This window comes from Streptomyces sp. 1-11 (assembly GCF_007176755.1).
Lineage (GTDB): Bacteria > Actinomycetota > Actinomycetes > Streptomycetales > Streptomycetaceae > Streptomyces.
In genome coordinates, this window is the sequence record NZ_BJTV01000012.1 from 123,348 (window position 1) to 238,041 (window position 114,694).

General features: G+C 72.2%; 102 protein-coding genes, 5 tRNA genes, 3 pseudogenes and 1 riboswitch (1 of these 111 running past the window's edge). Of the genes and pseudogenes, 73 read left to right on the forward strand and 37 right to left on the reverse strand.

The genetic code is table 11. The annotated features are described in order from the left end of the window. The 8 genes from TNCT1_RS24700 to TNCT1_RS24735 all read right to left on the reverse strand — a co-directional run. A partial coding sequence (locus tag TNCT1_RS24700; protein WP_174266437.1) for an ATP/GTP-binding protein occupies positions 1-336 on the reverse strand: 336 nt, incomplete at its 3' end. Then, positions 317-886, reverse strand: a complete 570-nt coding sequence (locus TNCT1_RS24705; protein WP_143635908.1) for a DUF742 domain-containing protein — start codon at positions 884-886, stop codon at positions 317-319. The genes TNCT1_RS24705 and TNCT1_RS24700, both read right to left, overlap by 20 nt. A 94-nt stretch (positions 887-980) precedes the next feature. Then, a complete protein-coding gene (locus TNCT1_RS24710) occupies positions 981-1,394 on the reverse strand; it encodes a roadblock/LC7 domain-containing protein (protein ID WP_004983065.1) in 414 nt (137 codons plus the stop codon). Positions 1,395-1,404: 10 nt separating this feature from the next. Next, the gene (locus TNCT1_RS24715; RefSeq protein WP_174266438.1) at positions 1,405-4,677 is read right to left on the reverse strand and encodes a nitrate- and nitrite sensing domain-containing protein; all 3,273 of its coding nucleotides are present in this window, start codon (positions 4,675-4,677) and stop codon (positions 1,405-1,407) included. 377 nt (positions 4,678-5,054) lie between these two features. Beyond that, complete coding sequence (locus tag TNCT1_RS24720; RefSeq protein ID WP_067301226.1) at positions 5,055-5,630, reverse strand: ATP/GTP-binding protein; 576 nt, start codon at positions 5,628-5,630, stop codon at positions 5,055-5,057. Further along, entirely contained in the window at positions 5,611-6,009 is a 399-nt protein-coding gene (locus TNCT1_RS24725; protein WP_143635912.1) for a DUF742 domain-containing protein, read from the reverse strand. Before TNCT1_RS24725 ends, TNCT1_RS24720 begins: the two co-directional genes overlap by 20 nt. 111 nt (positions 6,010-6,120) lie before the next feature. Then, on the reverse strand, positions 6,121-6,534 hold the full coding sequence (locus tag TNCT1_RS24730; RefSeq protein WP_003973453.1) for a roadblock/LC7 domain-containing protein: 414 nt from the start codon (positions 6,532-6,534) through the stop codon (positions 6,121-6,123). A gap of 9 nt (positions 6,535-6,543) precedes the next feature. Next, entirely contained in the window at positions 6,544-10,434 is a 3,891-nt protein-coding gene (locus tag TNCT1_RS24735) for a nitrate- and nitrite sensing domain-containing protein (protein WP_143635914.1), read from the reverse strand. A 565-nt stretch (positions 10,435-10,999) separates the two neighbouring features. Here TNCT1_RS24735 and TNCT1_RS24740 point away from each other — a divergent pair. From TNCT1_RS24740 to TNCT1_RS24780, 9 genes are all read left to right on the forward strand, one after another. After that, entirely contained in the window at positions 11,000-11,194 is a 195-nt protein-coding gene (locus tag TNCT1_RS24740) for a hypothetical protein (protein WP_143635916.1), read from the forward strand. A 489-nt stretch (positions 11,195-11,683) separates the two neighbouring features. Then, positions 11,684-12,469: a fumarylacetoacetate hydrolase family protein gene (locus TNCT1_RS24745; RefSeq protein ID WP_143635918.1), complete on the forward strand. Its 786-nt coding sequence runs from the start codon at positions 11,684-11,686 to the stop codon at positions 12,467-12,469. Then, positions 12,462-13,946 (forward strand): glutamate--tRNA ligase, encoded by a 1,485-nt coding sequence (gene gltX, locus TNCT1_RS24750; protein WP_143635920.1) that lies wholly within the window; start codon positions 12,462-12,464, stop codon positions 13,944-13,946. The genes TNCT1_RS24745 and gltX overlap by 8 nt, the downstream gene beginning before the upstream one ends. A gap of 112 nt (positions 13,947-14,058) precedes the next feature. After that, positions 14,059-14,793, forward strand: coding sequence for an HAD family hydrolase (locus TNCT1_RS24755; RefSeq protein WP_143635922.1), 735 nt, complete (start codon positions 14,059-14,061; stop codon positions 14,791-14,793). Positions 14,794-14,884: 91 nt separating this feature from the next. Beyond that, positions 14,885-14,956: transfer RNA gene (locus TNCT1_RS24760), tRNA-Gln, on the forward strand. A 38-nt stretch (positions 14,957-14,994) separates the two neighbouring features. After that, positions 14,995-15,067: transfer RNA gene (locus TNCT1_RS24765), tRNA-Glu, on the forward strand. A 62-nt stretch (positions 15,068-15,129) separates the two neighbouring features. Next, positions 15,130-15,202: transfer RNA gene (locus TNCT1_RS24770), tRNA-Glu, on the forward strand. Positions 15,203-15,223: 21 nt separating this feature from the next. Further along, a tRNA-Gln gene (locus tag TNCT1_RS24775) sits at positions 15,224-15,295 on the forward strand. 28 nt (positions 15,296-15,323) lie between these two features. Then, a tRNA-Glu gene (locus TNCT1_RS24780) sits at positions 15,324-15,396 on the forward strand. 52 nt (positions 15,397-15,448) lie between these two features. Here TNCT1_RS24780 and TNCT1_RS24785 read toward each other — a convergent pair. Then, on the reverse strand, positions 15,449-16,093 hold the full coding sequence (locus tag TNCT1_RS24785) for a MerR family transcriptional regulator (RefSeq protein WP_143635925.1): 645 nt from the start codon (positions 16,091-16,093) through the stop codon (positions 15,449-15,451). A gap of 81 nt (positions 16,094-16,174) precedes the next feature. Between TNCT1_RS24785 and TNCT1_RS24790 the strand changes: the two genes are divergently transcribed. Further along, positions 16,175-16,699 (forward strand): DUF4188 domain-containing protein, encoded by a 525-nt coding sequence (locus tag TNCT1_RS24790; protein ID WP_143635927.1) that lies wholly within the window; start codon positions 16,175-16,177, stop codon positions 16,697-16,699. Between the two features lie 93 nt (positions 16,700-16,792). On the opposite strand, the gene ndgR is transcribed toward TNCT1_RS24790, so the two are convergent. Further along, positions 16,793-17,509 (reverse strand): IclR family transcriptional regulator NdgR, encoded by a 717-nt coding sequence (ndgR, locus tag TNCT1_RS24795; protein WP_061925666.1) that lies wholly within the window; start codon positions 17,507-17,509, stop codon positions 16,793-16,795. Between the two features lie 192 nt (positions 17,510-17,701). Here ndgR and leuC point away from each other — a divergent pair, with 192 nt between their 5' ends. The 4 genes from leuC to TNCT1_RS24815 all read left to right on the forward strand — a co-directional run bounded on the left by leuC (position 17,702) and on the right by TNCT1_RS24815 (position 21,010). Next, entirely contained in the window at positions 17,702-19,129 is a 1,428-nt protein-coding gene (leuC, locus tag TNCT1_RS24800; protein ID WP_143635930.1) for a 3-isopropylmalate dehydratase large subunit, read from the forward strand. Between the two features lie 2 nt (positions 19,130-19,131). Next, on the forward strand, positions 19,132-19,725 hold the full coding sequence (leuD, locus tag TNCT1_RS24805; RefSeq protein WP_143635932.1) for a 3-isopropylmalate dehydratase small subunit: 594 nt from the start codon (positions 19,132-19,134) through the stop codon (positions 19,723-19,725). A gap of 264 nt (positions 19,726-19,989) precedes the next feature. Continuing rightward, positions 19,990-20,220, forward strand: coding sequence for a hypothetical protein (locus TNCT1_RS24810; protein WP_143635934.1), 231 nt, complete (start codon positions 19,990-19,992; stop codon positions 20,218-20,220). A 136-nt stretch (positions 20,221-20,356) separates the two neighbouring features. Beyond that, the gene (locus TNCT1_RS24815) at positions 20,357-21,010 is read left to right on the forward strand and encodes an HU family DNA-binding protein (protein WP_143635936.1); all 654 of its coding nucleotides are present in this window, start codon (positions 20,357-20,359) and stop codon (positions 21,008-21,010) included. Between the two features lie 102 nt (positions 21,011-21,112). On the opposite strand, the gene TNCT1_RS24820 is transcribed toward TNCT1_RS24815, so the two are convergent. Both TNCT1_RS24820 and cofC read right to left on the reverse strand, forming a co-directional pair. Beyond that, positions 21,113-21,316 carry a hypothetical protein gene (locus TNCT1_RS24820; RefSeq protein ID WP_143635938.1) on the reverse strand — a complete coding sequence of 68 codons (204 nt, stop codon included), beginning with the start codon at positions 21,314-21,316 and terminating at the stop codon, positions 21,113-21,115. A gap of 110 nt (positions 21,317-21,426) precedes the next feature. Next, positions 21,427-22,065 (reverse strand): 2-phospho-L-lactate guanylyltransferase, encoded by a 639-nt coding sequence (gene cofC, locus TNCT1_RS24825; RefSeq protein WP_143635940.1) that lies wholly within the window; start codon positions 22,063-22,065, stop codon positions 21,427-21,429. Positions 22,066-22,280: 215 nt separating this feature from the next. Here cofC and TNCT1_RS24830 point away from each other — a divergent pair, with 215 nt between their 5' ends. The 3 genes from TNCT1_RS24830 (at position 22,281) to TNCT1_RS24840 (ending at position 25,456) form a co-directional block, all read left to right on the forward strand. After that, on the forward strand, positions 22,281-23,123 hold the full coding sequence (locus TNCT1_RS24830; protein ID WP_235902879.1) for a 1-acyl-sn-glycerol-3-phosphate acyltransferase: 843 nt from the start codon (positions 22,281-22,283) through the stop codon (positions 23,121-23,123). Further along, the gene (locus tag TNCT1_RS24835; RefSeq protein ID WP_143635942.1) at positions 23,120-24,130 is read left to right on the forward strand and encodes an NAD(P)H-dependent glycerol-3-phosphate dehydrogenase; all 1,011 of its coding nucleotides are present in this window, start codon (positions 23,120-23,122) and stop codon (positions 24,128-24,130) included. The genes TNCT1_RS24830 and TNCT1_RS24835 overlap by 4 nt, the downstream gene beginning before the upstream one ends. Before the next feature lie 168 nt (positions 24,131-24,298). Beyond that, the gene (locus TNCT1_RS24840) at positions 24,299-25,456 is read left to right on the forward strand and encodes a D-alanine--D-alanine ligase family protein (protein WP_143635944.1); all 1,158 of its coding nucleotides are present in this window, start codon (positions 24,299-24,301) and stop codon (positions 25,454-25,456) included. Positions 25,457-25,466: 10 nt separating this feature from the next. Here TNCT1_RS24840 and TNCT1_RS24845 read toward each other — a convergent pair whose 3' ends face one another. Further along, the gene (locus TNCT1_RS24845; protein WP_143635947.1) at positions 25,467-25,985 is read right to left on the reverse strand and encodes a DUF3515 domain-containing protein; all 519 of its coding nucleotides are present in this window, start codon (positions 25,983-25,985) and stop codon (positions 25,467-25,469) included. Between the two features lie 20 nt (positions 25,986-26,005). Continuing rightward, complete coding sequence (locus TNCT1_RS24850) at positions 26,006-26,239, reverse strand: Lrp/AsnC family transcriptional regulator (RefSeq protein ID WP_143635949.1); 234 nt, start codon at positions 26,237-26,239, stop codon at positions 26,006-26,008. A gap of 205 nt (positions 26,240-26,444) precedes the next feature. On the opposite strand from TNCT1_RS24850, the gene TNCT1_RS24855 reads away from it, so the two are divergent. Together TNCT1_RS24855 and thiD are read left to right on the forward strand one after the other, a co-directional pair. After that, entirely contained in the window at positions 26,445-27,410 is a 966-nt protein-coding gene (locus TNCT1_RS24855) for a thiamine-phosphate kinase (protein WP_143635951.1), read from the forward strand. Continuing rightward, positions 27,407-28,198: a bifunctional hydroxymethylpyrimidine kinase/phosphomethylpyrimidine kinase gene (gene thiD, locus TNCT1_RS24860; protein WP_143635953.1), complete on the forward strand. Its 792-nt coding sequence runs from the start codon at positions 27,407-27,409 to the stop codon at positions 28,196-28,198. Before TNCT1_RS24855 ends, thiD begins: the two co-directional genes overlap by 4 nt. 88 nt (positions 28,199-28,286) lie before the next feature. On the opposite strand, the gene rpmB is transcribed toward thiD, so the two are convergent. Then, entirely contained in the window at positions 28,287-28,472 is a 186-nt protein-coding gene (rpmB, locus tag TNCT1_RS24865; RefSeq protein WP_003993230.1) for a 50S ribosomal protein L28, read from the reverse strand. A 259-nt stretch (positions 28,473-28,731) separates the two neighbouring features. Here rpmB and TNCT1_RS24870 point away from each other — a divergent pair, with 259 nt between their 5' ends. Then, positions 28,732-30,438, forward strand: coding sequence for a DAK2 domain-containing protein (locus tag TNCT1_RS24870; protein WP_143635955.1), 1,707 nt, complete (start codon positions 28,732-28,734; stop codon positions 30,436-30,438). 346 nt (positions 30,439-30,784) lie between these two features. On the opposite strand, the gene TNCT1_RS24875 is transcribed toward TNCT1_RS24870, so the two are convergent. After that, on the reverse strand, positions 30,785-33,739 hold the full coding sequence (locus TNCT1_RS24875) for a tetratricopeptide repeat protein (protein ID WP_143635957.1): 2,955 nt from the start codon (positions 33,737-33,739) through the stop codon (positions 30,785-30,787). Then, entirely contained in the window at positions 33,739-35,565 is a 1,827-nt protein-coding gene (locus tag TNCT1_RS24880; RefSeq protein WP_143635959.1) for an HSP90 family protein, read from the reverse strand. The genes TNCT1_RS24875 and TNCT1_RS24880 overlap by 1 nt, the downstream gene beginning before the upstream one ends. A gap of 202 nt (positions 35,566-35,767) precedes the next feature. Here TNCT1_RS24880 and recG point away from each other — a divergent pair, with 202 nt between their 5' ends. The 8 genes and pseudogenes from recG to mutM all read left to right on the forward strand — a co-directional run bounded on the left by recG (position 35,768) and on the right by mutM (position 43,112). Next, complete coding sequence (recG, locus tag TNCT1_RS24885; protein ID WP_143635961.1) at positions 35,768-37,984, forward strand: ATP-dependent DNA helicase RecG; 2,217 nt, start codon at positions 35,768-35,770, stop codon at positions 37,982-37,984. A gap of 106 nt (positions 37,985-38,090) precedes the next feature. Next, a pseudogene (rsmD, locus tag TNCT1_RS24890) lies at positions 38,091-38,681 on the forward strand (16S rRNA (guanine(966)-N(2))-methyltransferase RsmD); the annotation flags it as partial. Positions 38,682-38,707: 26 nt separating this feature from the next. Then, positions 38,708-39,187 (forward strand): pantetheine-phosphate adenylyltransferase, encoded by a 480-nt coding sequence (gene coaD, locus TNCT1_RS24895; RefSeq protein ID WP_216856682.1) that lies wholly within the window; start codon positions 38,708-38,710, stop codon positions 39,185-39,187. A gap of 57 nt (positions 39,188-39,244) precedes the next feature. Beyond that, positions 39,245-40,405: a cell division initiation protein gene (locus TNCT1_RS24900; protein ID WP_143635967.1), complete on the forward strand. Its 1,161-nt coding sequence runs from the start codon at positions 39,245-39,247 to the stop codon at positions 40,403-40,405. A gap of 146 nt (positions 40,406-40,551) precedes the next feature. Next, complete coding sequence (locus TNCT1_RS24905; RefSeq protein ID WP_143635969.1) at positions 40,552-41,196, forward strand: DUF177 domain-containing protein; 645 nt, start codon at positions 40,552-40,554, stop codon at positions 41,194-41,196. 2 nt (positions 41,197-41,198) lie between these two features. After that, positions 41,199-41,372 (forward strand): 50S ribosomal protein L32, encoded by a 174-nt coding sequence (gene rpmF / locus TNCT1_RS24910; RefSeq protein WP_003951102.1) that lies wholly within the window; start codon positions 41,199-41,201, stop codon positions 41,370-41,372. A gap of 8 nt (positions 41,373-41,380) precedes the next feature. Beyond that, a complete protein-coding gene (gene rnc, locus TNCT1_RS24915; protein WP_174266439.1) occupies positions 41,381-42,172 on the forward strand; it encodes a ribonuclease III in 792 nt (263 codons plus the stop codon). Between the two features lie 82 nt (positions 42,173-42,254). Next, entirely contained in the window at positions 42,255-43,112 is an 858-nt protein-coding gene (mutM, locus tag TNCT1_RS24920; RefSeq protein ID WP_143635973.1) for a bifunctional DNA-formamidopyrimidine glycosylase/DNA-(apurinic or apyrimidinic site) lyase, read from the forward strand. Between the two features lie 73 nt (positions 43,113-43,185). Here the strand turns inward: mutM and TNCT1_RS24925 are convergent, their stop codons facing one another. Then, on the reverse strand, positions 43,186-43,584 hold the full coding sequence (locus TNCT1_RS24925) for a helix-turn-helix domain-containing protein (protein WP_143635975.1): 399 nt from the start codon (positions 43,582-43,584) through the stop codon (positions 43,186-43,188). Positions 43,585-43,719: 135 nt separating this feature from the next. Here TNCT1_RS24925 and TNCT1_RS24930 point away from each other — a divergent pair, with 135 nt between their 5' ends. Then, positions 43,720-44,304 carry a flavodoxin family protein gene (locus tag TNCT1_RS24930; RefSeq protein WP_143635977.1) on the forward strand — a complete coding sequence of 195 codons (585 nt, stop codon included), beginning with the start codon at positions 43,720-43,722 and terminating at the stop codon, positions 44,302-44,304. 104 nt (positions 44,305-44,408) lie between these two features. Here TNCT1_RS24930 and TNCT1_RS24935 read toward each other — a convergent pair whose 3' ends face one another. After that, on the reverse strand, positions 44,409-45,506 hold the full coding sequence (locus tag TNCT1_RS24935) for a CAP domain-containing protein (protein WP_143635980.1): 1,098 nt from the start codon (positions 45,504-45,506) through the stop codon (positions 44,409-44,411). A gap of 181 nt (positions 45,507-45,687) precedes the next feature. Between TNCT1_RS24935 and TNCT1_RS24940 the strand changes: the two genes are divergently transcribed. The 4 genes from TNCT1_RS24940 (at position 45,688) to TNCT1_RS24965 (ending at position 52,317) form a co-directional block, all read left to right on the forward strand. Then, positions 45,688-45,969 (forward strand): acylphosphatase, encoded by a 282-nt coding sequence (locus tag TNCT1_RS24940; RefSeq protein ID WP_143635982.1) that lies wholly within the window; start codon positions 45,688-45,690, stop codon positions 45,967-45,969. A 381-nt stretch (positions 45,970-46,350) separates the two neighbouring features. Further along, positions 46,351-46,554, forward strand: a complete 204-nt coding sequence (locus TNCT1_RS24950) for a hypothetical protein (protein ID WP_143635984.1) — start codon at positions 46,351-46,353, stop codon at positions 46,552-46,554. A gap of 257 nt (positions 46,555-46,811) precedes the next feature. Then, positions 46,812-50,672, forward strand: coding sequence for an AAA family ATPase (locus tag TNCT1_RS24960; protein WP_143635986.1), 3,861 nt, complete (start codon positions 46,812-46,814; stop codon positions 50,670-50,672). A 226-nt stretch (positions 50,673-50,898) separates the two neighbouring features. Then, positions 50,899-52,317, forward strand: a complete 1,419-nt coding sequence (locus TNCT1_RS24965; protein ID WP_143635988.1) for a sugar porter family MFS transporter — start codon at positions 50,899-50,901, stop codon at positions 52,315-52,317. Positions 52,318-52,456: 139 nt separating this feature from the next. Here TNCT1_RS24965 and TNCT1_RS24970 read toward each other — a convergent pair whose 3' ends face one another. Together TNCT1_RS24970 and TNCT1_RS24975 are read right to left on the reverse strand one after the other, a co-directional pair. Further along, on the reverse strand, positions 52,457-53,428 hold the full coding sequence (locus TNCT1_RS24970) for an LLM class flavin-dependent oxidoreductase (RefSeq protein WP_143635990.1): 972 nt from the start codon (positions 53,426-53,428) through the stop codon (positions 52,457-52,459). Between the two features lie 94 nt (positions 53,429-53,522). Then, on the reverse strand, positions 53,523-54,995 hold the full coding sequence (locus TNCT1_RS24975; protein ID WP_143635992.1) for a cytosine permease: 1,473 nt from the start codon (positions 54,993-54,995) through the stop codon (positions 53,523-53,525). 170 nt (positions 54,996-55,165) lie between these two features. On the opposite strand from TNCT1_RS24975, the gene ftsY reads away from it, so the two are divergent. Continuing rightward, the gene (gene ftsY, locus TNCT1_RS24980; RefSeq protein WP_143635994.1) at positions 55,166-56,368 is read left to right on the forward strand and encodes a signal recognition particle-docking protein FtsY; all 1,203 of its coding nucleotides are present in this window, start codon (positions 55,166-55,168) and stop codon (positions 56,366-56,368) included. 149 nt (positions 56,369-56,517) lie between these two features. On the opposite strand, the gene TNCT1_RS24985 is transcribed toward ftsY, so the two are convergent. Further along, entirely contained in the window at positions 56,518-57,180 is a 663-nt protein-coding gene (locus TNCT1_RS24985) for a bifunctional DNA primase/polymerase (protein ID WP_143635996.1), read from the reverse strand. Positions 57,181-57,637: 457 nt separating this feature from the next. On the opposite strand from TNCT1_RS24985, the gene TNCT1_RS24990 reads away from it, so the two are divergent. From TNCT1_RS24990 to ftsH, 6 genes are all read left to right on the forward strand, one after another. Beyond that, the gene (locus TNCT1_RS24990) at positions 57,638-59,116 is read left to right on the forward strand and encodes a hypothetical protein (protein WP_143636155.1); all 1,479 of its coding nucleotides are present in this window, start codon (positions 57,638-57,640) and stop codon (positions 59,114-59,116) included. Positions 59,117-59,447: 331 nt separating this feature from the next. Next, complete coding sequence (locus TNCT1_RS24995) at positions 59,448-60,797, forward strand: ammonium transporter (protein WP_143635998.1); 1,350 nt, start codon at positions 59,448-59,450, stop codon at positions 60,795-60,797. After that, the gene (locus TNCT1_RS25000) at positions 60,794-61,132 is read left to right on the forward strand and encodes a P-II family nitrogen regulator (RefSeq protein WP_100828472.1); all 339 of its coding nucleotides are present in this window, start codon (positions 60,794-60,796) and stop codon (positions 61,130-61,132) included. Before TNCT1_RS24995 ends, TNCT1_RS25000 begins: the two co-directional genes overlap by 4 nt. Before the next feature lie 20 nt (positions 61,133-61,152). Then, positions 61,153-63,603 carry a [protein-PII] uridylyltransferase gene (locus TNCT1_RS25005; protein ID WP_143636000.1) on the forward strand — a complete coding sequence of 817 codons (2,451 nt, stop codon included), beginning with the start codon at positions 61,153-61,155 and terminating at the stop codon, positions 63,601-63,603. A 115-nt stretch (positions 63,604-63,718) separates the two neighbouring features. Further along, the gene (gene ffh, locus TNCT1_RS25010; RefSeq protein WP_143636002.1) at positions 63,719-65,266 is read left to right on the forward strand and encodes a signal recognition particle protein; all 1,548 of its coding nucleotides are present in this window, start codon (positions 63,719-63,721) and stop codon (positions 65,264-65,266) included. An 89-nt stretch (positions 65,267-65,355) separates the two neighbouring features. Further along, positions 65,356-67,293: an ATP-dependent zinc metalloprotease FtsH gene (gene ftsH, locus TNCT1_RS25015; protein ID WP_143636004.1), complete on the forward strand. Its 1,938-nt coding sequence runs from the start codon at positions 65,356-65,358 to the stop codon at positions 67,291-67,293. Between the two features lie 26 nt (positions 67,294-67,319). Here the strand turns inward: ftsH and TNCT1_RS25020 are convergent, their stop codons facing one another. Continuing rightward, positions 67,320-68,210 (reverse strand): cyclopropane-fatty-acyl-phospholipid synthase family protein, encoded by an 891-nt coding sequence (locus tag TNCT1_RS25020; protein WP_143636006.1) that lies wholly within the window; start codon positions 68,208-68,210, stop codon positions 67,320-67,322. A gap of 525 nt (positions 68,211-68,735) precedes the next feature. On the opposite strand from TNCT1_RS25020, the gene TNCT1_RS25025 reads away from it, so the two are divergent. The 17 genes and pseudogenes from TNCT1_RS25025 to TNCT1_RS25105 all read left to right on the forward strand — a co-directional run bounded on the left by TNCT1_RS25025 (position 68,736) and on the right by TNCT1_RS25105 (position 81,829). Next, positions 68,736-69,332, forward strand: coding sequence for a hypothetical protein (locus TNCT1_RS25025; protein WP_143636008.1), 597 nt, complete (start codon positions 68,736-68,738; stop codon positions 69,330-69,332). Between the two features lie 301 nt (positions 69,333-69,633). Next, positions 69,634-70,053 carry a 30S ribosomal protein S16 gene (rpsP, locus tag TNCT1_RS25030; protein ID WP_132889815.1) on the forward strand — a complete coding sequence of 140 codons (420 nt, stop codon included), beginning with the start codon at positions 69,634-69,636 and terminating at the stop codon, positions 70,051-70,053. 5 nt (positions 70,054-70,058) lie between these two features. Further along, complete coding sequence (locus tag TNCT1_RS25035; protein WP_005479813.1) at positions 70,059-70,298, forward strand: RNA-binding protein; 240 nt, start codon at positions 70,059-70,061, stop codon at positions 70,296-70,298. Between the two features lie 83 nt (positions 70,299-70,381). Beyond that, positions 70,382-70,927: a ribosome maturation factor RimM gene (rimM, locus tag TNCT1_RS25040; RefSeq protein ID WP_143636010.1), complete on the forward strand. Its 546-nt coding sequence runs from the start codon at positions 70,382-70,384 to the stop codon at positions 70,925-70,927. Then, on the forward strand, positions 70,924-71,757 hold the full coding sequence (gene trmD, locus TNCT1_RS25045; RefSeq protein ID WP_143636012.1) for a tRNA (guanosine(37)-N1)-methyltransferase TrmD: 834 nt from the start codon (positions 70,924-70,926) through the stop codon (positions 71,755-71,757). The genes rimM and trmD overlap by 4 nt, the downstream gene beginning before the upstream one ends. A 135-nt stretch (positions 71,758-71,892) precedes the next feature. Then, entirely contained in the window at positions 71,893-72,243 is a 351-nt protein-coding gene (gene rplS, locus TNCT1_RS25050) for a 50S ribosomal protein L19 (protein ID WP_143636014.1), read from the forward strand. Positions 72,244-72,288: 45 nt separating this feature from the next. Next, on the forward strand, positions 72,289-72,993 hold the full coding sequence (gene lepB, locus TNCT1_RS25055; RefSeq protein WP_143636016.1) for a signal peptidase I: 705 nt from the start codon (positions 72,289-72,291) through the stop codon (positions 72,991-72,993). Continuing rightward, positions 72,986-74,080, forward strand: a pseudogene (gene lepB / locus TNCT1_RS25060) (signal peptidase I); the annotation flags it as partial. The gene lepB (TNCT1_RS25055) and the pseudogene lepB (TNCT1_RS25060), both read left to right, overlap by 8 nt. Continuing rightward, positions 73,971-74,981: a signal peptidase I gene (gene lepB, locus TNCT1_RS25065; RefSeq protein WP_174266440.1), complete on the forward strand. Its 1,011-nt coding sequence runs from the start codon at positions 73,971-73,973 to the stop codon at positions 74,979-74,981. The pseudogene lepB (TNCT1_RS25060) and the gene lepB (TNCT1_RS25065), both read left to right, overlap by 110 nt. A gap of 118 nt (positions 74,982-75,099) precedes the next feature. Continuing rightward, positions 75,100-75,876: a signal peptidase I gene (gene lepB / locus TNCT1_RS25070; protein WP_143636022.1), complete on the forward strand. Its 777-nt coding sequence runs from the start codon at positions 75,100-75,102 to the stop codon at positions 75,874-75,876. Then, positions 75,866-76,390 (forward strand): NUDIX hydrolase, encoded by a 525-nt coding sequence (locus TNCT1_RS25075; RefSeq protein ID WP_143636024.1) that lies wholly within the window; start codon positions 75,866-75,868, stop codon positions 76,388-76,390. The genes lepB (TNCT1_RS25070) and TNCT1_RS25075 overlap by 11 nt, the downstream gene beginning before the upstream one ends. Before the next feature lie 56 nt (positions 76,391-76,446). After that, entirely contained in the window at positions 76,447-76,755 is a 309-nt protein-coding gene (locus TNCT1_RS25080) for a DUF2469 domain-containing protein (protein WP_003965949.1), read from the forward strand. 85 nt (positions 76,756-76,840) lie between these two features. Next, on the forward strand, positions 76,841-77,236 hold the full coding sequence (locus tag TNCT1_RS25085; RefSeq protein WP_143636026.1) for a YraN family protein: 396 nt from the start codon (positions 76,841-76,843) through the stop codon (positions 77,234-77,236). Between the two features lies 1 nt (position 77,237). Continuing rightward, complete coding sequence (locus TNCT1_RS25090; RefSeq protein ID WP_143636028.1) at positions 77,238-78,857, forward strand: YifB family Mg chelatase-like AAA ATPase; 1,620 nt, start codon at positions 77,238-77,240, stop codon at positions 78,855-78,857. A 56-nt stretch (positions 78,858-78,913) separates the two neighbouring features. Continuing rightward, positions 78,914-80,014, forward strand: a complete 1,101-nt coding sequence (gene dprA / locus TNCT1_RS25095) for a DNA-processing protein DprA (RefSeq protein ID WP_143636158.1) — start codon at positions 78,914-78,916, stop codon at positions 80,012-80,014. 349 nt (positions 80,015-80,363) lie between these two features. After that, entirely contained in the window at positions 80,364-81,206 is an 843-nt protein-coding gene (whiG, locus tag TNCT1_RS25100) for an RNA polymerase sigma factor WhiG (protein WP_143636030.1), read from the forward strand. Positions 81,207-81,271: 65 nt separating this feature from the next. After that, positions 81,272-81,829: a TetR/AcrR family transcriptional regulator gene (locus TNCT1_RS25105; protein WP_143636162.1), complete on the forward strand. Its 558-nt coding sequence runs from the start codon at positions 81,272-81,274 to the stop codon at positions 81,827-81,829. Here the strand turns inward: TNCT1_RS25105 and TNCT1_RS25110 are convergent. Continuing rightward, positions 81,783-82,445: a M23 family metallopeptidase gene (locus TNCT1_RS25110; protein ID WP_143636032.1), complete on the reverse strand. Its 663-nt coding sequence runs from the start codon at positions 82,443-82,445 to the stop codon at positions 81,783-81,785. The two genes, TNCT1_RS25105 and TNCT1_RS25110, sit on opposite strands and share 47 nt — an antisense overlap. 288 nt (positions 82,446-82,733) lie before the next feature. On the opposite strand from TNCT1_RS25110, the gene rpsB reads away from it, so the two are divergent. The 5 genes from rpsB (at position 82,734) to TNCT1_RS25135 (ending at position 87,457) form a co-directional block, all read left to right on the forward strand. Beyond that, positions 82,734-83,651, forward strand: coding sequence for a 30S ribosomal protein S2 (gene rpsB / locus TNCT1_RS25115; protein WP_143636034.1), 918 nt, complete (start codon positions 82,734-82,736; stop codon positions 83,649-83,651). A gap of 173 nt (positions 83,652-83,824) precedes the next feature. Next, positions 83,825-84,661, forward strand: a complete 837-nt coding sequence (gene tsf, locus TNCT1_RS25120) for a translation elongation factor Ts (protein WP_143636036.1) — start codon at positions 83,825-83,827, stop codon at positions 84,659-84,661. A gap of 192 nt (positions 84,662-84,853) precedes the next feature. Further along, the gene (gene pyrH, locus TNCT1_RS25125) at positions 84,854-85,612 is read left to right on the forward strand and encodes a UMP kinase (protein ID WP_143636038.1); all 759 of its coding nucleotides are present in this window, start codon (positions 84,854-84,856) and stop codon (positions 85,610-85,612) included. Between the two features lie 184 nt (positions 85,613-85,796). Continuing rightward, a complete protein-coding gene (gene frr, locus TNCT1_RS25130) occupies positions 85,797-86,354 on the forward strand; it encodes a ribosome recycling factor (RefSeq protein ID WP_143636040.1) in 558 nt (185 codons plus the stop codon). After that, entirely contained in the window at positions 86,354-87,457 is a 1,104-nt protein-coding gene (locus tag TNCT1_RS25135) for a phosphatidate cytidylyltransferase (RefSeq protein ID WP_143636042.1), read from the forward strand. The genes frr and TNCT1_RS25135 overlap by 1 nt, the downstream gene beginning before the upstream one ends. A 110-nt stretch (positions 87,458-87,567) precedes the next feature. On the opposite strand, the gene TNCT1_RS25140 is transcribed toward TNCT1_RS25135, so the two are convergent. Together TNCT1_RS25140 and TNCT1_RS25150 are read right to left on the reverse strand one after the other, a co-directional pair. After that, complete coding sequence (locus TNCT1_RS25140; protein WP_143636044.1) at positions 87,568-88,221, reverse strand: YceI family protein; 654 nt, start codon at positions 88,219-88,221, stop codon at positions 87,568-87,570. A gap of 219 nt (positions 88,222-88,440) precedes the next feature. Beyond that, positions 88,441-89,655 carry a PP2C family protein-serine/threonine phosphatase gene (locus TNCT1_RS25150; protein ID WP_143636046.1) on the reverse strand — a complete coding sequence of 405 codons (1,215 nt, stop codon included), beginning with the start codon at positions 89,653-89,655 and terminating at the stop codon, positions 88,441-88,443. Positions 89,656-89,883: 228 nt separating this feature from the next. On the opposite strand from TNCT1_RS25150, the gene rlmN reads away from it, so the two are divergent. The 5 genes from rlmN (at position 89,884) to TNCT1_RS25175 (ending at position 95,782) form a co-directional block, all read left to right on the forward strand. Further along, on the forward strand, positions 89,884-90,990 hold the full coding sequence (rlmN, locus tag TNCT1_RS25155; protein ID WP_143636048.1) for a 23S rRNA (adenine(2503)-C(2))-methyltransferase RlmN: 1,107 nt from the start codon (positions 89,884-89,886) through the stop codon (positions 90,988-90,990). A gap of 24 nt (positions 90,991-91,014) precedes the next feature. Beyond that, positions 91,015-91,122, forward strand: a riboswitch (TPP riboswitch). Positions 91,123-91,203: 81 nt separating this feature from the next. Continuing rightward, positions 91,204-92,289 (forward strand): thiamine ABC transporter substrate binding subunit, encoded by a 1,086-nt coding sequence (locus tag TNCT1_RS25160; protein WP_143636050.1) that lies wholly within the window; start codon positions 91,204-91,206, stop codon positions 92,287-92,289. Positions 92,290-92,336: 47 nt separating this feature from the next. After that, the gene (locus TNCT1_RS25165) at positions 92,337-93,938 is read left to right on the forward strand and encodes an iron ABC transporter permease (RefSeq protein ID WP_143636164.1); all 1,602 of its coding nucleotides are present in this window, start codon (positions 92,337-92,339) and stop codon (positions 93,936-93,938) included. After that, positions 93,938-94,960 (forward strand): ABC transporter ATP-binding protein, encoded by a 1,023-nt coding sequence (locus TNCT1_RS25170; RefSeq protein ID WP_143636052.1) that lies wholly within the window; start codon positions 93,938-93,940, stop codon positions 94,958-94,960. The genes TNCT1_RS25165 and TNCT1_RS25170 overlap by 1 nt, the downstream gene beginning before the upstream one ends. Before the next feature lie 24 nt (positions 94,961-94,984). After that, positions 94,985-95,782 (forward strand): maleylpyruvate isomerase family mycothiol-dependent enzyme, encoded by a 798-nt coding sequence (locus TNCT1_RS25175; RefSeq protein WP_143636054.1) that lies wholly within the window; start codon positions 94,985-94,987, stop codon positions 95,780-95,782. A 75-nt stretch (positions 95,783-95,857) separates the two neighbouring features. On the opposite strand, the gene TNCT1_RS25180 is transcribed toward TNCT1_RS25175, so the two are convergent. The 7 genes from TNCT1_RS25180 to TNCT1_RS25210 all read right to left on the reverse strand — a co-directional run bounded on the left by TNCT1_RS25180 (position 95,858) and on the right by TNCT1_RS25210 (position 102,628). Then, the gene (locus TNCT1_RS25180) at positions 95,858-96,556 is read right to left on the reverse strand and encodes an LAETG motif-containing sortase-dependent surface protein (protein ID WP_143636056.1); all 699 of its coding nucleotides are present in this window, start codon (positions 96,554-96,556) and stop codon (positions 95,858-95,860) included. Positions 96,557-96,715: 159 nt separating this feature from the next. Then, entirely contained in the window at positions 96,716-97,843 is a 1,128-nt protein-coding gene (locus TNCT1_RS25185; RefSeq protein WP_143636058.1) for an LOG family protein, read from the reverse strand. Positions 97,844-97,889: 46 nt separating this feature from the next. Then, on the reverse strand, positions 97,890-98,297 hold the full coding sequence (locus tag TNCT1_RS25190) for a VOC family protein (protein ID WP_143636061.1): 408 nt from the start codon (positions 98,295-98,297) through the stop codon (positions 97,890-97,892). Between the two features lie 111 nt (positions 98,298-98,408). Beyond that, on the reverse strand, positions 98,409-99,809 hold the full coding sequence (locus tag TNCT1_RS25195; RefSeq protein WP_143636064.1) for a hypothetical protein: 1,401 nt from the start codon (positions 99,807-99,809) through the stop codon (positions 98,409-98,411). Continuing rightward, positions 99,791-100,531 carry an ABC transporter ATP-binding protein gene (locus TNCT1_RS25200; protein ID WP_143636066.1) on the reverse strand — a complete coding sequence of 247 codons (741 nt, stop codon included), beginning with the start codon at positions 100,529-100,531 and terminating at the stop codon, positions 99,791-99,793. The genes TNCT1_RS25195 and TNCT1_RS25200 overlap by 19 nt, the downstream gene beginning before the upstream one ends. Positions 100,532-100,739: 208 nt before the next feature. Beyond that, the gene (locus TNCT1_RS25205; protein WP_174266441.1) at positions 100,740-102,104 is read right to left on the reverse strand and encodes an aspartate aminotransferase family protein; all 1,365 of its coding nucleotides are present in this window, start codon (positions 102,102-102,104) and stop codon (positions 100,740-100,742) included. Between the two features lie 2 nt (positions 102,105-102,106). Beyond that, positions 102,107-102,628 (reverse strand): Lrp/AsnC family transcriptional regulator, encoded by a 522-nt coding sequence (locus TNCT1_RS25210; RefSeq protein WP_129306286.1) that lies wholly within the window; start codon positions 102,626-102,628, stop codon positions 102,107-102,109. A 205-nt stretch (positions 102,629-102,833) separates the two neighbouring features. Between TNCT1_RS25210 and TNCT1_RS25215 the strand changes: the two genes are divergently transcribed. Beyond that, on the forward strand, positions 102,834-104,273 hold the full coding sequence (locus TNCT1_RS25215) for a gamma-aminobutyraldehyde dehydrogenase (RefSeq protein ID WP_143636071.1): 1,440 nt from the start codon (positions 102,834-102,836) through the stop codon (positions 104,271-104,273). 191 nt (positions 104,274-104,464) lie between these two features. Next, positions 104,465-105,652 carry a PotD/PotF family extracellular solute-binding protein gene (locus tag TNCT1_RS25220; RefSeq protein ID WP_143636075.1) on the forward strand — a complete coding sequence of 396 codons (1,188 nt, stop codon included), beginning with the start codon at positions 104,465-104,467 and terminating at the stop codon, positions 105,650-105,652. Positions 105,653-105,655: 3 nt separating this feature from the next. Here TNCT1_RS25220 and TNCT1_RS25225 read toward each other — a convergent pair whose 3' ends face one another. Next, positions 105,656-108,052: an excinuclease ABC subunit UvrA gene (locus tag TNCT1_RS25225; protein ID WP_143636078.1), complete on the reverse strand. Its 2,397-nt coding sequence runs from the start codon at positions 108,050-108,052 to the stop codon at positions 105,656-105,658. Between the two features lie 147 nt (positions 108,053-108,199). Here TNCT1_RS25225 and TNCT1_RS25230 point away from each other — a divergent pair, with 147 nt between their 5' ends. Beyond that, positions 108,200-108,724, forward strand: a complete 525-nt coding sequence (locus tag TNCT1_RS25230; RefSeq protein ID WP_143636080.1) for a hypothetical protein — start codon at positions 108,200-108,202, stop codon at positions 108,722-108,724. Positions 108,725-108,837: 113 nt separating this feature from the next. Here TNCT1_RS25230 and TNCT1_RS25235 read toward each other — a convergent pair whose 3' ends face one another. Together TNCT1_RS25235 and TNCT1_RS25240 are read right to left on the reverse strand one after the other, a co-directional pair. Continuing rightward, positions 108,838-109,524 carry a glycerophosphodiester phosphodiesterase gene (locus TNCT1_RS25235; RefSeq protein ID WP_143636082.1) on the reverse strand — a complete coding sequence of 229 codons (687 nt, stop codon included), beginning with the start codon at positions 109,522-109,524 and terminating at the stop codon, positions 108,838-108,840. Between the two features lie 38 nt (positions 109,525-109,562). Next, positions 109,563-110,704 (reverse strand): annotated as a pseudogene (locus TNCT1_RS25240) (adenosine deaminase). 138 nt (positions 110,705-110,842) lie between these two features. Between TNCT1_RS25240 and TNCT1_RS25245 the strand changes: the two are divergent. Beyond that, positions 110,843-111,604, forward strand: coding sequence for a DUF4190 domain-containing protein (locus tag TNCT1_RS25245; protein WP_143636086.1), 762 nt, complete (start codon positions 110,843-110,845; stop codon positions 111,602-111,604). Between the two features lie 36 nt (positions 111,605-111,640). Here TNCT1_RS25245 and TNCT1_RS25250 read toward each other — a convergent pair whose 3' ends face one another. Beyond that, positions 111,641-112,204, reverse strand: coding sequence for an NADAR family protein (locus tag TNCT1_RS25250; protein ID WP_143636088.1), 564 nt, complete (start codon positions 112,202-112,204; stop codon positions 111,641-111,643). 211 nt (positions 112,205-112,415) lie between these two features. On the opposite strand from TNCT1_RS25250, the gene TNCT1_RS25255 reads away from it, so the two are divergent. Beyond that, positions 112,416-113,954, forward strand: a complete 1,539-nt coding sequence (locus TNCT1_RS25255) for a gamma-aminobutyraldehyde dehydrogenase (RefSeq protein ID WP_143636090.1) — start codon at positions 112,416-112,418, stop codon at positions 113,952-113,954. Positions 113,955-114,003: 49 nt separating this feature from the next. After that, positions 114,004-114,694 carry the 5' portion of a PotD/PotF family extracellular solute-binding protein gene (locus TNCT1_RS25260; protein WP_143636092.1) on the forward strand. It continues 557 nt past the right edge of the window, so the window shows 691 of its 1,248 coding nt (coding positions 1-691); its start codon is at positions 114,004-114,006; its stop codon lies off the right edge, out of view.

Consider the following 114,694-nt stretch of genomic DNA (forward strand, 5'->3'; position numbering starts at 1 on the left):
GAGGACCACCGCGCCGATCGCGCCGCGCACCAGGTCGTCCCACATGAACCAGAAGCGGTCCTGACCGGGCGTACCGAAGAGGTACAGGATCAGGTCCTGGTCCAGGGTGATGCGGCCGAAGTCCATGGCCACCGTGGTGGTGGTCTTGTCACCGGTGTGGGTGAGGTCGTCGATGCCGGCCGAAGCGGACGTCATGACGGCCTCTGTGCGCAGCGGGTTGATCTCCGAGACAGCGCCGACGAACGTGGTCTTGCCCACGCCGAAGCCGCCCGCCACCACGATCTTCGCGGAGGTGGTGGAGCGGGAAGGACCGCCGCTAGAGCTTGCGAAGTCCACTGAGCACCCTTTCGAGCAGTGTCACGTCTGGCTGGCCACCGGCGTTCTCGTCGCCGCCGGGCTGATGGATGGCGACCAGGCCCGCCTCCGCCAAGTCGGCGACGAGAATCCTGGCGACGCCGAGGGGGATCGTGAGCAGGGCCGAGACCTCGGCCACCGACTTGATCTCCCGGCACAGGTTGCAGATCCGCTGATGCTCGGGCAACTGGCCCTGCATCTGGTGCGGAGCGGCGGTGGTGTGCACCAGTGCCTCGATGGCGAGCTGGTAGCGCGGGCGCGTCCGGCCGCCGGTCATGGCGTACGGACGCACCAAGGGGTTGTTCGATGCGGACGCCGGCGCGGGCTCGGGGCGGCGCTGCGGCTGCACCGGCTGGATCCGCGGGGCCGGCGGCTGGTCGTACGGCGAGGGCCCGGGGCCCTGCGGCGCGTACGGCTGGCGGTGGGCAGGGGTGGAGGGAAAGCCGTACCGGTTCGCCGAACCGTCGTTCTGGCCCTGGGCAGGGCCGTACGACCAGTTACCCGAATGCGAACCGCCTGGGGGTGTTGCCACTTTCTCCTCCTCCGACTGTGCCGGGCACCCATCCGTGTGGAGCCGCGTCCCGAAACCTTACGGCCCCGGGACGCGGATACGCACCGTTCGTCTGTTAGTTGAGAAGGCTTCCCTGGAGCTCCGCGCGGAGATCCGGGGTGAGAACCGTGCCCGCGCGGTCCACCAGAAGTGCCATCTCGTACCCGATGAGGCCGATGTCCGCTTCCGGGTGGGCCAGGACGGCCAGCGAGGAACCGTCGGAAATGGACATGATGAAGAGGAATCCCCGCTCCATCTCCACAACCGTCTGGTTCACACTGCCGCCCTCGAAGATGCGGGAGGCGCCTGCCGTCAGGGACGTCAGACCGGAGGCGACGGCAGCGAGCTGGTCCGCGCGGTCGCGGGGGAACCCTTCGGACATCGCGAGAAGGAGTCCGTCGGCGGAGACCACCACCGTGTGGGACACCCCCGGGGTGTTGTCCACGAAGTTGGTGATCAACCAGTTCAGGTTCTGTGCCGCCTGGCTCATCGGGCTCACACTAACGCTCCTGGTTGTAGGTGCTGTCAGGACCACCGTGCTGATTGTTGGTGGCCTGGCCGTTCGTTTCACTGCCTGCGCTGCGTCCGCGTTCGACGCCCCGGCGCAGGTTGCTCAGTCGGCCCCGGACGTCCTCCGGGGCGCGGGAGACCTGTGGGCCTCCCTGAGGGGTGCTCTCGGCGGTGCCCTCGACCAGGTTGGCCTTGGGTACCCGCCGGGGCAGACCGGAAGCGGTCACTCCGCCGGCCTTGGGCTTGCGGAGCGCCGAAGCCTGCTGCCAGCGCTCGTCGTTGGCCGAACGCCAGCCGCTGTCGCCGTTGCTCCCGGGGGTGTTCCCCGCGGGGGCCGGCGCCTCCGGCTGAGTGTGTCCGGCGCCGTTCGAGCCGCTGGGACCGCTCGCGGACCCGCGGCGGGGCAGACCGGCGTCGGTCATCTGGTGGGCAGCGGGAGAATCCGCTCCCGGACGGTCGAAGCCTACGCCGTCGCGCTCGCTCGCGTCAGCGGCCTGCGGTTCCGTTTCCGGAGCGTAATGGGCCGGGTAGCCGTTCTGGTAGCTGTCCTGCTGCGGCCAGTCGTCCTGGTAGGACTGCCGCTCGTAGGAGCCGAAGGCGTCGGCGGCGGAGCCGTGCGCGGGCGTCCGCTCCTCCTGGGCCGCCTCCGGATACGCGGGCTCGGGGTAGCCGCCGCCGTTCGCGGCGAAGCCGTCGTCGTGCGGCATGCCGCCGTTGGGCGCGTAGTACTGGCCGTCGTACGACTGCTCGTACCCGGTGCCGCGGTGCTCCTCGTACCCCTGGCCCTGGTCGCCGTACGCCTGCTGTCCGTCGAACGCGGCGGGCTGGGCGGGCTGCTCGCCGAACCCGGCGGCGCCGTCGTACCCGGCCTGCCGGGCGTCGAACTCGTCCGCGTACTGCCGGCCGTCCGGCTCCCGCTGCGGCTCGCCGTGCGACTGGGCCTCCAGCGCGGCGCGGCGCTCCTCACGCATCAGGGAGCGGCCGACGGGGTCCAGGTCCCGGAGGTCGTCGGGGACCTCCGAGTAGCGGCTGTCGTCGAAGCCGAGTTCGGCGGCGGTGCGCATCGGCGGCTGCTGCACCTGGGCGAAGTCCTCACCGCGGAACTGCTGCTCCGGGATGATCTGGGAGACCGTGAACTCCTCGCGGTCCAGCGGGGCTTCGCCGCCACCGCCGTGCGTGATCGCGTCCGGCAGCATGACCAGCGAGGTGGTGCCGGCCTGCTCGCCCGAGGGGCGGAGCTGGACCCGGATGCCGTGCCGGTCGGACAGCCGGCCGACCACGAACAGACCCATGCGCTGCGAGATCGCGGCGTCCACGGTCGGCGGGTTGGCCAGCTTGTGGTTGATGTCCGCGAAGTCCTCGGCGGTCAGGCCGATGCCCTTGTCGTGGATCTCGACCATGACGCGGCCGTCGGGCAGCCGGGTCGCGGTGACGCGCACCTTGGTCTGCGGCGAGGAGAACGTGGTGGCGTTCTCCAGCAGCTCGGCCAGCAGGTGCACGAGGTCGGTGACCGCGCGGCCGTGGATCTCGGCCTCCGGGACGCCGGACAGCTCGATGCGCTCGTACTGCTCCACCTCGGAGGAGGCGGCGCGCAGCACGTCGACCAGCGGGACCGGCTGGTCCCAGCGGCGGCCGGGCTCCTCGCCGGCGAGGACCAGGAGGTTCTCGCCGTTGCGGCGCATACGGGTGGCCAGGTGGTCCAGCTTGAAGAGGTTCTCGAGCTGGTCCGGGTCCGCCTCGTTGTTCTCCAGGTCGGTGATCAGGGTCAGCTGGCCCTCGATCAGCGACTGGTTTCGGCGGGAGAGGTTGGTGAAGATCGCGTTGATGTTGCCCCGCAGCAGCGCCTGCTCGGAGGCGAGCCGGACCGCCTCGCGGTGGACCTGGTCGAAGGCGCGGGCGACCTCGCCGATCTCGTCCTTGGTGTGGATCGGGATCGGGGCGACCCGGGTGTCGACCCGGCCCGGGTCGGTGCGGGAGAGCTGGTCGACCAGCATCGGCAGGCGCTGCTCGGCGATGCCGAACGCGGCGTTGCGCAGCTGGCGCATCGAGCGGCTCATCTGCCGGGCCACGGCGCCGGCCAGGATGAAGGCGAGGAGCAGGGCCACGACGACCACGGCGCCGGTGGTGATGGCCGAGGTCTGGGCGTCACCGGCGATGCCGGAGGCCTCGTTCACGGCCTTGTCGGCGAGGTCCGACTCGATCTGCCGGTAGGCCTTGTACTTGAGGGTGTTGACCGCCCACCAGTTCGGGGCCGTCACACCGCCCGCGGCCATCTCCTGGCGGGTGAGCGGGGAGGTGTCCTTCATCGTCGCCAGCGCCGAGACCATCGCGTTCGGCTTGGACGGCGGCGCGACGTACTTCGGGTCCTTCTGCTTCTCCTGCGCGACCAGCGCGGCGCCGTCCGTCTTGATCTTCGCCATCGCGTCGGTCAGCTTCTGCGCGTCCTGGTCGGTGCCACCGCCGAGGTACTCCTCGAGGGCGATGCGCTCCAGGTAGGCGTAGGAGGACAGGGACACCCGCTGAGTGGCCAGGTTGGGGTCGTCCGGACCGGGCTTGACCAGCAGGTGCATGCCGATCGACCGCTCCAGCGACAGCGCCGCCTTGGTCAGCGAGATGGCGTAGACGGTACGGCCGTAGGAGGTGATGTTGCCGGTGCCCAGACCGAGCTCGTTGGCGAACTCCATCAGCGGGTGGGCCACTTCGACGTAGCCCTCCTCGGTCTTCACACCGGTGGTCTTCTTGGTGTACGCGACCTGGCGCAGGGTCTGCAGCTTGGGCTCGGCCTGCTTGAACTGCTCGAGCCGGCGCTTGAGACCGGGCTTGTCCGGCACGTTCAGCGCGACCTGGTGGAAGGTGGCGGCGGCCTGGTCCGTCTGCTTGCGGGCCGCGGTGACGACGTCCTTCTGGTCACCCAGCAGCAGCGGGGCGGCGGTGACGTCGCGCTCGTTCTCCAGCGCGTCGGCGTAGCCGAGGGCGGCGCGGACCAGGCGGGCGGTGTTCTCCGCGTCCCGGGCCTCGTTCCAGGTGTCGATCGAGCTCTTCACCTGGAAGCCGCCCATGACGAGACCGACCATCACGGGTATGAGCAGAATCGCGTTCAGCCGGGTGGGCACCCGCCAGTTACGCGGTGAGAAACGGCCGCCACCGGCCGGGGGAGCGGCCGAGGGCTCGGCACCCGGCACAGGGGCGGGCGCCGCAGCGCGCGGCGGCGGGGTGAAGTTGCCCCGCGCCGACGGCTCGGGACCGTTCTTGCTTCGCCTCACTCGACCAACAACCTCTCGGCGGTCGGCACCTTCGTCGTGCCGCAGTCTCTCAGAGCCCGGTTCGTCATCGACCACTCAGTACGTCATTGACTAATAGGCAGTTCAGGCATTCCAGCACGGCGGCATCCGCTCGTCCAAACACTCGGAACCTGAGGTTCCGTGTGATGTAAGCCCCAGATAAAACGGGCATACAGAGCGAGCCCCGTCAAAAGACGGGGCGGCCGTGCGCACAGCGGCACCGCGCGACCGCGTCGCGTGGTGAAGAACGGTGATTCCTCTGCCGAACCGTTATGAACACCGGAGCCGACCGTGTCAAAGGCCACAGCCGGCTCCGCTTGCACTACGGCAACTGCCGTACGGCTCGTCTCACTTGAGTGTCACCGCAGGCGGGCCATGAGCGCGTGCTCGACGAGCGTGATCAGCGCGCTCTTGGCGTCCGCGCGGTGGCGGGCGTCCGTCGTGATGATCGGCGCGTCCGGGCCGATCTGCAGCGCCTCCCGCACCTCGTCGGGGGTGTAGGGCTGCTGACCGTCGAATCCGTTGAGGGCGATGACGAAGGGCAGGCCGCTGTTCTCGAAGTAGTCGACGGCCGGGAAGCAGTCGGCGAGGCGGCGGGTGTCCACCAGGACCACCGCGCCGATCGCGCCGCGCACCAGGTCGTCCCACATGAACCAGAAGCGGTCCTGACCGGGCGTACCGAAGAGGTACAGGATCAGGTCCTGGTCCAGGGTGATGCGGCCGAAGTCCATGGCCACCGTGGTGGTGGTCTTGTCACCGGTGTGCGTGAGGTCGTCGATGCCGGCCGAAGCGGACGTCATGACGGCCTCTGTGCGCAGCGGGTTGATCTCCGAGACGGCGCCCACGAACGTGGTCTTGCCCACGCCGAAGCCGCCCGCCACCACGATCTTCGCGGAGGTGGTGGCCCGGCCCGCGTCAGAGCTTGCGAAGTCCACTGAGCACCCTTTCGAGCAGCGTCACGTCCGGAGCGCCGCCGTTGTTCTCGTCGCCACCCGGCTGGTGGATGGCGACCATGCCGGCCTCTGCGAGGTCGGCCACCAGGATCCGGGCCACGCCGAGCGGCATGGCCAGCAGCGCCGACACCTCCGCGACCGACTTGACCTCACGGCAGAGGTGGCAGATGCGCTGGTGCTCCGGGAGCAGTCCCATGAGCGCTGCCGGGTCGGCCGTGGTGCTGATCAGCGCCTCGATGGCGAGCTGATAGCGCGGCCGGGTCCGGCCGCCGGTCATCGCGTACGGACGTACCAGCGGCTGGTCGCCCTCGTCCCCGTACGGCTCCGCGTACGGATCATGAGAGGCGGTGGGCGGGGTCATGAATCCTCCGGGCGGGACAGCAAGTCGGTCAGTCAAGCCGTCGGGAGAGGCCGGTGGGGGGATTGTGGCGGCCGGACGGTGTTTTTGTGAGGTGGGTGGTGCCGGGGCCGGTCAGTGAAGCAGACTGCCTTGGAGTTCGGCGCGCAGGTCCGGGGTGAGTACCGCCCCTGCGCGGTCGACCAGCAGTGCCATCTCGTAGCCGACCAGGCCGATGTCGCACTCGGGGTGGGCCAGGACCGCGAGGGAAGACCCGTCCGAGACCGACATCAGGAAGAGGAACCCGCGCTCCATCTCCACGACCGTCTGCGCCACGTTGCCGCCCTCGAAGATCCGGGACGCCCCGGCCGTCAGGGAGGTCAGGCCGGACGCGACGGCCGCGAGCTGGTCCGCGCGGTCACGCGGGAAGCCTTCGGACATGGCCAGCAGAAGGCCGTCGGCGGAGACCACCACCGTGTGCGACACCCCGGGGGTGTTGTCCACGAAGTTGGTGATCAACCAGTTCAGGTTCTGTGCCGCCTGGCTCATCGGACTCAACTAACGCTCCTGCTGGTGAGTGGGGCTCGGGAAGCTGCCGGTCTGGCCGCTGCCGGCCTGACGGCCCTGAGCGATGCCCCGACGGAGATTGGTCAGCCGGCCGCGTACGTCGTCGGGCGAACGCGAGACCTGCGGACCGCTTTGGTGCTGTTGCTGCTGAGCCGTGCCCGGGACGAGGTTGGCCCGGGGCACCCGGCGCGGCAGGCCTGAGGTGGTGACGCCGCCCGCCGCGGGCTGCCGTACGCGCTCCGCCTGCCGGACGAGTTCGTCGTTCGGCGAGGTGCGCCAGGAACCGGTGGCGCCGGAACGCTGCGGGGCGGGCGCCTGCTGCTGCGGCGCCGCGGCCGGGGTGCTGTCCGGCTGATCCTGCTGACCACCGTGGAACCAGTTGGTCTCCAGGGTGTCGAACAGCGGGGTGCGGCCGTCGCCCGGACCGGTGGCCGGCGGCAGCGCCTCCGGCTCGCGGCGGACGGGACGCTGCGGCTGCGGGGCCGGCGGACGCGGCGCGCCGAAGTCGGCGCGGCCGCCCGGCTGCGCACGCTCGAACTGCCCGGTGCCGGCCGGGTTCTGGCGGTCGGGCAGCGCGTGCTGACCGGTGGAGCCGCCGTCGAAGCCGCGGTCGTAAGCCTGCGGCGCCGCGAACTGGCCGGTGCTCTGCGGGTCCTGCTGCCCGGCCGCCGACGTGCCGAAGACATCGGAGCGGACGAACTGGCCGTTGCCGCCCTGCTGACCGTACTGGCTGTTGCCGCCCTGCTGACCACCGTACTGGCCGGTGCCGCCCTGCTGACCGTACTGGCTGTTGCCGCCCTGCTGAGCACCGTACTGGCCGGTGCCGCCTTGCTGACCGTACTGGTCGTTGCCGCCCTGCTGACCGTACTGGCCGTTGTCCTGCCGGCCGTACTGGCCGGGGTCCTGCGGGCCGGACGGACGCTGGAACTGACCGGTCTGCTGAAGGGCGTCGGCGCCGGGGCGCGCGAACTGGCCGGTGGAGGCGTTGCTCCCGAAGTCGGGGCGGGGGAACTCGCCGGTGGAGGCCGGACCCTGGGCGTCGATCCGCGGCATCTCCGCCGTCGCGCCAGGACCCTGACGGTCGTCCAGGCGCGGCAGGTGCGAGGTCCGCGCCGGGTCCTGCTCGTCGTGGCCGCGCGGGGCGTCCAGCGAGGCACGCGACACCGGGGCCTGGGCGTTGCCACGCCAGTCCGCGGGGTCGGACTGCGGGTTGCCGCCGGGCAGTTCGGCCCGGGCGCCGCCGCGCGCCGGAAGCTGGGGCTGACGGCCCTGCTCCTGGGCGCCCGCGCCGCCGCGGGGCGCCGCCGGACCGCGGCCGCCGAACATGTCCTGCTGCGGGCCGCCCGCGGCCTGCTGGCCCGGTCCGGCGCCCGGCGTCTGACCGCCGAAGCCGCCCGCGCCGGCCCCGGCCGGAGCCGGCCTGCCCTGCTGCGGGCCGCCCGGGCCCTGCGGGCCGCGCGCCTGGCCCGGCGCACCGGGACGGCCGCCCTGGCCCGTGCCGGGCAGCGCGGCCCGCGGGCCCTGGGCGCCGACCTGGCCACGCGGGCCCGGTCCGGCGCCGAGGCGTCCGGCGGTCGGCGCACCGCCGAGGGCGCCGCCCTGGCCGCCGCCGTTGCCCCGGCGGGCGGCGGCGGCACCGGCCGCGGCCTGCGCGGCGGCCGGACCACCGGTCGCCGCGGGGGCGCCGGGCTTGCCGGGAGCGGGCTTCTTGCCGCCCTGGGCCACGTCGACAGGGAGCATGACCAGCGCGGTCGTGCCACCGGAGTCGGACGGGCGGAGCTGGATGCGGATGCCGTGGCGCTGCGACAGACGGCCGACCACGAACAGACCCATGCGGCGGGACACCGACACGTCCACGGTGGGCGGCGAGGCGAGCCGCTCGTTGATCGCCGCGAGGTCCTCGGGGGAGAGGCCGATACCGGTGTCGTGGATCTCGATCAGGACGCGGCCGTCGGGCAGCGCGTGACCGGTGACCTTGACCTTGGTCTGCGGCGAGGAGAAGGAGGTGGCGTTCTCGAGCAGCTCGGCGAGGAGGTGCACGAGGTCGTTGACCACGCGGCCGGCGACCTCGGTGGTCGGCACGGCGGCCAGCTCGATGCGCTCGTACTGCTCCACCTCGGACGCGGCGGCGCGCAGCACGTCGACCAGCGGGACCGGGCGGGTCCACCGGCGGCCGGGCTCCTCACCCGCGAGGACGAGGAGGTTCTCACCGTTACGGCGCATACGGGTGGCGAGGTGGTCGAGCTTGAACAGCGAGGAGAGCTGGTCCGGGTCGGCCTCGCGGGACTCCAGTTCGGAGATGAGCGAGAGCTGACGCTGGATCAGACCCTGGGAACGGCGCGAGAGGTTGGTGAACATCGCGTTGACGTTGCCCCGCAGCAGGGCCTGCTCGGCGGCGAGGCGGACCGCCTCGCGGTGCACGTCGTCGAAGGCCGCGGCCACCTGGCCGATCTCGTCCCGGGAGTGCACACCGACCGACTCCACGGACGTGTCCACGTCCTGCGGGTCGGACTCGGAGAGCTGCTTGACCAGCTCGGGCAGCCGGTCCTGGGCGACCTTGGTGGCCGTGTCCTGCAGCCGGCGCAGCGAGCGGATCATGGACCGGGCCACGACGAAGGCGCCGACCAGCGAGACGCCGAGCACGATGAGGATCAGCGCACCGGAGAGGATCGCCTCCTGCTCGGAGGACGACTTCAGCTCGCGGGCCTTCTGCTCCATGTCCTCGAGCAGCGTGTGCTCGATGTTCTTCATCTGCTGGATCTTGGTCGTGCTGTCGTCGACCCAGTCGCGGTAGGAGCGCGCGGGCAGGTCGTTGAGGCCGCCGGGGGACTCCAGGACGCGCCTGGCGTACAGGTCCGCCGCCTGGATCGTCGGGTTGGTGTCCTCGATCGGCTTGAGCAGCTCGTCCGGGTTCTGGCTGCTGTAGATCTTGCGGAAGATCCCGATCTGGGCCTTCTCGCTCTCGTTCGCCGACTTGCCGTAGAGCTGGTCGTTCTTGGAGAGCTCGCCCTTGGAGGTGTTGCTGGAGGTCAGGGCCGCCGCGATGACGGCTCGCTGCACGGAGGCGTACTCCTTGGCGCTGGAGAAGGCCGCCAGGGCGCGGGTGCGCGAGATCATCTCCGGGTTGCTGGACGCCTCGGCCATGGACTGGGAGAGGTCGATCAGCTGGGTGATCAGCCGGTGGTACGCCTCGACCGTCTGCGTCGAGTTGTTCTTCGACTTGTAGGCGTCCTGGCGGATCTTGGCGAGGTCGTCGAGCTGGTTGGCGAGGCTGACCAGGGTGTCGCGGACGCCCTGGAGGTTGCCGTTCTTGCTCGCCTCGTCGATCTGCTCGGAGGAGTCGAGGAAGTTCTGCCGGGCCCGGTCGGTCGTGTCCCGGACGCCCTTGACCGTGTAGTCGGTCGGCTTCAGGCCGTGCGCCAGCGGACCGGCGGACTGGTCGCGCTCCTCCTGGAGCGCCATGGCCAGCTCGGTCGCCTGCTTGGTCATGTCCGTCAGCAGCTTCATGTTGTCGAGCTGCTGGATGTCGTCCATCGAGTCGCTGATGCGCAGCGCGCCCAGCGAGGTCGCCGCGACGACGGGGAGCGCCAGCAGCGACACCAGACGCGTGGAGATGCGCCAGTTGCGCAGGGCCACACGCGAGCCGGGGCCGCTCGGGGTCTTGCCGGCCGGCTTCACGGGCGCGGCGGGGGCCTGGGCCTTGGCCTGGCCGGCCGGGCCCGCCGCGGAGGGCGCGCCGGGTCGCCCGGAGCGCTCACCGCCGTCACCTGACTGGGCCGCGCCCGGGTTCTGGGCGTGCTGGGGGGAGGAACCGCGGTCGGTCCCGCCGTGCGCCTCCGGCTCCGCCGAAGCGCTGCCATCCCTCTTGAAACGTCCCTGCACTAGCGTCGCAACCTCTGGACCAGGCGCCCCTCCGCGCGAACGGAGGGACACGGTGTCGGCGTCTTGGAGAGCGCCCTGAATACGCCCCCCGGTGGTCTTGAGTGACCGGCGCTGGTTCCCCCTATCTCGCCGCCACCCGGCGCTGCGTTGCGCCCCCTGCGCGCCGGCTCGATCCCGCGGCGGTCCGTGGAATTCCAGCACAGTGCCGGATCTCCAACAAGGGCCGTGAGCCGAGCTGTGACCTACGTGACGGAACGTGAGGCTCAGGCTACGACCCGTGTAAGTCGATCTCGTACAAAACGGGCGTACCGCTGTCGCGCGCTGCTCGATGCCCGGTGTCCCAGTCGCCATGATCGGGAGCGGAATGAGCGCTTCAAGGGGTCAATGTCCGTTTCCCTAGGGGGAGATGGGAGTCGGAAATGACCGGTTTGTCTGTGAGGTCGTGAGCAAACTCACATGGAGAACTTGTGCAGTTCACGTCCGTGACGGGGAATCCGATGTTTAGCCTTGCGCTTTACAGGATGAGATGCCCTGTCAACCCACCAGCAGCCACAGGATGACAACGGTGAAGACGACGATGATGTTCCGCACGATAGCCAACCCGCGGCGCACGACGCTGGCGCACCTCGAGGACGCCGACGACCTGCAGACGCCGGAGCTGCCGGAGCACTCCGTCGACCTTCCTGCCCAGACGGCCAACCCGCGACGCACCGTCCTCATGGAGGTCCCGGTGGGCGCCGCCGCCCCGGCCGGCGAGTAGCCGGACCCGGCACCCGACACACCGAGCGCGGCCCGGAGATCACACGATCTCCGGGCCGCGCTCGCTTTTCGGCGGGTTTCACTCCGCGGTCCCTTTTCCCGCGCGCCGGATTCCCGGCCGTCCGTTCCGATACGCCGGGCCGCCGTCCGCGACGGATTTCCCGGAGGCCGGTGCGCGGCCCCGCGGAGCGGGCCCGGGGGCCGGCTCCGCGGACGGCGCCCACCCCGCCGGCCCTGCCGCGCGCCCTCGTGGGAGGGGCCGGGCCCCGGGCGGCGGGCGGCGCCGCCGCAGGGACGCGGGCGGCCGGGGAATTCCCTGAGTAGTGCACGAAAGTCCCGGGCGCGTAATTCCCGCGGAATTCGGGATCACGAAGCCGTGATCCACCGGCCGTGAAAACCCGCCACGCCGTACTGCCCGAACATCGGGCGGCCCGACCGGTTAACCTGGGGCGTCAGTACGCCGGTTCTAGTTGAGGGGCGCAAGGATCCCGTGCGCATCGCCAGGTTCTCCATCGACGGGAACGTAGCCTTCGGCGCGGTCGAGGGCGACAAGGAGGACGAACTCGTCCTCGACATCATCAAGGGCATCCCGTTCACCGACCACGAGCTGTCCGGGACGAAGGTGCCGCTCAGCAAGGTCAGGCTGCTCCCCCCGGTGCTCCCCAACAAGGTCGTGGCCTTCGGCCGCAACTACGCCGAGCACGCCCGCGAGCTGGGCAACGCGGTGCCCGACGCCCCCTTCGCCTTCTTCAAGCCCTCCACCTCGGTGATCGGACCCGGGGACGAGATCCGGTACCCGTCCTTCTCGCAGGAACTGCACCACGAGGCCGAGCTGGCCGTCGTCATCGGGCGCATGTGCCGCGAGGTCCCGCGCGAGCGCGTCAAGGACGTGATCTTCGGCTACACCTGCGCCAACGACGTCACCGCCCGCGACGTGCAGAAGCGCGAGAAGCAGTGGGCCCGGGCCAAGGGCTTCGACTCCTCCTGCCCGCTCGGCCCCTGGGTGGAGACCGGCCTGGACCTGGAGCGCGCGGGCGACCTCACCGTCCAGCTCACCGTCAACGGCGAGCAGCGCCAGCTCGGCCGTACGAGCGAGATGATCCACTCCATCGAGGACCTGATCGTCAACATCACCGAGGCCATGACGCTGCTCCCCGGCGACGTCGTCCTCACCGGCACCCCCGCTGGGGTCGGCCCCCTGAACGTCGGCGACGAGGTCGCCGTCACCATCGAAGGCATCGGCACTCTCACCAACAAGGTTGTCAAGCGTGGCTAGCGCATCCGGCTCACCCGTACGCGTCCGTTTCTGCCCCTCGCCCACCGGTAACCCCCACGTGGGCCTGGTCCGCACCGCCCTGTTCAACTGGGCGTTCGCCCGGCACCACCAGGGCACCCTGGTCTTCCGCATCGAGGACACCGACGCGGCCCGCGACTCCGAGGAGTCCTACAACCAGCTCCTCGACGCGATGCGCTGGCTGGGCTTCGACTGGGACGAGGGCCCCGAGGTCGGCGGCCCGCACGCGCCGTACCGCCAGTCGCAGCGCATGGACCTCTACAAGGACGTCGCCGGGAAGCTCCTGGACGCCGGCCACGCCTACCACTGCTACTGCTCCCAGGAGGAGCTGGACACCCGCCGCGAGACCGCGCGCGCCGAGGGCAGGCCGTCCGGCTACGACGGCCACTGCCGCGACCTCAGCGAGGCGGAGGTGGAGGAGTACAGGGCCCAGGGCCGCTCCCCGATCGTCCGCTTCCGGATGCCCGACGAGCCGATCACCTTCACCGACCTGGTCCGCGGCGAGATCAGCTACCTGCCGGAGAACGTGCCGGACTACGGCATCGTGCGCGCCAACGGCGCCCCGCTGTACACGCTGGTGAACCCGGTCGACGACGCGCTGATGGACATCACCCACGTCCTGCGCGGCGAGGACCTGCTCTCCTCCACCCCGCGGCAGATCGCCCTGTACAAGGCGCTGACCGAGCTGGGCATCGCCAAGCGGACCCCGGCCTTCGGCCACCTGCCGTACGTCATGGGCGAAGGCAACAAGAAGCTCTCCAAGCGCGACCCGCAGTCCTCGCTCAACCTCTACCGCGAGCGCGGCTTCCTGCCCGAGGGCCTGCTCAACTACCTCTCCCTGCTGGGCTGGTCGCTCAGCGCGGACCAGGACATCTTCTCGGTCGAGGAGATGGTCGCGGCCTTCGACATCGCGGACGTCAACCCCAACCCGGCGCGCTTCGACCTCAAGAAGTGCGAGGCGATCAACGCCGACCACATCCGGATGCTGGAGGTCAAGGACTTCACCGAGCGCTGCCGCCCGTGGCTGAAGGCCCCGGCCGCCCCGTGGGCGCCGGAGGACTTCGACGAGGCCAAGTGGCAGGCGATCGCCCCGCACGCGCAGACCCGCCTGAAGGTCCTGTCCGAGATCACCGACAACGTCGACTTCCTGTTCCTGGCCGAGCCGGTCTTCGACGAGGCGTCCTGGGCGAAGGCGATGAAGGAGGGCTCCGACGACCTCCTGCGCACGGCGCGCGAGAAGCTGGAGGCGGCCGACTGGACCTCGGCCGAGTCGCTGAAGGAGGCCGTCCTGGCCGCCGGCGAGGCGCACGGCCTCAAGCTCGGCAAGGCCCAGGCCCCGGTCCGCGTCGCCGTCACCGGCCGCACGGTCGGCCTGCCCCTCTTCGAGTCCCTGGAGGTCCTGGGCAAGGAGAAGACGCTGGCCCGCGTCGACGCGGCACTGGCGAGGCTCGCGGCGTAACGGACGCCACACGCCGAGGGCGGCGCCCGGGACACCCGGGCGCCGCCCTTCGCCGTACCCGCCCCCGTCCGCGCACCGGACACGGCGGCCGTGCGCCGGTTACGGTCGGGTCATGAGCATTCGCGCCGTGGTCTGGGACGTGGACGACACCCTCTTCGACTACACCACCGCCGACCGCGAGGGCATGCGCGCCCACCTGGTGGCCGAGGGGCTCCTCGCCGGGTACGGCTCGCCGGACGAGGCGCTCGCGCGCTGGCGGGAGATCACCGACCGGCAGTGGGCCCGCTTCGCCGCCGGCGAGGTCGACTTCGTCACACAGCGGCGCGACCGGGCCCGGGTCTTCCTGGACCGGCCGGAGCTGACGGACGCCGAGGCCGACGACTGGTTCCAGCGCTACGTGCGGCACTACGAGGCGGCCTGGTCCCTGTTCCCGGACGTCCTGCCGGTGCTCGACGCCCTGGCCGCCAGCCACCGGCACGCGGTGCTGTCCAACTCCAGCCTGACCGTCCAGGACCGCAAGCTGCGCCTGCTCGGCGTCCGCGACCGCTTCGAGGCGCTGCTGTGCGCCGCCGAGCTGGGCGTCTCCAAGCCCCTGGCCGGCGCCTTCCTGGCCGCCTGCGACGCCCTGTCGCTCGCCCCGCACGAGGTCGCGTACGTCGGCGACCACCCGGAGATCGACGGCCGGGGCGCCGCGGAGGCCGGGCTGCTGTCGGTGTGGATCGACCGCGGCGGCGCCTACGCGACCCTCGACCCGCCCACCGGACCGCACCGCATCGCGTCCCTCTCCGAACTCCCCGGGCTCCTCGGCGCGGATAGTCGTTTTGGAGCCCCGTCCACCTTCGGGTAATGTTCTTCCTGCGCCGCCGGAGAGCGGGCCGAAAGGCCGGCAACCGGGGGTGCGAACTAGAACGAGAACCCCTGAGGGGCTTGAGTTCCAGTGGCCTATGGTGTAATTGGCAGCACGACTGATTCTGGTTCAGTTAGTCTTGGTTCGAGTCCAGGTAGGCCAGCTCGCAGAGCTCATCTGCGCCGCGGATCACATCCGCAAGCCCCCGTTGTGTAGCGGCCTAGCACGCTGCCCTCTCAAGGCAGTAGCGCCGGTTCGAATCCGGTCGGGGGTACAGATCCTTCCCGCGAGGAGAGTTCGGGTAGCTCCCACTCGTCTCGATGCAGGATCGCTAGGGCCCCCGTTGTGTAGCGGCCTAGCACGCCGCCCTCTCAAGGCGGTAGCGCCGGTTCGAATCCGGTCGGGGGTACTGACTGGTCTAAACCATCATTGGTCTATGGTGTAATTGGCAGCACGACTGATTCTGGTTCAGTTAGTCTTGGTTCGAGTCCAGGTAGACCAGCTCGGACCTGCGGAAACGCAGCGTCCACGCCCCCGTTGTGTAGCGGCCTAGCACGCCGCCCTCTCAAGGCGGTAGCGCCGGTTCGAATCCGGTCGGGGGTACAAGTGAAGGCCCTCCGCTTCGGCGGGGGGCCTTCGCCGTTCCCGGCGCCGGTCACTCGAAGCCGTACCGCCGCGCCGTCTCCTCCTCCTGGGCCAGCCGGTGCAGCGCCCGCAGCACCGGCTCGTTGAGGACCGCCCCGAGCACCGCGAACTCGACCCGCTCCGCCCCCGCGGGGTGCGTCTCCATGTTGTCGAGGTCCAGGACGGCCGTCCGGTGCATCAACTCGGCGTACGGAGCGAGCTGTTCGGCCCCCCAGTCGTAGCCGATCCGGCGGAACGCGGCCACCGCGACCACCAGCGAGCGGTACGTGGGCGAGATCGTCGTGAGCTGCTTGGTGTTCTCCCAGCCGAGCCGGTCCAGGAGGGCGGCGACCTCCCTGTGCGCCGCCCGGACGTACTCGTCGTCCTCGTCCGGCTCCGGCAGCTGCGGCAGCGCCCACATCGCCGCGCCCAGGCGGATCGTGCGGCCGAGCGAGTCGTCGTCCACATGCCCGAGCACCTCGCGCACCTTGGCCACCGGCACCCCGCCCACCTGGATCATCGCCCGCACCAGCCGCAGCCGGCGCAGGTGCTCCTCGTCGTACTCGGCCGTCCTGGGGCTGACCTGGCGGCCCGGCGGCAGCAGCCCTTCGCGCAGGTAGTACTTGATCGTCGCCGTGGACACACCGCTGCGCTCGCTGAGCTCCGCCAGCCGCATCTCTTGCGCCTCTCCTTGGGAAGTGCCACTATCCAAGCATCGCCAGAAGGATAGTGCCGCTATCTGTCGAGGGGGACCGGCATGTTCGCGAAGCCCGTGCGGGGGCGTACGACCGCCGCGGTCGAAGGGGATGCGGTGGTGCTGCTCATAGGCATGAGGATCAACCACTTCCGGGCGGTGCACCAGTGGCTCCCGGTCATGCTGTCGATGATCCGCATGCTGCGGCAGCTCGGGCGCGACCCCGGCCGGGGACTGCTGGGGCACGTGCTGCTGACGGCCTCGCCGCGGACGTACTACGTCGTCCAGTACTGGGAGTCCAAGGACAAGCTGTACGCCTACGCGACCTCGCCGGAGATGTTCCACCACCGGGTCTGGGCGGCCGTCAACCGCAAGGAGCGCCAGGGCAAGGCGCGCGGGCACGTCGGGCTGTGGCACGAGGCGTACGTCGCACCCGAGGGCTCGCACGAGTCCATCTACCTCGACATGCCGGCCTTCGGCCTCGCGAAGGCGCACGGCCAGGTGCCGGTGGAGGTCCGCGGCCGCTACGCCGCGGACCGGTTCGCGCACCGTTCGCGGCCGGTGCCGGAGTCCGGGAAGACCGCCTGACCGAGAAGACCGCCTGACCGGGGGGACCGGGGAGGGCTCGCCGCGGCGTTGGGGCGGGCCCTTCCCGGTGCGCAGTTCCCGGGGCGCGCGGTCTCAGCCGGAGCGGCGCAGCGCCTCGGAGAGACGGGCCGCCGCGTCGATGACCGCCTGCGCGTGCATACGGCCCGGGTGACGGGACAGGCGCTCGATCGGGCCGGAGACGGACACCGCGGCCACCACGCGGTTGGAGGGGCCGCGCACGGGCGCGGAGACGGACGCCACGCCCGGCTCGCGCTCGCCGATGGACTGGGCCCAGCCGCGCCGCCGGACGCCCGACAGGGCGGTCGCCGTGAACCGGGCGCCCTGCAGACCGCGGTGCAGCCGCTCCGGCTCCTCCCAGGCCATGAGGATCTGGGCGGAGGAGCCGGCCTTCATCGTCAGCGTGGAGCCGACCGGGACCGTGTCCCGCAGGCCGGACAGGCGTTCCGCCGCGGCCACACAGATCCGCATGTCACCCTGGCGCCGGTAGAGCTGCGCGCTCTCGCCGGTGACATCGCGGAGGTGGGTGAGCACGGGGCCCGCCGTGGCCAGCAGGCGGTCCTCGCCGGCCGCCGCCGCCAGTTCCGCGAGGCGCGGGCCGAGGATGAACCGGCCCTGCATGTCGCGTGCCACCATGCGGTGGTGTTCCAGGGCCACGGCCAGGCGGTGGGCCGTGGGTCGTGCCAGTCCGGTGGCGCCGACCAGACCCGCGAGGGTGGCCGGACCGGACTCCAGAGCGCTCAGGACGAGGGCCGCCTTGTCCAGAACGCCGACGCCGCTACTGTTGTCCATGCAACGATACTCGCGTCTCACTCTGTGAAACGCAAGTTCAATTTTCCGTGGAAAGCGCCACCCTGGAATCAGACAGCGGCCCGAGCAGCACAGGGCCCGGCGGCGGACGCCCGAGGATCACCGGGGCGCGGGCGCCGTCTCCCCAAGATCTCTAGTTGGGCCGGTGGACGCTTGCCGGCCGAAGGGAAAGCGATGGGTAGGACACTCGCGGAGAAGGTCTGGGACGACCACGTCGTCCGGCGCGCCGAGGGCGAGCCCGACCTCCTCTACATCGATCTGCACCTGCTGCACGAGGTGACCAGCCCGCAGGCCTTCGACGGACTGCGCAAGAGCGGCCGCCAGGTGCGCCGTCTCGACCTCACCATCGCGACCGAGGACCACAACACCCCGACCCTGGACATCGACAAGCCCATCGCCGACCCCGTCTCCCGCGCCCAGCTGGAGACGCTGCGCAAGAACTGCGCCGAGTTCGGGGTGCGGCTGCACCCGCTGGGCGACGTCGAGCAGGGCGTCGTGCACGTCGTCGGCCCCCAGCTCGGCCTGACCCAGCCCGGCACCACCGTGGTCTGCGGCGACTCCCACACCTCGACGCACGGCGCCTTCGGCGCGCTGGCGTTCGGCATCGGCACCTCCCAGGTGGAGCACGTGCTGGCCACCCAGACGCTGCCGATGGCCCGCCCCAGGACCATGGCCATCACCGTCGAGGGCGAGCTGCCCGAGGGCGTCACCGCCAAGGACCTGATCCTGGCGATCATCGCGCGGATCGGCACCGGCGGCGGCCAGGGCTACGTCCTGGAGTACCGCGGCCCCGCCATCGAGAAGCTCTCGATGGAGGCCCGGATGACCATCTGCAACATGTCGATCGAGGCCGGCGCCCGCGCGGGCATGATCGCCCCCGACGAGACCACCTTCGAGTACCTCAAGGGCCGCCCGCACGCCCCCGAGGGCGCCGACTGGGACGCCGCGGTCGAGTACTGGAAGACCCTGCGCACCGACGAGGACGCCGTCTTCGACGCCGAGGTCGTCATCGACGCCGCCGAACTGTCGCCGTTCGTCACCTGGGGCACCAACCCGGGCCAGGGCGCGCCGCTTTCGGCGTCCGTCCCCGACCCGGCTTCGTACGAAGACGCTTCGGAGCGGCTCGCCGCCGAAAAGGCCCTGGAGTACATGGGGTTGGAGGCCGGCCAGCCGCTGCGCTCCATCGGCGTGGACACCGTCTTCGTAGGCTCGTGCACCAACGGCCGCATCGAGGACCTGCGCGCCGCCGCCGAACTGCTGCGCGGCCGCAAAGTCGCCGACGGCGTACGGATGCTGGTCGTCCCGGGCTCCGCGCGGGTCGGTCTGCAGGCCGTCTCCGAGGGCCTGGACGTGGTCTTCAAGGAGGCCGGCGCCGAGTGGCGGCACGCGGGCTGCTCGATGTGCCTCGGCATGAACCCCGACCAGCTCGCCCCCGGTGAGCGCTCCGCCTCCACCTCCAACCGCAACTTCGAAGGACGGCAGGGCAAGGGCGGCCGCACCCACCTGGTGTCGCCGCAGGTCGCGGCGGCCACCGCGGTCCTGGGGCACCTGGCCTCGCCCGCCGACCTGACCGACGACCGCACGCCCGCTGGAGTCCGATAACCATGGAAGCCTTCACCACCCACACCGGCCGGGCCGTCCCGCTGCGCCGCGGCAACGTGGACACCGACCAGATCATCCCCGCCCACTGGCTCAAGAAGGTGACGCGGGACGGCTTCGAGGACGGGCTGTTCGAGGCCTGGCGCAAGGACCCGGAGTTCGTGCTCAACCGTCCCGAGCGCCAGGGCGCCACCGTCCTGGTCGCCGGTCCGGACTTCGGCACCGGTTCCTCCCGGGAGCACGCCGTCTGGGCGCTGCAGAACTACGGCTTCAAGACCGTGATCTCCTCCCGGTTCGCGGACATCTTCCGTGGCAACTCGCTGAAGAACGGGCTGCTCACGGTGGTGCTCGACCAGAAGGTCGTGGACCGGCTGTGGGAGCTGACCGAGGCGGACCCGCAGGTGGAGATCACCGTCGACCTCGAGGCCCGCGAGGTGCGCGCCCCGGGTGTGACCGCCCCCTTCGAGCTGGACGAGAACTCCCGCTGGCGGCTGCTGAACGGGCTGGACGACATCTCCATCACCCTGCGGAACGAGGCCGACATCGCCGCCTACGAGGGCGGGCGGCCCGCCTACAAGCCGCGCACGCTCCAGGTCTGACCCGAGGGCCCCGGCAGGTCGACTTTCGGCCACCCCAACACCCCGCCTGTACCCCCGATCGCCACGATCGGGGGTACAGCCATGTCTGCACCCGAACGGCCCCGCGCGGGTGATCGTGGGGACACAACTTCCCACGTTAGAGCGGTGTTTGGCCGGGTAGACGCCCGGCGTGGGCGCGCTCCGCGCGAGTGCCGACACGACTGTCCGGCGCGGCAGTTGCACCCTGCGCAGGCGACAACTCGCCCCAGATGGCACAATCTGTGCATGGACCACGACGGCCAACTCCAGCTCTATGCGGCAGTCGCGGGCCGGCTCAAGGAAGCGCACTCGAGGGTGCGCGCACTGCAAGTCCCGGAGGGCGTACGGATGGCGCTGACCCGGAAGCTGCTGGTCATTACGGCCGCGGCCAAGCACGATCTCGCCGGTGCGGCAAGGCGACTGGAGCGGTTCATCGCGGACCTCGACGAGGGACGGTTCCCCGAAGAGGACCGCTGAGCGGTCCTGGGCAGCCGACTTCGCTGCGGCACAAGGGTGATAAGCCCGTTTCGTGTTTGATTTGCGGTATATATCTGCCTAACGTGCGAAAAAGCTTGAACACTTTCGTTCTGGCGATGTCTCCGAAGGGGAAGACGTGAACAAGGCGCAGCTCGTAGAAGCGATTGCCGACAAGTTGGGTGGCCGCCAGCAGGCGGCCGACGCTGTCGATCATGTTCTGGACGCCATCGTCCGCGCGGTCGTCGCGGGCGAGCGGGTCTCGGTCACCGGCTTCGGGTCCTTCGAGAAGGTGGACCGCCCCGCCCGCTACGCCCGTAACCCCCAGACGGGCGAGCGGGTTCGCGTGAAGAAGACCTCCGTGCCGCGCTTCCGCGCCGGTCAGGGATTCAAGGACCTGGTGAGCGGCTCGAAGAAGCTGCCGCGGGGCGGCGAGGTCTCGGTGAAGAAGGCGCCCAAGGGCAGCCTGTCGGGCGCGCCGCCCACCATCGCCAAGGCCGTGGGCAAGAAGGCCGCCACCAAGAAGACCACCGCGGCCGCGAAGAAGGCCGCCGCGAAGAAGGCGACGCCGGCCGCGAAGAAGACCACGGCCGCCGCCAAGAAGACGACCGCGAAGAAGACGACGGGCACCAAGGCCGCCGCGAAGAAGACCACCACGGCCAAGGCCGCCGCCAAGAAGACCACCGCCAAGAAGGCCCCGGCGAAGAAGGTCACCGCCAAGAAGGCCCCGGCCAAGAAGTCGACGGCTCGCAAGACCACCGCCAAGAAGGCCACCGCCCGCAAGGCGTCTTGATATCACCAGGGCACTCACGCGCCGGGCCGGACTCCCCTCGGGAGTCCGGCCCGCGGCCTTCGGCCGGTTTGATCAACGGCCCTGGAGCTTGTCGGACAGGCCCTAGAACGTCTGCAGCGTCACCAGGGTGATCCGCCGGGCCGCGCCCTCGTCCTCCGTCTCGATCCGCACTCGCTGCCCGGGCCGCAGCAGCCGCAGCCCGCCCGCGTCGAACGCCGCCGCGTCGAAGGGCACGGGAGTGCCGTCGTCGAGCAGCACCTGCCCGCTGCGGGTGCCGGGGTCGTACGTGTACGCGGTGGCCTGCATGCCGGCCAGCGTAGTGCCTGCGCGGGCCCGCCGCCGGGCCGCGGGTACGCGCAGGAGGCCCGCCCGCCACGGCTGATCGCGCCCCTGCCGGCGCCGCTCGGGGACACCGCTCAGGACTCCGGGATCAGCAGCCCCGCCGACACCGCCGCCGTGTACGGCCCCACACCCAGTGCCAGCGCGGCCCGCAGATCCTCACCCGTGTCCACGTCCTGCCGTACGGAATTCACGTCCGGCAGCCCGAGTTCCGCCGCGCCGGACGCCCGGTGCCGGGCACGGGAATCGGTGCCGAATGCCGGCCGCAACGGCTGTCCGGGCGCCGCCGCCAGCAGAGTCGTGCCCACCGCGGCCGCGTCCGCGAGAAAGGCCCGCGGATATCCGGCCGCCGCGTCCAGCACGCGGGACAATTCATCCGGGCGCAGCGCCGGAAGATCCGCGTTCAGCGCCGCGACCGCGGCGGCCGGCCGCGATTCCCGTACGGCGAAGGCGCCGTGGGCGAGCGCGGCGTTCAGCCCGCTGCCAGGGGCGTCCGGGACGATCCTGGCCCCCAGCGCCTCCAGCGCCCGGGCCGCAAGCTGATCGTCCGTGACGACCACCACACCCGCGACGGCCGCGCAGGCCAGCGCCGCGGCCACGGTGTCCTGCGCGAACGCGAGCGCGAGACCCGGGCGCACCCCGTCCGCGGCGGTGTCCGAAAGCCTGCTCTTGGCCCGCGCCAAAGGCTTCAGGGGGATGACCAAGGTCCACTGCACCGGCGTACCGTCCCTCTCTCGTCGCGCTCATTGTCACCCGGCGCCTCCGGCCGGCCGGGTGCCGGCGGGGACGCGAGGCTCCCGGCGGAGCGGTGGCCGGGGACGGGCGGGCGTACGGTGTTCTCGACAGACCGGCGGCCTGGGGCGACACTTGTGCGGCTCCCGGCCGAGGTGCCGAGATGACAGCCCTTAGAGGCCTAGAGGAAGGTGTCCGCGTGCCCCGCCGCCAAATCGGGTTCTGGTACCGCTTCGCTGCGGTCCTCTGCAAACCGCCGCTGGTGGTTCTGATCAAGCGGGACTGGCGCGGAATGGAACACATTCCGGCCGAGGGCGGATTTATCACCGCGGTGAACCACAATTCACACGTGGACCCCTTCGCATACGCGCACTATCAGTACAACACCGGACGGGTTCCGCGATTCCTGGCGAAGAGCGGCCTTTTCAAGAAGGGATTGGTCGGCGCCGCCATGCGCGGCACCGGGCAGATCCCCGTCTACCGCGAGAGCACGGACGCGCTCAGCGCGTTCCGGGCCGCGATCGACGCCGTGGAGCGCGGCGAGTGCGTCGCCTTCTACCCCGAGGGCACCCTCACCCGCGACCCCGACGGCTGGCCCATGACCGCCAAGACCGGCGCTGCCCGCGTGGCCCTGCAGACCAAGTGCCCGGTGATCCCGGTCGCCCAGTGGGGCTGCAACGAACTGCTGCCGCCCTACGCCAAGAAGCCCCACCTCCTGCCCCGCAAGACGCACCACGTCCTCGCCGGACCGCCGGTGGACCTCTCCCGCTTCTACGACCGGGAGATGACCGCCGACGTCCTGAAGGAGGCGACGGAGGTCATCATGGCGGCCGTCACCCGCCTGCTGGAGGAGATTCGCGGCGAGAAGGCGCCCGAGACCCCCTACGACCCGCGCCGCGAGCGGGTCGAGCAGCGCCGCAGGACCGCCGAACAGGCCGCGCGGCAGGCGGCCGCCGCGGAGACGGCCGTCGCGCAGACGCAGGCGGCCGGGGCCGGCCGGGACGTCTCGCGGACCGGCACCGAGGAGGAGAGCGGCAAGTGAGCACGCCTGTCCGCGCCGCCGTCATGGGCGCCGGCTCGTGGGGCACCGCCTTCGGCATGGTCCTCGCCGACGCCGGCTGCGAGGTCACCCTGTGGGCCCGCCGCCCGGAGCCGGTCGAGGCGGTCAACTCCACCCGCACCAACCCCGACTACCTGCCCGGCGTCGAACTCCCGCGCAACCTCAGGGCCACCGCCGACGCCGCCGAGGCGCTGCGCGACGCGGACTTCACCGTCCTCGCCGTGCCGTCCCAGACCCTGCGCGCCAACCTCGCCGAGTGGACCCCGCTGCTCGCGCCGGGCACCGTGCTGGTCTCCCTGATGAAGGGCGTCGAGCTGGGCTCCACCATGCGGATGAGCGAGGTGATCGACGACGTCGCCAAGGTCGGCGCCGACCGCATCGCCGTCGTCACCGGGCCCAACCTGGCCCGGGAGATCGCCGCCCGCATGCCGGCCGCGGCCGTCGTGGCCTGCACCGACGAGGCCGTCGCGCAGCGGCTCCAGACCGCCTGCCACACGCCGTACTTCCGGCCGTACACCAACACCGACGTGGTGGGCTGCGAACTCGGCGGCGCGGTCAAGAACGTCATCGGTCTCGCGGTCGGCATCGCCGACGGCATGGGCCTCGGCGACAACGCCAAGGGCTCGCTCATCACCCGCGGGCTCGCCGAGACCACCCGGCTCGGCATGGCGCTCGGCGCGGACCCGTTGACGTTCTCCGGACTCGCCGGTCTCGGCGACCTGGTGGCCACCTGCTCCTCACCGCTGTCCCGCAACCACACCTTCGGCACCAACCTCGGCAAGGGCATGACCCTGCAGGAGACCATCGCGGTCACCAGGCAGACCGCCGAGGGCGTCAAGTCCTGCGAGTCCGTTGCGGATCTGGCCCGCCGGCACGGGGTGGAGATGCCCATCACCGGGACGGTCGTGGACATCGTGCACGAGGGCAAGCCGCCGGTGGTCGCCCTCAAGGAGCTGATGTCGCGCAGCGCCAAGCCCGAACGGCGCTGACCCGTGGCCGGCGCGGCGCCAGGCGGCCGTCCGCCGGGGCGCGGCGGCCGTCCGCGTGGCGCCGGGCCGCCCTCCGCGCGACGCTGAGCGACCGTCCGTGCGACGCTGAGCGACCGCGCCGGAGCGGCCGCTGACTTGGGGGATACCAACGGGTACTCTCAACCCGATATGAGCACCGAGAACCTCCCCCAGAGCCCTGACCAGCCGTCCCGCAAGCCGCGGGTGGCCGTCGTGTTCGGCGGGCGCAGCTCCGAACACGGGATCTCCGTGGTCACCGCGGGCGCCGTCCTGAAGGCCATCGACCGGACGAAGTACGACGTCCTGCCGATCGGCATCACCGCGGACGGCCGTTGGGCCCTGACGGCCGACGAGCCGGACCGGATGGCCATCACCGACCGCCGCACCCCGAACGTGGCGGAGCTGGCCGAGTCGGACGAGGGCGGCGTGGTGCTCCCCGTGGACCCCGCGAACCGCGAGGTCGTCTACAGCGAGCCCGGCTCGGTGCCCAAGGCGCTCGGCGAGGTCGACGTGGTCTTCCCGGTGCTGCACGGCCCGTACGGCGAGGACGGCACGCTGCAGGGGCTGCTGGAGCTGTCCGGGGTGCCGTACGTGGGCTCGGGTGTGCTCGCCTCGGCCGTCGGCCAGGACAAGGAGTACATGAAGCGGGTGTTCACCTCCTTCGGGCTCAAGGTCGGCCCGTACATGGTGATCCGCCCCCGCGAGTGGGAGTCGCACGAGTCCGCGGCCCGCAAGCGGATCGTCGACTTCGCCGGCGAGCACGGCTGGCCGCTGTTCGTGAAGCCCGCGCGCGCGGGGTCCTCCATCGGCATCACCAAGGTCGACGACCTCTCCGGCCTGGACGAGGCCATCGCCGAGGCCCGGTCGCACGACCCGAAGATCCTCATCGAGGCCGCCGTGCGCGGCCGCGAGATCGAGTGCGGCGTCCTGGAGTTCGAGGACGGGCCGCGCGCCTCGGTGCCGGCCGAGATCCCGCCGCCGGACACGCACGCCTACTACGACTTCGAGGCCAAGTACATCGACTCCACGCCCGGCATCGTCCCGGCGCCGCTCACCGACGAGGAGACCGCCGAGGTGCGGCGGCTCGCGGTCGAGGCGTTCGAGGCGGCCTCCTGCGAGGGTCTGGTCCGCGCCGACTTCTTCCTCGACGAGGACGGCGAGTTCGTGATCAACGAGATCAACACGATGCCCGGCTTCACGCCCATCTCGATGTACCCGCAGATGTGGCAGGCCACCGGGATCGGCTACCCGGAGCTGGTGGACCGGCTGGTGCAGGCGGCCCTGCGCCGCCCGACCGGCCTGCGCTGACCCGGCGCGCTCACCGCATGGAGGCGATCCCCTCGGGGATCGCCTTCTTCACGGCGTCCGCCAGATCCGTGAGCACCCCGGCGCCCTCGTCCTGTGCCGACATCCCCGCGGGCAGGCTCACCTGCACATAGGCGACGCGGTTCGCCGTGGTGAACCGCCAGGTGCCGTCGCCGTGCTTCTCCATCAGCCAGTCGACGCCGTTCACCCCGCCCCCGACGGCGTCCGGGTCGCCGCCCTGGGCCACCTTCGGGTCCACCATCTTCGGCGGCCGGACGACGCCGCAGCGCAGTATGATCGCCGGGCTTCCCCAACCCGCCGTGTAGGCGGACCGGGGTTCGGGGTCGTGACGGCTCCGTCCGTCGAGCTTCCCGGGCAGCGCCCGGTGCAGGTCCCGGCAGACCTCCGCCGTCTTCGCGTCGGGGGTGGGGACCGCGACCGTGGCGCTGTCATCCGCTGTGGAGCAGCCCGCGACCGCGATCAGCAGGGCGGGCGCGAGCAGGCGGGCCGGCCGGTGGCGGAAGAAGTTCACCGGCCAAGCGTAGACGGGGGCTACAGATGCACGACCGGGCAGGTCAGGGTGCGGGTGATGCCGTCCACTTGCTGGACCTTGGCGACCACCATGCGGCCGAGCTCGTCGACGGTGTCGGACTGGGCGCGCACGATGACATCGTACGGTCCCGTCACGTCCTCGGCCTGGATCACTCCAGGGATCTTGCCGATCGTCTCGGCGACGGTCGACGCCTTGCCGACCTCCGTCTGGATCAGGATGTACGCCTGTACCACGGAACCTCCAGGGCGGCCACGAGGATCATGTGGGGAAAAGGAACGCCACGGTATCGCGTCGCCGCTCCCCGCGGGGAGACCCGCGGGGACCGGGCTTGCGCGCCAGGGGTGCAGGCACGACAGAAGTTGACGGTCACCTCGACGGTATCGGGGAGACTGATGACGCGCGACCGGGCAGGCAGAGGCACAGAAGGGGCTTGAGGCGATGAAGGGCACAGTGGGTGAGTTGGGTGAGTTCGGGCTCATCCGGGAGCTGACCTCCCGTCTCACCACGACCCCGGTGGTCCGGGTCGGCCCCGGTGACGACGCCGCGGTGGTCGCCGCGCCCGACCGCAGGGTGGTGGCGAGCACCGACATCCTGCTGGAGGGGCGGCACTTCCGCCGGGACTGGTCCACGGCGTACGACGTCGGGCGCAAGGCGGCGGCGCAGAACCTCGCGGACATCGCCGCGATGGGCGCCGTGCCGACCGCGCTGCTGCTCGGCCTGGTCGTCCCGGCCGAACTCCCGGTCACCTGGCCGACCGAGCTGATGGACGGCCTGCGCGACGAGTGCCAGGTCGCGGGCGCCGCCGTGGTGGGCGGGGACGTGGTGCGCGGGGACACGATCATGGTGTCCATCACCGCGCTCGGCGACCTGCGCAACCAGGAGCCGGTGACCCGCGCCGGCGCCCAGCCCGGCGACCTGGTCGCTGTGACGGGCTGGCTCGGCTGGTCCGCGGCCGGTTACGCGGTGCTCTCCCGGGGCTTCCGCTCGCCGCGCGCCTTCGTCGAGGCCCACCGCCGCCCGGAGCCCCCGTACCACGCGGGACCGGCCGCGGCCGGGCTCGGCGCCACCGCGATGTGCGACGTCAGCGACGGCCTGATCGCCGACCTCGGGCACATCGCCGAGGCCAGCAAGGTGCGCATCGACATCCGGTCCGGCGCCATCGACATCCCGACCCAGATGAACGACATCGGGCAGGCTGTCGGCGTCGACCCGCTGCAGTGGGTGCTGACCGGGGGAGAGGACCACGCGATCGTGGCCACGTTCCCGCCGGACGCCAAGCTCCCGGCCCGCTGGAAGGTGATCGGCGAGGTCCTCAACCCCTCGGCGCTGCCCCAGGTGACCGTCGACGGCGCCCCCTGGACCAGCAAGGGCGGCTGGGACCACTTCGGGGACATCGAGTCGTGATCCCCCGGGTGCTGACCGTCGCCGGGTCCGACTCCGGCGGCGGCGCGGGCGTGCAGGCCGACCTGAAGACGATGCTGGCCCTCGGCGTGCACGGGATGAGCGTGATCACGGCCGTGACCGCGCAGAACTCGCTCGGCGTGCAGGGCGCCTGGGAACTGCCGGTGGAGGCGGTGCGGGCCCAGTACCGCAGCGTGGTCGACGACATCGGCGTCCAGGCGGTGAAGACCGGGATGCTCGCCTCGGCAGAACTGGTCGAGGCGGTCGCCGAGTTGATCTCCGGCACGGACGCCCCGGCCGTGGTGGACCCGGTAGGGGTCTCCAAGCACGGCGATCCGCTGCTGGCCGCGTCCGCCCTGGACTCGGTCCGGGACAGGCTGCTGCCGGTGGCGACCGTGGCCACGCCCAACCTGGACGAGGTGACGCAACTCACCGGGGTGCGGGTGGAGTCCGAGGGCGATCTGCGCCGGGCCGCGGCGGCCGTGCTGGAGTACGGGCCGCGCTGGGTGCTGATCAAGGGCGGGCACCTGTCCGGCGACGCCGTGGACCTGCTCACGGACGGCTCGCGGGAGCACTGGCTGCGCGGCCCGCGCCACGACAACCGGCACACGCACGGCACGGGCTGCACGCTCGCCTCGGCCGTCGCGTCGGAGCTGGCGAAGGGCTTGAGCGTGCCGGAGGCGGTGACACGGGCCAAGGAGTACGTGACCGGGGCGATCGCCGCCGGGTTCGCGCTGGGCGCGGGGATCGGGCCGGTCGACCACGGGTGGCGGTTCCGGTCACCGCAGTGACCCCGCGGGTACGGCAAAAAGCCGGCCCACCCGGAGGTGGACCGGCTCAGTGCAGCGAACCAGCAGTGGCCGCGCGCTCAGCTATGCGTCAGCGCGAGACCTTGCCGGCCTTGATGCACGAGGTGCAGGCGTTCACGCGCTTCGGCGTCCCGCCGACCACGGTACGCACACGCTGGATGTTCGGGTTCCAGCGGCGGGACGTACGGCGGTGCGAGTGCGAGATGTTGTTGCCGAAGCCCGGCCCCTTGCCGCAGACGTCGCAGTTGGCAGCCACGGGTCACTCCAAAGACTTCAGATGCACTTACGGTTGATCCCGGCATGCCGGGATCGAGATCCTAGGATCTGTGATCTTGAGTGGCGTTGCCAGGGGGAATGGCCCGATCAGGATCGGGCAACCGGAGCAGCATACAACGGCTGCGTCCGTACCGCGAAACTACCACGGCAGCTAGGGGGCCCGCTCCCGGCCCTCCTCCGGAGGACACCGTTCCGGGGTCTACGCTGCGTCCACGTCCAAGCAGCTCAGGGAGGCGCAGGTGGCGCAGGTGCCGCAGACACTGGATGCTCTCGCGGTGCGCACCTGGTGCGGTCTGGCGCTGCGCGCGCTCGGGCGGGCACGCGAGGAGATCGACGCGATCAACGTCTATCCCGTGGCCGACGGCGACACCGGGACCAATCTGTACCTGACCGTGGAATCGGCGGCCACCGCCGTGGAGGCCGTGTTCGCCGGGTACGGGACCGGCGCCGGGGAGCCTTCGCTCGCGGACGCCGCGCGCGCGATGGCCCACGGTGCGCTCATCGGGGCCCGCGGCAACTCCGGCACGATCCTCGCCCAGCTGCTGCGGGGCATGGCACAGGTACTCGCCGGGGGAGAGGCGGGCGACGCGTCCCACTGCGACGGCGCCGGGCTGCGCCTGGCCCTGCGGCAGGCCGCCGACTCCGCCCACCGGGCCGTGGCCCACCCCGTCGAGGGCACCGTGCTCACCGTCGCCGCGGCCGCCGCGACCGCCGCCGAGACGGCGGAGGGCGACTGCGCGGCGGTCGCCCGGGCCGCCTACGAGGGCGCCGGCGCGGCCCTCGCGGCGACCCCGGGACAGCTCGCCGTGCTGCGGCGGGCCGGGGTGGTCGACGCGGGCGGCCGGGGTCTGGTGACGGTGCTCGGCGCCCTGGTGGAGGCGTGCACGGGAGAGGCGGCCGGCGAGATCCCGAGGGCACGGGAGGCCCTTCGCGAGACCGCGGCCGCCGTCGCCGAGGCGCACGCGCGTGTGACGCCCTTCTCCGACGCCGAGACCTGTGCCGACGCCGCCGACGGCGCCGACGACGGCCCCGCCTACGAGGTGATCTACCTGCTGGAGGCCGGTGACGAGGCCGTGGCCCGGCTGCGCGCGCGGCTCGACGCCCTCGGCGACTCCCTCGTCGTGGTCGGCGGCGACGGACTGTGGAACGTGCACGTCCACGTCGACGACGCCGGGGCCGCCGTGGAGGCGGGCGTCGAGGCGGGACGCCCGTACCGGATCCGCATCACCCACTTCGGGGCCGGCGATGTGCACACCGGGGGCGAGCGGCCGCCGCGCGAGCGCGCCCAGCGGGCCGTCGTCGCCGTCGTGCCCGGTGAGGGCCTGGCCGGGCTGTACGCCGACGCCGGCGCGACCACCGTGCTCGCCCGCCCCGGGGAGCCGCCCGCCAGCGGGGAGCTGGTGCAGGCCGTACGGCGGGCCCACGCGCGCGAGGTGGTGCTGCTGCCCAACGACGCCGAACTGCGGCACACCGCCGCGGCGGCCGCCGAGCAGGCGCGCACCGAGGGCGTCCGGGTCGCCCTGATCCCGACCCGCTCGGCGGTCCAGGGCATCGCCGCGCTCGCCGTGCACGAGCCGGAGCGCCGGTTCGACGAGGACGTCGTCCAGATGACGTCGGCGGCGGGCGCCACCCGGTACGCCGAGGTCCTCGTCGCCGAGCGGGAGTCCTGGACGAGCGCCGGCATCTGCCAGGCCGGGGACGTGCTGGGCCTGATCGACGGCGACGTGGCGGTGATCGGGCCCGACCTCACCGCCACCGCCGAGACCCTCCTGGACCGGATGCTGCGGGCGGGCGGCGAACTGGTCACGCTCGTCGTAGGCGACGAGGCTCCCGAATCCGTCGCCGCCCACCTGGAGACCTACGTCCGCGAGTCCTACCTGGCGGTGGACACGCTGGTCTACCGGGGCGGCCGGCAGGGAGCCCTGCTGCTCATCGGCGTGGAGTGACCCCGGCCCCGTACGCCCGCACGGCCCGGGACGCCGGGCGCGACACCCGCCGACCACGTCATCGCCCACCCCGGCATCCGGCTGGCCGGCGGGCCGCTCCGCACGCGTGCCACCCGCCTTGGCCGGGGGCCGGGGTCGGTGCGCGGGTGCCCGGCGGCGAGTTCGGTGCGGGGCGGTGCCTGCCGGTTCGGCTCTCCGTGTCGTCCGAGTGCGGTTGGGGTGGTGAGTACGTTGCCCGCGCGTGCCGCCGCGCCGGCCGCCCGGCCGGGGTCGGTGGCCAGGCGCCCGGCGGTGTTGTCGGCGCCGGGCGCCCGGGTGTCCGGTGTTCCCGGATGTACGTGCCGGTTCAGTTCTCCGGGGTGGTTTCGGAGAGGGCGTCGAGCAGTTCCCGGGCTTCGGTGCGGCGGGCGTGGGCGGTGTCGTCCGGGGTGTCGGTGTGCGGGTAGGCGGCGAGTACGCCGCGCGCGCGTGCCGCCGCGCCGGCCGGGCGGCCGAGGTCGGCCTCCAGGCGGCCCGCGGCGAGTTCGGCGCCGGTGCGATCGTGCAGGCCCTCCGCGCCGAGCGTGCCGAACAGCTCGGTCGCGCGCTCCATCCGGGCCAGCGCCGCCTCCAGGGCCTCCTCGGCCGCCTCGTCCTCGTCCCCGGCCGCGGAGCGGACCAGCAGGTCGCCGAACTGCAGGTGCGTGTTCGCCAGTTCCGCGGTGAACGCGTGCCGGGCCGCCGGCTCCGCCGCCTCCAGGGCGTGCTCGCACTCGCGCACCGCCTGCGCCATCAGCTCCCGCGCCCCGTCCGCCGGGCCCTCGCCGCGCAGCGCCAGCCAGGCGCGGGCACGCAGCGAACGCACCAGGAAGTGCCGGTTGCCCAGTTCGCGCCACAGCTCGCCCGCGCGCGCATAGGCGCGGTCCGCGTCCTCGAGCAGCCCCGCGCTGCCCAGCGACTCGGCGGCCAGATGGGCGAGCGTGGCGTGGTCCTGCTGCTCGGGCCAGTGCCGGGCGATCTCGGCCGCCCGCAGCCGCCGTTCCGCCGCCTCCCGGTGCTCGCCCAGCTCGGACAGGCAGTCCCCGAGCCACCACTGCGCCTGCACGACGGCCCCCTCGCCGTGCGTCTCGGCCGTCAGGTCGGGCAGCACCGACTCCAGCACCTCGGCGGCCTCCGCGAACCGCCCCCGGCGCAGCAGGAGACCGCCGAGCCGGTGCCGCGCCCACGCGCCCAGCGTGCCGCCCTCGCCCGCCTCGTCGGCCCAGTGCGCGGCCTCCAGCGCGTGCTCCGCCGCCTCCGCGGCCTCACCCCGGCCGCCGGTCACCTCGGCGAGCTGGAGGTGGAGCTGGGCCCGCCCGGCCGGCTCCAGGTAGGGGCCGCCGTGCTCCAGCGCCGACCGCAGCGCCCGCTCGGTCCCGGCCACGTCCCCGAGACCGTGCGCCAGCCCGGCCGCCTCGACCTCGTGTTCCACCGCGAACCAGGGCAGCCCGGCCGCCACGTACTCGGCGGCGGCCTGCCGGTGCCCCTCGGCGGCCCGCGCCGGGTCGCCGGTGAGCGCGGCCAGCCCGGCGAGCATGCCGCGCGCCTCGGCGGCCCGGGCGGCCAGCCGTACGTCGCCGTCCGCGCGTCCCCCGACGAGCGCCAGCACCTCCCGCACGGCCCGTCCGGCCTCCGCGAGCGCCTCCTCGGGGTCACCGCCCCGGCCGCCGTCCTCGCCGTACTCGTGCAGCCGCCGCATGAGGATGCGCGCCCGGCTCATCAGCACCGCCGCCGTCTGCCGCAGGCCGGTGCCCCCGGCGGCGTACAGCGCGAGCACCTCGTCGCAGAGCGCGGCGACCGCCGTCACCGCCGCGTCCACCTCGCCCGCCAGCGCCCGCACGAACGCCCCGCGCGCGCGTGCCGCGAGCGCCTCGCCGGGGTCGCCCGCCCGCGCGTACAGCGCGGCGGCCCGCTCGAACAGGGGGGCGCCCTCGGGGCCGCGTTCCATCGCCTCGTGGTCGGCGATCTCCGCCCGGTCGCGCGGGTCAAGCTCGACCCCCTCGGCGGCCCGGGCGACCGCCGCCCAGGCCTCCAGCGCGTGCGGCCGCAGCGTCTCCGACAGCAGGCGTGCCTCGGCGAGCAGACCGGCCAGGTCCGGCTCGCCGGATGCCGTGGCCTGCCCGGGCGCCTCGGACGCGCGCGGCGCGGTAGCCGGCGCCGGGTGGGAGCGCACCGTGCGCACGCCCAGCGGCAGCCGGTCCACCAGCGGCTCCTGGGCCATCCGCGCGCGCACGCGGTCGCCGACGTACGGCGTGCCGTTGCGCGCGTCGAACCGCGCGGCCAGCTCCAGGGCCTCGGCGCGCGCGTGGACGGCCAGTTCCCCCGCGGTCCAGGCCCGCCCGGCCGGCCCGGGCACCCGCTGCCCGCCCAGGCCGAGCCCGGTCAGCCGGTCCATGAGCAGCGCCGTCACGGCCAGGAAGTCCAGCCGGCTGCGCGGCTGCCCGGTGTCCGTGAAGTACGCCGGCCGCTCGGCCAGCAGCTCAAGACCGCGCGCCTCGTTGCCGGTCAGCGCGCAGAACTCCACGTGGTCGGCGTAGGCGCCGCGCATGCTCTCCATGGGGCGCACCAGGCGGAAACCGCGCAGATGGGCGGCGCGGGCCTCGTCCGCCCGGCCGAGGCGCAGCAGCGGCGCCAGCGAGGACGCCAGCACCGTGTGCGGCTCGTGGGCGCAGCTGTACTCGCCCTCCAGCACCGGCCGCCACAGCCGCAGCGCCTCGGCGTCCGCGCCGCACTCGACCTGCCAGACGCCCTGCCCGTGCAGCTCGCAGGCGTGGCAGTCGGCCATCTGATCCCGGTCCGCGGCCAGCCAGGCGGCGTACGCCCGCCCGGCCCGGCCGAGATCGCCGATGTGCGCGGCCACGCTGAACTCGGCCGCCCGCACGGCCCGTTCGGAGTGCCCGGCGAGCCGGTAGCGGTGCTCCATCTCGCCGAGCCACTTCTCGATCGAGGCCAGCGGCACGTGCGGCTGGTCCAGCATGCCCGCCGACATCCACTTGAAGACCCAGTGCAGCGAGTGCGTCTCGTACTCGTCGAAGTCCCCGGGCCGTTCGTCCCACATGCGCAGCAGCCGCGCGAACGGGACGAACATCTTGTCCTTCTCGGAGCTGTAGTTGTAGACCTTCAGCTGGTGCCCGAGCGCCTCGATCACGGCGAGCGGGACGTCCAGCCGCTCCGCCTCGGCGAGCAGCCGCTCCGCGCGCGCGTTGCGGGCCGGCCCCTCCGGCTGCCCGGAGTTCTCCGCCATCGCCCGGCGCAGCGCGTCGAGGTCCGTGATCTCACCCATCAGTGACCGTTCTCCCCGTGTGTGGCCCACTCCAGCAGGCCGATGAACGCCCGGTTCAGCAGCGCCGAGTCGGCCGGCCTGAGCGGGCGCTGCGCCATCAGCAGCGCCTGCCCGTACAGCGACTCGGTGGCGGTGCCGATCAGCTCCGGGTCCCCGACCGAGGCGATCCGCCGGATCAGCGGGTTGAGGTGGTTGAGCACCAGCCGCGCGCGCGGTGCGCTGCCGCGCAGCGAGCCCAGGATCCCCGCCCACAGGTCGTCGGCCCGCTCCTCGGCCTCGGCCCTGGCCTGTTCGTGCCGGGCGGCCCGGTCGTCCAGGTGCAGCGCGGGCACCGACAGCGGGTGGAACGCCCGCAGGACGACATCGCAGCCCAGCGGGTCGAGCTTCGCCCGCGCGGCCGCCAGGAAGCCGGACAGCGCCAGCTCCTCCGCCGGGTCCACGGCGTCCAGGTGCGCGGTCACCGTGTCCGCGTCCAGTTCGGCGACCACCGTGCCCGGCCGCACCGACGGCAGCGCCTCCACCAGCTCGCTGTCGTACGTGTAGCCGCCGTTGACGACTCCGACGCCCTGCGCGGAGGCGATCGGCGCGACCTGCCGGTACTCCTCGACCGTACGGGTGAAGTGCACCACCGGGTGCCGCTGCGCGAACTCCTCCAGGGAGAGCTGCCCGTCGGTGGTCTCGAACGGCAGCCACGGCAGCATCGTGCGCAGCATCTCCGCGTCGTGCCGGGCCAGGGACTTCACCCCCAGGTGGTGCACGGCGAGGAACGCGGCCAGCCGCTCCGGATCGCCGGCCGCCAGCCCGGTCAGCCAGGACCTGATCCGCTCGCCCAGCGCCTCCCGCACCGCCGCCAGCGTCTCGTCCTCGTACAGCGCCTCGCGCGAGGCCGTGGGCCGCAGGCTGTCGGTGTCCAGCACGCAGCGCACGAAGAACGCCCAGTCCGGCAGGAGCTGTTCGGCCCGCTCGGTGAGCAGCATGCCCTTCAGGTGCACCCGGTGGGTGGCCCGCTGCGCCGGGCTGACCGCCGACGGCAGCACGTACGCCACCCCCCGGATCCCGGCCACCGGCACGTCCAGGCCGATCGAGTCCAGGGGCGTGAACCCGAACAGCTCGTGGCAGTGCCGGGCCAGCGCCACCCGCCGTGCCGCGGGGGACGGGTACGGGCGGTCCCAGGGCGCCGGCAGGTCGGTGACGGCCTCCTCGCCCACCCGGACGTCGTACGGCAGCAGCGAGCCGAAGTCCCGGGCCAGGGCGCGGACCCGCTCGGGCGCCAGCCACTCGGCCGCGCCGGCCCGCGCCACCAGGTGCACGGTGGTGCCCGGCTCGGGCCGCTCCGCGTCGGGCAGCGTGCGCACGGTGTACGAGCCGTCGTCGCGGGCCGTCCACTCCACCGGCGGCGCCCCGGGCGTCCGGGCGCTGCGGCTGACCACCCTGATCCGCTCGGCGACCACGAAGCAGGCCAGCAGACCGATGCCGAACTGCCCGAGGAAGTCGGACCGGGCCTCCCGCAGGCCGTCCGCCCGCTTGGAGCTGCGGCCGATGGTCGCCAGCAGGCTGTGCACGTCCGACTCGGTGAGCCCGACGCCGGTGTCCTCCACCCGCAGGGTCCCGTCCGCCGCGTGCAGCCGCACCCGCGCCGGGGCGCCGGGGTCCTCGGCCCGCCGGGCCGTGATGGCGTCCACCGCGTTCTGCAGCAGCTCGCGCAGGTAGACCTTGGGACTGGAGTAGAGGTGATGGGAGAGCAGGTCCACCAGACCGCGCAGGTCGACCTGGAAGGTGTGAGGTGACTGGGATGCCTGGGATGACTGTGAGGTCTGGGAGTCCATCGTCGCAGCGCCGGCGGGGGGAGCGTGCGTTCGGCGCGGGGTCGGGCGGTCCCGGGTGGGGCGGTGACCGCGGGGGATGGCCGGAGCGCGTCATCCTAGAGCCGGAACGGGCCACCTGACCAGCGGTTTCCCGAACCGGTACGGCGCGCGCGCCCGACGCCGCCGGGCGGCCGCTACGGCTTTGTCGGTGCGGTGGTGTGCAATGGATCTCGTGCCCGCACTGGAAGAACCACTGAAGCAGTCACTGAAGTCAGTGCTCGGCCCCGCCACCGCGAAGGTGATGGCCGAGCACCTCGGCCTGACCTCCGTCGGCGACCTCCTGCACCACTATCCGCGCAGATACGAGGAGCGCGGCCGGCTCACCCCGCTCGCCGAACTCCCGATGGACGAGCACGTGACGGTGGTCGCCCAGGTCGCCGACGCCCGCCTGCACACCTTCGCCTCCTCCCGGGCCCCGCGCGGCAAGGGACAGCGCCTCGAGGTCACGATCACCGACGGCAGCGGCCGGCTCCAGCTCGTCTTCTTCGGCAACGGCGTCCACAAGCCGCACAAGGATCTGCTGCCGGGCACGCGCGCGATGTTCGCCGGCAAGGTCTCCGTCTTCAACCGCCGCCTCCAGCTCGCCCACCCGGCCTACGAACTCCTGCGCGGCGACAGCGAGGAGACCGTCGAGACCTGGGCCGGCGCCCTGATCCCGATCTACCCGGCCACCGCCAAACTGGAGTCCTGGAAGATCGGCAAGGCGGTCCAGACGGTGCTGCCGAGCGCCCGGGAAGCCGTGGACCCCCTGCCGGCCTCCCTGCAGGCGGGCCGGGGCCTGGTCAGCCTCCCCGAGGCCCTGCTCAAGATCCACCGCCCGCACACCCAGGCCGACATCGCCGACGCCCGGGCCCGCCTGAAGTGGGACGAGGCCTTCGTCCTCCAGGTCGCCCTGGCCCGGCGCCGCCACGCCGACGCCCAGCTGCCCGCCGTGGCCCGCAGACCGAGGCCCGACGGCCTCCTGACGGCCTTCGACGACCGGCTGCCCTTCACCCTCACCGAGGGCCAGCGGAAGGTCTCCGAGGAGATCTTCGGCGACCTCGCCACCGAGCACCCGATGCACCGTCTGCTGCAGGGCGAGGTCGGCTCCGGCAAGACGCTGGTCGCGCTGCGCGCCATGCTCGCCGTGGTCGACGCGGGCGGCCAGGCCGCGATGCTCGCGCCCACCGAGGTCCTCGCCCAGCAGCATCACCGCTCGGTGACCGAGATGATGGGCGAGCTGGCCGAGGGCGGCATGCTGGGCGGCGCCGAGCACGCCACCAAGGTGGTGCTGCTCACCGGCTCGATGGGCGCGGCCGCCCGCCGCCAGGCCCTGCTGGACCTGGTCACCGGCGAGGCCGGCCTCGTCATCGGCACGCACGCCCTGATCGAGGACAAGGTCCAGTTCCACGACCTGGGCCTGGTGGTCGTGGACGAACAGCACCGCTTCGGCGTGGAGCAGCGCGACGCCCTGCGCGGCAAGGGCAAGCAGCCGCCGCACCTGCTGGTCATGACGGCGACGCCCATCCCGCGCACGGTCGCCATGACCGTCTTCGGCGACCTGGAGACCTCCGTCCTCGACCAGCTCCCGGCCGGCCGCTCGCCGATCGCCAGCCATGTCGTCCCCGCCGCCGACAAGCCGCACTTCCTCGCCCGCGCCTGGGAGCGGGTCCGCGAGGAGGTGGACAACGGCCACCAGGCCTACGTGGTCTGCCCCCGGATCGGCGACGAGGAGGACGACCCGGCCAAGGGCGCGAAGAAGTCCGCCGAGGACGAGGCCGAGAAGCGGCCGCCGCTCGCGGTGCTGGAGGTGGCCGACCAGCTCGCCCGCGGGCCGCTGCGGGGGCTGCGGGTCGAGGTCCTGCACGGGCGCATGCACCCGGACGACAAGGACGCCGTGATGCGCCGCTTCGCGGCCGGCGAGACGGACGTCCTGGTCGCCACCACGGTCATCGAGGTCGGCGTCAACGTGCCCAACGCCACCGCCATGGTGATCATGGACGCCGACCGCTTCGGGGTGTCCCAGCTCCACCAGCTCCGCGGCCGGGTGGGCCGCGGCTCCGCCCCCGGTCTGTGCCTGCTGGTCAGCGAGATGCCCGAGGCGAGCGCCGCCCGCCAGCGGCTGAACGCCGTCGCCGCCACCCTGGACGGCTTCGAGCTCTCCCGCATCGATCTCGAACAGCGGCGCGAGGGCGACGTCCTCGGCCAGGCCCAGTCCGGCGCCCGCACCAGCCTGCGCGTCCTCGCGGTCATCGAGGACGAGGAGCTGATCGCCGAGGCCAGACAGGAGGCGGCGGAGGTGGTGGCGGCCGACCCCGAGCTGGAGAACCTCCCCGGACTGCGGACCGCCCTGGACGCCCTGCTGGACGAGGAGCGGGAGCAGTACCTGGAGAAGGGCTGACCCGGCCCGCCCGCGGGGCCACCGGTCCGGACCGCGTGTGCGGTTACCGCCCCGGGCCCGCGAGCGGCCACAATGAGCCGTAAAGCCGCCCACGGAGAAGGACCCCCAGATGACCCGCGTGATCGCCGGCCGGGCCGGCGGACGGCGCCTGTCAGTACCACCCGGCACCGGAACCCGCCCCACCTCCGACCGCGCCCGCGAGGGTCTCTTCTCCACCTGGCAGTCCCTCCTCGGCGGCCCCCTGGACGGCGAACGGGTCCTCGACCTCTACGCCGGCTCCGGCGCCGTGGGCCTGGAGGCCCTCTCCCGGGGCGCGGGTCACGCCCTGCTGGTCGAGGCGGACGCCCGCGCGGCCCGGACCGTCCGGGACAACGTGCGCAGCCTGGGCCTGCCCGGCGCGGAGGTCAGAGCGGGCAAAGCGGAACAAGTGATCCGCTCGGCGCCCCCCACCGCCCCCTACGACCTGGTCTTCCTGGATCCCCCGTACGCCGTCACGGACGACGATCTTCGGGAGATCCTGCTCACACTCCGCACGGAGGGGTGGCTCGCCGGCGAAGCCCTCGTCACCGTGGAGCGCAGCACCAGAGGCGGCGAATTCCACTGGCCGGACGGCTTCGAGGCGCTCCGGTCCCGTCGCTACGGCGAGGGAACGTTTTGGTACGGTCGCGCCGCCTCTACGTGCGAAGACGCACGATGACCGGACCGGAGAGCGAGGGATCACAAGTGCGCCGCGCCGTCTGTCCCGGGTCGTTCGACCCGATCACCAACGGACACCTCGACATCATTGCCCGCGCCTCGCGTCTGTACGACGAGGTCTACGTGGCGGTGATGATCAACCAGTCCAAGAAGGGCCTGTTCGAGATCGACGAGCGGATCGAGCTGATCCGCGAGGTCACCGCCGAGTACGGCAACGTCCGGGTCGAGGCCTTCCACGGGCTGCTCGTCGACTTCTGCAAGCAGCGCGACATCCCGGCCATCGTCAAGGGCCTGCGCGCGGTCAGCGACTTCGACTACGAGCTGCAGATGGCCCAGATGAACAACGGCCTCACCGGCGTCGAGACGCTGTTCGTGCCCACCAACCCCACCTACAGCTTCCTCTCCTCCTCCCTGGTCAAGGAGGTCGCGGCCTGGGGCGGCGACGTCTCCCACCTGGTGCCGCCCGCCGTTCTCGAGGCCCTGAACGGGCGTCTGCGCAAGGGCTGATGGGACTACAGTCGTCCCGTCCGTCTCCAACACAGCTGTAGAGAGTGGCGAGCACAGGTGGACGTCCAGAAGAAGCTCGACGAGATCGTCGCCGCGGTCACCGGCGCCCGGTCCATGCCGATGTCGGCCTCGTGCGTGGTCAACCGCGCCGAGCTGCTCGCGCTGCTCGAGGAGGTGCGCCAGGCGCTGCCCGGCTCGCTCGCGCAGGCCCAGGAGCTGATCGGCGACCGCGAGCAGATGGTCGAGCAGGCCCGCGCCGAGGCCGAGCGGATCATCGGCGACGCCCACGCCGAGCGCGGCTCGCTGATCGCCGGCACCGAGATCGCCCGCCGCTCCCAGGCGGAGGCCGACCGGATCCTCACCGAGGCCCGCGCGGAGGCCGAGGAGATCCGCGCCGAGGCCGACGACTACGTCGACTCCAAGCTCGCCAACTTCGAGGTCGTGCTCACCAAGACGCTGGGTTCGGTCGGCCGCGGCCGCGAGAAGCTGCTCGGCACCGGCCCCGGCCTGGACGAGAACGGCTACGAGGACGAGGACGCGCCCGAGCGCAGCCAGGACCCGCAGACCCTGCGGCAGAACGCCGACGCGTACGTCGATGTCAAGCTCGGCGCCTTCGAGGCGGTGCTCGCCAAGACCCTGGAGGCCGTCGGCCGCGGCCGGCAGAAGCTGCACGGCCGGATCGCCACGGACGACCTCGGCGCCCTCGCCGACGACACCACGACCTTCCAGCACTCCAGCGACGCCGACTACCTGGCCGACCTCGCGGCCCTGGCCGACACCCCGGCCGAGCGCCCCGCGCCGGCCCAGCAGCCGCCGCTGCCCGCCCAGCCGCCGCAGCCGTCGTACGAGCCGCAGCCGGCCTACCCGCCCGCCTCCGGTTACGCCCCGGCGGGCGCCTCCGCCCAGCAGCAGCCCGACCCCTACGGGAGCTTCCCGCAGCAGCCGGACTACGCGCAGCAGGACCAGTACGGCTACCAGCAGGCCGACCCCTACGCCTACCAGGGCGGCTACGACCCCCAGCAGGGCTCGTACGACCACCAGCAGGCCGGGTACGACCCGCAGCAGGGCGCCTACGACCCGCAGGGCGCCCAGCAGTCCCAGCAGGCCCACCAGCCGCACGACCAGCAGGGCTACGCCCTCGACGAGACCAGCCTCTTCGACACCGGCATGATCAGCGCGGAGCAGCTGCGGGCGTACGAACAGGGGCGCGGACTGTAGCCCCGAGCCCGGGTGCCGGGACCGGATTGGGCCGTGAGCGAAAGGTCCAGTATCCTGGCTCTTCGGTCGCGCGTACGTCCGCGATCACCGCTGCCCCGAACACCGACGGGCGGCGGGCCCTCCGAGTTCGAAGATCGAAAGCAGGAATGGCTTCCAACGCCCGCCTAGACCACCGCAACCCCCTCGTGTTCGACACGCACGAGCTGGGTCGGCGTCCTGGCGCGCTGCAGCGCCTGACCCGCACGGTCGACGCCCCCAGGGACCTCGGTCTGCAGGGAGTCATCGGAGTGCCGGAAGGCGCCCCGGTGGAGCTCGAACTCCGACTCGAGTCGGTCATGGAAGGGGTGCTCGTCACAGGCACCGCCCGTGCACAGGCCGAGGGGGAGTGCGTAAGGTGTCTGGAGCCGCTCGGGCTGGAGCTCGAAGCGGACTTCCAGGAACTGTTCTCGTACCCTGACGCCGACGACCGGGGCCGCGTGATCGCGGAACCGGGCGACGACGCCGAGGACGACGAGGACAGGTACTACCTCGAGGACGGACTCTTCGACCTCGAACCTCTGCTGCGCGATGCGGTGGTGCTCGCACTGCCGATGCAGCCGGTGTGCCAGGAAGACTGCCCCGGCCTGTGCTCCGAGTGCGGAGCACGGCTCGCGGACGACCCGGACCACCACCACGACGCCGTCGACATCCGTTGGGCGGCTTTGCAGGGACTCGCCGGCACCATGCAGGACGGCGAGAAGGACGAGATGAGCGGCGCCGAAGCGGGCGTCGACGAGAAGCAGGAGAAGTAGCCGTGGCTGTTCCGAAGCGGAAGATGTCGCGCAGCAACACGCGCCACCGCCGGTCGCAGTGGAAGGCTGCGGTCCCCACCCTGGTTGCGTGCGAGCGCTGCCACGAGCCCAAGCAGCAGCACATCGCGTGCCCGTCTTGCGGCACCTACAACAAGCGCCAGGTCCTCGAAGTCTGAGCGGGCTGGTGAGAGGCACTGTGTCCAGTCCCAAGAAGGCGACGGAAAACCAGGCCTCGTCCCACACGCTTCTGGAAGGGCGGCTCGGCTATCAGCTCGAGTCCGCCCTTCTGGTGCGTGCGCTGACCCACCGTTCCTACGCGTACGAGAACGGCGGTCTGCCGACGAACGAGCGGCTGGAGTTCCTCGGGGACTCCGTGCTCGGCCTCGTCGTCACGGACACGCTGTACCGCACCCACCCCGACCTGCCCGAGGGCCAGCTGGCCAAGCTGCGGGCCGCGGTGGTCAACTCGCGTGCGCTGGCGGAGGTGGGCCGCGGCCTCGACCTGGGCGCCTTCATCCGGCTCGGCCGGGGTGAAGAGGGCACGGGCGGCCGGGACAAGGCGTCCATCCTCGCCGACACCCTTGAAGCGGTGATCGGCGCGGTCTATCTCGACCAGGGCCTCGACGCGGCCTCCGAACTGGTGCACCGCCTGTTCGACCCGCTGATCGAGAAGTCCTCGAATCTCGGCGCCGGCCTGGACTGGAAGACCAGTCTCCAGGAGTTGACCGCGACCGAAGGGCTCGGCGTCCCCGAGTACCTGGTCACGGAGACCGGCCCGGATCACGAGAAGACCTTCACTGCTGCCGCCCGCGTCGGAGGCGTCTCGTACGGCACCGGCACCGGCCGCAGCAAGAAGGAGGCGGAGCAGCAGGCCGCCGAGTCCGCCTGGCGGGCCATCCGGGCCGCCGCGGACGAGCGCGCCAAGGCGGCCGAGGAGGCCGTCCAGGACGACGACACGTCGTCCGCGCCCGCCTGACGAGAGCAACACCGAGCGCCCGCCCCGCCGTTCACGCCGGGGCGGGCGCTCGCCTTCATCCCACGTTCCCCCGGGGGTCACGATGCCCGAGTTGCCCGAGGTCGAGGTCGTCCGGCGCGGTCTGGAGCGGTGGGTCGCCCACCGCACGGTCGCCGAGGTCGAGGTGCTGCACCCGCGTGCCGTGCGCCGGCACGTCGCGGGCCCCGACGACTTCGCGCACCGCCTGAAGGGCCACCACATCGGCACGCCCAGCCGGCGCGGCAAGTACCTGTGGCTGCCGCTGGAGGAGACGAACCAGTCCGTCCTCGCCCACCTCGGCATGAGCGGCCAGCTGTTGGTGCAGCCGCACGAGGCGGTGGACGAGAAGCACCTGCGCATCCGGGTCCGGTTCGCCGACTCCCTCGGCACCGAGCTGCGCTTCGTCGACCAGCGGACCTTCGGCGGACTCTCGCTGCACGACAACACCCCGGCCGGCCTGCCCGACGTCATCGCGCACATCGCCCGCGACCCCCTGGACCCGCTGTTCGACGACGAGGCCTTCCACCTGGCCCTGCGCCGCAAGCGCACCACCATCAAGCGGGCCCTGCTGGACCAGTCGCTGATCAGCGGGGTCGGCAACATCTACGCGGACGAGGCGCTCTGGCGCTCCCGCGTCCACTACGAGCGCCCCACGGCCGGCTTCACCCGGCCGCGCACCGTCGAACTCCTCGGCCACGTCCGGGACGTGATGAACGCGGCCCTGTCCGTCGGCGGCACCAGCTTCGACAGCCTGTACGTCAACGTCAACGGCGAGTCGGGCTACTTCGACCGGTCGCTGGACGCGTACGGCCGTGAGGGCCTGCCCTGCCGGCGGTGCGGCACGCCCATGCGGCGCAGCCCGTGGATGAACCGGTCGAGCTACTTCTGCCCCAAGTGCCAGCGGGCGCCGCGCGGCCAGTAGCCGGCGACTGCCCCGGACTGCCGCCGCCCGCCCAGGCCACACGGGCCGGCGGGGGCCGCGGCCGCCGCCGGTGCTACCGGAGCTGCCGCGCGTCGTAGGCCGTGCGGGCGGCGAGCACGTCGTCCATCGAGCCCTCCACCAGGTGGATGAGGGCGAGCAGCCGCTCCGCGACCCGGTGGCCGAGCGGGGTCAGTTCGTAGTCCACGCGCGGCGGATTGGTCGGCTGCGCCTCCCGGTGCACCAGACCGTCGCGCTCCAGCGCGTGCAGCGTCTGGGACAGCATCTTCTCGCTCACACCGTCGACGCGGCGGCGCAGCTCGTTGAAGCGCAGCGAGCCCTCGTGCAGCGCGCCGAGCGTCAGCCCGCCCCAGCGGCCCGTGACGTGCTCGAGCGTGCCGCGCGAGGGGCACGCCTTGGCGAACACGTTGAACGCGAGGTCGTCCTCGATGACGGGCTGCCGGTCGTTGCTCATACCACAAGCGTACGCGAGCGCAGCGCTCACCACTAGGTTGCACTAACCAGAAGTTAGTGCTTTCCTTTCGCCATCGTCACTGAGCTGCCCACCCGAGCAACTTCCCGCAAGTTCTCGCAACCTCCTGGAGTCCCCATGACCACGCCCGTCGTCTCCATCGCCTACCACTCCGGTTACGGTCACACCGCCGTGCTCGCCGAAGCCGTCCGGGCCGGTGCCGTGGAGGCCGGCGCCGAGGTGCACCTGATCAAGGTCGACGAGATCACCGACGAGCAGTGGCGGACGCTGGACCGCTCCGACGCGATCGTCTTCGGCTCGCCCACCTACATGGGCACCGCGTCCGGCGCCTTCCACGTCTTCGCCGAGGCCTCCTCCAAGCGCTGGTTCGGCCAGGACTGGCAGGACAAGCTGGCGGCCGGCTTCACCAACTCCGGCTCCAAGAGCGGCGACAAGTTGCACACGCTGCAGTTCTTCCAGATCCTCGCCGGGCAGCACGGCATGCACTGGGTCAACCTGGGCCTGCTCCCCGGCTGGAACAGCAGCGAGGCCTCCGAGCACGACCTCAACCGCCTCGGCGTCTTCGCGGGCGCGGCCGCCCAGACCAACGTGGACGAGGGCCCGGACGCCGTGCACAAGGCGGACATCGCCACCGCGGAACACCTGGGCCGCCGGGTCACCGAGACGGCCCGCGTCCTGACCCGCGGCCGCGCCGCGGCCTGACCCCGGTCAGCCACCGGCCGCGACCGGGGAGGGCGACGAGCTCACCGCCGCCGCGGTCCCCGGGAACGACACGGCTGCCGGCAGGGCGCTGAACCGCGGGAGTCTCAGTAGCCGAAGTCCTGCGTCCACCAAGGGCCGCCCGAGCCCAGGTGCACGCCGACTCCGAGGGTCTTGAAGTCGCAGTTCAGTATGTTGGCGCGGTGGCCGGGGCTGTTCATCCAGGCTTCCATCACGGCTGCCGCGTCCGCCTGGCCGCGGGCTATGTTCTCGCCGCCGAGATCGGTTATGCCCGCCTTCGCGGCCCGGTCCCAGGGGGTGGCGCCGTCCGGGTCGGTGTGGTCGAAGAAGCCCCGCGCGGCCATGTCGTCGCTGAAGGCCTCGGCCAGCGCGGTCAGCGAGGAGTTCGCCGACAGCGCGCTGCACCCGACCTTCGCCCGCTCCTCGTTGACCAGCTTGAGCACCTCGGCCTCGACGGCGGCCTGCGCCGACACCGTCACCGGCGCGGACGTCTGCTTCGGTCCCGTGGACGCCGTGCGCGACGGGGTGCTCGTGCGCTCGGGGGCCTTGGCGGTGGGCGAGGGCTTCCGCGACGGCGCCTTCGTCGGGGTGGAGGAGGCCGAGGGGGACCTGGAGGCGGAGGCGGACGGGGGCGGCGAGGCCGGGCGGGCGGTGTCGGGGCCGGCTGCCGTGCCGCCGCCGCGGCTCTCCGCGCTGCCGGAGTCGCCGCCCTGCTCGGACGCCGTGTTGCCGGGGGAGGCGGCGGCCTGCACCCGGTCGCCGCCGGTGGTGTTCGTGCCGCCGCCGAGCCGGTAGTTCTCCAGGCCGGGCACCGCGCCGGTGGCCACCGCCACGGTGCCGAGGGCGACGGCGGCGGAGACGCCGAGCAGCCCGGTGCGCACGGGGGCGGCCGCCTTCTTCCTGCGCCGGTGGCCCTGGGACGGACCGCCGGCCGGGGAGAAGCCGTCGCCGCCGGGCGCCCGCGCGGGCTCGTCGTCCACCGCGTACAGGTAGGCGGTGCTCCGGGCGGCGGTCTCGGCGTAGGCCTCGGGCTGAAGGTACGGCGCGATGCCCAGGGGTGCGTGGTCGCCCGGGGCGGACTCCCACCGGTCCTCGCCGTCCGCGGCCGAGTGGTGCGTCTGGGTGATCCCGGTGGCCCGGCCGGTGGCGGCGCGGCCGGCGGCGGAGCGTCGGTGGCGTCCCATGCCCTTGCCCTCTTCCTCGTCTCGCGGTCGACCCGGCGCCACGGTGGTGAGCGACTCCGAATGGTCAACCCCACCCACTCGAAAGAGTGAGTTTCAGATGAGATTCATTGGGTCCGGACGGTACCGCATGCCACTGGGGCGGGATGTGTCCCGAGCGACATCGGCCGGTTAGGTTGCACCCATGAGCGAGGATGTTCGACTGGTCGCCTGGGTGCGGGGACACGTCCAAGGTGTGGGTTTCCGCTGGTTCACGCGGGCCAGGGCGTTGGAGATCGGCGGCCTGAGTGGTTTTGCTCTCAATCTGGGCGACGGTCGCGTCCAGGTGGTCGCCGAGGGGGCCCGGACGGGGTGCGAGAGTCTGCTGGACTGGCTCGAGGACGGCGACACGCCCGGACGCGTCGACGGCGTCACCGAGATCTGGGACACACCCCGCGGCGGCTACGACGGCTTCGCCATCCGGTGAACCGATTCTGTGCCGCCCTCCGGGCAACCGCCCGGGGACCTGCCCCTGGCACCTGCCCGCAGCGGAAACGGGCTGGTGGTTGCCAAGAAGGGCGCCGCATGGCAGGCTCCGCAGGTACAGCTGATCGTCACGTCCCCAGGGCCCCGCAGGAGACGCGGCGCCGCCGTCCGGCGGCCGCGCGCACCGGGTTCGCCCGCCAATACGGGGCGTGATCGTGTTGACCGTCAAACTTTTTGGTGAGACGCTGAAAGCCCCGCGCACCTTAGCTGTTTGGCATGTAGGAACGCAGAGCAACACTCGAGTGTGTCAAGCACCGCGGGTGCGAATCCCTCACGACCCACACCGCATCGGTCGGTCACTCATTGTGGAGGACCATCCATCATGGCAAAGGCGCTTCTCGGTTACGTCGGCGGCTCCGACCCTCGACTCCTCGCCGAGATGCGACGGCTTCAGCAGCGCGTACAGGACCTGGAGTCCGAGCTCGTACGGATCCAGGCGGAGAACGACGCGCTGGCGGCCGCCGCTTCTCAGGGCAGGATCATGGAGAGCATCGACGCACACCAGGCGGAGCCTGCGCTCACCTGATCGCTGCGCCGCTCCACAACAGCATTCGCAGCGGTTGGGGTGCCCGTATCAACCGCACTAATGGTCGGCGGCCGCGATCCGGTCGCCAGAGTTGCAAGGGACGCTTCGGCGTCCCTTCTTTCTTTCCCTCGCGTCTTTCCCCCGTGCATCCTTTCACCGTCTTCAACGTCTGGTGTGCCCGGCGTGTTCAATGGCGAAACCGCGCGGTTGCGAGTGTCCGTGGAGTGAGATAGCGGCGGCGGGTAGAGTCCGGCGGCGTGCACCTCAAGGCCCTGACCCTCCGCGGGTTCAAGTCGTTCGCCTCCGCGACCACACTCCGGTTCGAGCCGGGCATCACGTGTGTCGTCGGTCCGAACGGCTCGGGCAAGTCCAACGTCGTGGACGCGCTCAGCTGGGTCATGGGCGAGCAGGGCGCCAAGTCGCTGCGCGGCGGCAAGATGGAGGACGTCATCTTCGCCGGCACCACCGGCCGTCCGCCGCTGGGCCGCGCCGAGGTGTCCCTGACCATCGACAACTCCGACGGCGCCCTGCCCATCGAGTACGCCGAGGTCACCATCACGCGGATCATGTTCCGCAACGGCGGCAGCGAGTACCAGATCAACGGCGACACCTGCCGTCTGCTGGACATCCAGGACCTGCTCTCCGACTCCGGTATCGGCCGCGAGATGCACGTCATCGTCGGCCAGGGCCAGCTCGACTCCGTCCTGCACGCGGACCCGACCGGACGCAGGGCGTTCATCGAGGAGGCCGCCGGGGTCCTGAAGCATCGCAAGCGCAAGGAGAAGGCGCTGCGCAAGCTCGACGCGATGAAGGCCAACCTCGCGCGCGTGCAGGACCTCACCGACGAACTGCGCCGCCAGCTCAAGCCGCTCGGCCGGCAGGCCGCGGTGGCCCGCCGGGCCGCCGTCATCCAGGCCGACCTCCGCGACGCCCGGCTGCGCCTCCTCGCCGACGACCTCGTACGCCTGCGCGAGGCGCTGAAGTCCGAGATCGCCGACGAGGCGGCCCTCAAGGAGCGCAAGGAGAGCGCCGAGCGGGAACTGCGGAAGGCGCTCCAGCGGGAGGCCCGGCTGGAGGACGAGGTACGGCAGCTCGCGCCGCGCCTGCAGCGCGCCCAGCAGACCTGGTACGAACTGTCCCAGCTCGCCGAGCGGGTCCGCGGCACCGTCTCGCTCGCCGACGCCCGCGTGAAGAGCGCCACCTCCGCGCCCCCCGAGGAGCGGCGCGGCCGCGACCCCGAGGACATGGAGCGCGAGGCCGCCCGCGTCCGCGAGCAGGAGGCCGAGCTGGAAGCGGCCCTGGAGGCAGCCCAGCGGGCCCTGGACGACACCGTCGCCCACCGCGCCGAACTGGAGCGCGAACTCGCCGTGGAGGAACGCCGGCTGAAGGACCTCGCCCGCGCCATCGCCGACCGCCGCGAAGGCCTGGCCCGTCTTTCCGGGCAGGTCAACGCGGCCCGCTCGCGCGCCGCCTCGGCCCAGGCCGAGATCGACCGGCTGGCCGCCGGCCGCGACGAGGCGCAGGAGCGAGCGGTCCGGGCCCAGGAGGAGTACGAGACGCTGAAGGCGGAGGTCGACGGCCTCGACGCCGACGACGCCGACCTCGCCGAACGCCACGAGACGGCGAAGCGGGAGCTGGCCGGGGCCGAGTCCGCGCTGACCGCGGCCCGCGAGGCGGCCACCGCGGCGGAACGCCGGCGCGCCGCCACCCAGGCCCGGCACGACGCGCTGGCGCTCGGCCTGCGGCGCAAGGACGGCACCGGCATCCTCCTGGGCGCCCGGGACCGCGTTGCGGGAGTCCTTGGCCCGGCCGCCGAACTGCTCACGGTGGCCCCCGGCCACGAGACGGCGCTGGCCGCGGCCTTCGGCGCGGCGGCCGACGCCGTCGCCGTGACGTCCCCGGCCGCGGCGGCCGAGGCGATCCGCCTCCTGCGCAAACAGGACGGGGGCCGGGCCGCCCTGCTCCTGACGGACACCCGGCAGGACACCACCGGCGACGCCACACCCGACACCGGCGCTCCCGGCGACACGGCCGGCCACCCGGCCGGAACGACCGACGCGGCCGGCCCCCCGGTTGGCGCGAGCGGGCCGTACGCCGACGGGACGGGCGCGACGGCCGCCGAAGGCGCGAGCGGAACGCACGCCGACGGGACCCGGACACCGGCCGGGGTGAATGCCGAAGGGACGGGCTCGACGGCCGCCGAAGGCGCGAGCGGGCCGTACGCCGGCTCGACGAGCGGAACGTACGCCGACGAGACCCGGACGCCGGCCGGTGTGGACGGTTCCGCCGGCGCGGCCGGTGAAGGGCGCCCGGTCGCCGCGCCCTGCGCCGCCGACCTGGTGCGGGGCCCCGCCGGGCTCATGCCCGCCGTGCGGCGGCTGCTGCGCGGGATCGTCGTCGTGGGGACCCTGGAGGACGCCGAGGACCTGGTGGACGCGCACCCCGGGCTGACCGCCGTCACCGCCGAGGGCGACCTGCTCGGCGCGCACTTCGCGCACGGCGGTTCGGCCGGCGCGCCCAGCCTGCTGGAGGTGCAGGCCTCGGTGGACGAGGCGGCGGCCGAGCTCGCGAAGCTGGCCGTCCGGTGCGAGGAGCTGACCGGGGCCCAGCACGAAGCGGCCGAGCGGCGCACCGCGGCCGCCGCGCTCGTGGAGGAGCTGGGGGAGCGGCGCCGGGCCGCGGACCGGGAGAAGTCGGCCGTCGCCCAGCAGCTCGGGCGGCTCGCGGGGCAGGCGCGGGGCGCCGCGGGGGAGGCCGAGCGGTCGGCAGCGGCCGCCGCACGCGCGCAGGAGGCGCTGGACAAGGCCGTGCTGGAGGCCGAGGAACTGGCCGAACGGCTGGCCGTCGCCGAGGAACTGCCGGTGGAGGAGGAGCCGGACGGCTCGGTGCGGGACCGGCTCGCCGCCGACGGCGCCAACGCCCGGCAGACCGAGATGGAGGCCCGCCTCCAGGTCCGTACGCACGAGGAACGGGTCAGGGGCCTCGCGGGCCGCGCGGACTCCCTGGACCGGGCCGCGCGCGCGGAGCGCGAGGCACGCGCGCGTGCCGAGCAGCGGCGGGCCCGGCTCAGGCACGAGGCCGCCGTGGCGGAGGCCGTCGCCTCCGGCGCCCGGCAACTGCTCGCGCACGTCGAGGTGTCCCTCGGGCGGGCGGAGGAGGAACGGGCCGCCGCCGAGGCCGCGAAGGCCCGCCGGGAGCAGGAGCTGACCGCGGCCCGCAACACCGGCCGCGAACTGAAGTCCGAGCTCGACAAGCTGACGGACTCGGTGCACCGGGGCGAGGTGCTGGGCGCCGAGAAGCGGCTGCGGATCGAGCAGCTGGAGACCAAGGCGCTGGAGGAACTGGGCGTCGAGCCGGCGGTGCTGGTCGCGGAGTACGGCCCGCACCTGCTCGTGCCGCCCTCGCCTCCCGCCGCCGGCGAGGAGCTGCCCGAGGACCCGGAGCACCCCCGCAACCGGCCCCGGCCGTTCGCGCGGGCCGAGCAGGAGAAGCGGCTCAAGGCCGCCGAGCGCGCCTACCAGCAGCTCGGCAAGGTCAACCCGCTGGCGCTCGAGGAGTTCGCGGCGCTGGAGGAGCGGCACAAGTTCCTCAGCGAGCAGCTCGAGGACCTGAAGAAGACCCGCGCCGACCTCCTTCAGGTGGTGAAGGAGGTGGACGAGCGTGTCGAGCAGGTCTTCACCGAGGCCTACCGGGACACCGCCCGGGAGTTCGAGGGCGTGTTCAGCCGGCTCTTCCCCGGTGGCGAGGGGCGTCTGGTGCTGACCGACCCCGACAACATGCTCACCACCGGCGTGGACGTGGAGGCGCGTCCGCCGGGCAAGAAGGTCAAGCGGCTGTCCCTGCTGTCGGGCGGCGAGCGCTCGCTGACCGCCGTGGCGCTGCTGGTGTCCATCTTCAAGGCCCGGCCCAGCCCGTTCTACGTCATGGACGAGGTCGAGGCCGCCCTGGACGACACCAACCTCCAGCGGCTGATCCGGATCATGCAGGAACTGCAGGAGAGTTCGCAGCTCATCGTGATCACGCACCAGAAGCGCACCATGGAGGTCGCCGACGCGCTCTACGGCGTCTCCATGCAGGGCGACGGCGTGTCGAAGGTCATCTCGCAGCGTCTCCGCTGAGTTCACAGTCAAGATCAACTCACCCTGTGTTCACCTTCTGAACACAGGGTGCTGTAGTGCGTCTCCAAGCTCACAGCCGTTCGACTATTGACTTCGAAACTTGAAGGCATAGTCTCTGCAACGTTGCTTTTACCTTCAGGTCTAAGTGGTGTGAACGCGGCACCACGGGATACCTGTAAGGGCTCACCCCCACGCGGCAGCGTTGCCGTGGCCCGAGGAGTTATTCGTGACCAGCACAGAGCAGGCACCTCAGCCAGGAGCCAGAACGGCTCACCCCGATCATCTCGGGCATGTCATCTTCATCGCGGCGGCGGCCGCCATGGGCGGCTTCCTGTTCGGCTACGACAGCTCCGTGATCAACGGCGCCGTCGAGGCCATCCGCGACCGCTACGACATCGGCTCCGCGGCCCTGGCGCAGGTCATCGCCGTCGCCCTGATCGGCTGCGCCATCGGTGCCGCGACGGCCGGCCGGATCGCCGACCGCATCGGCCGCATCCGCTGCATGCAGATCGCCGCCGTGCTGTTCACGATCAGCGCCGTCGGCTCCGCGCTGCCCTTCGCGCTGTGGGACCTGGCCTTCTGGCGCATCGTCGGCGGATTCGCCATCGGCATGGCCTCCGTCATCGGCCCGGCCTACATCGCCGAGGTCGCCCCGCCCGCCTACCGCGGTCGGCTCGGCTCCTTCCAGCAGGCCGCCATCGTGGTCGGCATCGCCATCTCCCAGCTCGTCAACTGGGGTCTGCTGAACGCCGCCGGCGGCAACCAGCGCGGACAGCTGATGGGCCTGGAGGCCTGGCAGGTCATGCTCGGCGTGATGGTCGTCCCGGCCGCCCTCTACGGCCTGCTCTCCTTCGCGATCCCCGAGTCCCCCCGCTTCCTGCTCTCCGTCGGCAAGCGAGCCCGCGCCCGCGAGATCCTCGCCGAGGTCGAGGGCAAGGGCGTGGACCTGGACGCCCGCGTCGCCGAGATCGAGCACGCGATGAAGAGCGAGCACAGGTCCACCTTCAAGGACCTGCTCGGCGGCGGCTTCTTCTTCAAGCCGATCGTCTGGATCGGCATCGGCCTGTCGGTGTTCCAGCAGTTCGTCGGCATCAACGTCGCGTTCTACTACTCCTCGACGCTGTGGCAGTCGGTCGGCGTCGACCCGACGGACTCGTTCTTCTACTCCTTCACGACGTCGATCATCAACATCGTCGGCACCGTGATCGCGATGATCTTCGTGGACCGCATCGGCCGCAAGCCGCTCGCCCTCATCGGCTCCGTCGGCATGGCCGTCGGTCTGGCGCTGGAGGCCTGGGCGTTCTCGTACAACCTCGTCGACGGCAAGCTGCCCGCGGCCCAGGGCTGGATCGCCCTGATCGCCGCCCACGTCTTCGTGCTCTTCTTCGCCCTGTCCTGGGGCGTGGTCGTCTGGGTCATGCTGGGCGAGATGTTCCCCAACCGGCTCCGCGCCGCCGCGCTCGGCGTGGCCGCCGCCGCCCAGTGGATCGCCAACTGGGCGATCACCGCGAGCTTCCCGTCGCTGGCCGACTGGAACCTGTCCGGCACGTACGTGATCTACACGGTCTTCGCCGCGCTCTCCATCCCGTTCGTCCTGAAGTTCGTCAAGGAGACGAAGGGCAAGGCGCTGGAGGAGATGGGGTAACCGCCCCACCCGGACCCGAGGAGAAGGGCCAAGTCCCCGCTGCCCCTCTCCTCGAACCCCTGCCGCCCCCGCTCGGTCACTGCCCGAGCGGGGGCGGCTTCGTTCGCGGAGCGGCCCGGCCCGGCCTTCCCCGCCGGAGTCAGCCTCGCAGCGCCGGCACCACCCGCTCGGTGAACAGCCGCAGGCTCCGCCAGCCCTCAGCCGGCGGCATCCCGCCCACCAGCGGGTGCAGGACCAGGTTCTCCAGGCCCAGCCCCACGCACTGCTCGGGGGTCAGGACCCGGTAGACGCCCTCCGCGCGCAGCCCGGCCACGGTCGTCGCCGCCGACCGCACCGCCGACCCGGTCCCGTCCGGCTGCCAGGAGGCGTACGTCCGCGCCTCGTGCAGAAAGTGCCGGCCGTACTGCGCCCAGACCCGCTCCGGGTCCTCGGCGAGGTGCAGCAGCGGGCTCTCGGCGGCGGGCATCAGGACCCAGCCCTCGGTGCCGTGCTCCACGAGCCGCTCCTCGTAGTAGGCCGCCAGCTCCGGCAGGTGCGCACTGGGGAAGAACGGCAGACCGAGCCGGGCGGCCCGGCGGGCGGCGGCCCGGGAGGAACCGCCGACCAGCAGCGGCGGATGGGGTTCGGTGCACGGGCGCGGGGTGAGCCGCACCGTGCGGCCGCGGTACTCGAACTCCTCGCCGGTCCACGCCTTCAGCAGGGTCTCCAGCAGCTCGTCCTGGAGCCGGCCGCGCCGCCGCCAGTCCACGCCGAACAGGGCGTACTCCTCGGGCCGGTAGCCGATGCCGGCCACCGTCACCAGCCGTCCGCCGCTCAGCAGGTCCAGCACGGCGATCTCCTCGGCCAGCCGCAGCGGATCGTGCAGCGGGCCGATCGCCGCCGCCACCGTCACCGCGATGCGGCGGGTCGCCCCGAGCAGTGCGCCCGCGAAGGCGAACGGCGACGGCAGCCAGTTGTCGTCCGCGCCGTGGTGCTCCTCGGTCTGCAGGGTGGTGACGCCGTGCTCGTCGGCGTGCGCGGCCATCTCCAGCGCGGCCCGGTAGCGCGCCGAGAGGGAGGCGGGGGTGGCGCCGGGCTCGGCCAGGTTGAACCGTACGACCGTGACGGACATGGCTGCGTCCCCCTTCGCCGGTGGGTGTGCAGGGGGACGCTAGCTGGCGGTGCGTCAGTTCGACGGCGACCCGGCCCGGCCGGGCGAGCCGCGGTCAGACGCCGGCGGTCGCGGGCTGCTCGGCGGACTCCGCGAGTGCGGCGTCCGTCCCGGCGGCCTCCGCCGGGTGCGCCACCGCCGGCTTGGGCAGGGCCGTGTACAGCAGCCCGGAGATCACGATCGTGGCGACCCAGCCGAGGCCGTACTCGCCGACGACGTTGTTCTTCGCCAGCGGGCCGGTGAACCAGTCCGAGGTGGTGAACAGCAGGCCCGCGACGAGGCCGACCGCCCAGGACGCCACCGCGGCGGGGGAGAAGCCGCCCCGGTACCAGTAGGCGCTGGTGCGCGTGGTGTCGGCCATGGCCCGGCCGTCGTACTCCGTGCGCCGCAGCATGTCCGCGCCGAACACGCCGACCCAGGCCGAGAAGGCGACCGCCAGCAGGGAGAGGAAGGCGATGAAAGAGCCCATGAAGCTGGTCGCCACCAGCATCAGCACGCCGCCGAAGACCAGCGAGATCACGGCGTTGACCGAGACCGCCCAGTGCCGCGGCACCCGGAAGCCCAGGGTCTGCGCGGTGAAACCGGCCGAGTACATCGACATGGAGTTGATCAGCAGCATGCCGATCAGCGCGATGAGCAGGTACGGCACCGCGATCCACGTCGGCAGGATCTCGCCGAGGAAGGACACCGGGTCGGCCGCCGAGGCCAGGTCGGGTGTGGACACCGCCATGACCGCGCCCATCAGCACCATCGGCAGCACGACGATCCCGGCGCCGCCCACCGCCGTGCCCACGATCGCCTTCGACGACGCGGTGCGCGGCAGGTAGCGGGTGAAGTCCGGCGCCGAGGGGATCCAGCTCACCCCGCCCGCCGCGATCATCCCGACGCCGGTGATCACCGCGGCGGTGGAGCCGGCCCCGTGGTCCATGACCTTCGACCAGTCCGTGTGCACGGCGAGGTACCCGAGGACCAGCACGGAGAAGACGCCGAACACATAGGTCGCGTACTTGTTGCACTTCTGCACGGCGTTGATGCCGAGGCCGGAGATGGCGAAGGTCGCGACCACGAAGGCCAGCAGCATCACCATGTCCAGCACGCTGTTCGCCCTGACACCGAACACGATGTCCAGGATGGTGAGCATGGCGTAGGCGCCGGTCACCGCGTTGATGGTCTCCCAGCCCCAGCGCGCCACCCAGATGAGCGACCCGGGCAGCAGGTTGCCGCGCTGGCCGAACACCGCGCGCGACAGCGCCATGCCCGGGGCGCCGCCCCGCTTGCCGGCGATGCCGATCAGGCCGACCAGCCCGTAGGCCACGACCGGCGCGGCGGCCGCGACGACGAGGGCCTGCCAGATGTTCAGGCCGTACGCCACCACCAGGCTCGCGCCCATGGTGAGCAGCAGCACGCTGATGTTGGCGCCGACCCAGGTCGGGAACAGCTCGCGGGTCTTCGCGGTCCGCTCGTGGTCGGGTACCTGCTCGATGCCACGGGTCTCGAGAGCGCCTTCGGCCTCGGCTGTCTTGCTCATGGAAGAGAGTGCCTCGGGGTGGGGGGAGGGGGACGTCGGGGACTCTACGCGCGCAGACGGAGCCAATACCATCGTACTTTGATCCGACTCCTGCCTTCCAGTGGCTTTTGTCTCTCGGAGGAAGCCACGAACCCGGCGGCGGCGCACCCATGGCCGATACTGGACCAGTTATGGAAACCATCATCCTTGCTGTAGTCATCGCCGTGGTCGTGCTCGGCGCGCTCGGCGGGCTCATCGTCGGCAGCCGGCGCCACAAGCAGCTGCCCCCGCCACCGCCCAGGACGCCCGACATCACCGCGCCCCCGGCCGAGCCGCACGTCGGCGAAGAGGCCGAGACGCCGCGCGACGAACCGCGCCGGACGATCGAGGAGGTGGATCTTCCCGGCGGCCCCGCCCCGGTCGTCGTCGAGGAGCCGCCCACCGTCGAGGCTCCCGAGATCGAGATCCCGGAGCCCACCGCGGGGCGGCTCATCCGCCTGCGCACCCGTCTCTCCCGCTCGCAGAACGCCCTGGGCAAGGGCCTGCTCACGCTGCTGTCCCGCGAGCACCTCGACGAGGACACCTGGGAGGAGATCGAGGACACCCTGCTCACCGCCGACGTCGGCGTGCAGCCCACCCAGGAGCTGGTCGAGCGGCTGCGCGAGCGGGTCAAGGTGCTCGGCACCCGTACCCCGCAGGAGCTGCGCGGCCTGCTGCGCGACGAACTGCTCAAGCTGGTCGGCACGGAGGTCGACCGCGCGGTGCGGACCGAGCCCGAGGGCCGCAAGCCCGGCATCGTGATGGTCGTCGGGGTCAACGGCACCGGCAAGACCACCACCACCGGCAAGCTCGCCCGGGTGCTCGTGGCCGACGGCCGCACCGTGGTGCTGGGCGCCGCCGACACCTTCCGGGCCGCCGCCGCCGACCAGCTCCAGACCTGGGGCGAGCGCGTCGGCGCCTACACCGTGCGCGGCCCCGAGGCCGGCGACCCCGCCTCCGTCGCGTTCGACGCGGTCAAGGAGGGCAAGGAGATGGGGGTCGACGTGGTCCTCATCGACACCGCCGGCCGGCTGCACACCAAGACCGGCCTCATGGACGAGCTCGGCAAGGTCAAGCGCGTGGTCGAGAAGCACGCGCCGCTGGACGAGGTGCTGCTCGTCCTGGACGCCACCACCGGTCAGAACGGCCTGGTGCAGGCCCGGGTCTTCGCCGAGGTCGTCGACATCACCGGCATCGTGCTGACCAAGCTCGACGGCACCGCCAAGGGCGGCATCGTGGTCGCGGTCCAGCGCGAGCTGGGCGTGCCGGTCAAGCTGATCGGTCTCGGCGAGGGCGCGGACGACCTGGCGCCGTTCGAGCCGGAGGCGTTCGTGGATGCGCTCATCGGTGACTGACGACGGGGTGTGCTCACCCGCCGGATCCAAGAAGCGCCCGCCCCCAGCACAGTGGGGCGGGCGCTTCGCCCTTTTCCGGCCCGCCGCGCGTGGCCGCCGGCGCGGCGGCGAGGGCGTTCACGGGCAGGGTCCGTAGGCGGGGAGGCCGCTCAGGCCCGCGCCCGTGACCGGTGGGCCACGTACGCCAGCGTGCCCAGCAGCAGCCGGGCGGCCGGCAGCCGGGACGCCGAGTCCAGCGCGGGCGAGCGCAGCCAGCGCACCGGGCCGAGGCCGCCCCGGTCGGAGGGCGGCGCGGTGACGTGCGCTCCCGCGCCGAGGCCGCGCAGGTCGAGCGCGGACGGGTCGTCCCAGCCCAGGCGGTAGAGCAGCCGCGGCAGGTCGGCCGCGGCGCCGGGGGCGACGAAGAAGTGGGCGCGCCCCTCGGGGGTCGCGGTGACCGGGCCGAGCGGCAGGCCCATCCGCTCCAGCCGGACCAGGGCGCGGCGTCCCGCGGCCTCGGCCACCTCGATGACGTCGAACGCGCGGCCGACGGGAAGCATCACGGCGGCGCCCGGGAAATCCGCCCAGGCCCTGCTCACCTCGCCGAGCGTGGCGCCGGCCGGCACCGGCGGCGCGAAGTCCAGCGGATGCGCGCCCGGGGCCGGGCAGCCGGTGCGACCGCAGGAGCAGGCGCCAGACGCGGCCCGGGCGCCCGGCACCACGTCCCAGCCCCACAGTCCGGTGAACTCGGCGACGGCGGTGCAGTCCGACGAACGGCCGCGCCGACGCGTGCCGGAGCGGATCTCGCGAATGCCGCCGATCGTGAAGCCCATGCCCCCTCCAACGGGTCCGGCGCACCGTTGGTCACGGCGCGGAACGAGACGGAAGCGGAACGTGACGCTACGGCTGCGGTTCCACTCGCTCCGGGAAGCGGGGGCGGCGCGTCGAAGCGTCGTGGGTGGCGCGGGGAAGGCTGTGCGCCCCCGCGTGCATCACCCCACCGGCGTCCTGTCGTCCTATGTCAAGTGAATCGCGCCCAGCCGACCGGGAGTTCATTCGAAGGGGTGGCGAATGGTGGCGTTTCCGGGTTCGCCATGGCTGGACGGGTGATCGTGGGATTACTGTGAGTGTGCGAGACGTGGGGGCACATGCTCTCGCGGGTATGCCGGAGGCAAGCCGCCGGTTCGTTCGAAGGGTGAGAACCGGCGGACGCGAGGCCTTATTTACCGGCATTCTGATAGGGCTTGGCGCACTCGGCGGACAAGTGGTCTCAGGGATGGGGGCGTGCCAGTGGGCGGCAACGGCGGAAGCGGGACGAACGCTGACAAGCGCCCCAACGACCTGCTCGGTTCCTGGTTCGTGCGCAGCGGCTGGTCCAAGGGCGAGCTGGCCCGCCAGGTGAACCGCCGGGCCCGCCAGCTGGGCGCCAACCACATCTCCACGGACACCTCGCGGGTGCGCCGCTGGCTGGACGGCGAGAACCCTCGCGAGCCGATCCCGCGGATCCTGTCCGAGCTCTTCTCCGAGCGCTTCGGCTGCGTCGTCTCCATCGAGGACCTCGGCCTGCGCGCCGTCCGCCAGTCACCCTCCGCGTCCGGCGTCGACCTGCCCTGGACGGGTCCGCAGGCGGTGGCCCTGCTCAGCGAGTTCTCACGCAGCGACCTGATGCTGGCGCGGCGCGGGTTCCTCGGGACCTCGCTGGCCCTGGCCGCCGGCCCCTCCCTCGTCGAGCCCCTCCAGCGCTGGCTCGTCCCGGCCCCCTCCTCACCCTCGCAGCCGGAGCCGGAGACCGCTCTCGACTCCCGCAGGCCGGGCCGGCTGTCCAAACCCGAACTGGAACTGCTGGAGTCCACCACGCGGATGTTCCGCCAGTGGGACGCCCAGTGCGGTGGCGGCCTGCGCCGCAAGGCGGTCGTCGGCCAGCTGCACGAGGTCACCGACCTGCTCCAGGAACCCCAGCCCGAGGCGACCGGCCGCAGGCTCTTCAAGGTCGCCGCCGAACTCGCCGAACTCGCGGGCTGGATGTCGTACGACGTGGGCCTGCAGCCCACCGCGCAGAAGTACTTCGTCCTCGCGCTGCACGCCGCCAAGGAGGCCGGCGACAAGCCGCTCGGCTCCTACATCCTGTCCAACATGAGCCGCCAGATGATCCATCTCGGTCGGCCCGACGACGCCCTGGAGCTGATCCACCTCGCGCAGTACGGCAGCCGCGACTGCGCCGGCCCGCGGACGCAGGCCATGCTGTATGCGATGGAGGCCCGCGCCTACGCCAACATGGGCCAGCCCGGGAAGTGCAAGCGGGCGGTCCGCATGGCCGAGGACACCTTCGCCGACGTCCACGAGTGGGACGAGCCGGACCCCGACTGGATCCGCTTCTTCTCCGAGGCCGAGCTGTTCGCGGAGAACTCGCACTCCTACCGCGACCTCGCCTACGTTGCCGGCCGCAGCCCCGCCTACGCCTCGCTGGCGCAGCCGCTGATGGAGCGCGCGGTCGAACTGTTCGCCGAGGACCGCGAGCACCAGCGGTCGTACGCGCTGAACCTGATCGGCCTGGCCACCGTGCACCTGCTGCGGCGCGAGCCCGAGCAGAGCACCCGGTTCGCCTGCGACGCCATGCGGGTCGCCAAGAAGGTGCGTTCCGAGCGGGTGAACACCCGCATCCGCAAGACGGTCGACACCGCCGTGCGCGACTTCGGCGACCTCGCGGCCGTCGCCGACCTCTCCGAGCAGCTCGCCGTGGACCTGCCGGAGGCCGCGGAGGCCGTCTGACCTGGCAGGACCCGCAAGCCCCGGCCGCGGCCGGGCCTCCCGAACCGCCCGACTCGGCTCCCCCGCGCCAGGTCATCGGAGAGGTCCGCCGCGGCCGGTTCGTTCGCTCCCGTGGAGGTTGCGCCACGATAACGATCCCGCAGCCGGACATCCCGCTCTTCACCGACGCGTAACACGCAGGGCGCCTTCGTCACCCCGGCGAAACAGCGAGGGGCTTCCGCCGAAACCGCGCTGCGCCAGTCTCATGGCGCATAACCGGCCCACCCCTCACCCGACCGGACCGCTCAGGCACCGCCCGCACGGGGCCGTACCAACCGACGAGGAGACGCCGATGGCACCAGCCATCACGCTTGCCGCGGAGGCACCCAAGTTGTCCGCCGCGAACACAGGCTTCATGCTCATCTGTTCCGCCCTGGTGCTGCTCATGACCCCGGGCCTGGCCTTCTTCTACGGGGGCATGGTCCGCGTCAAGAGCACCCTGAACATGCTGATGATGAGCTTCATCAGCATGGGCATCATCACCATCCTCTGGGTGCTCTACGGCTTCTCCCTCGCCTTCGGCTCGGGATCCAGCCTGATCGGGTGGAACGCCGACTGGCTCGGCCTGAGCAACATCGGGCTGACGGAACTCTGGGACGGCTACACGATCCCGGTCTTCGTCTTCATGGTCTTCCAGCTCATGTTCGCCATCATCACGCCGGCCCTGATAAGCGGCGCCCTCGCCGACCGCGTGAAGTTCTCGGCCTGGTCGCTGTTCATCGCGCTGTGGGCCACGATCGTCTACGTCCCGGTCGCCCACTGGGTCTGGGGCGCCGACGGCTGGGCCTACAAGCTCGGCGTGATCGACTTCGCCGGCGGCACCGCGGTCCACATCAACGCCGGCGCCGCGGCCCTCGGCGTCATCCTGGTCATCGGCAAGCGGGTCGGCTTCAAGCGGGACCCGATGCGCCCGCACAGCCTGCCGCTGGTCATGCTGGGCGCCGGTCTGCTGTGGTTCGGCTGGTTCGGGTTCAACGCCGGCTCCTGGCTCGGCAACGACGACGGCGTCGGCGCGCTGATGTTCGTGAACACGCAGGTCGCCACCGCCGCCGCCATGCTGGCCTGGCTCGCCTACGAGAAGATCCGTCACGGCGCGTTCACCACCCTGGGCGCCGCCTCCGGCGCGGTGGCCGGCCTGGTCGCGATCACCCCGTCCGGCGGCGCGGTCTCCCCGCTCGGCGCGATCGCCGTCGGCGCCATCGCCGGTGTCGCCTGCGCCGCGGCCGTCGGCCTGAAGTTCAAGTGGGGCTACGACGACTCCCTCGACGTCGTCGGCGTCCACATGGTCGGCGGCATCATCGGTTCGCTGCTCATCGGCTTCTTCGCCACCGGCAAGGGCCAGTCCGACGCGACCGGCGTCTTCTACGGCGACCACTCCTTCGACCAGCTGTGGAAGCAGTGCGCCGGTGTCTTCGCGGTCCTCGCCTACTCCCTGGTCGCCTCCGCGGTCCTCGCCTTCCTGGTCGACAGGACGATCGGCATGCGGGTCACCGAGGACGAGGAGATCTCCGGGATCGACCAGGCCGAGCACGCCGAGAGCGCCTACGACTTCAGCGGCACCGGCGGCGGCGTCATCGGCTCCGCCGCCCCCGCTCCCGGCCCGGCCCCGGCCCCCAAGCCCTCCAAGAAGGTGGACGCATGAAGCTCATCACCGCCGTCGTCAAGCCGCACCGGCTGGACGAGATCAAGGAGGCCCTGCAGGCCTTCGGCGTCCACGGTCTGACGGTCACCGAGGCCAGCGGCTACGGGCGTCAGCGGGGTCACACCGAGGTCTACCGCGGTGCCGAGTACACCGTCGACCTGGTTCCCAAGATCCGCATAGAGGTGCTGGCCGAGGACGACGACGCCGAGCAGCTCGTCGAGGTCATCGTGAAGGCCGCCAGGACCGGCAAGATCGGTGACGGCAAGGTCTGGTCGCTGCCGGTGGAGACTGCCGTACGGGTCCGCACCGGCGAGCGCGGCCCGGACGCGCTCTGACACAGGACGGGAGTCGCTGGGTGACGGGTACGGATGTGCGCGAAGAGACGGACGACTCGGGACCCGGCGGTTACGCGGCGGCCCGGCTGCGCCTCCTCACCGAGGGGGCGCGGTCCGGGCCGCCGCGCCGTTCGGCGCTCGCCGAGCTGACCGACGACTGGCTCACCGGCCTCTTCACGGCCGCGGCCGGCGCGACCGGTGGCGTCTCGCTGGTCGCCGTGGGCGGCTACGGCCGCGGGGAGCTGTCCCCGCGCAGCGACCTGGACCTCCTGCTGCTGCACGACGGCGCCGGTGCCGGCGCGGTCGCCGCCCTGGCCGACCGTCTCTGGTACCCGGTCTGGGACCTCGGCCTCGCCCTCGACCACTCCGTGCGCACCCCGGCCGAGGCCCGCAAGGCCGCCGGTGAGGACCTGAAGGTCCAGCTCGGCCTGCTGGACGCCCGGCACCTCGCCGGCGACCCGGCCCTCACCGCCGCACTGCGCACCACCGCCCTGGCCGACTGGCGCAACCAGGCCCCCGGGCGCCTTCCCGAACTGCGGGAACTCTGCGCGGAGCGCGCCGAACGGCACGGTGAGCTGCAATACCTCCTGGAACCCGACCTCAAGGAGGCCCGCGGCGGTCTCAGGGACGCCACCGCCCTGCGCGCCGTGGCCGCCTCCTGGCTGGCCGACGCCCCGCGCGAGGGCCTCGCGGACGCCCGCCGTCGCCTGCTCGACGTCCGGGACGCCCTGCACCTGGCCACCGGCCGCGCCACCGACCGGCTCGCCCTGCAGGAACAGGACCAGGTCGCCGCCGGACTGGGCCTGCTGGACGCCGACACCCTGCTGCGCCAGGTCTACGAGGCCGCCCGGGTGATCTCGTACGCCGGCGACGTCACCTGGCGCGAGGTCGGCCGCGTGCTGCGCTCACGCGCCGTTCGCCCGCGGCTGCGGGCCATGCTGGGCGGCGGCAGACCGGTCGCCGAGCGGTCGCCGCTGGCCGAGGGCGTCGTCGAGCAGGACGGCGAGGTGGTGCTCGCCCACGCCGCACGCCCCGAACGCGACCCCGTGCTCCCGCTGCGCGCCGCGGCCGCCGCGGCCCAGGCCGGTCTCCCGCTCTCCCTGCACGCCGTACGGCGTATGGCCGCCACCACCCGCCCGCTGCCCGCGCCCTGGCCCGCCGAGGCCCGCGAGCAGCTCGTCACGCTGCTCGGCTCCGGCCGTGCGACCATCGGCGTCTGGGAGGCGCTGGAGGCGGAGGGCCTGATCAGCCGGCTGCTGCCCGACTGGGAACGGGTCCGCTGCCGACCGCAGCGCAACGCCGTCCACCTCTGGACGGTGGACCGGCACCTGATCGAGACCGCGGTCCGCGCCTCGGAACTGACCCGCCGCGTCAGCCGCCCCGACCTGCTGCTCGTCGCCGCGCTGCTGCACGACATCGGCAAGGGCTGGCCCGGCGACCACTCCGTGGCCGGCGAGATCATCGCCAGGGACGTGGCCGCGCGGATCGGCTTCGACCACGCCGACGCCACCGTGCTCGCCACCCTCGTGCGGCACCATCTGCTGCTGATCGAGACCGCCACCCGGCGCGACCTGGACGACCCCGCCACCGTCCGCTCGGTCGCCGAGGCCGTCGGCACCCCGGGCACGCTGGAACTGCTGCACGCCCTCACCGAGTCCGACGCCCTCGCGACCGGCCCCGCCGCCTGGTCCTCCTGGCGCGGCTCCCTCGTCGCCGACCTGGTGCGGCGCGTGGCCGCCGTCCTCGCGGGCGAGGAGGGCGACGAGCCCGAACCCGCCGCGCCCACCGCCGAGCAGGAACGCCTCGCCATCGAGGCCTTCCGCACCGGCGGCCCGGTCCTCGCGCTGCGCGCGCAGCCGGAACCGGCGCCAGAGGAGGACGTGCCGGGCGGGCCGGAACCGCTCGGCGTGGAGCTGATCATCGCCGTACCGGACCAGCCGGGCGTGCTGCCGGCCGTCGCCGGCGTGCTCGCCGTGCACCGGCTGACCGTCCGCACGGCCGGGCTGCGCGCCCTGCGCCTGCCCGACGACGTCGAGGACGCCTCTGTCCTGCTGCTGAACTGGCGGGTCGCCGCCGAGTACGGCTCGCTGCCGCAGGCGGCCCGGCTGCGCGCCGACCTCGTCCGGGCCCTGGACGGCTCCCTCGACGTCGCCGGCCGCCTCGCCGAGCGGGACGCGGCCTATCCGCGTCGCCGCGGCCGGGCGGCCCCGCCGCCCCGGGTGACGGTGGCCCCGGCGGCCTCCCGCCACGCCACGGTGATCGAGGTGCGCGCGCAGGACGCACCCGGGCTGCTGTTCCGGATCGGCGCGGCGCTGGAGAAGGCGGCGGTGCGGGTGCGCAGCATGCACGTCAGCACCCTCGGCGCCAACGCCGTCGACGCCTTCTACGTGACGACCGGCGCCGGGGCGCCGCTGCCGCCGCGGGACGCGGCCTCGACGGCCGAGGCGCTGGAGGAGGCGTTGCGCGGGTGACACCCCGTCCCGCTCCCCGTCCGCTGCGTGAGGCGGGCGGGGGATATCCGCTCGCCGGGCGGATATCCTGGAGGGCAGCCCGAAACGCCCCCGACATCCGAGGACCGACGCCGCCGTGTTCGATACCCTCTCCGACCGCCTCAGTGCGACCTTCAAGAACCTCCGCGGGAAAGGCCGACTGAGCGAAGCGGACATCGACGCCACGGCGCGCGAGATCCGCATCGCACTGCTCGAAGCCGACGTGGCCCTGCCTGTCGTCCGGTCGTTCATCAAGAACGTCAAGGAACGCGCCCTCGGCGCCGAGGTCTCCAAGGCGCTGAACCCCGCCCAGCAGGTCCTCAAGATCGTCAACGACGAGCTGGTGACCATCCTCGGCGGTGAGACCCGCCGGCTCCGCTTCGCCAAGCAGCCGCCCACCGTGATCATGCTCGCGGGTCTGCAGGGTGCCGGTAAGACCACCCTCGCGGGCAAGCTCGGCCACTGGCTGAAGGAGCAGGGCCACTCGCCGCTGCTCGTCGCCGCCGACCTCCAGCGCCCGAACGCCGTCAACCAGCTCAGCGTCGTCGCCGAGCGCGCCGGCGTCGCGGTCTACGCGCCGGAGCCGGGCAACGGCGTCGGCGATCCGGTGAAGGTCGCCAAGGACTCCATCGAGCACGCGCGGACCAAGGTCCACGACATCGTGATCGTGGACACCGCGGGCCGGCTCGGCATCGACCAGGAGATGATGCAGCAGGCCGCGGACATCCGCGACGCCGTCTCCCCGGACGAGATCCTGTTCGTCGTCGACGCGATGATCGGTCAGGACGCCGTCAACACCGCCGAGGCGTTCCGCGACGGCGTCGGCTTCGACGGCGTGGTGCTCTCCAAGCTCGACGGCGACGCCCGTGGTGGCGCGGCCCTGTCGATCCGGCAGATCACCGGCAAGCCGATCATGTTCGCGTCCAACGGTGAGAAGCTCGACGACTTCGACGCCTTCCACCCGGACCGGATGGCCTCCCGCATCCTCGACATGGGTGACCTGCTCACCCTGATCGAGCAGGCGGAGAAGACCTTCAGCCAGGAAGAGGCCGCCAAGATGGCCTCGAAGCTGGCGTCCAAGAAGGGCCAGGACTTCACCCTGGACGACTTCCTGGCCCAGATGGAGCAGGTCAGGAAGATGGGCTCCATCTCCAAGCTGCTCGGCATGCTTCCCGGCATGGGCCAGATCAAGGACCAGATCAACAACCTGGACGAGCGGGACGTCGACCGCACCGCCGCGATCATCAAGTCGATGACCCCGGTGGAGCGCCAGGACCCGACGATCATCAATGGCTCCCGCCGCGCCCGTATCGCCAAGGGCTCCGGTGTCGACGTCAGCGCGGTGAAGAACCTCGTCGAGCGGTTCTTCGAGGCCCGCAAGATGATGTCCCGCATGGCACAGGGCGGGATGCCGGGCATGCCGGGCATCCCGGGCATGGGCGGTGGCCCCGGGCGCAGCAAGAAGCAGCCGAAGAAGGCCAAGGGCAAGCAGCGCTCCGGCAACCCGATGAAGCGCAAGCAGCAGGAGCAGGAGGAGGCGGCCCGGCGCGCCGCGGCCGCCCAGAGCGGCGGCGCCTTCGGGCTGCCGCAGCAGGGCGGCCAGGAGTTCGAGCTGCCGGACGAGTTCAAGAAGTTCATGGGCTGATCCCGCCGCACGTCTTCGAGGGCGCCCCCCGGGCCAGGGGGGCGCCCTCAGCGCATGCCGAGGCAGGCGCGGTGCCGTAACGTCCAGGTATGAGCAATGCGGCGCCACCCCGCAAGGCCCCTGACCAGCCGTGGCGCGCCGAGGGCACCCCGGACGACACGCCCCGGCGGCCCGGGGGCGGAAGGCGCGGCGGCAAGTGGTGGGGCCTGCTCGTCACCGCGGTGATCGTCTTCCTGCTGGCGTACGTCGGCCTGAACTACCTGGGCCAGGGAAACGAGCCGACGATCTCCTACACGGAGTTCAGCCGGGAGGTCGGCGCGGGCAACGTCGCCAAGATCTACTCCAAGGGCGACGCGATCCAGGGCCAGCTCAAGAGCCCCCGCGCCAACCCCGAGGGCGGCGGGGACTACACCAAGTTCCGCACACAGCGGCCGGCCTTCGCCGACGACAAGCTGTGGCAGAACCTGAGCAGCCACAACGTCACGGTGACGGCCCGGCCGGTCGTGCAGGAGCGCGGACTGCTGTCCAACCTGCTGATCTCCCTGGTCCCGATCGTGCTGCTGGTCGCGGTGTGGATCTTCATCGCCCGGCGGTTCGGTTCGGGGCTGGGCGGCGCGGGCGGCGTGTTCGGGCGCAAACCACCGCCGCGGCCGGTCGAGCTGTTGCCCGGCAAAGCACGCACCACGTTCGCCGACGTCGCCGGCATCGACGAGGTCAAGGGCGAACTGGACGACGTCGTCGACTTCCTCAAGCACCCCGACACCTACCGCAGGATGGGCGCCAAGCTGCCCCGGGGCGTCCTGCTCGCGGGCTCCCCGGGCACCGGCAAGACGCTGCTCGCGCGCGCGGTCGCGGGCGAGGCCGGCGTGCCGTTCTTCTCGGCCTCGGCGTCCGAGTTCATCGAGATGATCGTCGGCGTCGGCGCCTCCCGGGTCCGCGAGCTGTTCGCCGAGGCCCGCAAGGTGGCGCCGTCGATCATCTTCATCGACGAGATCGACACCATCGGCCGGGTGCGTGGCGGCGGCGCCTCGATGAGCGGCCACGACGAGCGCGAGCAGACCCTGAACCAGATCCTCACCGAGATGGACGGCTTCTCCGGCTCCGAGGGCGTGATCGTCATCGCGGCCACCAACCGCGCGGACATCCTCGACCCGGCACTGACCCGGCCCGGCCGCTTCGACCGGGTGGTGAGCGTGTCCCCGCCGGACCGCGGCGGACGCGAGGCGATCCTGCGCATCCACACCCGGGAGATGCCGCTGGCCGGGGACGTGGACCTGGCCCAGGTGGCGCGGGTGACGCCCGGCATGACAGGCGCGGATCTGGCCAATCTCGCCAACGAGGCCGCGCTCCTCGCCGTCAAGGGGAAACAGGAACGGGTGACGCAGGCGGACCTGTCCGAGGCCCTGGAGAAGGTCCAGCTCGGCGCCGAGCGCACGCTGGTCATGCCCGAGGAGGACCGCCGCCGCACGGCGTACCACGAGAGCGGCCACGCCCTGCTCGGCATGCTGCAGACCGGCGCCGACCCGGTCCGCAAGATCACCATCGTGCCGCGCGGCCGGGCGCTCGGGGTGACCATGTCCACGCCCGAGGTGGAGCGGTACGCGCACTCGGAGGGCTATCTGCGCGGCCGCATCATCGGCGCGCTCGGCGGCATGGCCGCGGAGGAGGTCGTCTACGGGGTCGTCACCACCGGCGCGGAGAGCGACCTCGAACAGGTCACCAACATCGCGCGCGGGATGGTGGCCCGCTGGGGCATGAGCGAGCGCGTCGGCCGGCTCTCCGCGCTCCCCGGCGACGCCCAGCAGGCGTACGGCCTGTCGGCCGCCCCGCAGACCCTCGACGTGATCGACGCCGAGATGCGCCGGATCGTCGACGAGTGCTACGAGGAGGCCCGCCAGAAGCTGCGCGACCACCGCGGCCGGCTGGACGCGCTGGCGCACGCGCTGCTGGAGAACGAGACCCTGGAGGAGGCGGACGCCTACCGGATCGCCGGCATCACCCGCCTGACCAAGGACGCGGAGGCATAGGTCCTGTCTGCAGGCCCTACCAGGGGCTACGGCACCCGGGCGATGAGATAGCGGAAGACGTTCGGCATCCAGACCGTGCCGTCCGCCCGCCGGTACGGGTGCAGCGCCTCCGCCAGCTCCTTGTCCACCTGCTTGCCGTCGGTGGCCGCGATCGCCGCGTCGAAGAGCCCGGTCGACAGCAGGCCGCGCACCGCGCTGTCCACGTCGGCATAGCCGAACGGGCAGGCCACCCGCCCCGAGCCGTCCGGCCTGAGCCCGGCCCGCTGGGCGACCTCCTCCAGGTCGTCGCGGCGTGCGGGCCGCCAGCTGCCCGGGCTGCGCAGCGGATCGGCGAGCTTCGTCGCCACCCGGAGCACGGACGAGGTGGCGCAGCGCTCCGGCGGCCCCCAGCCGGCCAGCACCACGGCGCCCCCGTGCGCGGCCAGCGGCAGCGCGTCCGCCAGCAGTCCGCCGAGCCACTCGGAGTCGCCCGCCAGACAGCCGATCGGCTCGAAGACGGTCATCAGGGTGTACGCGGGAGCCCGCGCGCCGGCCGCTTCGCCGGGCAGGTCCAGGTCCTCGACCAGCCGCGTGCCGCCGCCCCCGCCCGGGTCCGGCCGCGTACGCGCGCGCGTGCCGGGCGCGGCGTCCGGCGCCAGCCGCTCGCGCGCCAGGGCGAGCAGTTCCCGGCAGGAGTCGACGCCGGTCACGGCGGCCCCTCTGGAGGACGCCATCAGCAGGGCGAGACCGGAACCGCAGCGCAGACCCAGCAGCCGGGTCGCCGGGCCCACGTCGAGCCGTTCGTGGACGGCCTCGTAGAGCGGGACCAGCATCCGCTCCTGGATCTCGGACCAGTCACGCGCGCGTGCGCACGGGTTCACGCCGGGTGGTACGGGACCCGCGTGAGACAAGTGCTCCCGCACGAGCGTAGGTGTCATAGGTAAGCGCCCCAATCCGCCGACAGTTCGTCGCAGTGCCCGATTGCGAGGCCCCCGTGCCGATCGCTCGCACCCTTCCACCTATGTCAGGTAACTCCCGGCTCGCGGTGCCGTCCAGGGGTCGTGGGGCCCGGCTTGGGGGCCAGGACCAGAAGTGGCGAGAATTCACATCCACGCAATACGGGCGACCGCACGGTGTCCGCTCGCGCGGGGGCGGGCCGGTGACGAGGGGTGCGCGGGCAGCCTGTAACGTCACGATCGCCGCGGACGTTGACAGAGGTGAAGGCGTCCGGCGAGAGCGGCCGAAACGCACCTTGCGCATCCACCGGCCACCCGCACAGCACCGCTTGCACGACGCGTCGTACGTCGGACTACGCACCGGCTTGGTATGAGCTGTGAGGCTTCTCCGCAGATCAGCGCACCCGCCCTCGTCAGGACGCATCAGCGGCAACTGACGGGTACGTGCAAATTATTTGGGATGCCCCGGAATAGGAACACAGAGGCACCCACGCTCGTTGTCATTACGTGAGCACGACACAGACACCACCTGTCCTCGCCGCAGAGCTGGCGCAGGCGTGGGCCGACATTCAGCGGTACCACCCCGAGCTGCCGGACCTTGCCGCGCCAGAGTCACTGATCGGGGAGTCGTCGTCCGCGTGCGGTCACGAACTCTCCTTCGAGCGCCTGCTCCACGAGGCCGTCCACGGCATCGCCGCCGCCCGCGGCGTCCGTGACACCTCCCGCGCCGGCCGCTACCACAACCGCCGCTTCCTGGCCATCGCCGAGGAACTGGGCCTGGACCACCCCGAGGAGCCGCATCCCAGCAGCGGCTTCTCGCTGGTCACGCTCGATCCCGAGGCGAAGCGGCGCTACCGCCCGACCATCGAGCGCCTCCAGCGCGCCCTGAAGGCCCATACGGCGGCCACCTCCGCCGACACCTCCCGGACCTTCCGCGGCCCGGCCGCCCGCCACGGCTCCTCCGGCGGTGGCGTCCGCGTCAAGGCGGTCTGCGACTGCGGGCGCAACGTCCGGGTGGTGCCCTCGGTCCTGGCCCAGGCCCCCATCGTGTGCGGCGGCTGCGGCAAGCCGTTCCGCATCCCGGAGGTCGTGGGCGCGGCGTAGGGGTGCGGCTGCTCGTGGCAGCCGCACACCCGCGGTCCCCATGCCCGCGGGATCCACGGCCGGGCGGCGCACCCGGCGCACGTCACCTCCGCGCCGGGTGCCGCTCAGCCATGCCCGGGATCGTCCGGCCCCCGTGGCGAAGAGCGATCCGAACGGTGTGGCACAATGGCTAGCTGTACTCGACAGCCGCACAGGACCCCTCTCTCCTCCGGCTGACGCGTCCGTCGGGCACTCGGGTACCGCAACCCCACGCGGCAGCTCGCCGTGCCCAACCACGTCAAAACCAGGAGAACCCACTCCCGTGGCAGTCAAGATCAAGCTGAAGCGTCTGGGCAAGATCCGTTCGCCTCACTACCGCATCGTCGTCGCCGACTCCCGTACCCGCCGTGACGGCCGGGCCATCGAGGAGATCGGCAAGTACCACCCGACCTACAACCCGTCGGTCATCGAGGTGGACGCCGACCGCGTGGCGTACTGGCTGGGTGTCGGCGCGCAGCCGACCGAGCCCGTCCTCGCCATCCTGAAGAAGACCGGCGACTGGCAGAAGTTCAAGGGCGAGCCGGCTCCCGCGCCGCTGCTCGTCGCCGAGCCGAAGTCGACGCGTCCGTCGTTCGAGGCTCTCGGCGGTGACGACGAGGGCAAGGGTGAGGCCATCACCCAGAAGAAGAAGGCTGAGAAGAAGGACGAGGCGGCTGCCGAGTCCGAGTCGACCGAGGCCTGAGCAGCATGCTCGAAGAGGCGCTTGAGCACCTCGTGAAGGGCATCGTCGACAACCCCGACGATGTGCAGGTCGCCTCGCGCGACCTGCGTCGCGGGCGCGTGCTGGAGGTCCGGGTGCACCCCGACGACCTCGGCAAGGTGATCGGCCGCAACGGTCGTACCGCGCGTGCTCTGCGCACCGTCGTGGGCGCCATCGGCGGCCGCGGCGTCCGCGTCGACCTCGTCGACGTGGACCACGTCCGCTGACGCTTATCGCAGCACCGGCTCGGGCCGGGGAAGGCCACTGGGCCGTCCCCGGCCCGTAGTCGTATGACAGGAGAGCAAGCACAGTGCAGCTGGTAGTCGCACGGATCGGCCGCGCCCACGGCATCAAGGGCGAGGTCACCGTCGAGGTACGTACCGACGAGCCGGAGCTGCGGCTCGCCCCCGGAGCCGTTCTGGCCACCGACCCGGCCTCCGCCGGACCGCTCACCATCGCCACCGGCCGGGTGCACAGCGGGCGCCTGCTGCTGCGCTTCGAGGGCGTCGGCGACCGCACCGCCGCCGAGGCCCTGCGCAACACCCTGCTGATCGCCGAGGTCGACCCCGAGGAACTCCCCGAGGACGAGGACGAGTACTACGACCACCAGCTCATCGACCTCGACGTGGTCACCGCGGACGGCGCGGAGATCGGCCGGATCACCGAGATCTCGCACCTGCCCTCCCAGGACCTCTTCATCGTCGAGCGCCCGGACGGCAGCGAGGTCATGATCCCCTTCGTGGCGGAGATCGTGACCGAGATCGACCTCGAGGAGCAGAAGGCCGTCGTCACGCCCCCGCCGGGCCTGATCGACGACCGCGCGGAGATCGCCTCGTCCCGGGAAGAGGACGCATGAGGCTCGACGTCGTCACGATCTTCCCGGAGTACCTCGAGCCGCTGAACGTCTCCCTGGTCGGCAAGGCACGCGCGCGCGGGCAGCTCGACGTCCACGTGCACGACCTGCGCGCGTGGACGTACGACCGGCACAACACCGTCGACGACACCCCCTACGGCGGCGGCCCCGGCATGGTCATGAAGACCGGGCCCTGGGGCGACGCGCTCGACACCGTGCTCGCCGACGGCTACGAGACCGGCTCCAGGGCTCCCGCGCTGATCGTGCCCACCCCCAGCGGCCGCCCCTTCACCCAGGAACTGGCGGTCGAGCTCTCCGAGCGCCCCTGGCTGATCTTCACTCCGGCCCGCTACGAGGGCATCGACCGGCGCGTCATGGACGAGTACGCGACCCGGATGCCCGTGTACGAGGTCTCCATCGGCGACTACGTGCTCGCCGGCGGCGAGGCGGCCGTCCTGGTCGTCACCGAGGCCGTGGCCCGGCTGCTGCCCGGCGTGCTCGGCAACGCCGAGTCCCACCGGGACGACTCCTTCGCGCCCGGCGCCATGGCCAGCCTCCTGGAAGGCCCCGTCTACACCAAGCCGCCCGTCTGGCGCGGCCGGGACATCCCCGAGGTGCTGCTCAGCGGCCACCACGGAAGGATCGCCCGCTGGCGCCGCGACGAGGCCCTGCGCCGCACCACGGCCCACCGGCCCGACCTGATCGAGCGCTGCGAGCCCGGGGCGTTCGACAAGAAGGACCGCGAGATGCTCTCCATCCTGGGCTGGGAGCCGGACCCGGAAGGGGAGCCGTACGGCCGGTTTTGGCGCCACGCCGACGGCATGGAACAATAGGCCGCTGTTGTGCGTCCGTCCGGCGTGCGCCCCTGCCACAGGGGGACACGACGCCCGTTCCGACCCGCACGGCAGTCCTCATGGAAACCTAGTTCCCGTTGATGACCTGTGGCATCAGCGAAGAAAGCAGACGAAATGTCTCACCTGCTCGACACCGTCGACGCCGCGTCGCTGCGCAGCGACGTCCCCGCCTTCCGCCCGGGTGACACCGTCAACGTCCACGTCCGCGTCATCGAGGGCAACCGCTCCCGTGTGCAGCAGTTCAAGGGCGTTGTGATCCGTCGCCAGGGCTCCGGTGTCCGCGAGACCTTCACGGTCCGCAAGGTCTCGTTCTCCGTCGGCGTCGAGCGCACCTTCCCGGTGCACACCCCGATCGTCGAGAAGATCGAGCTGGTCACCCGTGGTGACGTGCGCCGCGCCAAGCTGTACTACCTCCGTGAGCTGCGCGGCAAGGCCGCGAAGATCAAGGAGAAGCGCGACAACTGAGCGCTTTTCCGGGGTCACGTCGGGGCCGGATAGCATCTGGCCCCGATGGACACCGAAGCACAGCCGACGCAACGCGACCGCTCCTCCCGACCCGGAACCCCGGGGACGGAGGGCCGGTCGCGTTTCGCGTTGGTGCCGCGGGTCGCCGCATGGCTGCCGGGAGGCGGGATCACCCTCACCCTCCTCGTCTGCCTGGCGTTCTTGCTCCTCCTCAACGCGTTCGTGGTGCAACCGTTCCAGATTCCGAGCGGATCCATGGAACAGGGATTGAGGATCGGCGACCGCGTTCTCGTAAATAAGTTGGCGTACCGTCTCGGTGCCGGGCCGCTGCGCGGCGACGTGATTGTCTTCGACGGGACCGGGTATTTCGGGGACGCCGACTACATAAAGCGCGTCGTGGGAGTGGGGGGAGACCATGTGGTCTGCTGCGACAAGGAGGGGAGGCTCGAGGTGAACGGCCGGCCGGTCGACGAGACGGCGTTCCTCCACCCCGGGGACAGCCCGTCCAGCGTCCCCTTCGACGTCGTCGTGCCCGCGGACCGCCTGTTCGTCCTCGGCGACCACCGCAGTCGCTCCAGCGACTCCCGCGACCACCTGGGCTCGCCCGGCGGCGGCATGATCCCGGTGGACGACGTCATCGGCCGGGCCGACTGGGTCGCCTGGCCGTACGGCCACTGGCGGCACCTGACGCGGCCCGCGGCCTACGCGCGCGTGCCCGCGCCCGCTTCCGCGGCAGGCGGCCGTGGGTAACCGCGGCAGGCCGCGCGGAGCGCCGGCCACCGCCGCCGACAACCTGCTGCCCACCGGGACCCGCCGCACCGGCGCCGGACCGGGCGCGGGCCGCACGCGCGCGGAGCGGCGCAAGCTCCAGCGCAAGGTGAAGCGCAAGCGCAGGCGGTCAGCCGTTCGGGAGATCCCCCTTCTGGTCGGTGTCGCGGTGCTCATAGCGCTGGTCCTGAAGACGTTCCTCGTCCAGGCCTTCGTGATCCCGTCCGGCTCGATGGAGCAGACGATCCGGATCGGCGACCGGGTCCTGGTCGACAAGCTCACCCCGTGGTTCGGCTCCCGGCCGCAGCGCGGGGACGTCGTCGTTTTCCACGACCCGGGCGGCTGGCTGGCCGACGAGCAGACCACCCGGACGAAGGACGCCCCGGTGGTCGTCAAGCAGTTCGAGGAAGTCCTCACCTTCATCGGCCTGCTGCCCTCCGACAACGAGAAGGACCTGATCAAACGGGTCATCGGAGTCGGCGGGGACCACGTCAAGTGCTGTGACGCACAGGGCCGGGTCACCGTCAACGGAAGCCCGCTCAGCGAGACCGACTACCTCAATCCGGGCAGCGCCCCGTCCATCACGCCGTTCGACATCACCGTGCCCCCGGGCCGGCTGTGGGTGATGGGCGACCACCGCGACAACTCCGCCGACTCCCGCGCGCACCAGAACACCCCGTACGGCGGCACGGTCTCCGAGGACTCGGTGGTGGGCCGGGCCATGGTGATCGGCTGGCCGATCGGTCACTGGACCAGCCTCGACGAACCTAAAACCTTCGCAAGCGTCGCGAACTCCGTGTCGGGGTCGACCGCTGCCCCGCCGCTGTCGCATAGGGTTGCCTCCGGCGATCCGAACGGAATGACCAGACTCCCGACCCCTGCGGAACTCCCGCTCGTTATGGGAGTGGTGAGCCTGCGCCGTGGATGGCGCAGGCGGCGGCAGAGAGTAAGGAGTTGGCGTGGGGGATGTGGCGGTTGGCGCACGGTCGGGACACGACGGCGAAGAGCACCGCGGGCGTCCCGTGGAGGCGAACGCCCCCGCCCCGGACGGCGCTGTGACGTCCGGGAACTCCGACTTCTCGGCGTCCGGGGACGGCGGGCCGGAGGAACACCGGCCGCAGAGCGACGGCGAGGGCGCGGACGGGACGGCGGACCAGCCGAAGAAGCCGCGCTCCTTCTGGAAGGAGCTGCCGATCCTGATCGGCATCGCGCTGGTCCTGGCGCTGCTGATCAAGACCTTCCTGGTGCAGGCGTTCTCCATCCCCTCGGACTCGATGCAGAACACCCTCCAGCAGGGTGACCGCGTCCTGGTCGACAAGCTCACCCCGTGGTTCGGCTCCAAGCCCGAGCGCGGCGAGGTCGTCGTCTTCCACGACCCGGACGACTGGCTGGCGGGCGAGCCCGCGCCCAACCCGAACCCGGTGCAGAAGGTCCTCAGCTGGATCGGCCTGATGCCGTCCGCGGAGGAGAAGGACCTGATCAAGCGGGTGATCGGCGTCGGCGGCGACACCGTCGAGTGCAACGGCACCGGTCCGCTGACGGTCAACGGCAAGGCACTCAACGAGCCCTACGTATACCCCGGCAACACGCCGTGCAGCCAGGACGACCAGGGCGGCCAGTTCAAGGTGAAGGTCCCCGCGGGCTACATCTGGGTGATGGGCGACCACCGGCAGAACTCCCGCGACTCCCGCTACAACCAGTCCGACAGCCACCACGGCATGGTCCCCGTCGACAAGGTCGTCGGCCGCGCCATCGTGCGCGCCTGGCCCATCAACCGCTGGGGCACGCTGCCGGTGCCGGACACCTTCGACCAGCCCAGCCTCGGCCAGCAGACCTCCGCCATGTCCCTGACGGTGGCGCCGCAGGGCGTGGCGGTGGCGGCCGTACTGCCGGTGGTGGTGTGGCGGCGCAGGCGCGCGGACCGGCTGCGCACCGGGGCGCAGGCTCAGGCGGCGGCCGGCAAGCGCTGACCCGGCGCCGTGCCGGTGGGGCCCGTGAGGCCCCTCTGTGAAGCTCCGGGAAAGCTGTTCCCCGGGTCCTGAAAGAGGGGCTGCCCCCGTTCGGTACCGGCAGGTAGGGTGCGGGTCCATGAGCGGTGAGAGCACCATGCGTACGGCCCCGCGCACCGCGGGCACAGGCACGGCACGGGCCGGCGGCAGCCGGCTCGCGGAGCGGCTGTCCGGGGTGGCCATGGCGCTGGGCCTGGTGATGTTCCTCGGCGGCTTCGCCTGGGGAGCGGTGGTCTACCGGCCGTACACCGTGCCGACCAGCTCGATGACGCCGACCATCGACGCCGGTGACCGGGTGCTCGCCCAGCGGGTCGACGGCAGTGAGGTCCGGCGCGGCGACGTGGTGGTCTTCCGCGACAAGAGCTGGGTCAGCGACGCCAACGTGGTCAAGCGGGTCGTCGCGGTCGGCGGCGACACCGTCTCCTGCTGCACCGACGGCAAGCTCACCGTCAACGGCAAGCAGATCGACGAGCCCTACCTGCCCGCCGGCAGCCCGGCCGAGAGCACGAACTTCCCGAGCATCACCGTCCCCAAGGGGCGGCTGTTCCTCCTCGGCGACGAGCGCCAGGGCTCCCTGGACTCCACCGCCCACCTCACCGACGCCGCCCGGGGCACGGTGGCGCGCGGCGCCGTCTCCGCGCGTGTCGACTCCGTCGTCTGGCCCATGAACGGCATCCTCGCCCGCCCCACCGGATTCAAGGCGCTCGGCGCCCTGTCACAGCCGGGCCCGATCCGGATCATCGAGCTGATGATCGTCGTCGGCGCGGTCCTGGTCCTCGGCGGCGGCGCGTTCGGCTCGATCGCCAAGCGGCTGGGCCGCTCCCGCAACCGCCCGGAGCCCGCCGGTGTCCGCTGAGACCACGCGGCCGGGCCAGGACACCTACGAAGGCGGACTGCGCAGGGTGGCCCGGGTGGTCCTGCTCGACCCCGAGGACCGCATCCTCCTGCTGCACGGCCACGAGCCGGACGATCCGGCCGACGACTGGTGGTTCACCCCCGGCGGCGGCCTGGAAGGGGACGAGACGCGCGAGGAGGCCGCGCTGCGGGAACTCGCCGAGGAGACCGGCATCACCGACGTCGCCCTCGGCCCCGTGCTGTGGCGCCGGCGCTGCTCCTTCCCGTTCGCGGGCCGGCGCTGGGACCAGGACGAGTGGTACTACCTGGCCCGTACGACCCAGACGGCGACCGCGGCCCTGGGCCTGACCGAGCTGGAGCGGCGCAGCGTCGCCGGAGCGCGCTGGTGGACGTGCCGGGAACTGACCCTGGCACATGAGACGGTGTATCCGACCAGACTCGCCGGGCTGCTGCGCACGCTGCTCGACGAAGGTCCCCCCGCCAGGCCCGTGACCCTGGACACGGAAATCGTCTGAGGGCCCGTCGGACTGGCGCACAATGGGGGGATCGCACGGCTGAAGGGGAACATGCCATGAGCGCCGAGGACCTCGAGAAGTACGAGACCGAGATGGAGCTGAAGCTCTACCGGGAGTATCGAGACGTCGTCGGTCTGTTCAAATACGTGATCGAGACCGAGCGGCGCTTCTACCTCACCAACGACTACGAGATGCAGGTGCACTCGGTCCAGGGCGAGGTCTTCTTCGAGGTGTCGATGGCGGACGCCTGGGTGTGGGACATGTACCGGCCGGCCCGATTCGTGAAGCAGGTGCGCGTCCTCACCTTCAAGGACGTCAACATCGAGGAGCTGAACAAGAGCGACCTCGAGCTCCCGGGCGGCTGACGGCCCATGATTCCGTCGAACGGGTGACGGGGATGTCCACAACCGGCGAGTAGCCCACCAAGATCCACTTCTGTCCGCCCGCTGCGTGACCGTGGGTGCCGGAGGTGGTGCCGACATGAGCAGGGCACGCAGTGGACTCGGCAGGTACGGCGAGGATCTGGCCGCGCGGCGGCTGACCGAGGCGGGGATGACCATCCTGCGGCGCAACTGGCGCTGCGGACGTTCCGGCGAGATCGACATCGTGGCCCGGGACGGGAGCACGCTGGTCGTCTGCGAGGTGAAGACCCGCAGGGCCGGCGGCTTCCAGCACCCGATGGCCGCGCTCACCCCCGAGAAGGCACGACGCCTGCGCGGCCTGGCCGAGCGCTGGGTCCAGGCGCACGGCGGAGCCCCGCCGGGCGGGGTGCGCATCGACCTGGTCGGCGTCCTGCTGCCCCGCCGCGGCGCCGCGTCCGTCGAGCACGCGCGGGGGGTGGCCTGAGATGGGGTTCGCCCGTACGTGCTCCGTCGCCCTCGTCGGCGTCGAGGGCGTGGTCGTCGAGGTGCAGGCCGACCTGGAACCCGGGGTGGCGGCCTTCACCCTGGTGGGCCTGCCGGACAAGAGCCTGTCGGAGAGCCGGGACCGGGTCCGGGCCGCGGTGGTGAACTCGGGCGGCGAATGGCCGCAGAAGAAGCTCACCGTCGGACTGAGCCCCGCGTCCGTGCCCAAGGCCGGTTCCGGCTTCGACCTGGCCGTCGCCTGCGCGGTGCTCGGCGCCGCCGAGCGGATCGACCCACGGGTCCTCGCCGAGATCGTGATGATCGGCGAACTGGGTCTGGACGGCCGGGTGCGGCCGGTGCGGGGCATCCTGCCCGCAGTCCTCGCCGCCGCCGACGCGGGCTACGAGCAGGTCGTGGTGCCCGAGTGCGCCGCCGCCGAGGCCTCGCTGGTCCCCGGCGTGTCCGTGCTCGGCGTCCGCAGCCTGCGGCAGCTGATCGCCGTCCTCACCGACGAGCCCGTGCCCGAGGAGGAACCCGACGGCCACGGGCGCCCGGACCCCCTGCTGGCCGGTCTGCGGGTGCCCGGCGCCGGGGCGGCCACCGGCATGCACGGCGGCGGCGCCCAGCAGCCGGACCACGACCTGGCCGACGTCGTGGGCCAGACCTCGGCGCGCACCGCCGTCGAGGTGGCCGCCGCCGGCGGGCACCACCTGTTCCTGGAGGGACCGCCGGGCGCCGGCAAGACCATGCTCGCCGAGCGGCTGCCCGCCGTGCTGCCCCGGCTCACCCGTCAGGAGTCGCTGGAGGTCACGGCGGTCCACTCGGTGGCCGGGCTGCTGCCGCCGGGCAAGCCCCTCGTCGAGGCGGCGCCCTACTGCGCCCCCCACCACTCCGCCACGATGCAGTCCCTCGTCGGGGGCGGTCAGGGCGTCGCACGGCCCGGCGCCGTGTCCCTGGCCCACCGGGGCGTGCTGTTCCTGGACGAGGCGCCCGAGTTCCACAGCCAGACCCTGGACGCCCTGCGGCAGCCGCTGGAGTCCGGGCACGTGGTGATCGCCCGCAGCGCGGGAGTGGTCCGCTTCCCCGCCCGGTTCCTGATGGTCCTGGCGGCCAACCCCTGCCCCTGCGGACGGTTCTCGCAGCGGGAATCCCTGTGCGACTGCCCGCCCTCGGCGATCCGCCGCTACCAGGCCCGGCTGTCCGGACCGCTGCTGGACCGGGTCGACCTGCGCGTCGAGGTCGACCCGGTCACCCGCGCCCAGCTCACCGCGCCCGGGGCCGGTGGCGAGTCCTCCGCGGCCGTCGCCGACCGGGTCCGCACGGCCCGGGAGCGTGCCGCGGCCCGCCTCGCCGGAACGCCCTGGGGCACCAACAGCGAGGTGCCCGGAAGAGAGCTGCGCAGCCGCTTCCACGCCGCCGCCGGCGCGATGGACGAGGCCGCGCGCAGCCTGGAGCGCGGCGTGCTCACCGCCCGCGGCCTCGACCGGGTGCTGCGGGTCGCCTGGACGGTCGCGGACCTCGTCGGCCACGACCGCCCGGACGCCGGCGACGTCTGCCTCGCCCTGCAACTGCGCACCGGCGTCCCGCGGGGCGTGCCCATGGCCCTCGGGGCCCCGGCGTGACGGCGGGGGCCGCCGCGGGCGAGGAACTGCTGGGGCGGGTCTTCCTCGCCCGGGTCATGGAGCCGGGGGACGAGGCCGGCGGGCGGTGGCTGCGGGAGTTCGGGGTGGCGGAAGTGGTCCGCCGGCTGCGCGAGGACGGCCGGCGGCTGCCGGGGGTCAGCGGGAAACGCTGGGCCGGACTGGTGGCGCGGGCCGCGCGGGCCGAGCCGGAGCGCGACCTCGAGGTGGCGCGGAACGCCGGTGTGCGCTTCGTGTGCCCGGGAGACGCCGAGTGGCCGGGCGGACTCGACGACCTGGGGGACGCGCGGCCCACGGGTCTGTGGGTGCGCGGCTCGCCCAGCCTGCGGATGTGGGCGCTCGGTTCGGTCTCCGTGGTCGGGGCCCGCGCCTGCACCGAGTACGGGACGCATGTGGCCGCCACCCTCGCCGCCGAGCTGGCCGAACGGGGATGGGTGGTCGTGTCCGGCGGGGCCTACGGCATCGACGGGGCCGCCCACCGGGGCGCGCTCGCCGCCGGCGGGGCCACCGTCGCGGTGCTGGCCTGCGGCGTGGACCGGCCCTATCCGCGCGGGCACACCGCGCTGATCGACCGGATCGCGGAGCAGGGACTGGTCGTGGGGGAGCTGCCGCCCGGCGACCACCCGACGCCCAGCCGGTTCGTCCTGCGGAACCGGGTGATCGCGGCGCTCACCCGGGGCACCGTCGTCGTGGAGGCGGCCTGCCGCAGCGGTTCGCTGGTCACCGCGCGGGCCGCCGAGCGGCTCGGCCGGTTCACCATGGGCGTCCCCGGGCCCGTGACCAGCTCCCTCTCCGCCGGTGTGCACGAACTGCTGCGCGGCGGGGCCACGCTGGTCACCGACGCGGCGGACGTCATCGAACTCGTGGGCGACATGGGCGAGCTGGCCCCGCCGCGGCGCGGCCCCGTCCTCCCGCGCGACCTGCTGGACCCGGCCGCGCGGGCCGTCCTCGCCGCGCTGCCCGGCAGCCGCCCGGCCGGCGCCGGGGAGATCGCCCGCGGCGCGCGGACCACCCCGGACGACGCGATCGCGAGACTGTACGAACTCCGAGCACTTGGTTACGTCGAACGACATGGCGACGGCTGGAAGTTGACACGCCAGGCGCTGATCTCGGCCCGGGGCGGCCCCGCCCCGTGTTGACCGAGCGTGTTCGGCCGTCCGGGGGAACGCCCTATGCCCTTGGGATTTACCGGAGTTGACACATTCGGGTGGTCACACAGAGCGAGCCGCCGCCTGCGGCGGCGCGGTCACCGGAGGGGCTCCGCGCGGGGGTGGTGCCTCGCTGTTCGCACACCGCGACACCGCAGTCACGCTACGCTCACGAAGTCCGGGCGCAGACCGCGCCGACCCGACCCCAGACCCACGGCTCACCCGGGTGTCCCGCACACCCCGCGGTGACCCACCGCACACCACTTCCGCTCACCGCCCCACCTCCCAGCGCTCCTCGGCAGATCACGGCACTTCACGGCAGAACGGCACAAGGCGACGAATGCCCCAGCACACCTCCGGCTCGGACCGGGCGGCGGTCCCACCAGCCGCACGTGACGGTGGCAGCGTGCGGCCGCCCGCTCCCTCGACGCTCGACGAACTGTGGCGGTCGTACAAGGCGACGGGGGACGAGCGGCTGCGGGAGCAGCTGATCCTGCACTACTCGCCGCTGGTCAAGTACGTGGCGGGCCGGGTCAGCGTCGGTCTGCCGCCCAACGTGGAGCAGGCCGACTTCGTCTCCTCGGGGGTGTTCGGGCTGATCGACGCGATCGAGAAGTTCGACATCGACCGGGAGATCAAGTTCGAGACGTACGCGATCACCCGGATCCGGGGCGCCATGATCGACGAGCTGCGCGCCCTGGACTGGATCCCGCGGTCCGTCCGGCAGAAGGCGCGCAACGTCGAACGGGCCTACGCCACCCTGGAGGCGCGGCTGCGGCGGACCCCCACGGAGGGCGAGGTCGCCGCCGAGCTGGACATGGAGGTGGACGAGCTGCACGCCGTGTTCAGCCAGTTGTCGCTGGCCAACGTGGTGGCGCTGGAGGAGCTGCTGCACGTCGGCGGCGACGGCGGCGAGCGGCTCAGCCTCATGGACACGCTCGAGGACACCGCCGCCGACAACCCGGTGGAGGTCGCCGAGGACCGGGAGCTGCGGCGGTTCCTCGCCCGTGCCATCAACACGCTGCCGGAGCGGGAGAAGACCGTCGTCACGCTCTACTACTACGAGGGGCTCACCCTCGCCGAGATCGGCAACGTGCTCGGGGTCACCGAGAGCAGGGTCAGCCAGATCCACACCAAGTCGGTGCTGCAGCTCAGGGCGAAGCTGGCGAGCTTCGGACGCTGAGTCGCTCCCGTTCGCGGGGGCGCGTCCGTAAAGTGGTCGACGTGCCAAGGATTCGAGCGGCCTCCGTGGCCGAGCACCGGTCGATGCAGCGAGCCGCCCTGCTGGACGCGGCTCGGTCCCTGTTGTCCGACGGCGGGACCGAAGCGCTGACCTTCCCCGCGCTGGCCGAGCGGACCGGCCTGGCGCGGTCGTCCGTGTACGAGTACTTCCGTTCGCGCGCCGCCGTGGTCGAGGAGCTGTGCGAGGTCGACTTCCCGCTCTGGGCGGCCGAGGTCGCGGCGGCGATGGAGCGGGCGCCGACGGCCGAGGGCAAGGTCGAGGCGTATGTGCGGCAGCAGCTCGCGCTGGTCGGGGACCGGCGGCACCGGGCCGTCGTGGCGATCTCGGCGAGCGAGCTGGACGCGGGGGCGCGGGAGAAGATCCGGGCGGCGCACGGCGGGCTGGTCGCGATGGTCGTCGAGGCGCTGGCGGAGATCGGGCACGAGCAGCCCCGGCTGGCGGCGATGCTGCTGCAGGGGGTCGTGGACGCGGCCGTGCGGCGGATCGAGCTGGGCGCGGCCGAGGAGCCGGACCGGATCACGGACGCGGCCGTCCGGATGGCGCTGCGGGGGGTGCGGGGCTGAGGGCGCTGCCGAGGACCCGGTCGGCCCGCCGAGCGGGCCGCTGTACGGGGAGGTCGAGCACCGGAAGCAGTCTGGACGGTCCGGTGCGCAGCAGCCACGGCGGCAGCAGGGCCAGCGGGTTCAGGTAGGTCTCGCCGGCCAGCAGGCCCCAGTGCAGGCAGGTGGCGGGGCAGTGCGGGGCCGCGGCCTCCAGCGCGCCGACCACGTCGCCCGCGCCCACCTCGTCCCCCTTCTCCACCGACGGGGTCACCGGCTCGTACGTCGTGCGCAGAGCCGTGCCCGCGAGCTCCACCGACACCACACCGCGCCCCGCCACCCGTCCGGCGAAGGACACCCGGCCGGCCGCCACCGCCCGCACCGGGGCACCGGCCGGAGCGCCCAGGTCCACGCCCCGGTGCCCGGGGCCGTACACCGTCGCGGGCGGCTCCCAGCCGCGTACGACCACCGGCCGGACCCCCACCGGCCAGGCGCGGGCGATGGCCGGAACAGGTGCCCGCGGGGGCGCTGAGGGCGCCGGGGCGGGGGAGTCCGCAGAGGCCGGGGGCGTAGGCACGAGTGCCGCGAGACCGAGCGCCAGGCCCGCCCACACACCCGAATGCCGCATCACTCGTCGCATGCCCGAACCCTCCCGCACCCGCCCGATCATGGCCGGGAACTGTGGACCACTCCCCGGTTGTGGACAGCGGCGTCACCCGGTACCCCGCGGGTCCCGTACACTTCTTCTGGCGATCCGGGTCACCGGGTCGACTTCGCACGCCCCGGTACGGGTCTCGTCGGACGGTGTCCGTCGGACGGTCCGTATCAGCGCCCCTCGGTCCCTCGTGGCACCGGCGCAACGCGGGCGTCAGGCGCGACGGCCGGCCGGCTGTCGCGGCACAACCGAGAAATTCAAGGAGAAACGGCCATGGCCGTCGTCACGATGCGGGAGCTGCTGGAGAGCGGCGTCCACTTCGGTCACCAGACCCGTCGCTGGAACCCGAAGATGAAGCGCTTCATCTTCACCGAGCGCAACGGCATCTACATCATCGACCTGCTCCAGTCGCTGTCGTACATCGACCGCGCCTACGAGTTCGTCAAGGAGACCGTCGCCCACGGCGGCACGGTCATGTTCGTCGGCACGAAGAAGCAGGCGCAGGAGGCCATCGCCGAGCAGGCCACCCGCGTCGGCATGCCCTACGTCAACCAGCGCTGGCTGGGCGGCATGCTCACCAACTTCTCGACCGTCTACAAGCGTCTGCAGCGCCTCAAGGAGCTCGAGCAGATCGACTTCGAGGACGTGGCCGCCTCCGGCCTCACCAAGAAGGAGCTGCTGGTCCTCTCCCGCGAGAAGGCCAAGCTGGAGAAGACCCTCGGCGGTATCCGCGAGATGCAGAAGGTGCCCAGCGCCGTCTGGATCGTGGACACCAAGAAGGAGCACATCGCCGTCGGCGAGGCCCGGAAGCTGAACATCCCGGTCGTCGCGATCCTCGACACCAACTGCGACCCCGACGAGGTCGACTACAAGATCCCGGGCAACGACGACGCGATCCGCTCCGTCACCCTGCTCACCCGCGTGATCGCCGACGCCGTCGCCGAGGGCCTCATCTCCCGCTCTCGCGTCGCCACCGGTGACAAGGGCGAGAAGGCCGCGGGCGAGCCGCTCGCCGAGTGGGAGCGTGACCTGCTCGAGGGCGAGAAGAAGGCCGACGACGCCGCTCCGGCCGCCGAGGCCGAGAAGCCGGCCGAGGCCCCCGCCGCCGAGGCCGAGAAGCCGGCCGAGGCCCCGGCCGCCGAGGCCCCCGCCGCCGAGGCCGCCCCGGCCGCCGAGGGCGAGCAGGCCTGACGTCAGCGTCGACAGTGGGGGCGGTACCGGATCCCTTGCGCCCCGCGCGCGGGTGAATCCGCCCCCACTGTTCACCCGTAGGTCGGCAAGCCGTCCGCGGCCCACGGCTACAAGTGGACGCGGACCCCGCTGATCTCCGTTCTCCGAAGACTTCGAGAAAGACTCACAGACTCATGGCGAACTACACCGCCGCCGACGTCAAGAAGCTCCGTGAGCTCACCGGCGCCGGCATGATGGACTGCAAGAAGGCGCTGGACGAGGCCGAGGGCAACGTCGACAAGGCCGTCGAGGCGCTGCGCATCAAGGGCCAGAAGGGCGTCGCCAAGCGCGAGGGCCGCTCCGCCGAGAACGGCGCCGTGGTCTCCATCATCGCGGACGACAACTCCTCCGGCGTCCTCGTCGAGCTGAAGTGCGAGACGGACTTCGTCGCCAAGGGCGACAAGTTCCAGGCCGTGGCCAAGGCCATCGCCGAGCACGTCGCGAAGAGCTCCCCGGCCGACATCGAGGCCCTGCTCGCCTCCGAGATCGAGCCCGGCAAGACCGTCCAGGCGTTCGTGGACGAGGCCAACGCCAACCTCGGCGAGAAGATCGTCCTGGACCGCTTCGCGCAGTTCTCCGACGGCTTCGTCATCGCGTACATGCACCGCACCATGCCCGACCTGCCCCCGCAGATCGGTGTCCTCGTGGAGCTGGACAAGCCGAACGCCGAGGTCGCCAAGGGCATCGCCCAGCACATCGCCGCTTTCGCGCCGAAGTACCTGGCCAAGGAGGACGTGCCGGCCGACGTCGTCGAGTCCGAGCGCCGCATCGCCGAGGAGACCACCCGCGCCGAGGGCAAGCCCGAGGCCGCGATCGCCAAGATCGTCGAGGGTCGCGTGAACGGCTTCTTCAAGGACGCCACGCTGCTCGGCCAGCCGTACGCGCTGGACAACAAGAAGTCGGTCCAGAAGGTGCTGGACGAGGCCGGTGTCACCCTGAAGCGCTTCACGCGCATCAAGGTCGGCATCTGAGTCCGTACCGCGATCGACGCGCGACCGCTATAGGGTCGACAGCAGTCGTCCGCGCACACCGCCCCACCCGGGCGCGTGTCGGACGACAGCAGATCTGACGAGGAGGCCATTGCCGCGCATGGGAGCGAAAAGCGACCCCAACCGGCAGTGGCCTTCTTCGTATGTGCAACACGTGAAAGAGGCGGGATCTCCATGACCACCAAGGCCCAGAAGAGCGACGACGGCAAAGTACGCGGCCGGTTTCTGCTGAAGCTGTCCGGAGAGGCGTTCTCCGGTGGCGGGGGCCTGGGCGTGGACCCGGACGTGGTGCACAAGATCGCCCGCGAGATCGCGGCCGTCGTCCGGGACGGCGCGGAGGTGGCGGTCGTCATCGGCGGCGGCAACTTCTTCCGCGGCGCCGAGCTCCAGCAGCGCGGCATGGACCGGGCCCGCTCCGACTACATGGGCATGCTCGGCACCGTGATGAACTGCCTCGCCCTCCAGGACTTCCTGGAGAAGGAAGGCATCGACAGCCGGGTGCAGACCGCCATCACCATGGGCCAGGTCGCCGAGCCGTACATCCCGCTGCGCGCCGTGCGCCACCTGGAGAAGGGCCGCGTGGTCATCTTCGGCGCCGGTATGGGCATGCCGTACTTCTCCACCGACACCACCGCCGCCCAGCGCGCCCTGGAGATCGACGCCGAGGCGCTTCTCATGGGCAAGAACGGCGTGGACGGGGTCTACGACTCCGACCCCAAGACCAACCCCGACGCGGTCAAGTTCGACGCCCTCGGCTACGGCGAGGTCATCACCCGGGACCTCAAGGTCGCCGACGCCACCGCCATCACCCTGTGCCGCGACAACAGCCTGCCGATCCTCGTGTTCGAGCTGCTCGCGGAGGGCAATATCGCCCGGGCCGTCAAGGGTGAGAAGATCGGCACGCTGGTGGGTGACCAGGGCAGCCGGGACTGACCGGCGACCCCGGACGCCCGCGGTACGACACCTGTCCGGAGGACGGACGGGACGCACCCTGGCCGGGGGATGGACAATGTCCTGCCGGTCGGGAACCGTGCAGGAAGAAGACGCGACGCAGCCGGCCGCCGTACGACTTCAGCAACCGCAGCCGGGCCTCACTCAAGACACGCAGGAGCAAGTGGTGATCGAAGAGACCCTCCTCGAGGCCGAGGAGAAGATGGAGAAGGCCGTCGTGGTCGCCAAGGAGGACTTCGCCGCGATCCGCACCGGCCGTGCGCACCCGGCGATGTTCAACAAGATCGTTGCCGAGTACTACGGTGCGCCGACGCCGATCAACCAGCTGGCTTCGTTCTCCGTGCCGGAGCCGCGCATGGCGGTCGTGACCCCGTTCGACAAGACCGCGCTGCGCAACATCGAGCAGGCGATCCGCGACTCCGACCTGGGCGTCAACCCGAGCAACGACGGCAACATCATCCGCGTGGTGTTCCCCGAGCTCACCGAGGAGCGCCGCCGCGACTACATCAAGGTCGCTAAGGGCAAGGCGGAGGACGCCCGGGTGTCGATCCGTTCGGTGCGCCGCAAGGCCAAGGACGCCATCGACAAGCTGATCAAGGACGGCGAGGTCGGCGAGGACGAGGGCCGCCGTGCGGAGAAGGAGCTTGACGACACCACGGCGAAGTACGTCGCCCAGGTGGACGAGCTCCTGAAGCACAAGGAAGCGGAGCTGCTCGAAGTCTGATGAGCCACTCTTCCTGGGGGGCGCCGCCGACGGCGGGGCAGACCGGCTACTGGGGGCCCGCCGAGGGCGGGCCCGCCCACGGGCCTGCCCCGGCGGGTCCCGCGTACGATGCGCCTCAGGCGCAGCAGACTCGCCCCATGCCCATCGTGCCCGACGTACCCGCGCATGGCGGAGACCAGGACGACGACCGGGGGGCCGCTCGGCTGAGCGGCCCCTTGTTCCGCGACGAGACGCAGAATCCGGAGCCCATGCCCGACGCCCCGCAGCCGGCGCCCGCGCCGCAGAAGAAGAGCGCGGGCCGTGACCTGAGCGCCGCCATAGGCGTCGGGGTCGGGCTCGGTGCGGTGATCATCGCGTCGCTGTTCGTCGTCAAGGCCGTCTTCGTGGGTGTCATCGCGGTCGCGGTGGTCGTCGGGCTGTGGGAGCTGACCAGCAGGCTGCGGGAGCGCAAGGACATCGGGGCGCCGCTGGTGCCGCTCGCGGTGGGCGGTGCGGCGATGGTGGTCGCCGGGTACGTCCGCGGCGCCGAGGGCGCGTGGGTCGCGATGGCGCTGACCGCCCTGGCGATCCTGGTCTGGCGCATGACGGAACCGCCGGAGGGCTACCTCAAGGACGTCACCGCCGGCGTCTTCGCGGCGTTCTACGTGCCGTTCCTCGCCACGTTCGTCGCGATGATGCTCACCGCCGGCGACGGCCCCTGGCGCGTGCTGACCTTCCTGCTCCTGACGGTCGTCAGCGACACCGGCGCCTACGCGGTCGGCTGGCGCTTCGGCAAGACCAAGCTCGCCCCGCGCATCAGCCCCGGCAAGACCCGCGAGGGCCTGCTCGGCGCGGTGCTGTTCGCCATGGTCGCGGGCGCGCTGTGCATGCAGTTCCTGATCGACGACGGCGCCTGGTGGCAGGGCCTGCTGCTCGGCCTCGCCGTCGCCGCCAGCGCCACCCTCGGCGACCTCGGCGAGTCCATGATCAAGCGCGACCTGGGCATCAAGGACATGGGCACCCTGCTCCCCGGTCACGGCGGCATTATGGACCGGCTGGACTCGCTGCTGCCGACGGCGCCGGTGGTCTGGCTCCTGCTGGTGCTGTTCGTCGGCTCGGCCTGAGCCGCCCTAGGCACCCGGAAGCGGCGCGGAGCACACGAGAGCCGCCCGGAGCACACGAACGACGGGCCCCACCCCGACCAGGGTGGGGCCCGTCGTCGTACGTGCCGGACTCAGGAGGCGGTGCGGATGGCGGCGATGTCGAACTGGAGGCGCACCTTCTCGCTCACCATGGCCCCGCCCTGGGCCAGCCTGGCGTCGTAGGTCAGGCCCCAGTCGCACCGGTTGATGGTGGTGGTGCCGTCGAAGCCGACCCGCTCGTAGCCGAACGGGTCCGTCACATGGCCGATGTAGGTGAGTTCCAGGTCGACGGGGCGGCTGACGTTCTTGATGGTGAGGTCGCCGGACATCACGTAGACGTCCTCGCCCGCGAGTCGCACGGCGTTGCTGGTGAAGGTCATCCGCGGGTACGTCGCCGCGTCCAGGAACTGACGGCCCACCAGGTGGGCGTCGCGCTGCTCCACCCCGGTGTCCACGCTCGCCGTGTACATCACGATGTCGGCCCGGGAGCGGGAGGGGTCACCGGCGTCGAAGTAGAGCTTGCTCTCGTACTGCGTGAAGGCGCCGCGCACCGTGGTCACCATCGCGTGCCGCACGGAGAACCCGATCCGGCTGTGCGCGGGATCGATCGCCCACTCCCCGGTGAGCGACGCCAGGCCGGGATCGGGCAGGACGGCGGTGGCGCCCGGTGCCGAGGCGGTGTACGCGGCGGGGGAGGCGGGCGCCTCCGGACGCCGCTGGAAAGGGCTGCGGCCGAAAAGGTTCATAGAGCACCTTGCTACGGCAGCACGACCGGTGGGGCAATACCCGACCAGGAAACCCGACCGTTCACCAGCAGAACTTCACAGCTGAGGACGACGCTCGGGGGCATCACCGCGGGCCTGTTCGCCGGGGGGGGGGGTGTTCACCGTGGCCGGGCTGGCGGCCGTCCTGGCCGTCTCCGCCGTCGCCTACACGGTGGTCAAGCTGGTCGGCGTTGAGAAACCTCACAGGCTGACGACGACCAGGGCGGTGTCGTCTGTGACGCCTTCGGCGGGGATCAGGTCGTTCATCACGGCGTCGGCGAGTGCGTCGGGGGTGGTGAGTTCCCTGTGGCGGATCAGGGCGTCGGTGAGTTGGCCGAGTCCGGTGTCGATGTCCTGGTGGCGGCGTTCGATGAGGCCGTCGGTGTAGAGCAGAAGGGTGCCGCCGTCGGTGAAGGCGGTGGTGGCTTCCGGCCGAGGACTGGGCTCGAAGACGGCATCCAGTGGCGGATCGGTCGCCCTGTCCAACAAGTCCACGGTGCCGTCGCCGCGAAGAAGGACCGGAGGGGGGTGGCCGGCGCTGGAGTAGGTGATGAGGTGGCGGCCGAAGTCGATGAAGGCGGTCACCACCGTGGTCGACTCGGCGCCGGTGACGCAATGCGCGTACCGGCCGAGGACCTCGAGGGCCTGGGCGGGACCGGTGGCGACCAGGGAGGTGGCGGACAGGGCGCTGCGGAGCTGGCCCATGATGCCTGCGGCTTCCAGGCCGTGGCCGACGACATCGCCGACGGCCACGGCGATCTTGTCGCCGTCCTGGAGTTGGACCAGGTCGTACCAGTCGCCGCAGACATTGAGGGAGCCGACCGCGGGCCGGTAGCGGACGGCGAACCGGTGATGGCCGATCGGGGGCGGAACGGGGAGCATTGCGCGCTGTAGTGAGAGGGCGACCTCACGCTCGCGGGCATGGGCGCGACGCAGGCGCTCGTTGACTTCGTGCAGCTGCCGCATCCGGCTGAAGAGCTCGGCCTCGAGCTGGCGTGAGCCGTCCGGCCGGCTGGCGGCGCGCAGGAGTTCTGTGACTTCCTCGACGCGGTGGATCACCAGGGCGATGTGGCCGTCGGGCGCGAAGAGGGGCGCGTTGACCGAGCTCCAGTAGCGTTCCTCCCAATGGCCGGGGCGCTGCGCGGATTCCATGTCGTAGCGCTGCAGGTCCATGTCGACCTCGCGGTTGGCCAGGACCGCGCGCAGGGATGCCTCCAGGCGGTGGGCGCCGGAGGCTGTCGGGTCCCGCGGACTGCCGGGGAAGGCGTCGAAGAGGTAGCGGCCCACCACCTGGTCGCGGCTGCGTCCGGCCTGGCGCAGCCACGCGAGGTTGGCGTCGGCGAAGACCAGGTCGGGAGTCAGCAGAGCGACCGCGCCCGGCATTGCTTGGAACACTGCCGCGTAGTCGATACTCATGGATGCAGGATAGGGATGAATCGTGCGATTCGATCAGGAAGGCAAGGCCCTGGTTAATGGGGGCCTCTGGCGCACCGATGAGTGGCCGACAGCCGACGAGTGATCTCCGCTGAGCCGTCCCTGGGCCGTCCGAGGCCGCTCACCGGCGACCGGCGACGACCACTACCGGCAGTCGTAGCAGGCGACGCCCGCAGGTCACCCGATTGGATCTGCGACACTGGAACCACCATGCCCAAGCCCGGAGAACTCACTTTCGTCGCCCCGCGCGGAGCCAAGAAGCCGCCGCGGCATCTCGCCGATCTCACGCCCGCCGAGCGCAAGGACGCGGTGGCCGAGATCGGGGAGAAGCCGTTCCGTGCCAAGCAGCTGTCGCAGCACTACTTCGCGCGGTACGCGCACGACCCGGCGGAGTGGACCGACATCCCCGCCGGTGCGCGCGGCAAGCTGCGGGAAGCGCTGCTGCCCGAGCTGATGACCGTCGTGCGGCACCTGTCGACCGACCAGGGGACCACCCGCAAGACGCTGTGGCGGCTGTTCGACGGCACCCTCGTGGAGTCCGTGCTGATGCGGTACCCGGACCGGGTCACCATGTGCATCAGCTCGCAGGCCGGGTGCGGGATGAACTGCCCGTTCTGCGCCACCGGGCAGGCGGGTCTCGACCGGAACCTGTCCACCGCCGAGATCGTGCACCAGATCGTGGACGGTATGCGGGCGCTGCGGGACGGCGAGGTGCCCGGGGGGCCCGCGCGGCTGTCCAACATCGTCTTCATGGGCATGGGGGAGCCGCTCGCCAACTACAAGCGGGTCGTGGGCGCCATCCGGGCGCTGACCGACCCCGCCCCCGACGGGCTCGGCCTGTCGCAGCGCGGCATCACCGTGTCGACGGTCGGGCTGGTCCCGGCCATCCACCGGTTCTCCGACGAGGGCTTCAAGTGCCGCCTCGCGATCTCCCTGCACGCGCCCGACGACGAACTGCGCGACACCCTGGTCCCCGTGAACACGCGGTGGAAGGTGCGCGAGGTGCTGGACGCCGGGTTCGAGTACGCCGCGAAGTCCGGGCGCCGGCTGTCCATCGAGTACGCGCTGATCCGGGACATCAACGACCAGGCCTGGCGCGGCGACCGGCTCGGCCGGCTGCTCAAGGGCAAGCCCGTGCACGTCAACCTCATCCCGCTGAACCCGACGCCGGGCTCGAAGTGGACCGCCTCGCGGCCCGAGGACGAGAAGGCGTTCGTGGAGGCCATCGCGGCCCATGGTGTACCGGTCACGGTCCGGGACACCCGGGGACAGGAGATCGACGGGGCCTGTGGTCAGCTCGCGGCCACCGAGCGATAATCTGGCCACGTCAACTACATCTGCATATTCCGACAGGGGAGCGCCACAGCGCTGAGAGTGCGGCAACCGGGCCGCAGACCCTCTGAACCTCGCCCAGGTCATTCTGGGTAGGAAGTTCGGTCACCACTCAAGCTGTTGCGCCCTGCCCGGACTCCCCCCGCGGAGTCCGGGCAGGGCCGCGTCTCTTCCTGGCCAACCCCAGGAGGACATCCAGTGCACAACAAGACCCTCGTGGCCGTGGCGGTGGGGCTCGGCCTCGTCGCCCTGCCCGTGCTGAGCGGCTGCGGGACGGGCGACGCCAAGGGATCCGCCGCGGACTCCAGGACCGTGACCCTCGTCAGCCACGACTCGTGGCTGGTCTCCAAGAGCGTCCTGCGGGACTTCGAGAAGAAGTCCGGCTACCAGGTCAAGGTCCTCAAGAGCGGCGACGCCGGGCAGGCCGTCAACAAGGCGCTGCTGACCAAGGACAACCCGCAGGGCGACGTCTTCTTCGGCGTCGACAACACCCTGCTCTCCCGCGCCCTGGACAACGGGCTGTTCCAGTCCTACGAGCCGAAGGGCTCCGACCAGGTGCTGCCCCAGTACCGCGTCGACCAGGGCAGGCACCGTGTCACGCCGGTCGACACCGGTGACATCTGCGTCAACTACGACAAGGCCTGGTTCAGCGAGCACAAGCTGACCCCGCCGCAGTCCTTCGCCGACCTCGCCAAGCCCGCGTACAAGAACCTCCTCGTCACCGAGAACGCCGCCACCTCCTCGCCCGGTCTCGGCTTCCTGCTGGGCAGCGCCGCGAAGTTCGGCGGCGACCACTGGCAGGACTACTGGAAGAAGCTGAAGGCCAACGGCGTCAAGGTCGTCGACGGCTGGGAGCAGGCCTACTACCAGGAGTTCTCCGGGTCGTCGGAGGGCAGGAAGGCCGGCGGCGACCGCCCGCTGGTGGTGTCGTACGCCTCCTCGCCGCCCGCCGAGGTCATCTACGCCAAGAAGCGGCCCGGCACCGCCCCCACCGGGGTGTCCCAGGGCACCTGCTTCCGGCAGACCGAGTACGCGGGCCTGCTGAGCAACGCGAAGAACACTAAGGGCGGCAAGGCGTTCCTGGACTTCCTGCTCACCAAGGAGTTCCAGGAGGACATGCCGCTCAACATGTTCGTCTACCCGGTGCGCCAGGGCGCCGCGGTGCCGCCGGACTTCACCAAGTACGGGCCGCAGGCCAAGGACCCCGAGACCATGCCGCCCGCCACCATCGCCGCCAACCGTGACCAGTGGGTCAAGTCGTGGACCTCACTCGTACTGAGGTAGCGGCCCGCAAGGGCACCGCGCGCGGGAGCGCGGCGCGGCTGGGGCTGATGGCCCTGCCCGCCGCGTTCTTCGCCGTGTTCTTCGCCTGGCCCGTCGCCGCGATCGTGGCGCGCGGTCTGAAGGCGGACGGCGCCTGGCAGCTCGGGCGGATAGCGGACGTCGTCACACAGCCGGACATCCGGCACGTGCTGTGGTTCACCACCTGGCAGGCGCTCGCCTCCACCGCGCTCACCCTGCTGCTCGCCCTGCCCGCCGCCCACGTCTTCGCCCGCTTCGACTTCCCCGGCAGACAACTGCTGCGGGCGGTCGTCACCGTCCCGTTCGTGCTGCCGACCGTCGTGGTGGGCACGGCGTTCCTGGCGCTGGTCGGACGCGGCGGGCTGCTCGACGACCTGTGGGGCGTACGGCTGGACACCACTGTGTGGGCGATCCTGCTGGCGCACGTCTTCTTCAACTACGCGGTCGTCGTGCGGACCGTCGGCGGGCTGTGGGCCCAGCTCGACCCCCGGCAGGAGCAGGCGGCGCGGATGCTCGGCGCCTCTCCGCCGGCGGCGTGGCGGAAGGTCACTCTGCCCGCCCTCGCGCCCGCCGTGGCCGCCGCCGCGCTGATGGTCTTCCTGTTCACCTTCACCTCCTTCGGCGTGGTGCAGATCCTCGGTGGCCCCACGTTCTCCACCCTGGAGGTGGAGATCTACCGGCAGACCTCGGAGGTCTTCGACCTCTCCACGGCGGCCGTGCTGACCCTCGTCCAGTTCGCCGCGGTGGGCGCGATCCTCGCCGTGCACGCCTGGACGGTGCGGCGGCGCGAGAGCGCCCTGCGCCTGGCCGACCCGAAGACGACCGCGCGCCGGCCGCGCGGCGCGGGGCAGTGGGCGCTGCTCGCCGGGGTCCTGCTCACCGTCGCGCTGCTGCTCGTGCTGCCGCTCGCCGTCCTCGTGCAGCGATCCCTGGACGCGCCCGGCCTCGGCTACTACCGGGCGCTGACCGACGCCGACGGCGGCACCTTCCTGGTGGCGCCGCTGCACGCCGTGTGGACCTCGCTGGAGTACGCCGTCGCCGCCACCGCCATCGCCCTGGTGATCGGGGGCCTCGCCGCCGCCGCGCTGGCCCGCCGGGACGCGGGACGGCTGGTGCGCGGTTTCGACGCGCTGCTGATGCTGCCGCTCGGCGTCTCCGCCGTCACCGTCGGCTTCGGCTTCCTGATCGCCCTGGACCGGCCGCCGCTGGACCTCAGGCAGTCCTGGATCCTCGTCCCGCTCGCCCAGGCGCTGGTCGGCGCCCCCTTCGTGGTGCGGACCATGCTGCCGGTGCTGCGGGCGGTGGACGGCCGGCTCCGGGAGGCGGCGGCCGTGCTGGGCGCCTCGCCCTGGCGGGTGTGGCGGGAGGTCGACCTGCCGCTGGTGCGGCGGGCGCTGCTGATCGCGGCCGGGTTCGCCTTCGCGGTGTCCCTGGGCGAGTTCGGGGCGACCGTGTTCATCGCGCGGCCCGACAACCCGACGCTTCCGGTCGCCGTGGCCCGGCTGCTGAGCCGGCCCGGGGAACTCAACTACGGGCAGGCGATGGCCCTGTCCACGATTCTGATGGTGGTGTGCGCCGCCGCGCTGCTGGTGCTGGAGCGGCTGCGCACGGACCGGACGGGGGAGTTCTGATGCTGCTGAGCCTGGAGGCGGCGACCGTGCGCCTGGGCGGACGGCCGGTGCTGGACTCGGTCGGCCTGGACGTCGCCGAGCACGAGGTGGTGTGCGTGCTCGGGCCCAGCGGCAGCGGGAAGTCGACGCTGCTCCGGGCGGTGGCCGGACTGCAGCCGCTCCACTCGGGGCGGGTGCTGCTCGGCGGCCGGGACCAGGTGGGCGTGCCGGCGCACAAGCGCGGTGTCGGCCTGATGTTCCAGGACCACCAGCTCTTCCCGCAGCGGGACGTCGGCGGCAACGTGGCCTTCGGGCTGCGGATGCACGGGGTCGGCAAGGGGCGACGGGACGCCGAGGTGGGCCAGTTGCTGGACCTGGTCGGTCTGCCGGGGGCGGCCGGGCGGGCCGTGGCCGGGCTGTCCGGCGGCGAGCAGCAGCGGGTGGCCCTGGCCCGGGCGCTCGCGCCCCGGCCCCGGCTGCTGATGCTGGACGAGCCGCTGGGCCAGCTCGACCGTTCGCTGCGGGACCGGCTGGTGGTGGAACTGCGCGAGCTGTTCGGCCGGCTGGGCACCACCGTGCTGGCGGTGACGCACGACCAGGGCGAGGCGTTCGCGCTGGCCGACCGGGTGGTGGTGATGCGGGACGGGCGGATCGCCCAGTCCGGGACCCCGCTGGAGGTCTGGCAGCGGCCCGCGGACGAGTTCGTGGCCCGGTTCCTCGGCTTCGAGAACGTGGCGCCCGCGACGGTCGCCGACGGCGCCGCGGACACCCCCTGGGGCAAGCTGCCCGTGCCCGAGGGCTCACCGCAGGGCGACCGCCCGCTGCTGGTCCGCCCCGCCGGGGTGCGGCTCGTCGCCGCCGACGAGGGCCTGCCCTGCACGGTGACCGCCCGCACCTTCAAAGGAACCCATGTGGCCGTCCGGCTGCTGCCCCTGGACGGCGGTCCGCCCCTGGAGGCGGCCTGCGCGCTCCGGGACGCGCCCGACCCCGGCGCCGAGCTGGGGGTCGCGTTCGACGTGGCCGAAATCGTCGTGCTCGGCTGATCATCGTGTGCCTAGGGTGAGGGCATGACCTTGCTCGCACATGACCGGTACTGCGACGAAATCGAGCTGCAGGTGCAGCAGTTGAGGGCCGTGGTGACCTCCGGCGCCGACCTCGCCGCCACCGTGCCCACCTGCCCGGAGTGGTCGCTGGAGGACCTCGTGCGCCACATGGGCGGTGCCCTGCGCTGGGTGGACACCCTGGTGCGCGCCCGCGCTCAGGAGGACATCCCGCTGGAGCGGGTGCCGTACGGTGCCGGGCCCGAGGAGCGGGGCGACGCGGCCGCCCTGGACAAGTGGCTCGCGGAGACGGGTGAGCTGACCGTGGCCGCGTTGCGCGAGGCGGGACCCGGCGCCGCGGTGTGGACGTGGGCGGGAGACCTCCACTGCGGCTTCTGGGCCCGGCGCATGGCCCACGAGATCACCGTGCACCGCGCCGACGCCGCGCTCGCGGCCGGCCTGCCCTACGACGTGGCGCCCGACATCGCCGCCGACGCCCTGGACGAGTGGCTCCAGCTCGTGGAGTGGGCGCAGCGCAACGCGGCCGACCCGGCCGCGGCGGAGCTGCGTGGCCCGGGCCGCAGCATCCACCTGCACGCCACGGACGCCGAACCGGCCCTGAACGCCGAGTGGATCGTCGAGCTGGGCGAGGAGGGCTTCGGCTGGCGCCGCGGCCACGAGAAGGCCACCGTCGCCCTGCGCGGACCGCTCACCTCGGTGCTGCTCGCCTTCTACCGGCGGCTGCCGCTGGACGCTCCCGGTCTCGAAGTGCTGGGCGAGCGCGAGGTGCTGGAGTTCTGGCTCGAGCGGACCAACTTCGGCTGAACAGGACCGCGGCCCGTCCCCCGGGGATACGGGGACGGGCCGCGGTGTCGCACGAGCGGTGTGCGAAGACGGGCGTCAGGCGCCGTTCTTCGCTCCACGGCGGCGCATGCCGAAGAAGACCGCGCCACCGCCGACGACGACCAGCGCGCCGGCCACGCCGGCGATCATGCCGGTGTTGGAGTTGGCACCGGTCTCGGCGAGGTTCGAGTCACCGGCCGCCGGGGACGGCGCGTTGCCCGAGGTGGCCGCCGGGGCCGGGGTGGTGCTGCTCTCCGAGGCGGACGGAGTCGGCTTCGCGGACTCCTCCGGAGCGGAGGGGGACGGCTTCGACGACGGGCTGGCCGGCGCGCTCGGGGAGGGGGACTCCTCCTTCTTGCAGGTGGTGGCCTCGGTCGTCACACCGCCCGCGATGTCGTCGTCGACATTGAAGCGGTCCGTCTTGACGTGGATCCGGTAGGTCGTGCTGGCCTTCCAGTCCACGTTGAAGACGACCGGGGTGCCTGCGCCGCCGGAGCCCTTGACGACCTCCTGGCCGACCTGCGTCTCACCGGCGTCGGTCTTCTCGAAGACGGTGACGGTGGCGGGCGTGCCGGAGCTGTCCTTGTCGGTGACGACGATGACGCCCTTGGTGCCGTCGCACTTGGCTTCGGCGGTGAACTCACTGATGTTGCAGGCGAGCGCCTGGCCCGCGACGCCCAGCGCCAGCGCGGCGGAGGCGGAGGCGACACCCAGGATGCGCACGGAACGACGTGCGTTACGGCGAGTTATGGACACGTTTGTCCTTTACAGAGTGCATAACTGCGGGGGGTAGAAAGGGAGTTGGGGCGCACGGAAGAGATGAGGCCCCAGCATCCCCAAGAGACACACAGGTTTATAAGCGTTCCATAAGAGGTGTCAATGCGTAGGCCCCTCAGGCCCGTTGACTTTGCCTGCTTATTGCCTGCGGAGACGTTTCAACGCCTCGGGAGCCTGCTCGATCCGGTCAACGAGGCTGATTCGGGACTCCATCGCCCGTCCGCCGGCCAGCGACCGCAGCAGCGGCCAGGCGGGCAGCCGCCGCGTCCAGTGCTCCTCGTCCACGAGCACCATGGGGGTGGGCTCGCCCCGCGACTCGTAGTAGTTCGGGGTGGCGTTGTCGAAGATCTCCTGCACGGTCCCGGCGGCGCCCGGCAGGAACACCACCCCGGCGGTGGAGCGGGCCAGCAGGCCGTCCTCGCGCAGGGCGTTGGTGAAGTACTTGGCGATGTGGGCGGCGAAGGCGTTCGGCGGCTCGTGGCCGTAGAACCAGGTCGGAATGCCCACCGACTCCCCGCCGCCGGGCCAGCGTTCGCGCACCTCGAAGGCGGCCCGCGCCCAGTCGGTGACCGACGGGCGGAAGGACGGCGACTTGGCGAGGAGCAGCAGCGCCTCCTCAAGCATGCCGTCGGCGAAGGGCGCGGCGTACGCGCCGAGGTTCGCCGCCTCCATCGCGCCCGGGCCGCCGCCGGTGGCGACCGTGAACCCGTCGCGCGCCAGCTCGCGGCCCAGCCGGGCCGCGCCGGCGTACTCGACGGTGCCGCGGGCCATCGCGTGCCCGCCCATGACGCCCACCACCGGTGCGCCCGAGAGGAGTTCGTCCAGGGCGTCGGAGACCGAGTCGTCATGGATCGCGCGCAGCATCGAGGAGAAGACGTCGCCGTCCGCCTTGGTGCGCTGGAACCAGGCGTAGGCCAGCGCGTCGGGAGTCGCCTCGTAGCCGTCGTCGAGCGAGCGGAACAACTCGTCGGGCGTGTAGGCGAATCCACGGTACGGATCGAACGGGAGCCCCGGGATCGGCGGGAAGACCAGGGCGCCGGTGGAGCGGACGTGCGCCGCGGCCCGGGGGTCCATCGGGCAGCCGAGGAAGACGGCGCCCTCGGTGTCGGCGCCGAGCAGCTCGTCCGTACGGTCCGTCAGATCGACGGCCTGCACGCGGTACCGGGCCAGTGAGCCGGGTCCGGCGACCACCTCGTCGAACTCGGCGAGCGACTCGATCTCACGGTCGTGGGCTGCCCTGTTCGGCTGGGCGGGTGTCTGATGCACCCGCCCATGCTAGGCGTGCGGGTGCGCGTGCCCGGCCGGGAGGGGGTCAGCCCTGGACCGCGGCCGGGTCCATCCACATGACCTCCCAGGTGTGGCCGTCGAGGTCGTCGAAGGCGCGGCCGTACATGAAGCCGTGGTCCTGGGTCTCGCCGCTCGACGAGCCGCCCGCCGCGATCGCCCTGTCGACCAGCTCGTCCACCTTCTCGCGGCTCTCCGCGCTCAGGCAGAGGAGCACCTCGCTGGTCCTGGTGGAGTCGGCGATCTCCTTCTTGGTGAAGTCGGCGTAACGCCGCTTGCCCAGCAGCATCGCCACGATCGTGTCGCTGATCACCACGCAGGCACAGTCGTCGGTGCTGAACTGCGGGTTGATCGAGTAGCCGAGCTCGGTGAAGAACTTCTTCGAGGCCTCGACGTCGTCGGTGGCCAGGTTCACGAAGATCATCTGCTGGTACACGGGGTGCCTCCCTGGGCTGCGGTCGTCGCTGTCGTGGGGTTGGACACCGGGCCGGGGGAGAACTCATCGCCGGTGGCCGACTTTTTTCGCGTCCGGCTCCGGCGCCGCGTCTCAGCGGCCCGACGCCGGCGCCGCGAGAAGGGCGATCGCCAGCGTGAGCGGGCCGAACAGCACCAGCAGGGCGGCGGCGCGCAGGGCGGCGGCGGTACGCAGCATGCCCGCCGGGGCGCCGAGCCGCAGCAGGGCGGCGGTGGTCTCGGCACGGCACTGGCGGGCCTCCACGGCCGCCGTCAGCAGGGTCGCCACGGTGCAGCCGGTGACCACGAGCGCGCCCAGCGCCCGCAGCGGGCCGGGCGACGCGGCCGGTCCCTGGTACAGCGCGGTCATGGCGTAGGTCGCCGCGGCGGCGGCACAGGCCACGCCGAGCGGCCGGCCGATCCGGGGGGCCTCCGCCATGAGCACGCGGCCGGCCAGCAGCCGGAGCGCGCCGGGGCGGGCGGACTGCAGCAGGCGTCCGCACAGGTGGGTGAGCCCGGGGGCGGCGAGCACGAGCCCGGCCGCGGTCAGGAGCCAGCCGGCCAGGACGGCCACCGCGCCGGCGGGCAGGTGGGTGAGGGTGGGCACGGCGGGCCGGCCGGCGTAGGCCTGTACCGCGAGTCCGGCGGCGGCGGCCGCGACGCCCCAGGGCAGACCGGCGGGGGCGGCGGCCGGGGCGGGACGGCTGCCCGGCGCGCCGGTCTCGCCGGCGTCCGCGATCTCGGTCCCGTTCACCTCCGTCCCGTTCACCCCGGTCCCGTCCGGCCCGCTGCCGTCCGCCTCCGGCTCGGTGGCCGCCGCCGTGGCGGCGCCGCCGGCCGGGGGCGGTGCGGCGCCCTGCCGGGCCGCCGCGGGGACGCGCTGGCGTGCCCCGAACCTGCCGTACGCCCCGAACGTCTCCCGGGGCGCGGAGCGGCCGTACGCGCCGAAGCGGCCGAGGGCGCGGCGGGCGCCGGCCGGCGGACGCGGGTCGCGCGGGCGCAGGGCGAGCGCGACCGCCGCGGCGGCGAGCGCGGGGACCGGCGCCAGCAGCGTCAGCGCGGCGGGCAGCGGGAAGGACTGGTCCGTGGCCAGGAACCGGGCCGCCGCGCCGCCGAGGGGCGCGCCCGCCAGGTCGCCGCGCAGGCGCAGGAAGACCAGCAGCGCCAGCAGCGAGCCCAGAGCGCAGGACAGCACGGTGGTCAGCACCGAGACCGCCATCAGCCGCGCCGGGCCCAGACCCAGCGCCGACAGCCCGGGCCGCGGCCTGGTGCCGGGGTCCGTGCGGGCCACCGCGAGCGCGAGGTGGACCGTGGCGGCGAGCGGGACCGCGCACCAGGCCAGCCGCACCGCCGCGTCCGGTGTCCCGGGGTGCGCCAGCGCGTACCCGAGCGAGGACAGCAGCAGGAACGAGGTTCCCGCCGAGGCCGCGGCCACCAGCAGCCGGCGCAGGTGTACGGCGGGCCGGGCCGCGCGGGTCAGACGGAGAGCGAGCACGCCGCCCGGCCTTCCGTCTCCGCGGTCTCCGGCAGCGGCACGGTCCGCACCCGCCGCCCGTCCAGCAGGGAGACCGTGCGGTCGGCGAGGGCGGCGGTCTCGGCGTCGTGCGTGGCCAGGACGACCGTGATGCCGTGCGAACGGGACGCGGTGGTGAGGGTGCGCAGCACGTGCGCCCGGTCGCCGCGGTGCAGCGGGGCCGTCGGCTCGTCGGCGAAGAGGACCGTGGGGCCGGGGGCGAGCGCGCGGGCGATGGCCACGCGCTGGCGTTCGGCCTGCTGCAGTTCCCGCGGGTGCCGGCGCGCGTGCTCGCCGGCGTCGAGCCGCTCCAGCCACTCCAGGGCGGCCGCCTTGGCGCGCCGCCGGCCGGTGCCGCGCAGCATCAGCGGCAGGGCGGTGTTCTCCCACACGTTCAGCTCCGGCACCAGCACAGGGGCGGGTTCCACCCAGCCGAAGTGGTCGCGGCGCAGCCGTTCGCGGGCGGCCGGGCCCAGGGTGTGCACGGGCGAGCTGTTGAACCAGACCTCGCCGTCGCGCACCGGGAGCAGACCGGACAGGCACTGCAGCAGGGTCGTCTTGCCGCTGCCGCGCGGGCCGGCGACGGCGAGGATCTCGCCCACCCGCACGCCGAGCGAGACCCCGGCGAGGCCGGGGGAGCCGTCCTGGTGCCTGTAGTGCAGGGAGCGTGCCCAGAGCACGTCGTTGTCCGGCGGGGCCTCCATGGCGTACACCTCGGTTCTGATCCGTTTTCCCGTGCCTGATCGCTCGTCCGGGGGAACGAAGGCAGGGCCGATCGGTCACTGGCACGCTAGGCAGCCCGCCGCGGGAGCCTGGACAGCACACGGCCCCGGGCCGCCGTTCTCACTCGAACGGGCGGCGCCGGGGCCGGTGTTGATCATCCGGTCGGATGACCTTGGCTCAGCCGGAGGCTCAGAGCTTCGTCCACGCCTCCGTGAGGGTGGCGCGCAGGATCTGCTCGATCTCGTCGAACGTCTCCTGGTTGGAGATCAGCGGCGGGGCGAGCTGGACGACCGGGTCGCCGCGGTCGTCGGCACGGCAGTACAGGCCGTTGTCGAACAGCGCCTTGGAGAGGAAGCCGTACAGGACGCGCTCGGTCTCCTCCTCGTTGAAGGACTCCTTGGTGTGCTTGTCCTTCACCAGCTCGATGCCGTAGAAGAAGCCGTTGCCGCGGACGTCGCCGACGATCGGCAGGTCGTGCAGCTTCTGCAGGGTCTTCAGGAAGGCGCCCTCGTTGTCCAGCACGTGCTGGTTCAGGCCCTCGCGCTCGAACAGGTCGAGGTTGGCCAGGCCCACCGCGGCCGACACCGGGTGGCCGCCGAAGGTGTAGCCGTGCAGGAAGGTGTTGTCGCCCTTGTAGAACGGCTCGGCCAGGCGGTCGGAGACGATGCAGGCGCCGATCGGGGAGTAGCCCGAGGTCATGCCCTTGGCGCAGGTGATCATGTCCGGGACGTAGCCGAACTTGTCGCAGGCGAACGTCGTGCCGAGGCGGCCGAAGGCGCAGATGACCTCGTCCGACACGAGCAGCACGTCGTACTGGTCGCAGATCTCGCGCACGCGCTGGAAGTAGCCGGGGGGCGGCGGGAAGCAGCCGCCGGCGTTCTGCACGGGCTCCAGGAAGACCGCGGCGACGGTGTCGGGGCCCTCGAAGAGGATCTGCTGCTCGATCTGGTCGGCGGCCCAGCGGCCGAAGGCCTCCGGGTCGTCACCGAAGATCGGGGCGCGGTAGATGTTGGTGTTCGGGACCTTGTGCGCGCCCGGCACCAGCGGCTCGAAGGGGGCCTTCAGACCCGGCAGGCCGGTGATGGACAGGGCGCCCTGCGGGGTGCCGTGGTAGGCGACCGCGCGGGAGATGACCTTGTACTTGGTGGGCTTGCCGATCAGCTTGAAGTACTGCTTGGCGAGCTTCCAGGCGGTCTCGACCGCCTCGCCGCCGCCGGTGGTGAAGAAGACCTTGTTCAGGTCGCCGGGGGCCTCGTGGGCCAGGCGCTCGGCCAGTTCGACGGCCTTGGGGTGGGCGTAGGACCACACCGGGAAGAACGCGAGCTCCTGGGCCTGCTTGGCGGCGGTCTCGGCGAGCTCCGTGCGGCCGTGACCGGCCTGGACCACGAACAGGCCCGCGAGACCGTCCAGGTAGCGCTTGCCCTTGTCGTCGTAGATGTAGGTGCCCTCGCCCCGGACGATGGTCGGGACGGGGGAGTTCTCGTACGAGGACATGCGGGTGAAGTGCATCCACAGGTGGTCGTACGCGGTGCGGCTGAGGTCCTTCTCGGTCACGGTTATCGGGTTCCCCACATGTAGGTCTGCTTCTTCAGCTTCAGGTAGACGAAGCTCTCGGTGGAGCGCACGCCGGGCAGCGCCCGGATGCGTTTGTTGATGACGTCCAGCAGGTGGTCGTCGTCCTCGCACACGATCTCCGCGAGGATGTCGAACGAGCCCGCGGCCATCACCACGTACTCGACCTCCGACATGGCCGTCAGCGCGTCCGCGATCGACTCGACGTCGCCCTCGACGTTGATCCCGACCATCGCCTGCCTGCGGAAGCCCACGGTGAGCGGGTCCGTGACGGCGACGATCTGCATCACGCCCTGGTCCAGCAGCTTCTGGACGCGCTGGCGCACGGCCGCCTCCGACAGGCCGACGGCCTTGCCGATCGCGGCGTACGGCCGGCGGCCGTCCTCCTGGAGCTGCTGGATGATGGCGAGAGAGACGGCGTCCAGCTGGGGGCTGCTGCCGTTCCTGGACTCGCGGGACGAGTCCCTCTGGTCTGCGCTTCGACTGGCCACGACCTCACTGTGCACGACGTCTCGACAGTTTCGCAAGGCCGAGGCGATGAAATTCGTTGTTTGCGAGTCCTTACCTTGCGGATTTCGCAGAAGAGGCGCGGACGGGGGTGTTGAAAACGTGGGCGTGCCGATTAGGGTGGGGTGTCTCAGCCTTCGGACAGCCGCAACGGCCGGCCGGGCTGGAGAGCTCAGACCCTCGAACCAGATCAGGAGGCCGGCAGTGAGCACCGAGCTGCGTCGTCTGCGCAACTACATCGACGGTGAGTTCCGGGACGCCGCCGACGGACGGACCACCGAGGTGGTCAACCCCGCGACGGGCGAGGCGTACGCGACCGCGCCACTGTCCGGGCAGGCGGACGTGGACGCCGCGATGGCGGCCGCCGCCGCGGCCTTCCCGGCCTGGCGCGACACGACCCCCGCGGAGCGCCAGAAGGCCCTGCTGAAGATCGCCGACGCGTTCGAGGAGCGCGCCGAGGAGCTGATCGCGGCCGAGGTGGAGAACACGGGCAAGCCGACCGGGCTGACCCGCTCCGAGGAGATCCCGCCGATGGTCGACCAGATCCGCTTCTTCGCGGGTGCGGCCCGGCTGCTCGAGGGCCGCTCGGCCGGCGAGTACATGGACGGGATGACCTCGATCATCCGCCGGGAGCCGGTGGGCGTCTGCGCCCAGGTGGCGCCGTGGAACTACCCGATGATGATGGCCGTGTGGAAGTTCGCCCCGGCCATCGCCGCGGGCAACACGGTCGTGCTGAAGCCCTCGGACACCACCCCCGCCTCGACCGTGCTGATCGCCGAGATCCTCGGTTCGATCCTGCCCAAGGGCGTCTTCAACGTCATCTGCGGCGACCGCGACACCGGCCGCCTGATGGTCGAGCACCCGACCCCGGCGATGGCCTCCATCACCGGCTCCGTCCGCGCGGGCATGTCGGTCGCCGAGTCCGCCTCCAAGGACGTCAAGCGGGTCCACCTGGAGCTGGGCGGCAAGGCCCCGGTCGTCGTCTTCGAGGACACCGACATCGCCAAGGCCGTCGAGGACATCTCCGTGGCCGGCTTCTTCAACGCCGGCCAGGACTGCACGGCCGCGACCCGCGTCCTGGTCCACGAGTCCATCCACGACGAGTTCGTCTCCGCGCTGGCCAAGGCCGCCGCCGAGACCAAGACCGGGCAGCCGGACGACGAGGACGTCCTCTTCGGCCCGCTGAACAACCCCAACCAGCTCAAGCAGGTCGCCGGCTTCATCGAGCGGCTGCCCGCGCACGCCAAGGTGGAGGCCGGCGGCCGGCAGGTCGGCGACAAGGGCTACTTCTACGCCCCGACCGTCGTCTCCGGCCTGAAGCAGGACGACGAGATCATCCAGAACGAGGTCTTCGGCCCGGTCATCACCGTCCAGTCCTTCGCGGACGAGGACCAGGCCGTGGAGTGGGCCAACGGCGTCGAGTACGCCCTCGCCTCCTCGGTGTGGACCAAGGACCACGGCCGCGCGATGCGCATGTCCAAGAAGCTCGACTTCGGCTGCGTGTGGATCAACACCCACATCCCGCTGGTCGCCGAGATGCCGCACGGCGGCTTCAAGAAGTCCGGCTACGGCAAGGACCTGTCGGCGTACGGCTTCGAGGACTACACGCGCATCAAGCACGTGATGACCTCGCTCGACGCGTAGCACCCGGCTCACCGGCCCCCGGGGGCCGGCCCGCGCGGCCCCGGACGGGGGACACACCTCCCCGTCCGGGGCCGCGCGCGTGTGCGACGGTACGTCCCCCGGACGCCGTTCGACAGGGTGTCGGGTCCCGCCCGGTCCGCTCGACGCACCGTCAATTGCCCGGCCGGGCGCGGCCGCTGCATCCTGCCGGGGTGACCCGGACCTCCCCGCACGCCCCGTCCCGCCGTTCCCTGCTGCGCACGCTCACCGGCGCCGCCGCGCTCGGCACCCTCGCCGGCTGCGGGGTGCCCGCCGCCTATGTCGAGCCGGGCGACCGGTCCGCGAAGGACGAGTCCGCCGCCGACCGGAGACTCACCTGGGCGAACTGGCCGCTCTACATCGACACCGATGACGACGACCCGGGCCGGCGGCCCACCCTCGAGGCCTTCGAGAAGCACACCGGGATCTCCGTCGGCTACACCGAGGAGATCAACGACAACGACGAGTTCTTCGGCAAGATCAGCCCCTCGCTGATGAACCACCAGCGCACCGGCCGCGACCTGATCGTCATCAGCGACTGGATGTGCGCGCGCTTCGTCCGGCTGGGCTGGGTGCAGCGGATGGACCGCTCCCGCCAGCCCAACGTGGCCGAGCACCTGGACCCGCTGCTGCGCTCGCCCGCCTTCGACCCGGGCCGCAGGTCCACGGTGCCGTGGCAGTCCGGCATCACCGGCATCGCCTACGACCGCCGCCGGCTGGGCCGTGAGATCCGGGGCGTGGCGGACCTCTGGGCGAGCGACCTGAAAGGCCGGGTCACCCTGCTCTCCGGGCTGGACGAGGCGTTCGCGCTGCTGATGCAGGGCGACGGCGTGGACATCACCCGGTGGACCACGGCCGACTTCCACCGGGTGTGCGACCGGGTGGAGCGGGAGGTCCGCCGGGGCCAGATCCGCCGCTTCACCGGCAACGACTACACCAAGGACCTGGTCAGCGGCGACGTCCTCGCCTGCCAGGCCTACTCGGGCGACGTCATCCAGCTCCAGGCCGACAACCCCGACATCCGCTTCGTCGTCCCCGAGGAGGGCGCCGAGCTGTGGTCGGACTCCCTGATGATCCCCGACCGGGCCCGCCACAAGACCAACGCCGAGCGCCTGATCGACTACTACTACCGGCCCGAGGTCGCCGCCGAGCTCGCCGCCTGGGTCAACTACGTCTGTCCCGTGCCCGCGGCCAGGGAGGTGCTGGCCGCGTCCAAGGACAAGGACACCGCCGCCCTGGCCGACAACCCCCTGATCTTCCCGGACTCCACGATGCGCGGGCGCCTGGCCGTCGCCCGCGACATCACCTCCGCCGAACGGCTGGAGCTGGCCAAGCGCTGGAACACCATCGTGGGACTGTAGGGGTCAGACCGCGCCGCCGCCGACGTAGGCCGCCAGGTGCTCGCCCGTGAGCGTCGAACGGGCGGCGACCAGGTCGGCGGGGGTGCCCTCGAAGACGACGCGGCCGCCGTCGTGGCCGGCGCCGGGACCGAGGTCGATGATCCAGTCGGCGTGGGCCATGACCGCCTGGTGGTGTTCGACGACGACGACCGACTTGCCGGCGTCCACGAGCCGGTCGAGCAGGCCCAGCAGCTGCTCGACGTCGGCGAGGTGCAGGCCGGAGGTGGGTTCGTCGAGGACGTAGACGCCGCCCTTGTCCCCCATGTGGGTGGCGAGCTTCAGCCGCTGGCGCTCGCCGCCGGACAGGGTGGTCAGCGGCTGCCCGAGGGTGAGGTAACCGAGCCCGACGTCCGAGAGCCGGGTGAGGACGCGGTGCGCCGCCGGGGTGCGCGCCTCGCCGGCGCCGAAGAACTCCTCGGCCTCGGCGACCGGCATCGCGAGCACCTCGCTGATGTCGCGGCCGCCGAGGCGGTACTCCAGCACCGACGCCTCGAACCGCTTGCCCTCGCACTCCTCGCAGGTGGTGGCGACGCCGGCCATCATCGCCAGGTCGGTGTAGACGACGCCGGCGCCGTTGCAGGTGGGGCAGGCGCCCTCGGAGTTGGCGCTGAACAGGGCCGGCTTGACGTCGTTGGCCTGGGCGAACGCCTTGCGGATCGGGTCGAGCAGCCCGGTGTAGGTCGCCGGGTTGCTGCGCCGCGAGCCGCGGATCGGGCTCTGGTCCACCGACACCACGCCCGCGCCGGCCGGGATCGAGCCGTGCACGAGGGAGCTCTTGCCGGACCCGGCGACACCGGTGACGACGGTGAGCACCCCGAGCGGGATGTCGACGTCGACGTCGCGCAGGTTGTTCGCCGACGCCCCCCGGATCTCCAGGGTGCCGGTCGGCTCGCGCACCGTCTTCTTCACGGCGGCCCGGTCGTCGAGGTGACGGCCGGTCAGCGTGCCGCTGGCCCGCAGGCCTTCAAGGGTGCCCTCGAAGCAGACGGCGCCGCCCGCCGTGCCGGCGCCGGGTCCGAGGTCGACCACGTGGTCGGCGATCGCGATCAGCTCCGGCTTGTGCTCCACGACGAGCACCGTGTTCCCCTTGTCCCGCAGCCGCAGCAGCAGTTCGTTCATCCGCTGGATGTCGTGCGGGTGCAGGCCCGCGGTGGGCTCGTCGAACACGTACGTGACGTCGGTGAGCGAGGAGCCCAGGTGGCGGATCATCTTCACGCGCTGCGCCTCGCCGCCCGACAGCGTGCCGGCCGGCCGGTCGAGGGCGAGGTAGCCGAGGCCGATCTCCACGAACGAGTCCAGGGTCTGCCCCAGTTTCCCCAGCAGCGGCGCCACGGACGGCTCGTCGAGCCCGCGGACCCAGGCGGCCAGGTCGCTGATCTGCATCGCGCAGGCGTCGGCGATGCTGATCCCGCCGATCCTCGACGACCGGGCGCCCTCGTTCAGCCGGGTGCCGTCGCAGTCGGGACAGGTGGTGAAGGTGACCGCGCGGTCCACGAACTCCCGGATGTGCGGCTGCATCGACTCGCGGTCCTTGGCGAGCATCGACTTCTGGATCCGCGGGATCAGACCCTCGTAGGTCATGTTGATGCCCGCGATCTTCATCCGGGTCGGCTCGTGGTGCAGGAAGTCCCGCAGTTCCCTCTTGGTGTACTTGCTGATCGGCTTGTCCGGGTCGTAGAAGCCCGACTCGCTGTAGAGCCGGTAGTTCCAGCCGCCCGCCTTGTAGCCGGGGATGGTGAGCGCGCCCTCGCTCAGCGACTTGGAGTCGTCGTAGAGCTGGGTGAGGTCGATGTCGGAGACCTTGCCCCGGCCTTCGCAGCGCGGGCACATGCCGCCGGTGATGCTGAAGCTGCGCCGCTCCTTCACGGTCTGCCCGGCGCGCTGCACGGTGACCGCGCCCGCTCCGCTGATCGAGGCGACGTTAAAGGAGAACGCCTTGGGGGAGCCGATGTGCGGCCGGCCGAGCCGGCTGAAGAGGATGCGCAGCATCGCGTTGGCGTCGGTGGCGGTGCCGACCGTGGAACGCGGGTCGCCGCCCATCCGCTGCTGGTCGACGGTGATCGCGGTGGTCAGCCCGTCGAGCACGTCGACCTCGGGCCGGGCGAGAGCCGGCATGAAGCCCTGCACGAAGGCGCTGTACGTCTCGTTGATCAGCCGCTGCGACTCGGCCGCGATGGTGTCGAACACCAGTGAGCTCTTGCCCGAGCCGGAGACGCCGGTGAACACCGTCAGCCGGCGCTTCGGCAGCTCGATGCTGACGTCCTTGAGGTTGTTCTCGCGCGCGCCGTGCACCCGGATCAGGTCGTGGCTGTCGGCGAGGTGCGGCGCAGGCGGCTGGGTCTCGTCCGTCCTCGTGGCCATGGTCCTCGTGTCTCCCGTCGCTCGGCTCGGTCCAGGCAGCACGCTAGCCGCGCGCCACGGCCCGGCGCTTCTCGATTCCTGACCGGTCCGCCGGTTTCTCGCTCCAAAGGATTTTGAACACGTTCAAATCGCGGGTACGCTCCTGCCATGAACGACAGAGCCGCCCTGCTGAGGGGCATCCGCGTCTGGCTGGTCCTGTTCGTCGTGTGCCTGGTGCTCAGCGGTGCCACCGCGTTCCCGCTGGTGCACGAGCTGCGCTGGACGGAGAGCGGGCTCCGGGCGCTGTCCGTGCCCGAACTGCTGCCGGGGCTCACGGACTGGATCACCCGGGTGCGGGAAGGGCTCGACGCGGCCGACGCCGACCACCCGTTCCTGCTGTACGGCACCGACTGGCTGGCCTTCGCGCATCTCGTCATCGCGGTCGCCTTCTACGGGCCCTACCGCGACCCGGTGCGCAACATCTGGGTGATCGAGTTCGGGCTGATCGCCTGCGCCGGGATCGTCCCGCTCGCCCTCGTGTGCGGGCCGGTCCGCGGGATCCCCTTCTGGTGGACCCTGATCGACATGTCCTTCGGAGTCTTCGGGGCCGTCCCGCTGTACGTCGTGCGCCGCAGGACCAAGCGGCTGGAGGCGCTCACCGGGCCGGCCGCCGCCGCGGCGCCCGCCGGCTGACCCGGGGGCACGGCCGGCCGGCCGGTCACGCCGACGGCCGGCCGGGCGGCCGTCGGCGCGACCGGGCGGGGGGCGCGGTCTTCCCGGCCGGCGTCTGCGGCCGGCCGCCGTGCTCAGTCGACGGCGCGCAGCGCGTGCAGGGCGTCGACGCGGTTCGTGGTGATCGAGTCGGCGCCCAGGCCGAGCAGGCGGCGCAGGGAGCGGCGGGTGTCCGGGGTCCACACCGACAGCAGGTGGCCGGCGCGGTGGACCCGGGCCGCCAGGTTCCGGTCGACCAGGGTGAAGCGGTAGTTGAGCCAGCGGGGGCGTACCGCGTCCAGCAGCGCGGGCCGGGGCGGGGCGAGCGTCGTCCAGGTCAGGGCGATCTCGGCGGCCGGATCGGCGGCCCGTACCGCGAGCATGGCCTCGGCGCCCGCGCAGTAGTACACCCGGTCCGCGGCCCCGCACTGCCGTACGACGTCCAGGACCGCCGCGGCCGTCCGGCGGTCGACCCGGCCGCACAGGTCCACCATCACCCGGCTGCCGTCCGTCGCGGCCAGCGCCTGCTCCAGCGTCGGCACCCCGCCGGCCGTCAGCCCGCTCAGCTCGGCGGCCGACACCGAGCGCAGCGGCCGGGGGTGCCCCCAGAGCCGGTCCAGCGTCTCGTCGTGCAGCAGCACGGGGACGTTGTCGCGGGTGAGCCGTACGTCGATCTCGACCGCGTCCGCGCCCAGGCCGAGCGCGCAGCGCAGCGAGTCCAGGGTGTTCTCACGGAAACGGTAGGGGGCGCCGCGGTGGGCCACGGCGGTCACGGTCTGCATGGCCCCCATTGTGGGGTGCGCCCCCGCGGGGCCGTGCGTCAGGAGGCGAGCCAGGCGGCGGCGTAGGTGTCGATCTCCGCCGCGATGCGCGCCTTGCCCGCGGTGTCCAGGAAGGACGCCTCGACGGCGTTCTTCGCCAGCCCGGCCAGCCCCCGCTCGTCCAGGCCGAGGAGGCGGGCGGCCACCGCGTACTCGTTGTTGAGGTCGGTGCCGAACATCGGCGGGTCGTCGGAGTTGATCGTGACGATCACTCCGGCCCGGGTGAACTCCTCGAGCGGGTGCTCGTCCAGGGTGGCGACCGCGCGGGTGGCGATGTTGGAGGTCGGGCAGACCTCCAGCGGGATGCGGTGCTCGGCGAGGTGGGCGAGCAGCCGGGGGTCCCGCGCGGAGCTGGTGCCGTGCCCGATGCGCTCGGCGCGCAGCTCGGTCAGCGCGTCCCACACCGTCTGAGGGCCGGTCGTCTCGCCGGCGTGCGGGACGGAGTGCAGGCCCGCCGCGATGGCCCGGTCGAAGTACGGCTTGAACTGGGGGCGCGGTACGCCGATCTCCGGGCCGCCGAGCCCGAAGGACACCAGGCCCTCCGGGCGGATCCGGTCGTCGGTGGCCAGCCGGGCGGTCTCCTCGGCGGACTCCAGACCGGCCTCGCCGGGGATGTCGAAGCACCAGCGCAGTACGGTCCCGAACTCGGCCTCGGCCGCCTTGCGGGCGTCCTCTATGGCGGACATGAAGGCCGTCTCCTCGATGCCGCGCCGGGTCGAGGAGAACGGGGTGATGGTCAGCTCGGCGTACCGCACCTGCTGCCGGGCCAGGTCGCGGGCCACCTCGTAGGTCAGCAGCCGGACGTCCTCCGGGGTGCGGATGAGGTCCACCACGGACAGGTAGACCTCGATGAAGTGCGCGAAGTCGGTGAACGTGAAGTAGTCGGCCAGGGCCTCGGGGTCGGTGGGGACCTTGGAGTCCGGGTGGCGGGCGGCCAGTTCCGAGACGACGCGCGGGGAGGCGGAGCCGACGTGGTGGACGTGCAGTTCGGCCTTGGGCAGTCCGGCGATGAAGGCGTGCAGATCGCGGTCGGGCGTGCCTGCGGCGGGTACCGCGCGGGACGCGGTGCTGCGGTCGGTCAAGGGTTCCTCCCCGGGAACGGCGCCCGCGGACCGAGATCCGTGGTCCGGGCGCGGGTGATCGGCTGATCGGTGACTCGGGGGTCATCGTAGGCCGGGCCGGCGACGGCTCCCGCGGCGCCCGTGACAACGGCGACCCGGCGGGGGGCCGCGGAACCCACGCTTTACCATGGCCTGACCATCGATGGAGGGGCGGGGACGTGGCGGACCAGGAACAGCAGGGCGCGGCCGGAGGCGGGGGCTTCGACCCGTGGGCGCCGCCCGGGAGCAAGCCGTCGCTGGAGAAGAGCCCGCAGCCCGGCGTGCCGGCGCAGCAGACCCCCGCGCAGGAGCAGCCGCCCGGTCAGGCCCCGCAGCCTCCGGCCGCCGGCCCGCAGCAGCCCCCCGCTCCCCAGCCGTCCGTGCACGACCAGGCCACCATGATCTCCGCGCCCGGCCCCGGCTTCGGGGCGCCGGGCTACGGCCCGCCCGCACCGCCGCCGCCTCCGGCGCAGGGGTGGACCGAGTCCGCCATGCCGCCCCCGCCAGCCGCGCCCGGCGTCCCCGGCCCCGCCGCCCCCGGCGGGTACGGCTACCCGGCGTACCCGCAGCAGGGCTACGGCTGGCCCGGCATGCCGATGGGCCCGCAGAACGGCATGGGCACCGCCGCGATGGTGCTGGGCATCCTGTCCATCTGCCTGTTCTGCCTGTACGGCGTGGTGTCCATCGTGCTCGGCGTGATCGCCGTGGTGCTCGGCGTCAAGGGCCGGAAGCGGGCCGAGCGGGGCGAGGCCACCAACCACGGCCAGGCCCAGGCCGGCTTCATCACCGGCATCATCGGCATCGTGGTCGGCCTCGCCGTGGTCGCGTTCCTGGTGTTCGCCATAGTGATGGCCGTCAAGGAGGACAAGAAGCACGACAGCGAGTACGACGACCCGTACTACAACTCCGCTCCCCATAACCCGGCGCCCACGCTGGGCTGATCCCGCCCGGGCGGCCACCGGCGGGCCGCCCGGCGCTCAGCCCGCGGACGCCGCGAGCCGCTCGCGGGCCTCCATGAGCGCGAACCCCAGCAGATTCAGCCCCCGCCAGCGCTCGGGATCCGACGCCGCCTCGTCGCCGGCCGCCAGGCCGATGCCCCACACCCGGTCCACCGGGCTGGCCTCCACCAGGACCCGGCCGCCGGTGCCGAGCAGGAACGCGCCCAGGCCGGGATGCGCGGCGAACTTGTGGACGCTGCCCTCGACCACGATCCGGAAGCGCTCCCGCTCCCATATCGCCTCGTCGAAACCGCGGACCAGCCGCCCCGCCTTCTTGGCCCCGGCGGGATGCTCCGCCGCCAGCACCCGGCGCTCCGCCTCCGCGTCCCCGAACAGCCGCGCCTTGCGCGCCATCATCCAGTGCTCGGCCGTCGCGTAGCCGACGCCGTCGATCACGAAGGGTGACGGCCACCACTGGCTCAGACAGCTCGCGCCGGTCCGGCCGTCCGGCCGCGGCCGGTGTCCCCAGAAGTGCAGGTACTTGATCCGGGCCCCCGCCCGGACCTCTCTGATCAGGGCCTCCGCCCCGTCGATCCTCCCCATGCACGCGAGTGTGGCACGCACCACTGACACTCCGTCCGTCCTTTTCGGTGCCGACTCGACACCTGGTCGACAGATTCCGTCGCGTAACCAAAAGGCAACAACGGAATCACTTGTTGGAGTCCACTCGCTCTGTCAGGATCGGCACTCAAATCGAGCTGGAGCTACGCCACCCGCCCTTCTCAGGACGGGACGCACGGCGGAGGAGAGCGACATGCACAACCCGGGCAGCACCACCACCCCGGAACGATTTCCCGCCCAGGACCGCCTCGCGGACGGCGCGCAGTTCATCGCCGGCCGGCTGACGAAGGGCACCTCGGGCCGTACCCACACCGTGGTCGACCCGGCCACCGGAGAGGAGGTGTACACCTACGAACTGGCCGGCGCCGACGACGTCGACGCGGCCGTCGCCGCGGCGCGCGAGGCCTTCCCCGGCTGGGCCGCCGCCACCCCGGGCGAGCGATCCGACGCCCTGCACCGGTTCGCCGCGGTGCTCGCCGAGCGCGCCGAGGAGTTCGCCCGCGCCGAGTCCCTGCAGTGCGGGAAGCCGCTGAAGCTCACCCGTGAGTTCGACGTGCCGGGCACCGTCGACAACACCGCCTTCTTCGCCGGTGCCGCCCGGCATCTCCAGGGCCAGGCGGCCGGTGAGTACTCCGGTGACCACACGTCGTACGTCCGGCGCGAGCCGATCGGCGTCGTGGGCTCCATCGCGCCCTGGAACTACCCGCTGCAGATGGCCGCCTGGAAGATCCTCCCGGCCGTCGCCGCCGGCAACACCATCGTGCTCAAGCCCGCCGAGCTGACCCCGCTCACCTCGCTGCTGTTCGCGCTGGCCGCCACGGACGCGGGCCTCCCGGACGGCGTGATCAACATCGTCACCGGGACCGGCAGGGAGGCCGGCGAGCGCCTCGTCGGCCACCCCGACGTGGCCATGACCTCCTTCACCGGGTCCACCGCCGTAGGCAAGCGGGTCGCGGAGATCGCCACCGCCACCGTCAAGCGGCTCCACCTGGAACTGGGCGGCAAGGCGCCGTTCGTCGTCTTCGACGACGCCGACCTGGAGGCGGCCGCCAACGGAGCCGTCGCCGGCGCGCTCATCAACACCGGGCAGGACTGCACGGCCGCCACGCGCGCGTACGTCCAGCGGCCGCTGTACGAGGCCTTCGTGGAGCGGACGGCAGCGCTCATGGAGACCGTGCGGCTCGGCGACCCGTTCGCACCCGGCACCGACCTCGGCCCGCTCGTCTCGCACGCCCAGCGCGACCGGGTGGCCGGCTTCGTGGACCGGGCACGCGGCTACGCGCGCGTGGTCACCGGCGGCGAGGCGCCCCGGGGAGAGCTGGGCGAGGGCGCCTACTACCGGCCCACCCTGATCACCGGAGCGGCCCAGGACAGCGAGATCGTCCAGTCCGAGATCTTCGGCCCGGTGCTGGTCGTGCTGCCCTTCGACAGTGACGACGAGGGCATCCGGCTGGCCAACGACACCCCGTACGGCCTGGCCGCCTCCGCCTGGACCGGTGACGTCTACCGGGCGGGCCGCGCCACCCGCGAGATCAAGGCGGGCTGCGTGTGGGTCAACGACCACATCCCGATCATCAGCGAGATGCCGCACGGCGGCTACAAGGCCTCCGGCTTCGGCAAGGACATGTCGGCGTACTCATTCGAGGAGTACACGCAGGTCAAGCACGTAATGTTCGACAACACCGCGGTCGCCAGGAAGGACTGGCACCGCACCGTGTTCGGGGACCGCTAGCAACGACCGGCCCGACCGGGCCGACCCCATCCGAAAGGGCACCACGCGCATGGAGCAGTACGAGCCCGAACGTCTCACCCCGGCCCAGGCGGCCGCCATGCGGCGCAGCCTGCGCAACGGCAGGGCCGCGATGACCCGCCGGTCGCTGCTGCGCGCCTCCGCGGGCGGCGCGCTGACGGTCGGCGGCATCGGAGCGCTGAGCGGCTGCGGCATCCCCGCGGCGGGCATGACCCAGGGCGGCACGTCCGCCCAGGACCACTCGGCGGAGGAGAAGAGCGTCAACTTCTCCAACTGGACCGAGTACATCGACGTCGACGACAGCGGGAAGACCCATCCCACGCTCGACGCGTTCCGCCGGCGGACCGGCATCACGGTCAAGTACACCGAGGACATCAACGACAACAACGAGTTCTTCGGCAAGATCAAGCCGCAGCTCGCCGCGGGCCAGGCCACCGGCCGTGACCTGATCGTCCTCACCGACTGGCTGGCCGCCCGGCTGATCCGCCTGGGCTGGGTGCAGAAACTGGACCCGTCCAACCTGCGGCACGCCTACACCAACCTGTCGCCGCAGTTCCGCGACCCGGACTGGGACCCCGGCCGTGCCTACTCCTACCCGTGGCAGGGCATCCCGACGGTCATCGCCTTCAACAAGAAGGCGCTCGACGGCATCGAGGTGAAGTCGGTCTCCGACCTGCTCGACAACCCCAGGCTCAAGGGCCGGGTGTCCTTCCTGTCCGAGA

Bases quoted from the DNA above. Each gene is read 5' to 3' on its own strand.
- TNCT1_RS24710 (WP_004983065.1), bottom strand. From the start codon at position 1,394: ATGAGCCAGGCGGCACAGAACCTGAACTGGTTGATCACCAACTTCGTG.
- TNCT1_RS24725 (WP_143635912.1), bottom strand. From the start codon at position 6,009: ATGACCCCGCCCACCGCCTCTCATGATCCGTACGCGGAGCCGTACGGG.
- TNCT1_RS24730 (WP_003973453.1), bottom strand. From the start codon at position 6,534: ATGAGCCAGGCGGCACAGAACCTGAACTGGTTGATCACCAACTTCGTG.
- TNCT1_RS24755 (WP_143635922.1), top strand. From the start codon at position 14,059: ATGAGCATTCGCGCCGTGGTCTGGGACGTGGACGACACCCTCTTCGAC.
- TNCT1_RS24785 (WP_143635925.1), bottom strand. From the start codon at position 16,093: ATGCGGCTGGCGGAGCTCAGCGAGCGCAGCGGTGTGTCCACGGCGACG.
- TNCT1_RS24790 (WP_143635927.1), top strand. From the start codon at position 16,175: ATGTTCGCGAAGCCCGTGCGGGGGCGTACGACCGCCGCGGTCGAAGGG.
- ndgR (WP_061925666.1), bottom strand. From the start codon at position 17,509: ATGGACAACAGTAGCGGCGTCGGCGTTCTGGACAAGGCGGCCCTCGTC.
- leuC (WP_143635930.1), top strand. From the start codon at position 17,702: ATGGGTAGGACACTCGCGGAGAAGGTCTGGGACGACCACGTCGTCCGG.
- leuD (WP_143635932.1), top strand. From the start codon at position 19,132: ATGGAAGCCTTCACCACCCACACCGGCCGGGCCGTCCCGCTGCGCCGC.
- TNCT1_RS24810 (WP_143635934.1), top strand. From the start codon at position 19,990: ATGGACCACGACGGCCAACTCCAGCTCTATGCGGCAGTCGCGGGCCGG.
- TNCT1_RS24820 (WP_143635938.1), bottom strand. From the start codon at position 21,316: ATGCAGGCCACCGCGTACACGTACGACCCCGGCACCCGCAGCGGGCAG.
- TNCT1_RS24840 (WP_143635944.1), top strand. From the start codon at position 24,299: ATGAGCACCGAGAACCTCCCCCAGAGCCCTGACCAGCCGTCCCGCAAG.
- TNCT1_RS24855 (WP_143635951.1), top strand. From the start codon at position 26,445: ATGAAGGGCACAGTGGGTGAGTTGGGTGAGTTCGGGCTCATCCGGGAG.
- TNCT1_RS24875 (WP_143635957.1), bottom strand. From the start codon at position 33,739: ATGGGTGAGATCACGGACCTCGACGCGCTGCGCCGGGCGATGGCGGAG.
- TNCT1_RS24880 (WP_143635959.1), bottom strand. From the start codon at position 35,565: ATGGACTCCCAGACCTCACAGTCATCCCAGGCATCCCAGTCACCTCAC.
- recG (WP_143635961.1), top strand. From the start codon at position 35,768: ATGGATCTCGTGCCCGCACTGGAAGAACCACTGAAGCAGTCACTGAAG.
- TNCT1_RS24905 (WP_143635969.1), top strand. From the start codon at position 40,552: ATGGCTTCCAACGCCCGCCTAGACCACCGCAACCCCCTCGTGTTCGAC.
- mutM (WP_143635973.1), top strand. From the start codon at position 42,255: ATGCCCGAGTTGCCCGAGGTCGAGGTCGTCCGGCGCGGTCTGGAGCGG.
- TNCT1_RS24925 (WP_143635975.1), bottom strand. From the start codon at position 43,584: ATGAGCAACGACCGGCAGCCCGTCATCGAGGACGACCTCGCGTTCAAC.
- TNCT1_RS24930 (WP_143635977.1), top strand. From the start codon at position 43,720: ATGACCACGCCCGTCGTCTCCATCGCCTACCACTCCGGTTACGGTCAC.
- TNCT1_RS24935 (WP_143635980.1), bottom strand. From the start codon at position 45,506: ATGGGACGCCACCGACGCTCCGCCGCCGGCCGCGCCGCCACCGGCCGG.
- TNCT1_RS24940 (WP_143635982.1), top strand. From the start codon at position 45,688: ATGAGCGAGGATGTTCGACTGGTCGCCTGGGTGCGGGGACACGTCCAA.
- TNCT1_RS24950 (WP_143635984.1), top strand. From the start codon at position 46,351: ATGGCAAAGGCGCTTCTCGGTTACGTCGGCGGCTCCGACCCTCGACTC.
- TNCT1_RS24970 (WP_143635990.1), bottom strand. From the start codon at position 53,428: ATGTCCGTCACGGTCGTACGGTTCAACCTGGCCGAGCCCGGCGCCACC.
- TNCT1_RS24975 (WP_143635992.1), bottom strand. From the start codon at position 54,995: ATGAGCAAGACAGCCGAGGCCGAAGGCGCTCTCGAGACCCGTGGCATC.
- ftsY (WP_143635994.1), top strand. From the start codon at position 55,166: ATGGAAACCATCATCCTTGCTGTAGTCATCGCCGTGGTCGTGCTCGGC.
- TNCT1_RS24985 (WP_143635996.1), bottom strand. From the start codon at position 57,180: ATGGGCTTCACGATCGGCGGCATTCGCGAGATCCGCTCCGGCACGCGT.
- TNCT1_RS24995 (WP_143635998.1), top strand. From the start codon at position 59,448: ATGGCACCAGCCATCACGCTTGCCGCGGAGGCACCCAAGTTGTCCGCC.
- TNCT1_RS25000 (WP_100828472.1), top strand. From the start codon at position 60,794: ATGAAGCTCATCACCGCCGTCGTCAAGCCGCACCGGCTGGACGAGATC.
- ftsH (WP_143636004.1), top strand. From the start codon at position 65,356: ATGAGCAATGCGGCGCCACCCCGCAAGGCCCCTGACCAGCCGTGGCGC.
- TNCT1_RS25020 (WP_143636006.1), bottom strand. From the start codon at position 68,210: ATGACACCTACGCTCGTGCGGGAGCACTTGTCTCACGCGGGTCCCGTA.
- TNCT1_RS25035 (WP_005479813.1), top strand. From the start codon at position 70,059: ATGCTCGAAGAGGCGCTTGAGCACCTCGTGAAGGGCATCGTCGACAAC.
- trmD (WP_143636012.1), top strand. From the start codon at position 70,924: ATGAGGCTCGACGTCGTCACGATCTTCCCGGAGTACCTCGAGCCGCTG.
- rplS (WP_143636014.1), top strand. From the start codon at position 71,893: ATGTCTCACCTGCTCGACACCGTCGACGCCGCGTCGCTGCGCAGCGAC.
- lepB (WP_143636016.1), top strand. From the start codon at position 72,289: ATGGACACCGAAGCACAGCCGACGCAACGCGACCGCTCCTCCCGACCC.
- lepB (WP_143636022.1), top strand. From the start codon at position 75,100: ATGAGCGGTGAGAGCACCATGCGTACGGCCCCGCGCACCGCGGGCACA.
- TNCT1_RS25080 (WP_003965949.1), top strand. From the start codon at position 76,447: ATGAGCGCCGAGGACCTCGAGAAGTACGAGACCGAGATGGAGCTGAAG.
- TNCT1_RS25090 (WP_143636028.1), top strand. From the start codon at position 77,238: ATGGGGTTCGCCCGTACGTGCTCCGTCGCCCTCGTCGGCGTCGAGGGC.
- dprA (WP_143636158.1), top strand. From the start codon at position 78,914: ATGGAGCCGGGGGACGAGGCCGGCGGGCGGTGGCTGCGGGAGTTCGGG.
- whiG (WP_143636030.1), top strand. From the start codon at position 80,364: ATGCCCCAGCACACCTCCGGCTCGGACCGGGCGGCGGTCCCACCAGCC.
- TNCT1_RS25110 (WP_143636032.1), bottom strand. From the start codon at position 82,445: ATGCGACGAGTGATGCGGCATTCGGGTGTGTGGGCGGGCCTGGCGCTC.
- rpsB (WP_143636034.1), top strand. From the start codon at position 82,734: ATGGCCGTCGTCACGATGCGGGAGCTGCTGGAGAGCGGCGTCCACTTC.
- tsf (WP_143636036.1), top strand. From the start codon at position 83,825: ATGGCGAACTACACCGCCGCCGACGTCAAGAAGCTCCGTGAGCTCACC.
- pyrH (WP_143636038.1), top strand. From the start codon at position 84,854: ATGACCACCAAGGCCCAGAAGAGCGACGACGGCAAAGTACGCGGCCGG.
- TNCT1_RS25135 (WP_143636042.1), top strand. From the start codon at position 86,354: ATGAGCCACTCTTCCTGGGGGGCGCCGCCGACGGCGGGGCAGACCGGC.
- TNCT1_RS25140 (WP_143636044.1), bottom strand. From the start codon at position 88,221: ATGAACCTTTTCGGCCGCAGCCCTTTCCAGCGGCGTCCGGAGGCGCCC.
- TNCT1_RS25150 (WP_143636046.1), bottom strand. From the start codon at position 89,655: ATGAGTATCGACTACGCGGCAGTGTTCCAAGCAATGCCGGGCGCGGTC.
- rlmN (WP_143636048.1), top strand. From the start codon at position 89,884: ATGCCCAAGCCCGGAGAACTCACTTTCGTCGCCCCGCGCGGAGCCAAG.
- TNCT1_RS25165 (WP_143636164.1), top strand. From the start codon at position 92,337: ATGGCCCTGCCCGCCGCGTTCTTCGCCGTGTTCTTCGCCTGGCCCGTC.
- TNCT1_RS25170 (WP_143636052.1), top strand. From the start codon at position 93,938: ATGCTGCTGAGCCTGGAGGCGGCGACCGTGCGCCTGGGCGGACGGCCG.
- TNCT1_RS25175 (WP_143636054.1), top strand. From the start codon at position 94,985: ATGACCTTGCTCGCACATGACCGGTACTGCGACGAAATCGAGCTGCAG.
- TNCT1_RS25200 (WP_143636066.1), bottom strand. From the start codon at position 100,531: ATGGAGGCCCCGCCGGACAACGACGTGCTCTGGGCACGCTCCCTGCAC.
- TNCT1_RS25225 (WP_143636078.1), bottom strand. From the start codon at position 108,052: ATGGCCACGAGGACGGACGAGACCCAGCCGCCTGCGCCGCACCTCGCC.
- TNCT1_RS25230 (WP_143636080.1), top strand. From the start codon at position 108,200: ATGAACGACAGAGCCGCCCTGCTGAGGGGCATCCGCGTCTGGCTGGTC.
- TNCT1_RS25235 (WP_143636082.1), bottom strand. From the start codon at position 109,524: ATGCAGACCGTGACCGCCGTGGCCCACCGCGGCGCCCCCTACCGTTTC.
- TNCT1_RS25250 (WP_143636088.1), bottom strand. From the start codon at position 112,204: ATGGGGAGGATCGACGGGGCGGAGGCCCTGATCAGAGAGGTCCGGGCG.
- TNCT1_RS25255 (WP_143636090.1), top strand. From the start codon at position 112,416: ATGCACAACCCGGGCAGCACCACCACCCCGGAACGATTTCCCGCCCAG.